Genomic DNA, 113,517 nt, shown 5'->3' with positions numbered 1-113,517 from the left:
CGACGGTCATCATGAGCGGCCGGTAACGCCATGGTCGAAACATGAGCTCGGCGAAGTCGCCGACGGCCATTACACGGTGCCGCTCGGCAAGGCGGTGATCCGCAGGCAGGGCGCGGCAGTCACCGTGCTTGCCTACGGCACGATGGTCTATGTCGCCCAGGCGGCGGCCGAGGAGACCGGCATCGATGCCGAGATCATCGATCTGAGAACGCTGCTGCCGCTCGATCTCGAGACGATCGTCGCCTCGGTCAACAAGACCGGGCGCTGCGTGGTCGTGCACGAGGCGACGCTGACATCGGGGTTCGGCGCCGAGCTGTCGGCCCTGGTCCAGGAGAACTGCTTCTACCATCTGGAAGCGCCGGTGGCGCGGGTCACCGGCTGGGACACGCCCTATCCGCATGCGCAGGAGTGGGACTATTTTCCCGGTCCTGCCCGGCTAGGCCGCGCGCTGGTCGAAACGATGGAAGCCTGAGGGGGGACGATGGGCGAATATGTCATCAAGCTGCCCGATGTCGGCGAAGGCGTAGCCGAGGCCGAGCTCGTCGAATGGCAGGTCAAGGTCGGCGATCTCGTGCGCGAGGATGCCGTGCTGGCCGCTGTCATGACCGACAAGGCGACGGTCGAAATTCCTTCGCCCGTCGATGGCGAAATCGTCTGGTTGGGCGCCGAGATCGGCGACACGGTGGCGATCGGCTCGCCGATTGTCAGGTTGAAGGTGGCGGGCGAGGGTAATGTCAGGGATGCTGCGTCGCAGGCCACTGAGGCGGGCGCCAAGAATACCCCCACCCCTAACCCCTCCCCACAAGGGGGAGGGGGACGTGCCGCAACCTCCAAGGCCGAACCCGAGACCGCTCCACGATCATCTGGAAAAACACCAACACATAAGGGACTAAGTGCGGCGGGTGGCGAATCCCCCTCCCCCTTGGGGGGAGGGGTTAGGGGTGGGGGTACTGCGCCGGCTTTCGGGGGTATAGCGCCGGTCGGCGCGCCGCGCCCCGAGGGAGAAAAGCCACTGGCCTCGCCGGCTGTCCGCCTCAGGGCGAAAGAGGCCGGCATCGACCTTCGGCAGGTCCCGGGAACCGGCCCAGCCGGCCGCATCCGGCACGAGGACATCGACGCCTTCCTGGCACGCGGACCGCAGCTCGCGAAGGCCCCTGGCCTCGCCCGCAACGAGACGGTCGAGGACATCAAGATAGTCGGGCTCAGGCGAAAGATCGCCGAGAAGATGACGCTGGCCAAGTCGCGCATCCCGCATATCACCTATGTCGAGGAGATCGACGTCACCGCGCTCGAGGATTTGCGCGCCGCGCTCAACAAGGAGAAGCGGCCGGGCGCGGACAGGCCGAAGCTGACGCTGCTGCCGTTCTTGATGCGGGCGATGGTCAAGGCAATCGCCGACCAGCCCAATGTCAACGCACTGTTCGACGACGAAGCCGGCATCGTCCACCAGCATGGCGGCGTCCACATCGGCATCGCCGCGCAGACGGCTTCCGGGCTGATGGTGCCGGTGGTCAAGCACGCCGAGGCGCGCGACATCTGGGACTGTGCAGCCGAGGTTGTCAGGCTGGCCGAGGCGGCAAAATCCGGCACGGCGACGCGCGACGAGCTCTCGGGCTCGACCATTACCATCACTTCGCTGGGCGCCATGGGCGGCGTCGCGACGACGCCGGTGATCAATCATCCGGAAGTGGCGATCGTCGGCGTCAACAAGATGATGGTGCGGCCGGTATGGGACGGCAGCCAGTTCATCCCGCGCAAGATGATGAACCTGTCCTCCAGCTTCGACCACCGCGTCATCGACGGCTGGGACGCGGCGGTGTTCATCCAGCGGATAAAGACGCTGCTGGAGACGCCGGCGCTGATTTTTGTGGACTGATGAGATGAACAGAGGATCGCAGGGGCGTGAGATGAGAGCAGTAGCGATCCTTCGCGCCCCCCTCTGCCCTACTGGGCATCTCCCTCAAGGGGGGAGATCGGCCGTCATCCCGCCTTTCGCCAATCTCCAGCTTTGCAGGACTAAGCCGAACGCGAAAGCTGCCAATCTCCCCCCTCGAGGGGGAGATGTCCGGCAGGACAGAGGGGGTGTTGCCCCGCCGGCTCGTCGAACTAAGGTGCAATGATGAAGGAAATCTCCTGCAAGCTGCTGGTCATCGGCGCCGGTCCGGGCGGCTATGTCTGTGCCATCCGCGCCGGGCAGCTGGGCATCGACACAGTGATCGTCGAGGCAGGCAGACCGGGCGGCACTTGCCTCAATGTCGGCTGCATCCCGTCAAAGGCGCTGATCCATGCAGCCGAAGAGTTCGAAAAGCTCTCGCACATGGCCGGCGGCAAAAGTCCACTCGGCATAACGGTCGCGGCACCGTCGCTTGATCTGGCGGCGACCATTGCCTGGAAAGACGGCATCGTTAGCCGGCTGAACAACGGCGTCGCCGGCCTGCTGAAGAAAGCTGGCGTGAAGACGGTGCATGGCTGGGCGACATTTCGCGACGGCAAGACCGTTGCCGTCGAGACCGAGATCGGCATGCAGGTGATCCGCGCCGAAACGGTGGTGATAGCGACCGGCTCGGCGCCGGTCGAGCTGCCATCGCTGCCGTTCGGCGGTCCGGTCATTTCGTCGACCGAGGCGCTGGCGCTGAGCGAAGTTCCGGAGAGGCTGGCGGTGGTCGGCGGCGGCTATATCGGGCTGGAACTCGGCATCGCCTTTGCCAAGCTGGGCGCCAAGGTGACCGTGGTCGAGGCGTTGCCGCGCGTGCTGGCGCAATATGATGCGGAACTGACCCGGCCGGTGGTGAAGCGGCTGGCCGAACTCGACATCGAGGTGCTCGTGAACGCCAAGGCCAAGGGGCTGTCCACTAAGCGCGACGCGCTGCTGGTCGAGACGAATGGCGGCAAGAACGGCAAGATCGCTGCCGACAAGATGCTGGTCACGGTCGGTCGCAAGCCGGTGACCGAAGGCTGGGGGTTAGAGCAGATCGACCTCGACATGGCCGGACCCTTCATCCGCATCGACGACCAGTGCCGCAGCTCGATGCGCGGCATCTTTGCCATTGGCGACGTCACTGGCGAGCCGATGCTGGCGCATCGGGCCATGGCGCAAGGCGAAATGGTCGCCGAGATCGTCGCCGGCCACAAGCGCAGCTGGGACAGACGAGCGATCCCGGCTGTCTGTTTCACCGATCCGGAGCTGGTCACCGCAGGCCTGTCGCCGGAGGAGGCCAAGACCCGTGGCGAGATCAAGGTCGGACTGTTTCCCTTCACCGCCAATGGCCGGGCGATGACGAAGTTGGGCGAGGACGGATTCGTCCGGGTAGTGGCGCGGGCGGACAACCATCTGGTGCTTGGCATCCAGGCCGTCGGCCAGGGCGTGTCGGAACTGTCGACGGCCTTTGGGCTGGCGCTGGAGATGGGCGCGACGCTGGAGGATATCGCCGGGACGATCCATGCCCATCCGACACAGGGCGAGGGTTTTCAGGAAGCGGCGCTGAAGGCGCTGGGGCGGGCGGTGCATGTCTGAGGGCTCGCGCTCTCCCCCCTTGAGGGGGAGATGGCCGGCAGGCCAGAGGGGGTCGGTTCGACTGGATGCGACCTCCCTTGCGACAGATGGAGGTTGGCGCTCTACGCGAGGCGACCCCCTCTGTCGCCTTCGGCGACATCTCCCCCTCGAGGGGGGGAGATTACGCAGCTCACCCCGCAAGCCGGCTAACCATTTCGTGCTGCGCATAGGCGCGGCCGAAGCGGTTGGCCAGGAACGCGTCGAGCGCGATGTCCTCCTGCTTGATGAAACCTCTTGCCGGCAAGGTGCCGTCGGCGAGCATGTCGAGCACCGCGCAGATCGCCGATGCGGTGGTGATCTGGATGGCGCTGCGCACCGTTTCGCCGTCGCGCCTGGCGTAGATCTTGTTGGCGTAGGTTTCCTGCAGCAGACGGCCGTTCCTGCGGCCGCTGACGGTGACGAAAACGATGACCACGTCCTGCAGCGTCGCCGGCAGGGCGCTTTCAAAGATGTCCTTCAGCACGTCGCGGCGGTGCCGCAGGCCGAGGTCGTTGAGCAGCGCCTTCATGATCGCGGCGTGGCCGGGATAGCGAATGGTGCGGTAGTTCAGCGTGCGCACTCTGCCCTTCAGCGTTTCCGCCAGCGTGCCCAGCCCGCCCGAGGTGTTGAACGCCTCATAGGTGACGCCGTCGAGCGAGAATTCTTCACGCTCCTCCAGCGGCGGCACTTCGATCAGCTCGCCTTCGACGATCGCCTCGCAAGGCTCGCAATATTCGTTGATGACGCCGTCGGTGCTCCAGGTCAGATTGTAGTTCAGCGCATTCGACGGGTACTGCGGCAGCGCGCCGACCCGCATGCGCACGCTTTCCAGCGTGTCGAAGCGGCTGGCGAGATCGTTGGCAACGATCGAGATGAAGCCCGGCGCCAGACCGCATTGCGGAATGAAGGCGCTGCTGCCGGAACGAGCCAGTTCCTTGACCCGCCTGGTGCTGACGACGTCCTCGGTCAGATCGAGATAGTGCACGCCGGCGCTGGCCGCCGCCTCGGCGATGCGCGTGGTCAGATGGAAAGGCGCGGCGCTGAGCACCGCGAATTTGCCGGCCAAGGCCGCTTCGAGGGTGCCGGCGGCCTCGATGTCGAGTTCCAGCGTCTCTACGCCGGCCGGCAGTTCGGCCGCGCCGAGCTGCGCCGCCGAGCGGTCGATGAGCGTGACATGGTAGTTGCCCGTGGAAGCCAGCATCTCGGCAATGGTCGAGCCGATCTTGCCGGCGCCGACGACGATGATTTCCTTCATGACCGGTCCCTCGCACCAATGCTAAATTCACGGTTAGAATCGCAGCTTGCCTGTCGAAAGGAAGCGTGAGATTGTACGAAACGCAGCCTCTCTTTGGGCAAGATGCCGGTAAGGTTCGTCGAAATGCTCAGCGATGCCGACCAGGCTCTGCTTTCCCTGCTGCGCACCAATGCGCGCGCCTCGACCGCCGAACTGGCGCGGCGGCTGGGCGTCTCACGAACGACGGTGCAAAGCCGGATCGAGCGGCTGGAACAGCGCGGCATCGTCGCCGGCTACGGGGTCAGGCTGTCGCCGGATTACGAGCAGGGGCTGGTCAGGGCGCATGTCCTGCTCACCGTCACCCCCAAGCTTGCCGACAAGGTGGTGCGCAGCCTGCAGGCGCTGGCACCGGTTCGCACGCTGCACTCGGTCAGCGGCAATTTCGACATGATCGTCATCGTCGAAGCGCCGTCGATCAGGGATCTCGACACGCTCCTCGACCAGATCGGCGCCATGGACGGAGTCGAGCGCACGTCGTCGTCGATCATCCTGTCGACGCGGATCGACCGCTGAGCGGGCTGGTGTCGCGGGTCCAGACGCTGGCGCGAAGGATCACCGAGCGCAGTGATCGTTCTGGCGCTCTCGCGGCAAAGCGATATAGGCTTCGAAAATGTTGGATGAGACTCGCAGAGAGGCCGCGTCCTCTCGCGCCAAGCTGACAAGTCGCGCGGTCACGCAACGATTTCCAGAGGAGGCCTCCTTGCCCAAGCAGTGTTTTGGAAAATCCCATGTGCCGTTGTCGCCGGCGGTCAGGGCCGGCGATTTCGTCTATGTCTCAGGCCAGGTGCCGGTCGGCACAGACGGGCTGGTGGTCAAGGGCGGCATCGCCGAACAGACCGAGCAGGTGCTGTCGAACGTCAAGGCGGCACTGGCGCTGGCCGGCTGTACCCTGGACGACGTAGTCAAGACGACGGTCTGGCTCGAAGACGCCCGCGATTTCGGCATCTTCAACACCGTCTATGCCAGGCATTTCCCGAAAGACCCGCCGGCGCGCACGACAGTTGAGTCGCGGCTGATGATCGACATCAAGATCGAGGTCGAGGCCGTTGCCTACAGGCCGGCCTGACGGGAAAGTGGAGACAGGCGCGATGCAATTCGATCTCCTGATAAAAGGCGGCCGCCTCATCGATCCGGCCTCCGGCCTCGACGCGCAGCGCGATCTGGCGATTGCCGACGGCCGTATCGCCGCGATCGACACCGAAATCCCTTTCGAACGTGCCGCCCGCGTCATCGATGCCACGGGCTCGATCGTCGCGCCGGGCCTGATCGACCTGCACAGCCATGTCTATTGGGGCGGCACGTCGCTCGGCGTCGATGCCGACCGGCTCGCCGCAAAGAGCGGCACCACCACCTTCATCGATGCCGGAAGCGCCGGCGCCGGCAATTTCCTCGGCTTTCGCCGCCACATCATCGAGCGCTCGAAAGTCCGCATCCTGGCCTATGTCAACATTTCCTTTGCCGGCATATTCGGCTTCTCGCAGACCGTGGCGGTCGGCGAGTGCAGCGACCTCCGGCTCTGCGAACCGCGCGAGACGGTAGCGGCGGCTCGCGAGCACGCGGACGTGGTTGTCGGCGTCAAGGTCCGCTCGGGTCGCCATGCCGGCGGCACCAGCGGCATCGCGCCGGTCGATCTCGCGCTCGAAGCCGCCGACAAAGCCGGCCTGCCGCTGATGGCGCACATAGACGAGCCGCCGCCGGGCCGCTCGGAAGTGCTGCCGCGGCTGCGCAAGGGCGACATCCTCACCCACTGCTTCCGGCCGTTTCCCAACGCGCCGGTCTTTGCCTCGGGGGCGGTGCGGCCAGATATGCGGCTGGCGCGCGAGCGCGGCGTCATCTTCGACATCGGCCACGGCATGGGCTCGTTCGATTTCGAAGTGGCGAAAGCGATGCTCAGCGAGGGGCTGGCGCCGGACGTGATCAGCAGCGACGTGCATCTCTACTGCGTCGACGGGCCGGCCTTCGACATCCTGGTCTGCATGTCGAAGCTGCTGGCGCTCGGCATGCCGCTGGTCGAGGTGCTGCGCGCCGCCACGCAGCGCCCTGCCGAAGCGATCGCCAGGCCCGATCTCGGCAGGCTTGCGGTGGGTGCGGTCGGCGACATCGCGGTGTTGCGGCTGCGTCCGGGCCGCTTCACCTTTGTCGATTCGGTCGGCGCCTCGCTGGTCGCCGAGCAAAGGCTGGTCTCGGACGGAATCGTGGTCGGCGGCAGCTGGTGGCCGAACGAGGCGGTGGACGATCTCGGCGAAACCGAGCGTTTCGAAGCGCATGCGCACGACACGCATGTCGAGGTGGCGAGCCGGCATTTCGGGCGTGGGTGATCTCCCCCCTTGAGGGGGAGATGTCGCCGAAGGCGACAGAGGGGGTCGGTTCGACCGGGCTCGTCTTCCTGCAACGGATGGAGGTTGGCGCTCGACGCGCGGCGCCCCCCTCTGGCCTGCCGGCCATCTCCCCCTCAAGGGGGGAGATCACAGCTTCACCGCGGCGCCCCATAAACCGGCGTCGCAATGCCTTCCATGCGCGCCTTGATCTGCAGCGCGACGTACTTCGAATAGAAGCGCGACAGCGCCAGATTGCCGCCGTGGAACCACAGCGCTTCCTGTGCCGTCGGCTTCCACATGTTGCGCAATTCGCCTTGCCACGGACCCGGGTCGCCTTTCACGCCCGAGCCAATCCCCCAGCACGGGCCGACCTTGTCGGCGACTTCGCGCGAGACGATCGCCGCCACGGTTTCGTTCATCGAGAGGTAGCCGGTGCAGGCGATGATTGCGTCGGCCGCCAGTTCGGTGCCGTCGTCGAAGAGGATGCCTGTCTGCGTCAGCGACTTGATCCCGACGCCACTGCGGATGCCGATCTCGCCGTCGATGATCAGGTCGCAAGCGCCGACATCGATGTAGAAGCCCGAGCCGGTGCGGTAGGCCTTCATCAGGAGCCCGGTCTCGTCGTCGCCGAAATCGATCGCGAAGCCGGCGCCGCGCAAGCGATCGTAGAAGGCCGCGTCGCGCGCCTTGATGATGTCGTAAAGCGCCCGCTGGCCTTGCGGCAGCAGCGCGAACGGCGTCGAGGCGACGATCATGTCGGCTTTTTCGGTGGTGATGCCGTGGGCCAGCGCCTTTTCCGAAAAGATCTCGAAACCGATCTCCATCAGCGTGTCCGACTTGACCACCGTCGTCGGCGAGCGCTGGACCATGGTCACCTCAGCGCCGCTCTCCCAGAGGTCGACGCTGACGTCATGGCCGGAACTTGCCGCGCCGATGACGGCGACCTTTTTGCCGCGGAATTTCTCGCCGCTGGAATACTGGCTGGAATGCAGGATTTCGCCGTCGAAGACCTCGGCGCCCGGCAGGTCGATGCGCCTGGGCGGGCCATAAGCACCGGTTGCAAAGACGATGTGCCTGGGTTTCAGCGTGATGCGCTCGCCGGCGCGGTCGAGCTCGACCGTCCAGACCTTTTCGGCGTCGTCATAGGACGCGCTGACGCATGTCGTGGAGGTCCAGTAGTTGAGCTCCATGACGCGCGTATACATCTCCAGCCAGTCGCCCATCTTGTCCTTGGGCGTGAACACCGGCCAGTTCTCGGGAAACGGGATGTAGGGCAGATGGTCGTACCAGACCGGGTCGTGCAGCACGAGCGAGCGATAGCGATTGCGCCATGAATCGCCGGGCCGTGCATTCTTCTCGATGATGATGGTGGGCACGCCGAGCTGCCGGAGCCGGGCGCCCAGCATGATGCCGCCCTGGCCGCCGCCGATAACCAGGCAGTAGGGCTGTTGGCTAACGCCGAGGTCACGCGCCTCGCGGCGCCTCGCCTCCAGCCAGGTCTCGCGTTCCGGATCCGCCTTGTGGCGGACGCCCAGCGCCCGCGCCGGGCCCTTGCGCTCCTCCAACCCCTTGAGATCGCTCATCGCCGTAAACAGCGTCCGGCACTTGCCGTCCCTGAGGCGCATGACGCCTTGACCCCACGCCGATGACGTCTCGAAAGAAAACCAGGCCTCGATCGTGCCCTCGTCCGAAGTCGCTTCGCCGCTGAGCTGCCACTGGGCAGGCCTGGTTGTTGCCAGCGTCGCCGCCAGCATGTCGCGGATCGCGGCGCGGCCCTCCATCGTCTTGATGTTCCAGGTGAAGGTCAAGAGATCGCGCCAGTAGCAGTCCTCGACGAACAAATTGGTTGCGGCCTCGACGTCGCCGGCCTCGAGCGCCCGGGCAAAGGAATCGAGCCAGGTGGCCGCCTGTTTCGTCGGTGCGATGTCGAGCATCTGTCTTCCCTAACTTCCAGTGACCTTTGCGCTGCCCTCATTCTTACCCTTTCCCGGTTCTTTGCGGGAGAGGGTGAGGGCAGCGCAAACAGTCCGGAAGCTAAGGGCGCAGCGTAGGCCGAAGCGACTGCCGCTGCCGTCAGGCCCGCGCGCGGGCCTGATCCGAACCGCTATCCAGCCATGCAAGATCGTCCGGCGAAAGTGAAATGTCGAGCGCCTGGAGGCTGTCTTCCAATTCGTCGAGCGTGCGCGGCCCGATCAGCGGGATGGACGGAAACGGCTGCGCCAGGACATAGGCGAGCGCGACGTGGATCGGGCTTTTGCCCAGCCGTTTGGCGAGCTCGATGGCGCGGTCGCGACGGCCGAAATTCCTCTCCGAATACCAGACCCGGACCAGCTCCTCATTGTCGCGCCGGTCGCGGCCGGCGCGGTCGGTGAAGAAGCCGCGGCCCTGGCTCGACCAGGCGAAATTCGGCATCTGCCGGGCGGCGAGCCAGGCCTTCCATTCGTCGCTGGAGGAGGTGACGCAGCCTGCCCAGATCGGCTCCAGCATTTCGGCCAGCGAGAAATTGTTGGAAAGCGCGCCGGGCTTCTGCTTGCCGGTGCGCTCGGCATAGGCAATCGCCTTGTCCATGCGTTCCATCGTCCAGTTCGAGCCGCCGAACGGACCGCGAATGCGGCCGGCCTTGACCTCGCGATCCATCGCATCGACGAACTCGTCGACCGGCACGTCCGGATTGTCGCGGTGCATGAAATAGACGTCGATATGGTCGGTCTGCAGCCGTTCGAGCGACTGGGTGAGCTGCTTGCCGATGACGTCGGGATAGCAGAGCGGCGAGTGCGCGCCCTTGCCGATGACCACCGACTGCTCGCGCACGCCGCGGTTCTTCAGCCACTGGCCGAGCAGCGTCTCGGTATAGCCGGAACCGTAGACGAAGGCGGTGTCGAACAGATTGCCGCCGGCCTCGAAATAGGCATCGAGCAGAATGGCGCCCGACGAAAAGGTGCGGAAATCCTCGAAGCCGAGCGCCAGGCACGAGGCCGGCCGCGGCAGGCCCGGAATGCTGCGCTTGGGGATGGCGGTTCCGCCGGAGCGCAGCTTCCGTCCGGAGATCGTGTTGACGCGCTTTGCCGGTTTCTCGATGTCGTATTCGAGCCCGATTGCGGCCCGCCATTTGTCGAGCACGCGCAGATTGCCGAGACTGTCGGCCCAGCCCATACCGGGCCAGGCGAACTCCTGCTTTCCGCCGAGAATGGCCTCGCCGGCGGCGTCGACCTCAAATGCGTACAGCCAGCCGTCCTCCGTGACCTCGACCACCTCGGTGTCACCCGGACGGATGATGCGGATTTCGCCGGTGCCGCCTTGCTGGCCGCCGGCATACCAGAAATCCGCCACCTCGATGCGGCCTTTGCTGCCGAGAATACGCAAGACATTGTCCTGAGCGAGCGAGATGCTGCAGGACACTTCCGCGACGATGCCGCCCGGAAAATGCAACAGCGCCGACGCCCATTCGTCGACGCCGGATTGGCCGAGATGCGCAGCGCCGACGACTTTGTCCGGCTCGGCGAAGGGCTTTCCCGCCGCGGCGCCGGCAATCAGCCGCGCCATCGAGACGGGATAGCCGCCGACATCGAGAATGCCGCCGCCGGCGAGATCCTTGGCGTAGAGACGGTGCTCCGGCATGAAGCCCGGCATGGCGAAGCCGAAGCTGGATTTGATCATCTTGATGTCGCCGATCGCGCCGGCCCTGATCAGCTCGACCAGCCTGGCCGTCTGCGGATGCAGCCGGTACATGAAGGCTTCGCCGAGAAAGGTGCCGGCCTTGCGCGCGGCATGGATCATGGCGTCGGCTTCGAATGCGGTCAGGCCAAGCGGCTTTTCGCAAAGCACGTGCTTTCCGGCCTCGGCCGCCTTTATCGCCCATTCGGCATGGCTCGGATGCGGCGTCGAAATATAGATCGCGTCGACATCCGGATCGCCAACCAAAGCCTCGTAGCCGTCCAGGATGCGAGCGCCGGGGAAAGCCTCGGTGAGCCCCGCCTTGCCGGGATTGCGCGCCCCTAAGGCGACCAATGTGCCGGTGCGCGAATGGGCGACGCCCCCGGCAAAAGCCTTGGCGATGTTGCCGGGCCCGAGAATGCCCCAGCGAACTTTTTCTGGTTTGGACGTCATGTCAAATCTCCGTGGGGTGGCCGCGAGCAATCGCGATCGGACAAAAGAAAGATGGGTTAGCGAATGCGTGCGCCGGTGGCGTCGAAGAGAAGCGAGCGGTCGGCTTTGATCGACACCACCAGGTCGTCGCCGTTCGCGCGATGCCGCGAGGCCTCGCGCTCGATGATCAGTTCCTCGCGTCCGCCCCCGGTACCGGAATTGGCATAGACATAGCTCACCGATCCCAAGTGCTCGGCGACGTCGGCCTTGAGGGTAAGATCGCAATCGCCCTGGCCGGCGTCGAAGAAATGCTCCGGCCGCACGCCAAGCACAACATCGCCGCCTGTTGCAGGCAAGGCATCGGAAAGCGGCTTGCGCAGTCGCGCGCCGCGATGATTGACCAGTTCGACGACCGCCGCACCGTTGTCGGCCCCGACCATTTTTGCCGCCAGGAAGTTCATTTTCGGCGAGCCGACGAAGCCGGCAACGAAGCGGTTGGCGGGGTCGTCGTAGAGATCGAGCGGCGCGCCGATCTGCTCGATATTGCCGGCGTTGAGCACGACGATCCTGTCGGCCAGCGTCATCGCCTCGGTCTGGTCGTGCGTCACATAGACCATGGTAACGCCGAGTTCCTTATGAAGGCGCGATATCTCGACGCGCATCTGCACCCGGAGCTCGGCATCGAGATTGCTGAGCGGTTCGTCGAACAGGAACACTTGCGGCTCACGCACGATGGCGCGGCCGATGGCGACGCGCTGGCGCTGGCCGCCCGACAATTGCCGCGGCCGCCGCTTCATCAGCTCGGCGATGCGCAGGATTTCGGAAGCCCGCTTCACCCGCCGCTCGGTATCTGCCTTGGGGTTGCCGGTCATTCTCAGGCCGAAGCTTAGATTCTGCTCGACCGTCATGTGCGGATAGAGCGCGTAGGACTGGAACACCATGGCGATGCCGCGATCGGCCGCCTCGACGTCGTTCACCACCTTGCCGCCAATGGCGATCTCGCCGTCGCTGATGTCCTCGAGCCCGGCGATCATCCGAAGCAGCGTGGACTTGCCGCAGCCGGAAGGGCCGACGAAGACGACGAATTCGCCGTCATCGATGTCGATATTGGCGCCGTGGACGATCTCGAAGACGCCGAAGCGCTTGATGACGTTTTTGAGTGTGACTGCCGCCATGCTGATCCTTACTTGATGGCGCCGGCGGCGATGCCGGCAACGAAATGGCGCTGCAGAAGCACGAACACGACGAGCATTGGCGCCGTCAGCATCACCGCGCCCGCCATGATGCCGCCCCAGGACACCTTGGTGAGACCGATCAGCGTGCCGAGCGCCACGGGCGCGGTCATTGCGCCCGGCTTGGAATTGATCAGCAGCGGCCAGAGATAGTTGTTCCAGGAGGCAAGGAAGAGGATGATGGCGAGCGCCGCCAGCATCGGCCGCGCCAGAGGCAGTGCGACGAACAGGAATATCCGCCATTCCTTGACGCCCTCGACCTTGGCGGCGTCGAACAGCTCGTGCGGCATCATCGAAAAACTCTGCCGCATGAAGAGCACGCCCAGCGAATTGAACAGCGGCGGCACGATCAGCGCCACCCAAGTGTTGGCGAGCTTGAAGTCGCGCGCCACCATGATGAATTGCGGGATCAGCACGACCGCATAGGGCAGCGTGATGGTGCCGAAGATGATGGCGACGACCATGCCCTTGCCGAAGAAGTTGTAACGCGCCAGCGCCCAGCCGGCCATCGAGGTCAGCATCACCGACAGGAAGGTATAGGTCACCGCCACCGAGACGGAGATGCCGATGGCGCCGATGAAATTGGTGCCGCGCTGCAGATTGCTGACATTGTCGAGGAAATTGCCATGCGGCAAAAGCTCGATGTCGGGGCTGAAGATGCCGTTGTCGGGCATCGTCGAAAAAACCACCATCATCCACAGCGGAAACAGCCAGACCAGCGCCAGCGGCGTCAGGAACAGATGCAGCGCGATGCTGCGTCCCAATCTGGCCTGGGAACGGCTGACCCGGGAATGGCTGATTGGGGAGCGCGAGGTCATTTCGGTTCCCTCGTCAGCCATATCTGCACCAGCGAAATGGCAATCGCCAGCCCGGCCATGGTGTAGGCGACGGCCGAAGCGTAGCCGAAATTGAGCGACCGGAAGCCCTGGCGGTAAAGCAGCAGCCCGAGCGTTTCGGTGCCGCCGCCCGGCCCGCCGCGCTCGGTGATCAGGAAGGGCTCGGTGAACAGCTGCATGGTGCCGATGATCGACAGCACGGCGCAGAACACGATGATCGGCTTGAGCAGCGGCAGCGTGATGTAGAAGAACTGTTTGACCTTGCTGACCCGGTCCAGGGTCGCCGCCTCGTAGACATCCTCGGGAATCGACTGCAGGCCGGCGAGCAGGATGATGGCGTTGTAGCCGGCCCAGCGCCACGTCACCGCCATCATGATCACCGCCATCGCCGGGGTGACGTTGGTAAACCAGTCGACACTGGGCAGGCCGATGCTGTTCAGCAATTTGTTGATGATGCCGTAGTCGAGATTGAACATCAGCCGGAAAACCGCCGAATAGGCGACCTCGCCGACCACGACCGGCGCGAAGAAGGCAAAGCGGAACAGGCCACGGGCCTTGAGCAGTGGCGAATTCAAAAGCACCGCCATCACAATCGCCAGCGAAATCATCACCGGCACCTGGATGACAAGGATCAGCAATGTGTTCTTCAAGGCATTGAAGAAGGCCGGATCGCCGATCAGCCGGCCCCAGTTGAAGGTCGGCGCGAAGCGCCACGGCACGGTGCGCGTCGCCTGGAACGAGATCAGGAAGGAATCGATGATCGGCCACAGCCAGAAGATCGAAAAAATCAGCAGATACGGCGCGAGGAAGCGATACGCCGTGGCGTTCTGGTAGCGCATCGTTTTCCTCCTTTCTGCTTTCAAGTTCTTGCCTTCTCCCCTTGTGGGAGAAGGTGGATCGGCGCGTAGCGCCGAGACGGTTGAGGGGTGATGGCCGGAGTGCCGCCGGCGCCAAGCTGGAGCACCCCTCATCCGTCGCCTTCGGCGATACCTTCTCCCACAAGGGCAGAAGGGGAGCCGCGCGCTCGGAGCCGCCTCGTCTAGATCACGACTTGACCGGCAGGCCGGTCGCCGCGGCGATCTGGCTTGCGGCATCGTCGAGCGCTGCCTTGGCGTCGGGATAGCCGCCGGCCAGATATTTGGTCTGCACCGCGCGGATGATGATTTCGGCGTCGCTCTGGAACGGCGTGCCGCGGCTGGGGACGACCTTGGGCAAGGTGCCGAGGATGTCCTTCCACACGGCTTGGCCACCCCAATAGGGCAGGCCTTCGGAGACATAAGGGTCGTTGAGCGCCGAGATCAGCGACGGCACCAGGCCGAAGCCTTTCAGCATGGTGATCTGGCCCTCATTCGTCGCAAGCGTGTATTTCAGATAGGCGTAGGCGGCTTCCTTGTTCTTCGACACCGAGGTGATGGCGAGCGAGGAGCCGCCGAGATTGGCGGCGCGCGGACCGTCGGCGGTCAGGCTCGGCATCAGATAGACGCCCCATTTGCCTGCCCCATCGGGCGATTCGGTGCGCACGGTGCCTTCATACCAGCCGCCATACATCTGCGTGGCGACCTTGCCGGCGGTGTTGTTGGTGATCTTGGTGCTCCAGTCGGCAGAGGAAATGATGCCGGCGTCCTTCATCTCCTTGATCTTGGTCATGGCATCGACGCATTTGGGCTGGTTGACCGTGATCGATTGCCCGTCGGCGGAGAAGTAGGCGCAACCCTGCTCGTTGGAGATCATGCGGAAGAATTCGGAATCGCCGTTGAAATCGGCGTTGGTCATCGTGACGCCGGGATTGGCGGCCTGGATTTTCTTGGCGGCGGCGATGAAATCGTCCCAGGTCTTGATCGAGGACGGATCGACGCCAGCCTTCTCGTAGAAGTCGCGGCGGTAGAACATCGCCGCTGGACCGGAATCCCAGGGCATCGCATAGGCCTTGTCGTCAACCTCGAGCTCGGTACGCTTGAAGTCGGGGAATTTTGCCTGGTCTTCCGCGGTGTAGCCGAGCGTATGCAGGTCGACGAAGCAATCCGGGAACTGGCTCCAGTAGTTTTCGGCTTCGCCGTTCTCGATCGTAACGATGTCAGGCAGCCCCTCGCCGCCGGCGGCACAGCCGGCGATCGATTTGTCGTAGGTCGGCTGGTTGCCAAGGTCCTCGACCGTCACCTTGATGTCGGGATACTGCTTGTTGAAGCCCGCTATGGTGGCCTTCAGCGACGAAGCGGCGATATTCCAGCTCCAGATCGTGATTTCACCGGACTGCGCAAAGGCCGGGCTGGAGCCCAAGGCAAGCGCGAGCGCGGCGCAGGTCAATTTTATGCGCATTGAAATCCTCCCATTTCAGTTGCTCTCTGTTTGCGAGCGTGGCTAGACTAGGCCTCGGGAAAGCCTTGTCCGCGACAAAGGGAATAAGAAATGAGCGGAAAGTAAGATGCCGGAAAGGCCGTTTTACCAGCCTGGCGCCAGCAGCGTGGAGGGCCTGCCGCTGCTGCTGCAGATGTTCCACACCCAGCCCCTGGTGATGCTCAAGCCGCATTGGCACGCCCAGGTCGAGGTGAATTTCATCGTGCGCGGCGCCGTGCATTACCGTATGGACGGGCACGAGCTTTCGCTCTCTGCTGGCGACATGTGTCTGTTCTGGGGCGGCCTGCCGCACCAGATGGACGAAGCCTCCGACGATGCCATCTATGCCGGCGCGCATTTGCCGCTGGTGCATTTCTTCCGGCTCCATTTGCCCGTCGAGGTCCGCAACAGACTGATGACCGGGGCGACGCTGGTGACCGACGCCACCGACCGGTCGGACGACCACAATTTCGAGCGCTGGAACCGCTATGCCCGCTCCGGCGACCCGGTCAAGGCCGAGCATGCCGTCAACGAGCTTTTGCTGCGGCTGGAGCGGGTGCGCTTCGAGCCTTACCGGCTGGTGCCCGAAACCCCGGTCGAACAGGAGATAGGCAGTCCCTTCGATCAGCAATCGCTGCGCAATGTCGGGCGCATGTGCGACTTCATCGCCGAGAATTTCCTCTACGAGATCGATTGCGTCGATATCGCCGCGGCGGCCGATATCCATCCCAAATACGCCATGAGCATCTTCAAGAAATCGACCGGCATGACGCTCAATGAATATGTGAATTTGCTGCGCCTCAGCTACGCGCAGGCGCTGCTGATGCATCAGGATGCCAATGTGCTGCGCGTCGCCATGGAATCGGGCTTCGGCTCGCTCAGTGCCTTCAACAAGTCGTTCCGCAAGCTTTCCGGCATGTCGCCGTCGGATTTCCGCAGGGGCGTGGCCGGCGCCAGATAACGGCTGGATTCAAGCGATAATATCCAGGCGCCTCGGCAGGCGGTTCATCGGCGACGGCCCGTTGGCGGTGATCAGGAACTGGTCCTCGAGATTGAAGCTGGCGAGACCGTCGATGTAGAGCGGGATCTCGAATGCCAGCACCATGCCGGCCTCGATCACGACAGTGCTGTCGGCCGAGATGAACGGCCATTGCTCGGAAAACACGGAATTGCCGACGCCGTGGCCGAAATGGCCGCGGCGATAGGAACGCAGGCCCTGGCGCGCCAGGCTTTCGCTGGCGGCGCGATGCACGGCGGCTAACGGCTTTCCGGGCATAAGCGCGACAAGCCCGTCGGCGAAGGCGCGTTCGGCTATCGCATGCAATTCGGCCTGTTCGGGCGACGGCGGCCCGAAGGTGAAATTCCGCGACATATCCGAGGCATAGCCGTTCACGCTGCACACCATGTCGGCCTTCAGCGGATCGCCGGCGGCGGCGACGGCGTCGGCGCCTTTTGGGCGAGCGCCCAGCGTGACGTATTCCGCCGTCGAGATTTGCTGCGACGACCCGGCGGCTGCATCCGCGACGCCTTGCCGGTAAAGCGCGACCAGCTCAGACTGACGCATGCCGGTCGTCGCATGCTGCTGCAGCCGCGACAGGCCGGCTTCCGACAGGGCGATGCCCTGCTGCAGAAGGTCGATCTCGCTCTGCGATTTGATTGCCCGCAGCCTGTCGAGAACCGGTGAGCCGTTGACCAGGGCAGTGCCCGGCAACATCGCCTGCAGCGCGGAAAAATCGCTGGCCGAGACGAAATCCAGCTCGATGCCGAGCGTCGCACGCTCCAGCCCGAATTCTGTAAAGGTCGTTTTCAGCTCGCGGACGGAGCGGGCAAGCTCAAAGGTCGCCGGACGTGAAAAACCGGGAGCGCGGCCAACCAGGCCGGCCTCGATGCGCTGCGCAACAGGCCGGTCAGCCGTCGCCGGCTCGAGCGACGCCGATTCGATCCAGATCGCATGCGTGCGCAGCACGGCGCCGGCCATCGCCGCCCGGAGCCGGGCAGCCTGGAAATCCGCCACCACGACGCCGATCGGCAGGTCGCCTCGCTTGGGAATAACGACGAAACCGGCGCCGGCCCGCCGGAACAGGCCGGCCGGGCCGATCCAGGCACCGGTGGCATATTGGAACGCCTCGGGCTCGCAAAGCACCAGCGCCTCGATGCCGGCGCGCTGCATCAGGTCAGTTGCGCGCTCGCGGTCGACAAAGCCGGTCATGGGATCTCCTCGAATGCACTCGAATCCGACGCCGATGCGGCGGCGTTTGGCCTTAGCGTAGCTTCAGTGCCGCCGTGGAGCAGCTTTTTTCTGGAAGCGCTGTTCACCTTGAGAGTTCGTCGTCGGGAAACGAAAAAAGCCGCGGCGAACCACGGCTTTCAACGCGACGAGTGGTCTGTTTCGAATGCTTACTCGGTTTCGTCGGAAGTGTCGTCGGCAGTGTCTGCCGCGTCTTTCGCGGCCTTCCTATCCAGCGCTGCCTGCAAGGCCAGCGTAGCCTGCGGTGAGGCCGGTGTCGTGGCAACGACCGCCATTGCATGAGCAACGCCGGTCGTCGACTTGTCCTTGGCCGCGGCGGAAGTGGCGGCTCCGTGTCCCTGCGAGCCGGCCCCAGCCGAGTTTCCGCCGTTACCGTTGCTGCCGCCATTGCCGTTGCCATTGCCATTGCCCCCGGGAGCAGCGAGTACCGGAGATGCGACAAGGGTGAGAGCGGCTACAGTCGCGAATAGACAGGTGCGCGTTTTCATAGTTCCTCCTTCGAGTCGCCCTCCCGCCAGGATGGGTTTCAGATGAAAAACGTCAGGACTTTCGAATCCGAAAGTCGGCTGTTACCTAGCTTTGTTCAAATACAGTATTCTACAAGACGGACCTTGGTCCGAAATCGATACGCAAAAGTCCTGAATTTTATCGACAGCGTACTTCGGACGACCGCAGCGGCGGGATTTTTGCTGCCGGCAGATCCGGCGCCGCTACAGCGCAGTGTGCGTCGGCTGACATCAGGCTAGGGTCGAGGAAACCTAGCTGCTCGGCCATCGGTGAGATCATTCAAGGTGATTGAGGAACATTCCACATTTCGTGAAGTTGGGAGCGCAGGCGCGCTTTTGAGGTGCCAAGAAGTTGGGAGCGCAGGCGCGCTTTTGAGGTGCCAAAATGTTTGATGCCGGCGGGCTTTTGGGAGGAAGCCATGATCCGCGTCACGCCTGCATTTCGTGTTTCGCGCCGCCGCGCGTTGCAGTTTGGCCTGGGAGCAACGCTCGCTTCGGCCACCGGCCTTGCCCCGGTTTCCCGGGCCTATGCGCAGGATGAGGTCAAAGACGAAGACATTTTTTTCCGGTTCGCCCTCAATCTCGAATATATATGGAAGCCGAATATTACCTGCGCGGTACAACCGGAAAAGGGATCGAAGACTCGGATGCTGGCCCGAAGGCCGGCGCTGTCGTCGGCGGCAAACAGGTCAGCTTTGACACGCCTGCAATCGGCGAGTTCATGCGCCCATGGCGTCCAAAAAGCTAGTGAGTTCAATTGGCTCGCCCGAAAAGGGTCGAACTCCTGACCCCTAGATTCTGGTCTGAGAAGTCAAGATATAGGCGGTTCGAACGTGTCCCCTACTCCGTCAACGCTCCGGCTTCCCACCGCCAAGGCACATCATGGTTTAGGGGCTTGGCTTAGACGCTCGAAGTGAAGTACCCAGCCCATACCTATTCTATTCTGGAGTCTCCACGTTGATCGTAGCGGTCAAGGCCGCCGAGAATCCGAGATGGTCAATACCAGTGAAATGATGCAGGTTCTTCTGGACCACGTGGCAAGCAGGCCGCTGAGCAGACGTAGCTTCCTGGTTTCAGCATATGGACCCTCTTTGTAATACGAATTGAAAATTGCGCCCTCATGTTTCAGAACAGGTCGGTAGACCCGCGAGGATGATTTCGAATCCTGCGGGTCGCTCACGGTCCTCAAGGCGAGAATTCTAAGAGACGTTCAACAATGACCCAGCACGCAGAAAACGCTCGAATTCTCATGTACAGCCACGACACGTTCGGGCTCGGCCATTTGCAGCGCTGCCGGACTATCGCGCATTCGCTGGTCGAGGATTTCCGCGGACTTCAGGTGCTTATCATTTCGGGTGCGACTATCGCTGGCGCCTTCGACTACCGCGCCCGTGTCGACTTCGTGAAGATCCCCAGCGTCATCAAGCTGCGCAACGGCGAATACACCTCGCTGGAAAAGGACATCGATCTGCATGAGACGCTAAGGATGCGCCAGTCGATCATCCGCCATACAGCTGAGACCTTCCGGCCGGATATCTTCATCGTCGACAAGGAACCGCTCGGCCTGCGCGGTGAGATTGAGGACACGCTGTCCTACCTCAAGACGCGGGGCACCACGCTGGTGCTTGGCCTGCGCGAGGTGATGGATGCGCCGCATCTGCTCGAAGCAGAGTGGGCACGCAGAGACGTGATGCGCAAGATAGGCGTCTTTTACGACAAGGTCTGGGCCTATGGTCCGCCGGATTTCTACGATCCGCTGACGGGCTTGGATGTGCCCCCGGCTGTCAGGGCAAAGATGAGGTTCGTCGGTTTCCTGCAACGGAGCCTGCAGCGGAACGAGTTGCCCGGCCACCGACCCGAGGGCGACTATATCCTCGTTACTACCGGTGGCGGCGGTGACGGCGCCGATCTGATCCACGACGTCATCGATGCCTATCAGCAGGATCCGCAATTGCAGCATAGAGCCCTGATCGTGCTTGGGCCTTACATGCCGGCGCGCAAGCGCAACAAGCTGCTCAAGAAGGGGTCCAAGATCCCCTACATCAAGATCATCGAGTTCGACAACCGTATGGAAGACCTGATTGCCGGCGCCAAGGCGGTAGTGGCGATGGGCGGCTACAACACCTATTGCGAGATACTGTCTTTCGACAAGCCGGCGCTGATCGTGCCGCGCGTCGAGCCCCGCCGGGAACAACTGATCCGCGCACGGCGCGCAGCCGAACTCGGCCTCATCGAGATGCTTTTGCCTGAAGAAGCCGAGGATTCCCGGCGGTTTGCTGATGCACTGAAGGTGCTGCCGGACCGGCCCCGCCCATCGCAGAGCAATCCGCATCTGACGCTGGAAGGGCTGCCTCATATTTCCGAAATCGTCGCGGAACTGCTCGACCGGCGGGCCGGCCATCACCTTTCGGTCATTGAAGGAATGACCTGAGTTGCAACATCGCAAGATCGTCGTGGTTCTGAAGGGTTACCCGCGGCTGTCCGAAACCTTCATCGCGCAGGAACTGCTCGGTCTTGAGCGTGCGGGGTTCGACCTGATACTCGTCGCGCTCAGGCGGCCGACCGACGAAAAACGCCACCCCGTGCATGACGAGATCAAAGCGCCCGTCCATTATCTGCCGGAATATCTGCATGAAGAGCCGCTGCGCGTGCTTCGCTCGCTGTTTGCCTCTCTGCTGCGTCCGGGCTTCTGGCGCGCGCTCGGATCGCTGGCTGCCGATATGCCCCGCGACTTTACGCGCAATCGCGCGCGCCGCTTCGGGCAAGCGCTCGTGCTGTCGGCCGAATGGCCGGAAAACGCGGGCTGGCTGCATGCACATTTCGCGCACACGCCTGCATCGGTGACGCGCTATGCCAGCCAGCTTCGTGGCCTGCCCTGGACCTGCTCGGCCCATGCCAAGGACATCTGGACTTCGGCCGACTGGGATCTGGCCGGCAAGCTTTCCTCGGCGCGCTGGACGGTCACTTGCACGAAAACCGGCTTCGACCGTCTGAAAAAACTCGCTAACGGCAACTCGTCTGTGCATCTGAGCTATCATGGGCTCGACCTTGATCGCTTCGGCAGTTTCGGCGAGGCGCGAAAGCAGCATGACGGCTCGGCTCCGGACGAACCGGTTGTCGTTCTGAGTGTCGGGCGCGCCGTTGAAAAGAAAGGTTACGATACGTTGCTGGAGGCCCTTGCCCTGTTGCCCGGCGATTTGGCGTGGCGTTTCGAGCATATCGGCGGCGGCGAAGAACTGGAACGGTTCAAGTCGCTGGCGCAAAAGCTCGGCCTGGATGGTCGCGTCTCTTGGAAAGGCGCGCTTGCGCAGGAGGAGGTGCTTGAGCACTACCGCCGCGCCGACATCTTCGCGCTGGCCTGCAGGATCACCGCAAATGGCGACCGCGACGGTCTGCCGAACGTTCTGGTGGAGGCGGCTAGCCAGCGGCTTGCCTGCGTGTCGACCGATATTTCCGGCGTGCCGGAGCTTTTATCGCCGGATGAAACCGGGTTGCTGGTTCCGACGGAAAACCCGATTGCCCTGGCACAGGCGCTGGAGCGCCTGATCCGTGATCCCGTGCTCCGCGACCGCCTCGGCGACGCCGCAGAGCGGCGCGTGCGCGGCAATTTCGATCATATGGCAAGCATTGGACAGCTCAAGGAACTGTTCGAGCGGGAGTGGCGGGCCGCCGAATGAAGCGGCTGCGCGCTTTCTTCTATGTCCAGCACCTGCTCGGCATCGGCCATCTCGCGCGCGCCAGCCGCATTGCGGCGGCTCTGGTCGATGACGGGTTTGACGTTACCGTCGTGACCGGCGGAGCGCCGATCGCTGGGTTTCCGGGACTGGGTGTACAATCTGTAACCCTGCCACCTGTCACCTCCGGTGATGAAGGATTTTCGGGACTTGTCGACCTGCAAGGCAACCCGATCGACGATGATTTCAAGAAATGGCGTTCAGAGATGCTGCTGCAGGCATTCCGGGATTGCAGGCCTGATATCGTCATTGTCGAGGCGTTTCCATTTGGACGCCGGCAGATGCGTTTCGAACTCTTGCCGCTGATCGAGGCCATCGACGCGACGTCGCCCAGACCGCTGCTGGCGACGTCCGTCCGTGATATCCTCCAGGAGCGCGTCAAGCTGGGCCGAAACGAGGAAACGGTCGATCTCATCAACAGGCATTTCGATCTTGTTATGGTCCACGGCGATCCGGCTTTCGCAACCATCGACAAGACATTTCCACTGGCTGGGGCGATCAGGGCCGAGGTCACCTACACGGGGCTCGTTGCCGCGCCGCCATCGCCCGCGGCCTCCGAGCGCTTCGACGTTCTGGTGTCGGTTGGCGGCGGGGCTGCCGGAAAGAGCCTTGTCAGATCCACCATCGCAGCGGCGCGGAATGCCAACAACGCTTGGAAATGGTGTTTGATCACCGGCCCAAACCTGCCGAAAGACGAGGTTGACGCGATCGCACGCGATGCCACGCCGGGCCTGTCCATCTTCCGGTTCCGCGAGGATTTCGCCAGCCTGCTGACCGGCGCCCGCCTGTCAGTCTCGCAGGCGGGTTACAACACGGTCTGCGATGTCCTGCGCGCGGGTTGTCGCTCCCTGCTCGTCCCATTTGCAGCTGGCGGGGAAACCGAACAGACGGTTCGCGCCCTGATGCTCGAAGAACTCGGTCTTGCAACGGTGCTGATGGAAAAGGACCTGACGCCTGAAGGTTTGGCGCAAGCGATCGAACAAGCGCTTGTGGAACCGACGCCATCCGCGCATCGTCTCGATCTGGAAGGCGCGCGTCGCTCCGCGCAAATCCTGCGCGAGCGGCATCGAACATGGTCCCTAAATGTGGGGCCCGGTTTCGGAAAAGTTCATGATTGAACAGACGATAGATCCTAGAGCGGTTCATCGTTTCACGCAGAACCGCTCTGTCTCTTTGTTTTGACGCAATTCCGGACGGAAAGCCGTTTCCACACTTTCCTGCAAATGCTCTAACGCGCGTCGCGTCTGGTGAGATTCGTGCGACGCGCTTCAAGTCCTGTTTTATGCGTGTCGTTGTCCCAAAACCGCTACGCGCTTTTGGGCGAAATGCATTAAACAGTTCCAATCAGCATGAAGCGCGTATAATTTTTTGTCGGCAGTTCGCCGGAGAACCGCACCTCCCGTAGCGCCGCCATTTCCTCGAAGGCTGCAAGCGAAGCCACGCAGTTGATGTGCGTCGGCTCGCTGAAATAATCGTTCGATTGCAGCAGTACATTCGTGCCCGGCGGAAGCAGAGCAAGCCAGGCGCGCAGATCCGCTATGTGTTCGCAGCTCGTATTGACTATCAGATCGGGCCGCCCGGCCGCATAGTCGAGTGCGTACATATCTGCCGTCAGCGCCCGGAACCGGTCGCCGGCTTCCCGGTTGAGGGTCCGGGCGACCGGCGCGACTTCGGGGTCGATGTCGATGCTATCGACCGCCGCGATGTCGAAGCGGGCGTCGTTGAAAAGCATTGCCGGCAATACGCCGTACCATCCACCCAGAACCCATATGCGCCCGAAGCGGCCGCCGCCGCTTTCGAACAGCCTATCGAGCGCCCACATCTTGCAGGCGACCTGCTTGTGGTTGAAGGCGTTGGCGATATCGGCCTTCGGATGCTTGGCGACGACGCGCGCCAGCCCTGCCACGAGAGGGCAGTTGACATAAGCAGCAATTCCCCGCGTGAGGTCCAAGGCTTGCTCGTGCCAGTCCATGGCATTGCGTGGTTGCGTGACATCCATCATAATTCGTCTTGTATGTTGGGATTTTGGGCGACACAACGCAATCTTGCCTCCCGCAAGACTGTTTGATTCCGCGGACGTGATCATGCTGCAAGCCGCTTGGCTATTGCCCGGTGCCGGAGAGAGCCTGTTGCATCTGTCCGGATCATCGGCGTCCATCCGCCAGCACCAGCCGCGCAGCTGCGGCCTCGTGCTGCTCGGCTGTTCGCCAAAGCCCTACGAAAGCCGCGGACCGTTTGGCCAGCTGCTTTCTTCGCCGATCAACAATGCCCATGTCGTTGCCATCGACCATGCGCCGGAACTGGATCGCGCCGCCTCGCAGATTCCTTGCATCGTTGAGCGCAGGACAATGTCCGTGCACAGCAGCTTCGAGCTTGTCGTTGGCGATGAAGAAATTGCCGATACGCCATTCGCCAGCAGGTGCTTTTACATCCTGCATCCTTCCAACTGAAGGGTCCACAGCCACATATGGAAGCCAGCCTAGCCCGCTATATCTGGACGCACACCAAGAAGCAGCAGCTCTGGATATTGATGATCGTCGTGCTTTCGATGATCCCGTATTTCATGTCCTTCGACCTGCCGAAGCTGATCGTCAACGGACCGATCCAAGGTCGCGGCTTCGAGCAACCGGGCGCGACCCAGCCATTCATGAGGCTACACTACAACCTGCCGTTCATTGGAGAGGTCCAGTTCTTCTCCGGTTTTCAGCTCGACCGCGAGGAGACCCTGTTTGCCCTGAGCCTTGTGTTCCTCTTGCTAGTCGTCATCAACGGCCTGTTCAAATTCTACATCAACACCTACAAGGGCCGCCTCGGCGAACGCATGCTGCGGCGTATCCGCTTCGATCTGGTCGACCGTGTGCTGCGTTTTCCGCCAGTTTACTTCAAGCGGGTGAAATCCGCCGAAGTGGCGACCATGGTGAAGGACGAGGTGGAGCCGCTGGGCGGCTTCATCGGCGACGCCTTCCTGCAGCCGGTACTGCTCGGCGGCCAAGCGCTGACGGCCATGCTGTTCATCATGATCCAGAACGTCTGGCTCGGAATGATAGCGGTCGTGATCGTGGCGATCCAGATCGTGCTCATCCCGCGAATGCGGCGGCGGCTGATCGTGCTCGGGCGCCAACGGCAGTTGACGGCGCGCGCGCTTTCGGGCCGGGTTGGCGAAATCGTCGACGGCATCGGCGCGGTTCACGTCCACGATACATCAAACTACGAGCGCGCCGACATAGCTGCCCGGCTCGGGCTCATCTTCAAGATCCGCTTCGATCTTTACCAATGGAAATTCATGGTGAAGTTCCTCAACAATTTTCTCGCGCAGCTCACGCCCTTTCTGTTCTACATGATCGGCGGGTATCTGGTCCTCCAGGGGCGGCTGGACGTCGGCCAGCTCGTGGCCGTGATCGGCGCCTACAAGGACCTGCCCGGACCGATGAAGGAACTGATCGACTGGGATCAGGATCGGCAGGATGTCCAGGTCAAATATCAACAGGTCGTTGAACAGTTCACCGTCGAAGGTCTCATCGCGCCGAAAATCGGGGTATTGACGATCGACGATCCCGATCCGATGACCAAGCCGCTGTCGGCGATCAATCTGTCCGTAGCAGACGATGGCGGTGCAATGCTCCTTAACCGTATCTCCCTCCAGGTCAAGCCGGGTGAGACGGTGGCACTGGTCAGTACCGCAACAGGTGGAGCGGAGGCGCTTGCAGAAGCCTTCGCGCGGCTGAACTGGCCGGACAGCGGAAGGGTCGCTTCGGGCACCGACGACCTGCTTGAACTCCCCGAAGCAGTAACCGGCCGGCGCATGTCGTATGCCTCGTCGGATGTTTTCCTGTTCCAGGCAAGCCTCCGCGACAACCTGCTCTACGGGTTGAAGCATGCGCCGCTGACATCGGTGCCTTATGACGGTGCTGCGGCAGATCAGCACCGCTGGAACATTCACGAGGCGCGCCGGTCGGGCAATCCGGATCTTGATATCCACAGCGACTGGATCAACTATGCTTCCGCTGGCGCTACCGGCCCGCACGACCTCTTTGAAGCCGTGCGCCGGGTGCTCGACGCGGTTGTTCTGTCGCGTGACATTCTGGATCTCGGCTTGCGCTCTTCGGCCGATCTCACGCGTCACACGGAGCTTGCCAGGCGGATCGTCGAACTGCGTGCGGCGCTGCGGACCCGGCTGGAACAAGAGGGGCTGAGCGCACTGGTGGTTCCTTTCGAACCGGGCGCCTACAACAAGGAAGCAACGATCGGCCAAAACCTGCTCTTCGGCGCTGCCGCCGGCCCCGAACTGGCCGACAGGGCCCTGGCGGCCAATCCCTATTTTGCTTCCGTGCTGAGGCAAGCCGGCCTCGACCGCACGCTCTACGAAATGGGCTTGGAGATCGCCAAACAGGCGATCGAGCTGTTTGCCGACCTGCCGCCCGATCACCAGTTCTTCCAGCAGCTCGCCTTCATGAGCGCGGAGGAGATACCCGCCTACGAAACCTTGCTGCAACGGCTCAAGAACCGTCCCTACGAGGCGGTTTCGGAGAACGATCGCGCCATGATCGTCACCTTGAGCTTTGCCTACATCGAGCCCCGGCATCGCTTCGGCCTGCTGAGCGACGAGCTGATGAGCAAGATCGTCGCTGCACGCAACCGGTTCTATGAAGACCTGCCGCCCGAGCTGCACAATGCGGTCGAACGGTATGATCCTGCCAAATACATTGCCGCGGCCACCGTCATGGATAATGTCCTGTTCGGGCGTGTGGGCAACAATCATCCCGACGCGCCCGACCGCATACGCTCCATCGTCTATGACATTCTTGACGAACTGGGGCTTTATGGCGAACTTCTGGATGTCGGCCTGGACTTCAACGTCGGCTCCGGCGGCAGGCGGCTGACCGGTGGACAGCGACAGAAGCTCGATGTTGCCCGGGCCTTGCTCAAGCGTCCCGATTTTCTCATTCTCAACCGGCCGCTGTCGGCGCTCGACCAGCGCATGCAGGATAAGGTGCTGCGAAATGTGCTCGAGGAAGCCAGGCGCGACGGCCATTCGCCGGCAATTGTGTGGGTCGTGACGAATCCGGCAATGGCGATGATGTTCGATCGCGTTATCGTCTTCGACTCGGGTCAATTGGCGGAAGACGGAACACACGAGACACTTTTGGCAGGGAACGGTATCTTCAAGGAACTGTTGTCATAGAGTAACGGACATTCAGATGGGATCATTCTGCCGGTGCACGACATCGGGCTCGCCACCTTTCGCGTGGTTTGTCTCGCCATCCCGGAAAGAGAATTGATTCCATCTGGGCGTCCGTTGCTCTAGTCTGGCAAACGCGAATTTTGGAAGGTTTGCGACAATGCTGCTCAAGGATGAAGTTGGAATGCTGCAACGCGTTCCCTTGTTCTCTGCCATCGAGCCGACAAAGCTCAAGCTGCTTGCGTTCACATCCGATCGTGTGAGCTACAGCGCCGGCCAGATCCTTTTCCGGCAGGGCGACGAGGGAGACGCCGCCTATGTCATCCTTTCAGGCAGGGCGGATATTCTTGTCGATTCCGACAGCGGACCGATAAAAGTTGCCGAACTGGAGCCAAATTCGATCGTTGGCGAGATCGCCATATTGTGCAACAGCTCCCGCACTGCCACCGTCAGAGCGGCAAGTCCGCTGGAAGCCCTGAGAATCCGCAAGGATCATTTCCTGAGGCTTATGAGGGAGTTCCCGGAAATGACCATCGAGATATTGCGGGTTCTTGCCGATCGCCTAAGCCATACGACCGCGGATCTGATCGACGCACGAAGCGCCAAATAACGAAGGACGTGCGCTGGATCCTCGCCGTCGTGACGGCACTGTCCTCTCGCTGAGAAGATCACCCGGAGAAAGCCTGTCTCGCTTAGCAGCAGTTGTTTGGATATGATGGGCGAAGGGGTAGCATGGACGACAACGTTTTCCTGGTCAGGTTTTGGGGTGTCCGCGGCAGCATTTCGGTATCAGGGCCAGAATTCTCTCGCTATGGCGGCAACTCAATCTGCGTCGAGATGCGATGCGGTAAGCATACGCTTCTGTTCGACGCAGGCTCTGGCCTACGGCCTGCCGGCGCGGCGCTTCAGGCGTTGGGCGTGACCGATTTCGACCTGCTTTTCACCCATTGCCATTACGATCACATCATCGGGCTGCCGTCTTTTGCGCCGATCTATGACCGGGGCGCCAAGGTTACGCTTTGGTCCGGGCATCTTGCAGGACACATGACGACCCGGCAGATGGTCGATGAGTTCATGCGGCCGCCGTGGTTTCCGGTGAAACTGGAGGCCTGCAAGGCAAGCCTCGACTATCGCAATTTCGTATCCGGAGACGTGCTTCGCCCGCGCGAAGGGGTGGTGGTCCGAACCGGCAGTCTTATGCACCCGGGCGGCTGCATAGGCTACCGGGTCGAATGGGGCGGCGGCGTCGTGGCGGTGATCACAGACACTGAGCACGAGCCGGACAAACTCGATCAGGCGGTGCTCGGCCTGATCGAAGATGCCGACCTCGTCATTTACGATTGCACCTACACCGAGGAGGAAATGGAACGCCGCCGCGGTTACGGGCACTCGACGTGGCAACAGGGCGTCAAGCTCTGTGAGGCGGCCGGTGCGCGGAGGCTTGCGCTGTTTCACCACGATCCGACACGCACCGACAAGGAACTGGACAAGATCCAGAAACTGGCCAAGGACAGGTTTACCGGCGCTTTTGCCGCGCGGGATGGCCAGACGCTCAAACTTCCAGTCTCATTGCGCAAAAGGCGCTGAGCTATTTTCCTCTATCTCTTTGTTTTGACGCAATTCCGGACGGAAACCGTTCATACTTTCCTGGAATTGTTCTACCGGCGCTGCGCCCGATCAATGTCCTGATCGGAAGCCATGCGCAGGCTTCAGTCTGTGCGGTGACTGTGAACAGCCGTTCGAGGAAGAGCCAGGCCGATTCATCATGTACGAGATGGTGGGTGAGCAGGCCCACCGGTTCGCCCCCATCGAATGCATGCTGCAATTGCGCGATGATAGCCTGAACCAATAGGCCATGATCGCGGCAGCCGCGCGTGCCATGCCAATCCATGATGTCGACATTGCTGTTGATGACCGCAAGTGAAGCCGGCCTTGGCGGCCCATAGACCGACAATGCCGAAAATCCTATCGATCCAAGGTCGGATACCAAGCCGGCGTCGATCCTGTTCCAGGGTGGCACCAGCATCGGAACGGCACGTGCGCCGTGCAGGCCGGTTACGTGCGCCAGCCCGCGAGCCAGATCATCGAGCACCGCCTCGCGTGGCCGATGCGCGCCGAGCTCCTGCTTCTTCTGGCCCTCGGGCGCAGGATTTCGGTGCGCCCAGCCATGGATGGCGACCGTGGCATGCGGCGCCTCGTCAAGCCGAACGACAAGCTTCTCGTCAGTCAGGGCGGGAATGACGGCCAGAGTCACCGGAACCGCGAATTCACCGGTGAGGTCGAGCAACCGATCAAGCGCAGGCGTCGGATCCACGGCGTCATCGTCGCGCAGCCAGAACTCTGCCTTACGGTCCGCCCGTTGCCGGCTCGCCAGTTCCTCCACCAAGGGTTGCCAGATTTGATCGGATGTCATGAGATGGGGATCTTCGCAAGAAGTTCGGCCAGACGCGCCGCTGCAGCACCGAGAGAACGTTCTTCGAGGATGAAACGTCTGGCTTCTGCGGCCATGATGGATCTTTCGTCGTTACGGGCCAGAAGCCTTTCAATGGCAGAAGCGAACGCCGCCACATCGTCCGGCGGGGTGAGAAACCCGGCCTGGCCATCCCGGACGACCTCCGGCACGCCGGCGACGTCCTGAGCCACAACCGGAAGGCCGGCGGCCTGTGCTTCAAGATAGGCAACGCCATAGGCCTCGCCGAAACCCGGCCAGACGTAAATTCCCCCACTGTAGAGGACATCCGGCACGGCGGCTGGCTCAATCGCGCCAAGCCATTCGATACGCTCGGCGGGCAAGCCGGCGAATTGCGCTTTGATCTCCTCGCGGGCAGGTCCGTCCCCGACGACCGACATGGTCCAGGGCAGGTGACCGATCGAACCGAGCGCCTGCGCCAGCATGCGATAGCTTTCGAGTTTGTCGCCCGGGCGCATCATGGCGACGGTAACGAGGCGCGTCGGACAACCCCGTGCCGGCGTTTCCCGGAATAGCGATGTGTCGATGAAGGGCGAAAGCATGCCGAAAGCGGCGTCGGGTACCGCATCTGCCAGTCCCTGACGATCCCTTTGCGTGAAGCAGATGTTCAGCGCCGCCTGTTCGACGGCTCGCGCCACCAACGCTTGCGTATCGGCCCACAAACCGGTGTTGCGCCGCCTCGAATAGGAGGCTTCCGCTGTCACATAGGGGACACCAAAGGCCAACGCCAGTTCGGGCCCGATCAGGTCGGGCGCCTTGTAATAGGGATGATAGGTGAACCACAGATCGGGCTTGCCGTCACGATCCCAAAGCCTTGCCAGCCGCGCGGCTTCCTCCCGGGCCTCGATCTTGAGCGCATCGAAACTTTTCGAATCCGGTTCGCGTAGATAGAAGCGCAATTCGGATGCCAGTTCGACGCTATGTCCTCCATGCTCCAGCGCCTTGACCAGCATCCGTGCCATCTGGCGGTCGCCGGAGGCAACGGGATGATTGGGCGACTTCAGCGGCGCATAGAAGGCAATTCGCATCCCCGGACCCTATCATCGGAAAGCCTGCGCAAGTCAATTTCGAAGCATGATCGACTTCACCCTCAAGCACTGGAATGTGCTATCTGATGCTCATGGAAACCGCTGCCGCGTCCGATCCGTTTGTTGCTTCTCTGCCGGTCTTCGCAAAGTTTGAAAGCGTTGCCGATATTGATAACTATCGGCCTCTCCCCGATGGCTGGGCGCTGGCCACCGCAGACATCGTCGGCTCGACCAAGGCGATCGAGGCGGGGCGCTATAAAACCGTCAATATGGCCGGTGCCAGCGTCATTTCGGCGCTGCTCAATGCGCTGGGTAGGCAAGATCTTCCCTTTGTCTTCGGCGGCGACGGCGCGCTCGTGGCGTTTCCCGGCTCGGCGCTGGAGATCACCCGCAACGCGCTGGCGGCTGTCCAGAGATGGGTGGCGGACGAACTGGATCTGACCTTGCGTGCCGCAATCGTGCCGATAAAGGATATAAGAGCGCAAGGCCTCGACGTTCGCGTGGCGAGGTTCCAGGCCTCCGATGCGGTCTTCTATGCCATGTTCGCCGGAGGTGGCGGCAGTTGGGCGGAAGCCGAGATGAAAGCGGGGCGCTACCGCATCGATCCTGCGCCGGCCGGCGCGCGGCCGGACCTGACCGGCCTCTCGTGCCGCTGGAACCCGATCGAAGCCCGGCATGGCGAAATCGTCTCGATCATAGCCATACCGGGGGCGTCGCGCGACTTGCGCGGTTTTCAGTTTCTGGTTTCCGACATCATCGCCCTTGCCGGCAGGCAGGAACGCGATGGCCACCCGGTGCCGGTGAACGGGCCGGACTACAGTTTGCTGCCCGCCGGCCTCGATATCGAGGCGCGGGCCACGGCGCCGGCAGGACGGCGGTGGCTGTCGAAGCTGTGGATAGTGTTCCTGATGACGCTTACGGCTGTTACGGATAGATATGGCTGGACGATCGGCAGATTCGATCCGAAGATCTACAAACGCGAAGTGGCCAGCAATTCGGATTTCCGGAAGTTCGACGATGGCTTGAAGATGACCATCGACGTTGACGCGGATGTGTTGCAACGGATCGAGAACCGGCTGAAACAGGCGGAAGAGGCGGGCATCTGCAACTATGGCCTGCACCGCCAGAAATCGGCCTTGATGACATGCCTCGTCGCATCGCCGCTGCAGCGCGATCACGTTCATTTCATCGATGGCGCCGCCGGCGGCTATGCGATGGCTGCCGCAAGCCTTAAGGCGAAGGTGCCGGTCTGACGGCTTGCGGACATCGATTTTCCGCAATATGCCTCGGGGCTCTTGTGAGCGGTGAGCCTCACCATGGAAGCGGACGGCCTGTCCGAATTGACGGGAAGCAGATTTTTGGACGCCTCACGATCGACATATGACCGTCTTCTGAACCGGATTTCGACGCGTGCCGCGCAAGTCGGCGTGATCGGACTGGGCTATGTCGGGTTGCCGCTGGCGGTTGCGATCGCACGCGCCGGCTTCCCTGTTTGCGGCTTCGACATCGAAGCCCAAAAGGTCGAGAGCCTGAACAACGGACAATCCTACATCGAGGCGGTGACGTCGACAGCCCTTGCCGGCCAGGTGGCGAGCGGACGGTTCCGCGCCACTGCGGATTTTGCCGAACTGGCCGTCTGCGATGTCATCATCATCTGCGTTCCGACACCACTGACGAAACACCGCGAGCCGGATCTCTCCTTTGTCAGGAACACCGCAGGCACCATCGCGAAGCATCTGCGTCTCGGCCAGCTGATCGTGCTGGAATCGACCACCTATCCCGGCACCACCGACGACGTGATCAAGCCCATCCTGGAAAAAATCGGCTTGCAGTCAAGGATAGACTTCTTCCTCGGCTTCTCGCCCGAACGCGAGGATCCCGGCAACCGCAGCTTTGAAGTCGCGACGATCCCCAAGGTCGTGGCAGGTGACGGCATTGAAGCGGCGACGCTCGTGCAGGCTTTCTACCATGGCGTGGTCAAGACCGTCGTTCCGGTTTCCACCACGGCGACCGCCGAGGCGGTCAAGCTGACGGAAAACATCTTCCGCTCGGTCAACATAGCCCTCGTCAACGAGTTGAAGATCGTGCTCGGTGCGATGGGAATCGACATCTGGGAGGTGATCGAGGCGGCAAAGACCAAGCCCTTCGGCTACATGCCTTTCTATCCTGGCCCTGGACTTGGCGGGCATTGCGTTCCGATCGATCCCTTCTACCTGACGTGGAAGGCTCGCGAATACGAACTGCCGACCCGCTTCATCGAGCTGGCGGCAGAGATCAACACGGCCATGCCACGTCATGTGGTCGATGAACTGGCGAAGGCGCTGGACCGGCGCTGCGGCAAGGCGCTCAGCCGCTCGCGCATTCTCATCATCGGGCTCGCCTATAAGAAGAATGTGCCCGACATCCGCGAAAGCCCCTCATTGCGGCTCATTGAACTCATCGAGGAATGGGGCGGCAAGGCGGAATTCCACGATCCGCATGTTACCGAAATCCCGGCCACACGGGAGCATATGGCGATCAAGGGGCGTCGCTCGGTCGAATTGACCGAGGTGACCTTGAAGGATTTCGACGCTGTCGTCGTTGCAACCGACCACGACGCGATCGACTATCAGGCGATCGCGGATCACGCTCTACTGATCGTCGACACACGCAATATTTTTGGCCGCCTCGGGCTAGCCCGAGAGACGGTGGTGAAGGCCTGACGGCGTCCGAGCCGGCGAATTTGTGCAAGGAGATTTCGAGATAGCATGAGCACAGCGCAAGCAGAAATTTCTGCCATTCTCATGGATAAGGTTGCCGATTGGCTGACCCAATCGGCGTTGGCGGGCGACGACCTGGAAACATTGGTAAGGGGCTTTTGTGAACGGCTGGCTGCTGCCGGCCTGCCGTTGAAGCGGGTGCATTTGAGCTTTTCGATGCTTCATCCGCTTTATGACGCGCTCGGCTTCACCTGGCTCCGCGGCCAGGGCCTGGAAGTGGAAGGCTTCCGCAAGGAGAACGGCGTTCATTCCGACAGATTCCTGACCAGCCCATACTACCATCTGCTCAGCCACAAGCTCGACCATCTGCGGCGTCGGCTCGACCCGTCGGTGCCGTCGGAATTTCCTGTTTTCGATGACCTCAAGCTGATGGGCGTCACCGATTACATGGCTTTCGTCCATCCCTTCAGCGGCAACACCAGTCAGGGCATGATCGGGTCTTGGTCCACCGACAGTGCTGCAGGCTTCAGCGACAGCATGATTTCGGCGCTGCTGCGCATCCAGAACCATCTCGCTATCGCAACCAAGATGGCGGTGCTCACCAAGCTTGCCGACAACATGATGACCACTTATCTCGGCGGCGACGCCGGCAGGCGCGTGCTCGACGGCCAGATCAAGCGCGGCGAGGGTGATACAATCCGGGCGGCACTGGTCATGGGCGACATGCGCGGGTCGTCAAGACTTGCCGAAACCTCCGGCCGCGAAGTCTATATCGATACGCTGAACCAGTTTTTCGACGCCGCTGCTGCACCTTTCAATCGCAAGGGCGGGCAGATCATGAGTTTCATAGGTGATGGCTTCATTGCCGTCTACCCTTGCGCAAGGCACCGTTCACAGTCCGAGATCGCCTGCCAGGCTGCTCTTGCAGCAGCGCACAAGGCCACCGCGCGCATGATGGATCTCAATCTGCGCAGAAAGCAGCAGGGATTGAGCGACATAAGCTATGGTATCGGCCTGCATGTCGGCAATGTGATGTTCGGCAATGTCGGGCTTACCGACCGGCTCACATTCTCTGTCTTCGGCTCGGCTGTAAACGAGGTCCAGCGCCTCCAGACCCTGACCAAGAAATATCCGCACAGCGTTCTCGCCAGCAAAGATTTCGCCAGCTATTGCGGCGCCAACAACTGGCTGGCGCTCGGCATGGAGGAACTGGCGGGCATCAGGCAGAAGCTAACGGTGCTTTCACCCGATTTGTCGGGTGCTCTCTCGCTCGACGAAGACGGTGCGCTGGAGCCGATTTACGACCGCATATCGGACGCCGAGCAGGTCATGCTGCTTCATCGCAATGCCGCGCGGCCGTCCGCGGGCGACCCGAGGAAGCTCCAGTAACCGCCACGCTCTGATCCGAACGCGTTTGGTATGCAGTCCCGGTCGCCGGTTCCGCCAGGGAACTGGCGACTGTTCGAATCCAAGTTGCTCTAGGCTGGCAATGCGATAGTCTCGCCTTCTGGACCTGCCAGAGTGGGGGCTGGTGTGAGAATGAATTTGGGCGTTGATCTGCTGCGGATCGAGGATGTTGGCATCTCTTTTGCCATTATAGGGGGACCGTTGCATGCCGTCAGGCGTGCAAATCTTCGCGTCCTGCCCGGCAAGGTTACCGCGCTTGTGGGCGAGTCCGGTTCCGGAAAATCGGTTCTCAGCCAGGCAGTGATGGGCATTTTGCCGAACACAGCCCATGTTCGCGGCCGTATCCTGTTTTCCGATCCTGAAAAGCCCGGCACGACGCAGGATATCCTGCAGATGCCGCGTGACGGACCCGAAATCCGGGCGTTGAGAGGCAGCCGCATCGGCAAAATATTTCAGGAGCCGATGACATCACTGTCGCCGCTGCATACGATCGGCAATCAGGTGAGCGAATCCCTGCAGATTCATACGCCAATGGCTTGGGTGGAGCGCAAGGCGCGGACCGAGGAAATGCTCGGACTTGTCGGCTTTCCCAACCCCAAGCGCGCCTATGACATGTATCCCTTTGAACTTTCGGGAGGATTGCGTCAACGCGCCATGATCGCCATGGCGCTTATCTGCCGGCCCGCGCTGTTGATCGCCGACGAGCCGACGACGGCGTTGGACGTCACCATCCAGGCGCAAATCCTGCAATTGCTGCGCGAGCTTCAGACGAAGCTGAACATGGCGATGCTGCTGATCACGCACGATCTTGGCGTAGTCGCCAACGTCGCCGACGAGGTGGTGGTCATGTACCATGGCGAGATCATGGAAGCGGGACCTGTGGAGGCGATATTCCGCCGGCCGGGCCACCCTTACCTGAAGGGCCTGATGGCAGCCGTTCCGCATTTCGACCTGAAGCCCGGCGAAAGGCTAAAGGCGCTCCGCGAGGTGCCGGTGAATGTCGGGAACCTGCTCGGCAAGCAGACGGCGCCGGCATCGAAGGGGCCGGACGACATCCTGCTGTCGGTCAGGGATCTGACAAAGACCTTCACGATCCGCAAGTCCGGATGGTTCGGCGGAGATCATCAAACCTCTGTTCGCGCCGTGGACGGCGTGAGCTTTGATATCAGGCGGGGTGAGTGCCTGGGTCTTGTCGGCGAAAGCGGCTCCGGCAAAACCACCGTCAGCAAGATCCTCATGCGGGCTGTCACCCCTAGCGGCGGCTCTGTGATCTTCAATGGCCGCGATGGTCCGATCGACGTCTTGGAAGCCGAGGGAGACGCCCTGCGCATGCTGCGCGCGAAAATCCAGATGGTCTTCCAGGATCCGGTTTCGTCGCTTTCACCCCGCATGACGGTGGAGAACATTTTGAGCGAGCCGCTGGAAATCCATCGACGTGGCAATGCCGCGTCCCGACTCGCCACGGTCAAGAGCCTGATGCAGGCAATCGGGCTCGACCCGCGCTTCATAAAGCGTTATCCGCATAGTTTCTCCGGCGGGCAGCGTCAGCGTATCGGCATCGCGCGCGCGTTGGCGCTGGGGCCTGAACTCCTGATCTGCGACGAGCCGGTTTCGGCACTCGATGTCTCTGTCCAGGCGCAGATCCTGAACCTTCTGAAGGACCTGCAGAAGGAACTGGGCCTGACCTACCTGTTCATATCCCACAACCTGGCGGTGGTGGACTACATGGCAGACCGCATCGCGGTGATGTGCGGCGGGCGTATCGTCGAGCTCGCGCCGCGCGAAATTCTGCTTAGGAAACCGGTCCACCCCTACACGCGCTCACTGGTCGCCGCAGTACCTTTCCCCGATCTCGACAGGCCGATGGATTTCAAGACGCTGAAACTCAGCGGCGCTTCCGACACCAGCGCATGGGGACCGCAATTCCGCGACGAGGGCGACGAGGACATGCTGTCGCCGCTCGATCTTGGCGGCGGCCACCTCGTGCTGGCCCGAAGTTCGGCCGATGTCAGCGAGCTACGCCATTGATCAGCCGGCGCACCGTCCTTGGACTCATGGCTTCGGCATTTCTGCCGGGCACGTTGCGCGCCGGCGATCTGGAGCCGGAATTTCTTGAGCCGCAGCTGAAGGCCAGAGCGCTGCCGGCACTCGCCGAACGCCTGCCCAAGCGCCCGCGCGCGTTGAATCTCGCTGCGATGGGCCGGCAGCCCGGCCAATATGGCGGCACGCTGCGTACGATCATCGGCAGCCAGAAAGATATCCGGATGATGACGATCTACGGGTACGCTCGCCTGGTCGGCTATGACGAAAAGCTTAACCTGCAAGCCGACATTCTCGAAAGTTTCGATGTAGCGGATGATCGTGTCTTCACTTTCAAGATACGAGAAGGACATAAATGGTCTGACGGTAGCCTGCTGACGTCGGAGGATTTTCGCTATTGCTGGGAAGATGTCTGGCTGAACGATGAGCTTTCGCAAGGCGGGCTTGCCCCGGCCCTGCTGGCGGACGGCAAGCCGCCACGCTTCGAGATCGTCGATCCGTTGACGGTCCGCTATAGTTGGGATGCGCCCAATCCCGACTTCCTGCCCAAGCTCGCCGCTGCTTCGCCCCTATCGCTTGTTCTGCCGGCCGCCTATCTCAAGCAGTTCCACAAGAAATACCAGGATCCATTCCGGCTCGCCGGCCTAATGAAGGAGAACCGGGCCCAGAAATGGACGCTCTTGCATATCCGCATGTCGCGGCAGTATCGCCCGGAGAACCCGGAACTGCCGACGCTCGATCCCTGGCAGAACCGGACCAAGCCGCCGGCTGAGCAGTTCGTCTTCGAGCGGAACCCGTTCTTTCATCGAATAGACGAGAATGGCCGGCAACTGCCCTATGTCGACCGGATTGTCATGAATGTCAGCTCGTCGGCGATCATTTCCGCCAAGACCGGTGCGGGCGAGAGCGACCTGCAAGGCATGGGAATTGACTTCACCGATTACTCCTTCCTGAAGGATGCGGAGAAGCGCTACCCGGTGAAGATGCATCTCTGGAAACGCACACAAGGTTCGCGGCTGGCGCTGCTGCCCAATCTGAATTGTGCCGACCAGGTGTGGCGTGGCCTTTTTCGTGACGTGCGCGTGCGCCGCGCACTTTCGCTCGCTGTGGACAGGCGCGAGATCAATTTGGCTGTGTTCTACGGATTGGCGCAGGAAAGTGCCGATACGGTCCTGCCGGAGAGCCCGCTCTACCGGCCGGAATTCGCGAAAGCCTGGGTCGCCCATGATCCCGACCAGGCCAATGCCCTGCTCGACGAGGTCGGGCTTCAGGCGCGTGACGATGACGGCCTGCGGATACTTCCCGACGGACGCTCGGCGCAGCTCGTAGTGGAAACGGCCGGCGAAAGCACGCTGGAAACCGACGCGCTCGAGCTCATCACCGATCACTGGCGCAAGATCGGCATCGCCCTGTTCATCCGGACTTCGCAGCGCGACATCTTCCGCAGCCGCGCGCTTGGTGGCCAGATCATGATGTCGATGTGGTCGGGCATCGACAATGGCGTGCCGACCGCCGACATGAACCCCTACCAACTGGCCCCAACCGTCGATGACCAGCTGCAATGGCCGCTCTGGGGTGCTCACTACTTGTCCCGTGGCAAGGTCGGCGAAGCGCCCGATCTTCCGCCCGTGGTCGAGTTGATGGCTTTACTCAAGCGCTGGAACGCATCGACCGAAGCCACGGAGCGCGCCGAGATCTGGAATTCAATGCTGTCGATCTATACCGATCAGGTGTTTTCGATCGGCACGGTAAACGGAACGCATCAGCCGGTTCTGGCATCCTCGCGGCTGCGCAATCTGCCTGACAAGGCGCTCTACGGCTACGACCCGACCGCCTATTTCGGTGTCTATATGCCGGATACATTCTGGCTTGGAGAGTCCTGAGCGTGCTTCGATATTTTGTCTGGCGCATCGCCGTGATGGTTCCAACGCTGCTGGTCATATCGGCACTGGTGTTCACGATCATCGAACTTCCCCCAGGCGACTATTTCGACAGCTATGTTGCCGAGCTTCGGGCTCAGGGCGAAGCGGTGGATTCCGATCGCATCGAGATGATGCGCAAGGAATATGGTTTCGACAAGCCACCGGTCATTCGCTACTTCTACTGGGTCGGCGGGATGCTGCACGGCGATTTCGGCTATTCCTTCGAATATGAGCTGCCGGTTCGCGACGTCGTCGGGGACCGAATGTGGCTGACGGTGCTGGTTTCCTTCGTCACGATCATCTTTACCTGGCTCATCGCCTTTCCGATCGGCATGTACTCCGCCACGCATCAATACAGCTGGGGCGACTACGGCCTGACTTTCTTCGGCCTTCTCGGCCTTGCGATTCCGAACTTCATGCTGGCGCTGATCCTGATGTATTTCGCCAACATCTGGTTCGGCACGTCTATCGGCCATCTCATGGACCAGCAATATCTCGGCGAGCCGATGAGCTGGGCCAAGGCGAAGTCGATCCTCGCCCATCTCTGGATTCCGGTCTTGATCATCGGCACCGGGGGCACGGCAAGCATGATCCGGCGGCTGCGCGCCAATCTGCTCGATGAGCTACATAAGCAATATGTCGTGACCGCGCGCGCCAAAGGCCTTCATCCCTTCAGGGCGCTGGTCAAATATCCGCTGCGCATGGCGCTCAATTTCTTCATTTCAGATATCGGCTCTATCCTGCCGGCCATCATCTCCGGCGCCGAAATCACGGCAATCGTGCTGTCTTTGGAGACGACCGGGCCGATGCTGATCAAGGCGCTGCAAAGCCAGGACATGTATCTGGCAGGGTCGTTCCTGATGTTCCTCGCCTTCCTGACGGTCATCGGCGTCCTGATTTCCGACCTGGCGCTGGCGCTACTTGATCCGCGAATTCGTTTGCAAGGCGGCAGCACCAAATGAACACGCAATCGCCGCTGCCCGCTCCGGGCGCCCCACTGCAACACTACGTTTCCATCGCCCCCTTTGACCTGCAGTCGGTCGAGGCGATGACGCCGGAGCAGTCGAAGGTCTTTCAGGCGTCGCAGCTGCGGCTGATGTGGTGGAAATTCCGTCGGCACAGGCTTGCCCTTGTATCCGGCATATTCCTGGCAGCGCTTTATTGCGGGATACTGATCTGCGAGTTCCTGGCGCCCTACGATCTGCACACGCGCAACATGGACTACATCTATTCGCCGCCGCAGCGGGTGCACCTGTTCCACAACGGCCAGTTCGTCGGGCCGTTCGTCTATGGCCGCCAGATGACGCTGGATATGGACACGCTCAAGCGGAACTACGTCGAGAAACAGGATGATGTTCAGCGGATCCGTTTCTTCTGCAAGGGCGACAGTTACCGGTTCTGGGGCCTTATCGAAGGTGACAGGCATTTTGTCTGCCCCGCCGAAAACGGCCAGCTCTTTCTGGCCGGCACTGACAGGCTGGGGCGCGATGTGCTCTCGCGCATCATCTATGGCGCACGCATTTCACTGACAATCGGCCTCGTCGGCATCAGTTTCAGCTTCCTGCTCGGCATTGTCATCGGCGGACTGGCCGGCTATCACGGCGGTATCTTCGACCTGATCGTCCAACGGATAATCGAAGTTCTGCAATCGATCCCCAGCATTCCGCTATGGCTGGCTCTGGCGGCGATCATGCCGATAACCTGGAGTCCGATCCTGATCTATTTCGGCATCACCGTCATCCTCGGGCTGCTCGACTGGACCGGACTGGCGCGGGCCGTGCGTTCAAAGCTTCTAGCCTTGCGCGAGGAGGATTACGTTCTGGCCGCGCAATTGATGGGCGCCAGAAGCAGCCGCATCATCGGGCGGCATCTCATTCCCGGCTTCATGTCGCATCTGATCGCGACGGCGACGATCTCCATACCCGGCATGATCCTGGGCGAGACGGCGCTGAGCTTCCTCGGGCTCGGCCTGAGGGCACCGATAACCAGCTGGGGCATCCTGCTCACCGAGGCGCGCAGCGTCAGCGTGATCGCGTTCTATCCATGGCTGCTTTTGCCGATGCTCCCCGTCGTTCTCGTCATCTTGGCGTTCAACTTCCTCGGCGACGGGTTGCGGGACGCCGCGGACCCGTACAAGTGACAGCGCTATTCCGCCGCGCGCAGTGCCGCCGACTCCACCCGTATGATCCTTGTCGGCAACTGTTCGCTTGTTGCAGTGTTCATCGTCCGCCTCTACACGCGGCAAGACTCGATCGGGGTTTAACACGTCGGCCTCGGGTTTCAGCCGCGAAACGCTCTGGTCGGGGGCAGTTGATTTCGTGAACTGGTTCTGGACATACAATCGCACATGAGTCGCCTTGACAGTTTCATCCGGAGGATGACCGCACAGCGCGACATACTTGATCATGTCTGCGCCGAGGTGGCGAAGATGGAGGGGCCTGTGCTCGAGCTCGGCCTCGGCAATGGCCGGACGTTCCACCATCTGCGCGAGCGCCTGCCCGGACGCCGGATCGTAGCGTTCGACCGCGCACTTGCCGCACACGCCAGCTCAATTCCCGAAGCTGAAAACCTCGTGCTCGGCGAAATACGCGAGACGGCGAGCAGGTTCATTGGCATCGACGCCGCTCTTGTTCATGCCGACATCGGCACCGGCTATGAAGATTGCGATGCAGTGACCTCTACCTGGCTTCCCGATCTGACCGCGCGCCTGCTTCGCGTCGGCGGCATCGCGGTCAGCGGCACGCCGCTAGATCACCCGCAGTTGCAACGCCTCCCGCCGCCACCTTCGGTTCCCGCCGATCGTTATTTTATCTGTAGGCGCGTGTGAGGGGCCGGCACGAGCCAAATCTTCAGGGGCCAAGCCTTCAGGGGATCGTGTATACTGCTATCTCCCGGCCAATGCCGCGCAGCGAGACCTCGTGGGGCACGGGCGTCAGCGCGTTCCTGTGTAAGAGATCGGCGGTGAGATTGTCGTCGACCACCGCTCGAGTGGCGAAGATCGCCTGTGCGTTGGCAAGGTTCTGGACCCGCGAAGCAATGTTGACCGTCTGGCCGAAATAGTCCTGTCGCTCATTCATAGACACGGCGATGCAGGGGCCGGCATGGACTCCGATCTTGAGCAGCAGATCCTCGCGCCCGCTCTTGTCGTTGAGCGTACGCATGGCATCGCGCATCCTGAGGGCTGCAGCAATCGCACGATCAGGCGTCGCGAAGGTCGCCATCACCGCATCACCGATCGTCTTCACCACCGCGCCTGCCTCCGCCGTGACGATCTCGTGCAGAACCTGGAAATGCTCGCGCACGAGATCGAAGGCTGAAAGGTCGCCCACCCGCTCGTAAAGCTCGGTCGATCCGCGCAGGTCGGTGAACAGGAACGTCAGGCTGGTGATCTTCAGGCGCTGGTTGATGTCGAGTGTATCCGTGCGATAGAGATCGCGGAACGTCTGGTTGGTGAGCAGGCGCTTGGCGGTCAGGAAGGGCCGGCGTTTTCCCAGGAAATCATGCAATGCCTGGCCGGCGATGAAGACCGTCGGCAGCACGCGGGTGTCGGTCCGGTTTTCCAGCGAAATGCGCAACGGGCCGGGTTGCATCTCCAGCGTCTGGTTCTGGACATGGTCGCGGTCGAAGGCCAAAGAGAGGCTCCGGCGCTCCTTTGTTGGTTCGCCCTTCCCGTCGATGAACTGCGCTGAATGGGTGACCGGCTCGAAGACGATGATGAATTCGGACGGAAGCTGTATGGGCAGAACCGCCTTTTCACCGGGCGCAAGCTCGATATCCTCCAGCGAGAACGCTTCTAGCTTTTTCGCGAAATCCTCTTCCGGCAGATCGACGCCGGACGCCCAGTAGATTTGGCGGAAATATTCCGCCACCGGCAGTTCGTGTGGATTGTGGGCGGCAATCCTGCGCACGCGGGGACTGACGGTGAATGTCACCTCGACCATCTCGTCGAGGGTCGGTGAATAGCCCTCGGAGCACAGCGCGCAGGTGTATTCGTCCTTTTGCAGGGTTTTCAGCGTGGCGTTGGTGTCGAGCACGCCGCCACAGCCGGGGCACAGTACATTCCAGGAAATGTCGAAGATACCCACCCGCGCCGCATGGAGAAAGGCGCTTATTGCGCGCTCCTCGTCGAGGCCATGCTTGCTGGCGAAGGCTGGCGTATTGATGCGGCAAAGTTCGCGGTCCTCGCCCTCCGCGATGGTTCGCTTGATCGCGTCGATCGCCTGCGGATCGACATCGGCCGATTGTCGCAGAAGTGAGAACAGATCCTGAGCTTCGTTCATCGTGCAGGCTCCGGAAAATGCACCCCGAGGCGTTTTGACCGGACCGGTCTTTGGTCCGAGTGCTCCATCTTACTTCGAAACGGACCGTACGGCCATTCGAATGGATAAGCCTGGTGACCGTTCAATTTCCATTCGGCGGATTTTAACCGGCCGCAAGCAGCACTATGATGGTCCATGGAGCATTCATCTTTGGGATTTTCTCCCATGCCGACATCCGACAATCCGCCATTTCCCGCGGCCCTGCGCCTTTTTTCTGCGGTGGTCATCATCGTCCTGATCGTAGGCGCCGGCCTGTTTTTCATGCCTGCGCTGGTGAAACCGGGCTGGCCTTGGGCCGTCACGCCGTTCAATGCGCGCTTCCTCGGTGGCTTCTACACCGCCGAAATGGTCGTGATGGCGGCACTGCTGGTCTGGAATCGCTGGTCGCCCGGCAGGCTCGTGTTCGTCATGGCCTTCATCTTCACCGTCATCGTGTCGGTGGCTTCGTTCATCAATCTCGGCTATTTCAACTTCGAGCGCAAAGCGCCCTGGCTGTGGTTTTTGGTCTATCTTGCTTCGGTCGCGGTATCCGGGCTGTTCCTGTGGCGGGCCAGGGCCCGTCCTTCTGCAAAAGGCGTGACCTTAAATCCCGCATGGAGCGGCTACATGCCGGCGGAATCCGCGATCCTTGGGCTCTATGGCGTCGGCCTGTTGCTGTTTCCCCTGACATTCAGTGGCATCTGGCCATGGCCGATCGATGCCTTCCACGCTCAGGTCTACAGCGCCATCTTCCTCGCCGGTGCGGGCGGTATATATCTCGTCTGGAGAAGCGCGCCGCGCGAGGAACTGCTGGTGCTCGGGTTGGCGCAGTTTCTGGTTGGCCTGCTTGCCATCCTCGGCGTCGTCATCACCGACGCTGCTGTGCACCGGATCGACTGGACGGCGACCGGGACATTGTGCTGGCTCGCCCTTTTCGGCTGGATAGGCATCAGCGGCGTCTTCAAACTCTACGCCGCCTCCCGGTATTTTTAGCTCGCAATCGGCATCATAGGTCAGAGACGGCTGGATTTTCAGGTGGCGTCCGGTGCATCGTACCGGGCCGATTGCCTTCGCCGGGAACGCCATGACCAGCACGACCTCGCCACCCTCCGAGAAAATCCAGCCGCTGCTGCGGTCCGTCCGGCCAAGCGATGCGGAGGCGCTTTGCGCTATCTTCAACATGCCGGGCTTCCGCTGGGGCACGTTCAGGATGCCTTTCGAGATGGTGGAGCAGGTGGCGCGGCGCATTGCCAAGTCCGGCCAGGAAACCACCTGGATCGTTGCCGAGCTGGACGGCAAGGTCGTCGGCCATGGCAGCCTGGTCGTGCAGGGTTCACCGCGCCGTTCGCATATCGGCGAGATCAATGTTGGCCTTGACGATGCCTTTGTCGGCAAAGGTATCGGCTCTGCCATACTTGGCGCGCTGCTTGACGTGGCCGACAACTGGCGCGCCCTGAAGCGGGTCGAATTGACCGTCTATGCCGACAACGAACCGGCCCTCCGTCTCTACAAGAGCCACGGCTTTGAGATCGAAGGCCGGCATGTGAAGGCCGGCTTTACCGACGGGCAGTACCACGACCTCCTGAGCATGGCCCGGCTGCGGTTCTAAGATCCGCTGTTTGGCGTTAGCTGTTTAGCCAGTCTGACAATTCGTGCGGAGCGAACAGGTGCTTGCTCATGGAGAGCTGCGTAGGATACGGCCATTTCGTCTCACGCCATCTTAATCGAGTTGACGATCTATGTGTGGGCCGGCCGCATCCAGCAAGTCTGGTCTCGCTTGGCGTTTGCACCGCAAGCGGCTAGACGGGACCAATGACCGCCGTCTTTGACCCAAGCCCTACCCCTCCGGTGGAAATTCTGGCTGTGCTGTCGCTGCTCTGCCCGGAGGTCGTGCGCGACATCGAGCAGAACTGGAATGCACCGGTTTCCGACTACGCCCGCCATCTTTGGCGGCCGGTGGCAAGGCCTGCATCGGGCCCGGCGATCGCTGCCCGCTCGATCCTGCGCGAAGTCCTGCATCAGCGCCTCGGTAGGATCATGCAGCCTGACGAGATCGGCAAAGCCCTCGACGAGTTCGAGCACAGACCGGTGATTCAGTCCGGCCTGCACTGCCTGCTTCTGATGGACCGGATCACCTTCGATGCCCTCCTGCTTGCCTGGCTCGGCGCGGTCGAAAACGGGCTGTCGGCCTTCGTCGGCTTCATGGGAACGACAATGACCATGGAGACAGTTGGCCGGGAGGGGCCGGGATGGCTCGACGTCGGCGACGACAAGATCAACCTGTTTGGCATGGGGCGCCACAAACTGTGCCGCAAAAGCGCCTGCGTGGCCGGTCCCGTCTCCCTCAACAAGCGCGCGCTCGAAGCGGTGGGCGACGAAACGGATGCCAGCCGCTGGCTGGGCACACTGCTTGCCAGCCAGGACAAGGTGTTTGAAACCGCCGCCGATGCGCTGACTGCCCTGAACCAGGATCTGGTCGGCAATTGGGATCGTGCCGGCATGGCCCTGCCGGTTTTCATCGATGATCGGGCCGCCGCGGCTGCCATGGCGCGGCATCTGGAATATGACGGCAGCCTTCTTTCCAGGCTGCTCATTGAACCCGCAAGACGCCAGCGTCTCGAACATGCCTGGCAAGAGGCCGCATCGAGCCCATTTGGCAGATTCCTGCCCAATGCCACGGACTATTTCTGGGGAATCCGCGAGGAGCGCGTGCGCAAGCTCGTTCTCGAGAACGGGCACCTGATCGAGCCTGACAGGCCGCAAGGTCTTTCCATCCCGTTCGAGCGGCCACATCTCAGGCGGGCGCTGCTGGAAGGCGTGCTGCTGCCGAACTTGTTCCTGACGTTCCTCGTCCTTGCCATATTGCCGCGCGTGCGGGTCGTGGGCGGCCTGAGACAGATTGGCTACGTAGCGCTTTTCCACTCGATCCTTCTGGCCGTGCTGGACGAAAACGCGCCGGAAGAGCGCGATCTGGCCGCGGAGCTGCAGGTTCGGGAAAATGCCTGGGGCATGCGGGTCATCGATGAAAAGATCTCAGTCCGCGAGCAGCTTGCCGGCCTGCCGGAAGTGGCGCTCTTCCCAAACCTGCTCCGGCAATACCGATTGCGGACATTTGCCGAGACGACCGACGACCTGAAACTGGTTCGCGAAAACGCCAGATGGCGCAAGATCGGCCAGGCAGAGATCAAGCCGACCTGAGACTAGTGCGCAACCGCAAGCGATGGCGATCTATTGGGAAGCCTCTAGCGTCTGATCCGGCCGCATAGGCCTCACCTGTCATTGCACCGCACCGCCCCTTGCGGAGCCCATCCACCACGTGTTCGAAATCGACCGGTTCTTGTAGGGCAAGACTTTGCGACGGTATTCCAACGAATAGTCGGGATTGACGCGAAGCACCTCCTGCCATGCCGCGCGGGCTTCGGCGAAACGGCCCAGATGGCCGTAGCTGCGGGCCGGAAGCGCGCGAGACGTCGGTGACAGCGTTGCGAGTCAGCCCGTTGCATCAAGAGGTCAACGGCCTCTCATCTTCATGATAGCAGGAAGACGGAGGGTAAGAGGGAACTTTCGCAGACGACGGCCACGCAGCCGCCCGAATGGGCAGCGCTCTGCCACCGGACCCACACGGATCGCTCGCTGCCGCTTGCCCGTCGACGACTATCGGTGCATCCTTGTGAATAGCCTGGCCGTGAAGTGCGGGCGAGATCACGCCGTCACGGCCACTAGTGAGGTCTTGTTCGATGGACTGCTCGGGCTGCGGTTTCGAGATTGAGGGCGGTTACGCCTTCTGTCCGAGGTGTGGCAGGCGCCAGCCCGTGCCATGCGCCAGTTGCGGCTACACCTGCGCACCTGATTTCGAGTTCTGTCCGAAATGTGGGGCAAGCGTCGGTGCGCCCGCAAAAGCCGTCGAACGGCCTGCTTCGGCACCAAACCGGACCATTGTGCCGCCTTCTCGAACTCCGTCGCTGCTTCCGAACATCGAAAGCGAAGAAGGGCTGCATCCCGTCTCTGACGCCGATCGCCGGACGGTAACGGTCCTGTTCGCCGACCTTTGCGGCTTTACGACACTCAGCGAGCAGCTCGACCCCGAGGTCATGCAAGCGCTGCAGAACAAACTGTTCAAGGAATTGACGGCGGCCGTGCGAAACTTTGGTGGTTTCGTCGACAAATTCATCGGCGATGCACTGCTCGCTTTGTTCGGTGCGCCGGTCGCGCATGAGGACGATCCGGAACGTGCGCTTCGCGCCGCTCTCGACATGATCGCCCGGACGGCGCGGCTCGGCGAAAGCACCCCCCACTCCGGCTCGCCTCTGTTACTTCACATCGGCATAAACACTGGTCCGGTCGTTACTGGCGGATTGGGCATCGGCACCGCCAGATCCTATTCCGTGACCGGCGACACAGTGAATACGGCGCAACGCCTGCAATCGCTGGCCGCACCGGGTGAGGTGCTGGTAGGCGAGCTCACTCACAGGCTGACCCGGCATGCCTTCTCTTACGAGTCGCTGGGTGATGTCGTGTTTCGCGGCAAGGCTGGCAGCGTGCTCGTTCATCGACTGGACGCACCGCTAGCGGTGCCACGTGCAGCGCGCGGGCTCGAGGCGCTCGGCCTCAGTGCGCCGCTAATAGGTCGTGGTGCGGAGCTCAATAGAATGATGGCGAGCCTTGACCAGGCGTGCGGCGGCTCGGCCCAACTTGTCCGCCTCGTCGGAGAAGCCGGCATCGGGAAATCGCGGCTGGTGAAGGAGTTCGTCGCCCGCGTCGGCGACGAGGAGCGTTTTCGCAACGTCGCCGTGCGGCAGGCCACGTGCTCACCGCTGGGTGAACAATCTTTTGGCGCCTTGGGCGCAGTGGTGCGCAGCGCTGCCGGGATGATGCAAAACGACAATGGGGACGAAATGCGGGGGAAGCTCGCAGGCTTGCTTGCCGATCTCGGCCTGCAGGGCGAGGAGGCGAAGCGGCTGATGCCTTTGCTCTATCATGTGCTTGGCCTTGGCGACCCCGATGCCACCTTGCAGCATGTCGAGCCCGAGCAGCTGCGGCGGCAAATTCTCTACGCAGTCCGCACAATCATCGAACGGCGGCTTGCGTTGTCGCCGCTATTGATTGTCGTCGAAGACCTGCACTGGGCCGACGCCGTGTCGCTCGAGGCACTACGTTTCGTGATGGACAGGTTGGAACGCACGCGGTTGATGTTGCTGGTCACGCATCGTCCGGCGCCGGACAACGACCAGCTCGACTCAAGTCGGGTCAGTCACACAGCGCTCAGGCTTCCGCCACTCAACAATGATGACGGACGCAGCCTGCTGGCAGCGCTTTTCGGCGAGAGCTGGGTAAGCTCCGCGGGAGGGCTTCTCGACCAGATCCTCGAGCGCGCGGGCGGCAACCCCCTTTTTGTAGAGGAAATCGTTCGCGGGCTTATCGATCGCGGTGTACTGATGCGAGAGGGCCAGCGATGGCGGACTGTGGCAGGCGAAGTCGCAACCGGCATCCCCGCCACCATCCAGGCAATGTTGCTTGCCCGCGTCGACCGGCTGCCCCAAGAGGTGCGCCGGTTGGCCCAGGAGGCCGCGGTAATCGGCCCGCGCTTCGATGCCACACTTCTGAAAACCGTGACAGCCGACCCCGGCCGGCTCGAAGCCGGCTGCGAACTGCTTTGCGATGCGGAAATCATCGAGGAAGTTGCCGGATCAGGCTCGGTCTCGTCTCAAAGCTACCGATTTACGCAAACATTGCTGCAGGACGTGATCTACCAGAATCTGCTCCTGCAACGCCGGACCGAAATCCACGGGCGGATCGGTGCTGCCTTGGAGCAACTGTGCGGCGACGAGCCGGAACGGCTCGAGGATTTGACCGTGCTCGGTCATCATTTTGCACAGAGCGCCGAGCGGGAGAAGGGCGCGCATTACCTGCAGGCGGCAGGCGATCGCGCTCGCATGATATATGCCAACGACGACGCCCTTCGTTTCTACGAGCGAGCACTGACTGCGTTGGGGGCGATCGGGCAAACACCGCTCAAACTGGCAATTGCAGAGCGCATTGCCGATTTGAGCGGCCCGGCAGGCCGCCGCGAGATCGCGCACCACCACTACGAGACGGTGTTGCAGGCATACCGCGAGTCGGCCAATCGCGTCGCCTCGGCGCGAGTTTTGCGTAAGATCGGTCGGCTACTCTGGGATGTCGGCAAGCGGGACAAGGCAGAACCCCGCTATGCTGAGGCGGCAGCGCTCCTCGATGGAGCGGATGCCCCGATCGAGCAGGCGCATCTGTGGCAAGAACGTGGCCGACAGGCGTTCCGTAGCGGAGATCACGCTCTCGCGGCAAAATGGGCAGACGCGGCGCTGGATTGCGTAGGCACACTGACAACGGAGCATGTCTCCGAGGTAAGGTGTGATGCCACTCTTGTGACCGCCGAGGCACTCAATACCAAGGCTGTCGCGCTGGCTCGACTTGGGCGAAACCGTGAGGCCGTGCGTCAGGTTGAGCGTAGCATTGAATTGGCCGAAGCCGCCGGTCTGCTGGGCGCGGCCTGCCGCGGCTACACCAATCTCGGCGTGCTTTACACGACCATCGATCCCGCAAAGGCGATGGAGGTCTGTCGGCGCGGTCTTGAAGTGGCGCGCCGTATTGGTGATTTGGGTTTCCAGGCGCGCCTCCTCGCCAATCTGGCGGTCGCTTGTTGTACTTTCACGGATCGCTGTCCAACGGAGGGCGTGCCTGCTGCCGAGAAGGCCATCGAGATCGACCGGGCGCTCGACCAGCGCGAGCACCTGCCGGTGCCGTTGATCGTGCTTGGGCAGATCCACCAGTGCAACGGCCGTCCGGACCTGGCGGTTGGGTTGTTCCACGAAGCACTGGACGTAGCTCGCGAAACGGGCGAACCCCAACTGCTGTTTCCGTGTTATGATGGTCTCGCAACGCTTAATCTCGACCTCGACAATCTGGCCGAGGCCGAACGCTACTTTTCCCTGGCGCAGGGTATATGCGCCCAGCACGGGCTCGACCCGGAAGCGCTTGTGGTGCTGCCTTTTCTCGACTAGCCGGGGTTGGAGGTTGGAAATGTCCGCGCGTAGTGACTTGGTGCCGCTTCAACCGGGCGACCGTGCGCCAAACGTGGTACTCGACGCCATTACCCAGGAAGGCAAGATCGCGCTTGACGATTTTCGCGGCCAAAAACCGGTGCTGGTCGGCCTGTTTCGAGGTCTGCATTGCGCGTTTTGCCGGCGCCATATCGCCGCCCAGGCGCGGCTTGATCCGGAGCTGCGCGAAAAGGGCGTGGAGAGCCTGACGGTGGTCAACACGCCGATCGAACGGGCGCGTCTCTATTTCCGCTACCATCCGATGCCGAATCTGCTTGCGGCCTCCGATCCTGAACGCGCTTCACATCGTGCTTTTGGACTGCCCAATCTCGAATTCACCCAAAACGAGACGAACTGGCCGTACAAGGTCTCGATGGCAGCGGCAAAGGATATGCGGGTCGACCTACCAGGCGAGTTGCCCGGTCCTATGGATCCTCTTGCGGCCAGCGAAATCCTCAACAAGAGGGACCATTACGAGCTGACCGAAGCCGACGAGCAGATGCTAGCAACGGGACACGGACAATTGGTCGGTCAGTTCCTGCTGGACCGGCAGGGGATCGTCCGCTGGAGCTTCACGGAGGTTCCCGAGGGTGGGCGATACATGTTTGGGGCGCCAAGCCCGCAGGAGCTGATGTCAGCCGTATCCCAAGTCGCCCAATAGACTTGCGAACGAGGTAAGCGGGCGGGACACCGAATAAAAAGCGGAACCAATTTGTTACAAATCTAGATACTGGCAAGTTCACCGTTCATGCGAGCACGGCCTCGACTTTGCCAACAAAGTCATCGAGCAAGTGATCTCCGCGAATCTCGATGCGCGGAAGGTCGATGGGATCGCAATCAAGGTCCGCCGGCCCGTGTCTGCCGCCGAAGCCGATTCGATAGCCGCACTCCTTGGCCAGCCTGCCAAGCCGTCGGTCGGTGACAGAGAAGGGTGCCGCGAACGCCGTGGTTGGCCGACCGGTCCATCGTTCGATGAACATACGAGAGCGCAGGAGCTCGGCGGCCAAGTCAGAGCTCGACAGACCATCGATCGCGCGATGCGTCGCCAGATGGCTTCCGAAGAACGCACCTTCGCCGGCGAGGCGTCGCACCGTCCCAGCGTCCATAAGCTGCGTCGGCGGGCCGCTGTAGGCGTCCCATTGTGCACTTTCACCCACCAAGTCCGTCACCAGGAACACTTCCGCGGTCAGGTCGTTCGTGCGCAAGGCCGGCCAGGCATGGTCGGCAAAGTTCTGGAAGCCGTCATCGAACGTGATGAGCACTGGGCGGCCAACGAAAGGCTGACGGTTGACGATGAACCATTCCAGCTGCTCGGACCTAATCGCGTGAAAGCCATTGGCGCGCAGCCATGCCATTTGGCTGGCGAATGCGGCGGGCGCGAGCCGAAAACGGGCGAGCGCGGCCGGACCATCATCGGCGACGCTGTGATACATGAGGACGGGGATACGCTGCCGCCGCTCGCTACGTGCCACGTCGCGGCGCAAGGCCCGCGCCCCGCCCCAGACGATATTTCGCGCGACCCCGATTTCAACGGGTGCGCGGATTGGCACATGATCTACCATCGGTTCCGTCGCCACGTCGCCTGGTGACAAGCGGCGGAAGCGGTCTATGCGGTAGAGCTCGGTCTGGATCGATTGCTCGAGGACGAGGCCGTCGGTCGCTGCCAGGGTCTCTGAGATCGCTTGTGCACCGAATGTGTTCCAGTCGAAGCCCGTCCTTCCAACATTGTCTCGTAGCACAAATGCGTGTGCGCTGATGAAACTGCCGCCAGGCGCCAACGCCTCAATGAGTTTTTTGGCGATGCGCCGCACATCGGCGAGATCATCCAGGTAGTAGAGCACTTCCGAACACACGATCAGATCCATTTCGCCCGGCAGCGTGTCCGCAGAGAAATCCAGTACGCCGAACTCAACATTCGGCTGATCGCTGCATCGCGCGCGCGCCCGTCCGACGGCTACGGCGGAGATGTCAGTTGCGGTCAAATGGCCCACGCGCGGCGCCAGCTGCCGCGTGAAGTGGCCCTCCGCGCAGGCCAGCTCAAGCGCCCGTCCGATGGGACCGGCAGGCAGAATTTCGAGCTGCCGCTCATATTTTTCCTGCTCATAGGGCGAACCGTAGTTCCAGGGATCCTCGGTCGCGAAATGGCGATTCCAGAAAGATGTGCGATCATTGTCGCGCCCATCCGCGGCCCGTGCACGGCGCGGCGCTGTAAAAGACTCTTTAGTTTCGGCGCTCGACCGAACCAGCGCCTGCGCTTCCGCGGCCAATCCCGCGAGTTTGCCGAAATGGCTGTCCCGATCAGACCGGCGTCCCGCCATGGACAACAATGCCTCGGCTGCAAACATGTTTGACTTGTCGGCACCGGCGCCCTTTTGCGGTGCATCTACAGGCGATCGCCTTGCAAGTCGCGCGGCTGTGTGCATAGGCCGCTCAGGGGGCACGAAATTCAGGATCAATTCAATCCAATGACGCCTTGTCACTCTCCCGAGTACGCCGAACTGCACGAGAGCCTCGATCTGGCCATCCATCATCAGATGGGCATAGATTTGATCGATTCCTTCCGGCACTTCGATCGAGGCCGGATTTCGCGCGTCGACACGAATTCCAAGTGTCCGCGCCAGCCTGCGCGGCGCGGCAAGATCGTCGACATCGAGCAGCATTTGCTCAAAGTGATACTGCACGCGGCGAGCCGCGTCGGGATTATTCCAGACCTTGCCGAGTTCGATGATCAACTCGGTGAGGGAGCCGCCGAACCTGTCCCACCTGGCAGCCAATTGCGCTGGCACCGACAGGCTTCCTACCATAAGGCCATCGACGGCCACCTTGGCGATCTCACGCGCCCACTTACGTCCTGCCGGGAGCGCGCGCAGGGACTGCGGGTTGATCGAGCGCGAGCCGCAGCCGCAATCCGATGCGGCGTTCCACAACGCGAACCACGCGAGTGCTTCTGAAGCGGTGCGGCCGTTCGCCTCGATCGCTCCATTGGCGTGAGCCGATGCCGGGTGTTTGACCCTGGGATCGGCGGAAAAGCCGCGGGCGATCACGATTTCGCCATCTGCCAGCATCTGCGCCGAATTGCGGCTGAGCGAGTTGGGGCTGACCCGATAGAAAGCGAGCGGCTCGTCGACCATCACCCAATGTTTGCCTAGACGTGCGAGGCGCTGCCACAGATCCCAGTCCTCGCAGGTGCGCAGCGACACATCGAAGCCGCCCAACTCGGCAATTGTCTTCCGGTCGACGAGCAGCGCGTGAGTGCGGATCGCGCACCGGCGCGCGAATGTTTCGAAGGGCTGGATCGCAACCTCCGTCGCGATGCTCGACTGGGCGAGTTCGCCATCGGGCATCACGCGCCGGGAACCGCAATAGGCGGCGACCGCATCGGGCGCGGCTTCAAGTGCGGCCAGCATTTTCGCAAGGAAGCTGGCATCCACCCAATCGTCCGCATCCAGAAACATGAGCCAGTGGCCGCGCGCTGTCGACATCCCGATATTGCGCGCGCCGGCGGCGCTATGCGCGCAAGAGCTCAACGTCCGAAACCGGGCATCGTGCTCCACATAACCGGCGATGATCGCGGGGGTGCGGTCCGTGGAGGCGTCGTCGATGATGATCGCCTCCCAATCCACTATTTCCTGATCGAGAAGGCAATCGAGTGCGCGCGCCAGCGTTACCTCCGCGTTGTGCGCAGGAACCACGATTGAAACCAAGGGATTATGCGCCACGCCGTGTAACCCGCGCGTTGGTTCGAAGGTAGAACAAGAGTCCCGAAACATAGCCGGCGATTTCCTGCCAAAGGAAACGGTCCTCAGGGACGCGGCGTCCAAACAGTCTCCTGCGAACTCTTCCGAGCCGCCGCGACGCCGCCATTTGGCTGCAGAGCGAGCTTGCTCCTGTCGTGCTACCGAAGTTGGAAGCCTGGCGCAGCATTCGCATCCGTGCCGCCGAGCTTGGGCGCCAGCTGTCGCAGATGCACGTCAAAGCCAAGCATGCCGCATACTCATGTCGATCCCCGGAGTCGGCGCCATGACCACAGGCGGCGGTCCCGGGCACCGTATGAGTGCAATAGCTATGGCAACCTGACGTCTTTTGCAATTGGGGGCGCAACAAATGCCGCCCACTGAAGCTTTGGTGTGAATGACTGCAGTTATTGGGACTGTCGCTCCCCTCCTATCGACCGAAACGCCTCGATTCCGAGGTGCATTCTCGAACAGCCATTCTCCGTGCGAAAGAAGACCTTCCTTCTACCGTTGGGCCCGCATCGGAAGCTGATCGTCGCAGTATACAGTCGGGTGCGAGACGGTACGTGCACCGCCAGGCCAGCTACTTTAGACACTTCTAATGAGTCTGCGCTACTTAATTGCGCTCCAGTAGCTATAGCCTGACATTGTATTACTCATTTCGATAGTTGATTGCGTCCAATGATCGATTAGATTAGCCGGTTATGGCTGCTATCACAAAGAGATGCGAGAGCGACATCAATCGGAACTCGTGCATTTGCTGCTAGTCCAAGAGATGTAAAAGGGAGGCACGAATTGGCTTAAGCCAAGAAGATTCCGGCTTGCGAGCCGGGTATTTTGCTGGCATGCTTGCTGGTTTCTGAGTGGTGCACTGTGGCAATTGTTCAAAGAAGGGGGCATAAAGATGGCCAAGGAATCTTCGAATACCGCTTCTTCAGCAAATAAAGCGGACGCAAATCTGATAAGTAATGCAGACGGAAGCGGGCTGACCTTCATGGCGGGCCAGGCTCGCGAGAGCGGGGCCCCCGGCGACGCTGTAGGTGTCGACAAGATACGTGATCTGCTGTTCGGCAACCAGATGCAGGACTATGACCGCCGCTTTTCCAAGCTTGAAGAACGGGTCTTGCAGCGCTTCAAGGATGTCGAATCCGAGGCCAAGCGCAATCTCGAAATGTACGAGTCAAATGCAAAGAAGCAGGTCGACTCGCTTGCGGCGCAATTGCGGAACGAAAAAGACGCGCGAGCCGACGCCGATAAGGAGATTGACCGGAATCTTCGCGAGCAAAATCAGGCGCTCGAAAAGCAGGTGCGCGCGTTGTCGGATCAGTTGAGCGAGCTTGAGCGGGAAGTTGCGGACCGGATAAATCGAAACGATCATTTGCTGCGTGAGGAAATCAAGCAAAAGAATGAAAGCATTCAGATGCTGATGGAGAAAATGTTTTCCGATCTTGGCAATGTCAAGACCGACAGAAATCTTTTGGCTGGCCTGTTTGTCGAGGTTGCAAAATGTCTAAATCAGGATCCCGTCGGCAGCAAGAACAACTCGGAGCGTACCTGGAAAGTGAGTTGATCGGAACTTGACGTCGACTGTCGACCCAATCAGCCTCCCTCAAAGAGCAGCTTCGAACGATACAGAGATTGATCGCGAGGCTCTGGCTCGCCTTTTGATCGAAATTGCCCGGAACGTTGATCCGGACTATCGTGCGCGTCTCGAAGGAGTTCCAGCCGCCGATCCTCGCATGGAAACGCTGCGCCAGTTGCTGGTCGGCGGCGAAATTTCGGAGCTTTCACGAGTTACGCACCTGCTCGACGAACCCGAGCAGCTTGCGGCTGCAGTTGGGGGTGTTCTCCCCAGTGCAGCCGCACGTGCGCCGCATGCGCAACTCGGAGAGGCCCTTGCGCCAGCTGTCGAGAGGGCCGTGCAACGGTCCATCCAGAAGAGCCCGCGCACACTGACGGATATATTGTACCCGGTGTTTCTGCCGGCTATTCGCAAGTCGATCGGCGAAAAGATCGACCAAACCTTTCAGTCGCTGAATGAAACTTTAAGACATATATTTACCTGGCATGGGCTTAAGTGGAGACTTGAAGCTTGGAGAACAGGAGCAAGCTTCTCAGAAGTTGTTCTTAAGCATTCTCTTGTCTATCGTGTAGAACACGTCTTTCTAATCAATCGCAATTCCGGGCTTTTGATAGCGCATGTAACTGCTGATAATGCAACTAGCGAAGATCCTCAACTCATTTCTTCTATGCTTAGTGCAATTCAAGATTTTGTAAAAGACTCATTTAACGAGAAAGAACAGAGCGGCCTGGACACCATTCGTTTCGGGGAGCTTCGTCTCTGGTCGGAAGTTGGACCGTTTGCGACCTTGGTTGCGGTGATCCGGGGAAATCCGCCGGAGGAATTACATGAAATAATTCGCGATGTATTGCTTCGCATCCATGATGAATGCTCACAGGCTCTAGAGCAGTTTGACGGCGACAGTTCGCAGTTGGCCGGCGTAGAGACGCAGTTGCAGACCTGTGTTGAACTGAAGCAGGAGGAATCAAACCAGGGATTTCCGTGGCTGGTCGTGGCTGCAGTCCTGCTGGTTTTGATTCCGGCAGGCGGTTGGTTCTTTCTTTCCTGGCAATCCGGGCAGCGCTGGCAGACCTATGTGTCGCGACTGGGGACCCAGCCGGGCATCATCGTTGCCGAACAAACGGCGAGGGGCGGACATTTCTATATTTCCGGCCTGAGAGACCCGCTTGCCGCCGACCCGCAGTCGCTGTTGGCCGGAACGCAGGTCGATCCCGCCCGCGTTCATTCACAGTGGCAATTCTATCAGAGTTTTGATCCGGAGTTCGTGTTGAAGCGGCTAACGGCGTCGCTGGTTCCGCCGGATTCAGTACGACTTTCGATCGTCAATGATCGCATCGTTGCCGAGGGGGAGGCTCCCGACACCTGGATAGATCGGGCGCGCGCAGCGGCCCAACAACTTTCGGCAGGCGGACCGGAATTCGATATCTCCAGGGTTCGTGATGTGAGCCCCGAAGCACGCGCGGCGGAGCGCTGGCAGGCCTATGTGTCGCGACTGGAGGCCCAACCGGGAATCATCGTCGCCCAACAAACGGCGAGGGGCGGACATTTCTATATTTCCGGCCTGAGAGACCCGGAGGCCGCCGACCCGAAGGCTCTGCTGTCCGGAACAGGGGTCGATCCTGCTCGCGTTCATTCACAGTGGCAATTCTATCAGAGCCTTGATCCGAAGTTCGTCCTGAAGCGGCTGGTGGTGTCGCTGACCCCGCCGAAATCGGTTCGGCTTTCGATCGTCAATGATCGCATCGTTGCCGAGGGTGAGGCTCCCGACACCTGGATAGATCTCGCACGCGCAGCGGCCCGACAGCTTTCGGCAGGCGGACCGGAATTCGACATCTCCAAGGTTCGTGATGTGAGCCCCGAAGCACGCGCGGCGGAGCACTGGCAGACTTATGTGTCGCGACTGGAGGCCCAAGCGGGAATCATCGTCGCCCAACAAACGGCGAGGGGCGGACATTTCTATATTTCCGGCCTGAGAGACCCGCAGGCCGCCGACCCGAAGGCTCTGCTGTCCGGAACAGGGGTCGATCCTGCTCGCGTTCATTCACAGTGGCAATTCTATCAAAGCCTTGATCCGAAGTTCGTGGTGAAGCGGCTGATGGCGTCGCTGACTCCGCCGGATTCAGTACGGCTTTCGATCATAAAGGATCGCATCGTTGCCCAGGGTGAAGCTCCTGCCGCCTGGATAGATCGGGCGCGGGTCGCCGCCCAACAGCTGTCCGCGGACGGACTCTCTCTAGAAATCTCCGAGCTGCGTGAGTTGACCCCTCCGCAACTCACTCATTTGAGGGAGGCTATTCAAGCGGTCGACATTTTGTTCGATTCTGGCAAGGCTGTACCGGGACCAGAGCAACTGCCGGTTCTCGACAAATTGGCGAATCAGTTGAAGGAATTGGCCAAGGCCGCCCGCAAGGCAGGCGTAACAGCACAGTTCATGTTGACCGGCCATTCGGACGAGACGGGCCGTGAAACGGCCAAGTTGTCGATCAGCGCCGCGCGCGCGGAAACAGTTCGTGCGCTTCTCAAGAAGCGCGGCGTCGATCCGGAGTTGCTCTTGGTTCGCGGCGCGGGCACCTTTGAGCCAGCGGAGATTGAAAATAGCCGAACCGGGAACTCCGCCAACCGCAGAGTTTCGGTTACGGTAAACTTCCACTAGGCGGAGCCCAGGATATTGCAAAAGAAGATCTGCATGTTGGGCGGGTTCGCTGTCGGAAAGACCAGTCTGGTTCGCAGGTTTGTGCAAAGCATCTTTTCAGAAACCTACTTGACCACGGTGGGAGTGAAAATCGACAAGAAGAGCGTCGCATTCCCGGACAAAACCGTGGATCTGATTTTGTGGGATTTGGCCGGCGAAGACGATATCGGCTCATTCCGCGTCAGCTATGTGCGAGGTGCGAGTGGGCTCGTGCTTGTCGTCGATGGAACACGCGCTGCTACTCTTGCCGTGGCGCTCACGTTGCGCGAGCGGGCCGAGGCTGAATTCGGCGCTATGCCGTTTGTATTGCTGTTCAACAAATCCGATCTGGCCGATCGGTGGGCAATATCGGATAGTGAAATTGACGAACTGAGGCAACTTGGATGGCAAGTCTATCTAACAAGTGCGCTTTCGGGTGAGCATGTTGATGATGCGTTTCGTCAACTTGCTTCGATGGTCAGCAAATAAACCATGCACGTCTTGCCAAGAGAAGTTAAAAGCTGGATTTACGATTTCTTCTACAACGAGCGCTCGGTCGCATATCTGAAAATCGACGCCCAGCTTTGCATAGCTGCGAAGGGCGGTAACGTTAAACATTACGGACTCTCGTCAGTTCGCATAGGTAAGCCTGTTGCCGAGCAGCTTGAATTCATGGAAGGTTTGTTGCCCTGCCCGGAGCTTCCATATGATATGGCCATGGTCGAACTTCCCAGCGGGCGTGTCGCGGACCTCCATCTTTTTGCTGACAATGCCTGCGTGTGGCTGCTCTTTCTTGACGCCAATGCCGAACGCGACAATAGGCAGCGGCTTCAACAGAAGGCTTATGAAATGACGCTCCTGCAAGAGAGGGAGCGTCAACTCAACGAGAAATTACAATCGATGAACGAGGCGTTGAGGGCGAGCCAAGAGGGATTGTCGCGTGAATACCAGCGCGCCGAAGCCCTGCTCCTCAACATTCTTCCGGCGTCTATCGCGGAGCGGCTAAAAGCGCACGAAGAAATTGCAGACAACTACGCAGAGGTGAGTGTGCTTTTTGCCGACATCGTCGGTTTTACGGAAAGAGCGCGGAACGTCGGAGCCGTGACGACGCTCGCTATTTTAAATTACTTCTTCAAAGCGGCGGATCTGCTCTCGGAGCGATACGGCTGCGAAAAGATCAAGACAATCGGCGATTGTGTGATGGTGGTCGCTGGCCTGCCCGCCGCGCGATCCGATCATGCGGAAGCCCTTGCGCACTATGCGCTTGAACTGCGGAAGGCGGTTAAGCTCGAACGCTTCGCAGGAGAACCGATAAGACTCAGAATTGGAATTCACTCAGGACCAATCGTGGCGGGCGTCATAGGCAAAAGGCGGTTTGCCTATGACCTATGGGGCGACACCGTTAATCTCGCCGCACGTATCCAAACGTCCGCGGAGCCCGATGAAATCCGTATTTCGGATGCAACTCATCAACTGCTTGGACCAAATTTTGCTTGCGACCCGCTCGAGGAAACGGAATTGCGTGGTACAGGTCGTGTGCGAATGTGGCGGCTCCCGGCCTGATTTGCCGCATGGCAGTGCCGACCCGGAAGCGCATTGCATCTCAAGCAACATCATGGTTTCGAATGTCCGCAGCGGTGCGCGAAGCAGTTGACCACCGAGCGACCGCCAAAGGTCTGTCCTGGTCAACTCAGGAAATCAGTTCCTGAGATTTAACGTCGATGCCCAGTTCATAGAACGGCCGGAGGCCTGGGCCGAGGTCGGAATGCCCTTCCCCCGCGGCTAAATAAACACCGCCAAGTACCCGGCGCAACGGTCTGGCTCGGAACGATGACGTCTTGCACCGCAACATCGGTTTCTTCAAGGTAGGGCAACAACGGACATAGATGTCGTTGCTCGCCGATCTGACCGGAAGGTTAACAGCACGATGCCACTCATGACTCGACGATTGGGAGCCAGGAACCTGGCGCGCCCGGCACGGCGTCTCGGAGACCTGACTGCGATGTTTGCCCTGATTGCCAGGCCGCTCGTCTTTGGGATCGCCCTCTTGTTGGCCGGTCCGGCACAGGCGCAAGCGCCGGCGACCGTCCCGCCTCAAAAGGTCAACCAGCTATTCGAGCTTCTCGACGATCCGTCAGTGAAGGCCTGGGTGGCCGAACAGCGAAATCAGGGCGCCGGGTCAACGGGAGCGCCCGCCGAGAGAGGGGCTTCGCCGACCGACGCATCGTCCGGCGCCGTGGTCGCACCCGGGCAGATGAATACGATGGCATCCTCGACGCTCGATGGGATCAGGCATCATATCGAAAGAATCGTGCGAACTTTGCCCTTGCTGCCAGGCCAGTTCGCGCGTGTTCGGGCAGAGACGATGGAGGATATGTCCAGCAAGGGGCCTGCCGGCGTATTTGTGCTGATTGCAATGTTCATCGCTGCCGGCCTGGCACTCACTTGGGCAACGTTCAAGCTCACCCGTCCATTTCGTCTTTGGATTATCGCGCAACCGAAGGATACGCCCGTTGGGCGAGCCAAGAAGATTGGTGGCCGCCTGCTTTATTCCAGCATGCTGATAGTCTCTTTCGCACTGGGCAGCGCCGGCGCGTTCATGTTGTTCGACTGGCCGATGCTTATCCGCGAGATTGTACTGACATTTCTGATGGCGGCAGTCGTTACATGGGGTGTGCGCATGTACGTCATGGCCATGCTCGTCCCTTCCTTCATGAACGTCGAGAACGCCGTCGAGGTTCGTGCTTTGCCGATCACCAACGAAGCGGCTGACCATTGGTCCTATTGGCTACCCCGGATCGTCGGCGTCTTCGCCTTCTTCGGCGCCGCGTTTATCCTCTTGCCAGGTCTCGGCATCGATCAGGACGGAATGATGGTCCTGTCACTGGGCGCCGATTTCGTGCTGCTGTTGCTCCTGCTGCTCGCCATCTGGCGTCGGCCAAGAACGCAGCGAGACGGTGCGCGCCACATCGGTCACACGGAAGCGACATGGCTATTGACTGCTTATTTCGTCGTCCTGTTCCTGCAGCGTATCGCCGGCCTTTATACATACTTCTGGTTCACCTTCGCCGCATTCTTCCTGCCTTTGGCAATCGTGGTGACGCAGCGCGGGGTTAATTTCGTTCTGCGGCCAGGTTCGGAAGATGTCGGCCGGCCCACGATCCCGGCGGTGACGATCGCTGTCATCGATCGCGGAATCCGAATGATTTTCATCCTGGCGGCGGCTTACCTTCTCGCACGTGTCTGGGGTCTGGACATGCAATCCATGCGGGACAGCGATACGACGACGACGTTCATATTGCGCGGCTTGATCAATGTCGTGGTCATTGCCCTCGCCGCCGACTTCGGCTGGTCGATCATCAAAGCTTTGATCGAACGAAAGCTGGGCATCGAAACACCGCACCCTGTGATCAGCGACGAGGACGTCCCGATCCTCGATCCGCAGCAGGCACGGCTGCACACGCTCTTGCCGATTCTCCAGAATATTCTGCTCGCATCGATCATCGTGATGGCGGTGCTTATGATGCTCGCCTCGCTGGGGATCCAGATCGGCCCATTGATCGCCGGCGCTGGCGTCGTCGGCGTCGCCGTGGGCTTTGGGGCACAAACCATTGTCAAGGACGTCATTTCAGGCGTGTTTTTTCTGCTCGATGATGCGTTCCGTGTTGGCGAATACATTTCATCGGGCAATTACAAGGGTACTGTGGAAAGCTTTTCGCTGCGCTCGGTGAAGCTGCGCCACCATCGTGGTCCGCTGTTCACGATACCTTTCGGTGAACTCGGGGCAGTCCAGAACCAGAGCCGTGACTGGGTTATCGACAAATTCAACATCACCGTTGGTTATGACACCGATATCGACTTCGCTCGCAAGCTGATCAAGCGGATCGGCCTCGAACTGGCGGAAGATCCCGAGTTCAAACACTGGGTGCTCGACCCGATCAAGATGCAGGGCGTACAGGAGTTCGGCGAATACGGCATCGTATTGAGGGTCAAGGCCACAACCAAGCCGGGAGGCGCCTTCGGTATGAAACGCAAATTCTATGTACGCCTTCGCCAGGTCTTCAAGGAGCAGGGCATCGAACTCCCATTTCCGACCGTCCAGGTCCAGGGGCTACAGAACCAACATGGGGCAGAGAATGCACCGTTGGAGATCACGCCCGAGTTGAAAATGGCCGTCGCGCAGTCGCACACTATTCGGCGCAGAAAAAAAGCTAGCACAACGGAATAGAAAAGCTGCGACACCTGCTGGTCACAGCGCGGCTTTCCGCGCATCGCCCATGGCAGGCAGGGACACTCTTTTCGCCATGTAAGCAAAAGGCGCCCCGAAAGGCGCCTCTTAATCGCTTGATTCCCCTCAAGGAAACTGGAGCGGGTGAAGCGATTCGAACGCTCGACCCCAACCTTGGCAAGGTTGTGCTCTACCCCTGAGCTACACCCGCTCGCGCGGCTTTTGGGCCGCAAGCCGCGCCTATATGGCTGAAGAGCGCGGCGATTGCAACAGGGAATTCGCAGGCTTTTTGCTTCGTCGGCAATGCGGACAAGCCTCCTGCGAGACGTCGCAAGGCAATCACCCCCGCGTTGCGCGACGGGCTTGTCTTGGCCGCATCATTGGCCGTAAACGGCGTTAGCCGAACAAGCCGTTGAAAGCGGGCCATCAGAAGAAAGACCGATGCCGAAGACCGAAGCCGAACTTTTCGCCTTTCTTGCCCGACTCGGGATCGAGGTATCGACGCGGCGGCATCCGCCGCTGTTCACGGTCGCCGATTCGCAGGCGCTGCGCGGCGAGATCGCCGGCGGCCACACCAAGAACCTGTTCCTCAAGGACAAGAAGGACAATTTCTTCCTGGTCAGCGTCGACGAGGAGGCGGTGGTCGATCTCAAGCAGATCCACCATCTGATCGGCGCTGCCGGGCGCGTGTCCTTCGGCCGGCCGGAGATGCTGATGGAGCTTCTCGGCGTCGTCCCGGGCGCGGTCACGGTGTTCGGGCTGATCAACGACACCGAGCGAAGGATCAAGGTCGTGTTGGACGAGGAGCTGATGAGCCATGCGGTGGTCAATGCCCACCCGCTGACCAACGAAGCGACGACTTCCATCGCTGCCGCGGACCTGGTCAAATTCGTCGAGGCAACCGGACATGATGCTGTTATCTTGAAAGTCTCGGCATGATCGCCACATGGGTGACTGAAACCGGGTTCTAAAGAAGGATGTTGCGCCCGTCCCTTGGCCGGCGGGGCGACCGAAAGGCGACGAGATGAGTGATAGCAACCCCTTTGGCGGCCCATTTGGCAGCAATGGCGGCCGGTATGCCACCACCGTGCAATATGGCGGCACCGATGCCGCGCGTGAGAAGGTCGCGCTTGCGGAGGCGCCGGCCGACGTCATCAAGGACACAACGACCGCTGGATTTGCCGCCGACGTGATCCAGGAATCGCGTCGCCAGCCGGTGCTGGTCGATTTCTGGGCGCCGTGGTGCGGCCCTTGCAAGCAATTGACGCCGCTGCTGGAGAAGGCGGTGAAAGCCGCCGGTGGCAAGGTCAAGCTGGTCAAGATGAATATCGACGACCATCCATCTATCGCCGGCCAGCTTGGCATCCAGTCGATACCGGCGGTCATTGCCTTCAAGGACGGCCAGCCGGTCGACGGCTTCATGGGCGCCATTCCCGAGAGCCAGATCACGCAATTCATCCAGAAGGTCGGCGGCAAGAACGGCGGTGCGCCGCAAGTTGCCGAGGCGCTGGCTGCGGCCGCCGAAGCGCGCGACGCCGGGGACGTGCAGACGGCGGCCGACATTTACGATGCCATCCTGGAACAGGCGCCGGAGACGATCGAGGCGATCGCTGGCTTGGGCGATCTGCTGTTCGAGGCCGGCGATGCCGAAGGTGCCGAGACGGTGCTGGCGCGGGCGCCGGAAGCAAAGAAGGATGCGCCCCAACTCGCCGCGCTGCGGGCCAAGATGGCGCTCGCCGCGCAAGCAGCAGTGCTCGGCAATCCGGCGGAACTGGAACGGCGGCTGGCCGAAAATCCCGGGGATCACCAGGCACGGTTCGAGCTTGCCATGATCCAGAACGCCAAGGGTGATCGCATGGCGGCGGCCGACAATCTGCTGGCGATCATCAAGGCCGACCGCTCGTGGAACGACGATGGCGCCAGAACCCAGTTGCTGCAGCTCTTCGAGGCATGGGGCATGACCGACGAAGCAACGCTGTCGGCACGGCGCAAACTGTCGTCGCTGCTGTTTTCCTGAGCCGGCGCGGACTGTTTTGTCGCGCGGGCTTGCGGTGGGCCGCGGCTGCGCCAGATTAGGTTTTCGGACGGCGTTCGATTTCAGGTTTCCGGTGTTGCGCCTTGTGCCGGCCGGGAGGAGACGGATTTGGTGCGCTTCCTGACAAAGCGATCGGAGGATTGAGGTGCAGGCGGGAAACGCGCATTACCGGCTCGCTGCGGACTTACCGTCGACCATGCCGATCTTTCCGCTTGAGGGCGCATTGCTGCTGCCGGGAGGCCGCATGCCGCTCAACATCTTCGAGCCGCGCTATCTGCAGATGGTCGACGAGGCGATCGCCGGGCCGCGGCTGATCGGCATGATCCAGCCCAGCCTTGACGGTGCGCTGCGTCCCAACGGCGAGCCGGAGCTCTGCAATGTCGGCTGCGCCGGGCGCATCATTGCGCTGTCCGAGAGCGGCGACGGCCGTTACCTGATTTCGCTGCAGGGCGTGTGCCGGTTCCGTATTGTCCAGGAGCTCACGGTCAAAACACCGTTCCGGCAGTGCCGGTTGGCACCCTTTCTCGCCGATCTCGACGAGGAGCAGGCAGACGCCGAGATCGACCGGCCGGCGCTGCTCAAAGCGTTTCGCGCCTATCTGCAGGCGAACGATCTGGAGGCCGACTGGGAAAGCGTCAGCCGCGCCGAAAACGCCATGCTGGTCAACGCACTGTCGATGATGGCGCCCTACGGGCCGGCCGAGAAACAGGCGCTGCTCGAAGCGGCCGATCTGAAGACACGCGCCGAGACCCTGATCGCCATCACCGAAATGGCGCTGGCGCGCGACAATGAGGATTTCGGTTCGAGTTTGCAGTAGGCTCTTGCCTTCTCCCCGGGGAGAAGGTGGATCGGCGCGCAGCGCCGAGACGGTTGAGGGGTGTTGGAAGGATCGCCGTCGGTGCCAAGCTGGAACACCCCTCATCCGACCGAGCTTCGATCGGCCACCTTCTCCCACAACGGGAGAAGGGGAAGTCCGCGCTCGAAACCTAACCCGATTGCCCTGTGGAAGGACAAACCAAATGGCGGATGGACGTGACGGGAACAGGACTGTCGATCCCAAGCTGCTGGAACTGCTGGCCTGCCCGCTGACCAAGGGGCCGCTTGCCTGGGACCCGGAGCGCGGCGAGCTTATCTCGCGGGTGGCAAAGCTTGCCTATCCGGTGCGGGACGGCATTCCGATCATGCTGCCCTCGGAGGCACGTACGATCACCATTGACGATACCGTGCCCACGCCACCGCGCATGGGCGGAACGTCCTGAATGCTGCGGTTCAGAGCCGCTCCATAGCGATCCCCCCTCTATTGGAAATTGCGCCCCTTGGGCATGACCTTCTCTGCCTTTCCCAATAGTTCCGTTTGCGCGATGCTGCCAGGCTGAGCCTCGTCTGCACTGCTCGACAGTCTGTCCGCAGGCCTTGCCTGCTCAAGCAGCACCGACAGCCACGGCGTCAGATCCTCGACCTTCTCGGCGACGATATGGATGACGTCCGATTCCGATTGCAGCTTGCCGGTGACGCGGATGAGACGCGCGCCCATGACGATGGGGCGGAAGCGGTCGAAGGTCCTTTCCCAGAAAATGACATTGGCGACCGCATTCTCGTCTTCCAGCGTCAGGAAAATCGCCTTGCCATTGCCCGGCCGCTGCCGCACCAGCACGAGGCCGGCGACCGAAACGCGCCGGCCGTCCCGCACCTGGCCGAGCCGCACATTGGGCGTGACGCCGGAACGATCCAGCCTTTGACGCAGGAAGGCGACCGGGTGCGCCTTCAGCGACAGGCCAAGCGAGCGGTAGTCGTGGACGACGTGCTCGCCGAGCGGCATTGTCGGGAGCCTGGTTGCAGGCTCCAGATCGCGCAAGCGGATCGCCGGCTGGTCGAACAGCGGCAGCTTTTCGGCGGCACTCTTGCCGTCGAGCGCGCGGACCGCCCATAGAGCGTCGCGACGGTTCAATCCAAGCGACCGGAAAGCGTCGGCCTGCGCCAGTTTTTCGATCTCGTCGACGTTGAGGCCCGAGCGCAGCCAGACGTCGCGTACGGATGCATAGCCGGCGCCGCGCCTCGACACAAACGCTTCCATGCGCTCCTTCGACAGGCCCTTGACCTGGCGAAAGCCGAGCCGGACGGCATGGCTGGTCCGGATGACGCCGCGCATCTGGGCATGGCGGTCAAGGATACGATCCGGAACGAAAGGCGATTTCTCCAAGGCGCAATCCCAGCCGGAAAAATTGACGTCGACCTCGCGGATCTCGACGCCGTGGTCATGCGCGTCGCGGACAAGCTGGGCCGGCTGGTAAAACCCCATCGGCTGGGAATTCAGGATCGCGGCGCAGAACACGTCGGGATAGAAGGTCTTGAACCAGCAGGAGGCATAGACCAGCAGGGCGAAGGAGGCGGCGTGGCTCTCGGGAAAGCCGTATTCGCCAAAACCCTCGATCTGCTTGAAGCAGCGCTCGGCGAAGTCTTTTTCGTAGCCCTTGGCGACCATGCCGTCGACCATTCTCTTGCGGTAATTGCCGATCGTGCCGGTGCGCTTGAATGTCGCCATGGCGCGGCGCAGTTCATCGGCCTCGCCCGGCCTGAAGCCGCCAGCAACGATGGCGATCTTCATCGCCTGCTCCTGGAACAGCGGCACGCCCAGCGTCCTGCCGAGTATTTTTTCCAGTTCCGGCTTGGGATATTCGGGTTTTTCCTTGCCTTGCCGGCGGCGCAGATAAGGGTGGACCATGTCGCCTTGGATCGGGCCGGGCCGCACGATCGCCACCTCGATGACGAGGTCGTAAAAGCTTTTCGGCCGCAGCCGCGGCAGCATCGACATCTGCGCGCGCGATTCGATCTGGAAGACGCCGATCGTGTCGGCACGGCAGATCATGTCGTAGACATGCTTGTCCTCGGCAGGCAGAGTGGCCAGCACATAGGGCAGGCCGTACTCGTCCCGCGCCTGCGGATAATGATCCTGGAGCAGGGTGAAGGCGCGCTGCAGGCAGGTCAGCATGCCGAGCGCCAGCACGTCCACTTTAAGGATTTTCACCGCGTCGAGATCGTCCTTGTCCCACTCGACCATCTTGCGCTCGTCCATCGCCGTCTTGACGATGGGCACGATCTCGTCGAGCCGGTCCCGGGTGATGACGAAGCCGCCGACATGCTGCGACAAATGACGGGGAAAGCCCATGATCTCGTTGGCGCATTCGATTACATGCCTTGTCGATGGATCGGTCTGATCGAGGCCGCCGGCCTTTGTCTCCTTTTCGCCGAGCTCCGAGGTCGACCAGCCCCAGATCGAACTGGACAGCGCGCCCCGGACGTCGTCCGACAGGCCCATCGCCTTGGCCACTTCGCGCATCGCCGAGCGGCCCCGGTAGCTGACGACGGCGGCGGCCAGCGCGGTGCGCTTGGTGCTGTATTTGGAATAGATGTACTGGATGACCTCCTCGCGCTTTTCATGCTCGAAATCGACGTCGATGTCGGGCGGCTCGTTTCTTTCCTCGGAAATGAAGCGCTCGAAAAGCGTTTCGATCTTGTCCGGGCCGACTTCGGTGATGCCAATGCAGAAGCAGACGATCGAGTTGGCGGCAGAGCCGCGCCCCTGGCAGAGAATGTTCTGGCTGCGGGCGAATTTGACGATGTCGTGGACAGTCAGGAAATAGCGCGCGTAGTTCAGGCGCTCGATCAGAGCGAGCTCCTCCTCGATGCGCTGCGTCACAAAAGCGGGCACGCCCGAGGGGTAGCGGATGGCGGCTCCCTCCTTGGCCAGCCTTTCCAGTTCGGCCTGCGACCCAAGACCCGATTCCGTCGGCTCGTCGGGATAATTGTATTGCAGGTCACTGAGCGAGAAGGTCAGCTCGCCGGCAAAACGCAGCGTTTCCGCCAGCGCTTGCGGATGCCTGCGGAAAAGCCGTGCCATCTCCAGCGGCGGCTTTAAGTGACGCTCGGCATTGGCCGCCAGCTCCAGCCCCACCTCGGCGACGGGCACATTGAGGCGGATCGCCGTCAGCACGTCCTGCAGCGGGCGCCGTTCCGACGTATGGTAGAGAACATCGTTGGTCGCCATCAACGGGATGCCGGCCAGCTCCGCCATCGCCGCCGCCTGCTCGATACGGAAGCGGTCGTTGCCGCGGTAATCCGGCGAAACCGCAAGCCGCAGGTTTTCACCGAAACGATCCGTGAGCCGGCTAAGGAGTGCGAGGCTGGTTTCCGCGTCCGCCGACACATCCGGCAGTATGGCGAGCGACAGGAGATCGCCCCATTCGAGAAGATCGCTCTGTTTGAGGAGCGTCGCCCCTTTTTCGTTCTCGTCACGCAGATTGGCCTGCGTCAGCATGCGGCAGAGATGCCCCCAGCCCTTGCGATCCTGCGGGTAGGCGAGGATGTCCGGCGTGCCGTCGCAAAAAACCAGGCGGCAGCCGGGATGATAGGAAGCACCCTCCACCTTGGCCTGCTGCCAGGCGCGCACCACGCCCGCCACCGTGTTGCGGTCGGCGAGACCGATCGCCGAAAACCCCAGGAATTTTGCCGCGACCACCAGCTCCTCCGGTTTCGAGGCACCGCGCAGAAACGAGAAGTTCGACTGGATGCCGAATTCGGCATAGGGGTTGGCCGTCAGCGCATTCATGCGAAGATCCCATGCATGAACCAGCGCGGCGAGGGCTGCGAGGCGCCGTAAAGGCCCTGGCGACAGAGCCAGTAACGGCGGCCGTCGGCATCCTCGATGCGGAAATAATCCCGGGTCGGGGCATCTTCTCGTCCCGCCGCCCCTCGCCACCATTCCGGCGCGATGCGCTCCGGCCCTTCGGCGCGCGCGACCCGATAGAGCGCGCGCCGCCAGCGGAAGTTCAAAGGCGGGCCTTCCGGCATTTCGGTGGCCGGCACCTCGATCGGCTCGGGCGAACGGAAAAGCCGGATCGGCCGTTCCGGCTGGAAGACGGTCGTGGGAGCGTCCTTCGCCTTGTCCGGCTGCTTCGGCGGCGAGCTTCTCTGCGGCGCCTCCGTGAAGGGAAGGGTGGCGACGGCGCGCTCCGGCAAATGGCTCTCGACGGCGACCGGCTTCAAGACCGCGCCTTCGCCGAGCCGGGCGCGGATGCGGTCGGCAAAAAGCGCGATATCGGCACCGTCGTCGCTCGTCTCGCCGGCAAGGTCGGCCTGCTGCATGTCGAAGGCGGCGGCGGTCAGCACCGAAAGGCGCACGAGATCGAAGCCATAGCCGGCGTCGATATCCTGTTCGAGCGCGGCAAGCCTTTCGTGGAACAATTTCTGGATCAGCCGCGGCTCGCGCAGAGGCCGCGAGGTGCCGACGGCGATGCGGCTGACGCCGCCATCGACGCGGAAAAGCAGCAGCGCCAGCCGCCTTGCGCCCTCGCCGCGACGCTCGAGGTCGCTCTTCAAGGTGGTCGCCAGCATGCCGGTCAGCCGCTCGATGTCCTCGGTCAGCATGATCGGCTCGGCAAGGTGACGCTCGACCGAAAGCGGTGCCACCGGCAGGCGCGGCGACACGGCCTCCTCGAGGCGGCCAAGCGCCTGGTCGAGGCGCAAGAGCAGCGATGCGCCGAAGCGGCGGGCCAGCGGCGCGCGCGGTGCCGCCATGACGGCGCCCGCCGTGCGCAGGCCGACGCTTTCGAGGCTGGCGCGTACCTCCGGGTCGATGCGCAGCGCCGCCAGCGGCAAGGGCACGAGAAGCGCTTCCTCCTCGCCATCGGGCACGATGCGGTCACCGGCAAACCGCGCCGCCGCCCAGGCAGCACCAGGCGTGGCGGCAAGCCCGGCGCGGACATCGAAGCCCTGATGGAAAAAACGCGACAGGATATCGTCCAGCATCGAGCGTTCGCCGCCGAAAAGATGGGTGCAGCCGGTGACGTCGAGATAGAGGCCGTCGGTCCCGTCAAGCGCCACCAGCGGGGTATAGCGGTCGCACCAGTCGGCGAGGCCTTCGAGCAGGCGCCGGTCGGCCTCCGGATCGGCCTCCACGATGTCGATCGAGGGATGCATGGCGCGTGCGTCGGCTATGCCCATGCCGCGCTTCAGATTAAGCGCCTCAGCCCGTTCGTCGAGGGCGGCGATGCGCTGGGTGTTCCCTTGGCGATGGCTGATCACCAGCGGCAGGTGATCCGACGGCCGGGAACGCCAGGACCGCCCCAGACGCTGCCGCAGGATCCTCTCGGCGGCGAGATGCGGAAACCACAGGGATAGGATTCTTTGGCCGTTCTGGGGGCCATTCCTGAGACCTTCCTTGCTCGCCCCGTCTTTCTTCGAATATGCGTTCATCGGGGTTCCACTCCAGTGTGAATTTTCCGGGCAAGGCCGTGCGGCTCTTGCCGATGGCGACGGTGAAGGCGGGCCGGCCGATCGAGCCGGCGAGCGGCCCGGCAAGCGTCTTACGCGTTGCCGCCGGTGCCGCCGACAGGATGAGGCGGACGGGCGCTGCCGTCGGTTCGGGCTCGCCGGCCTGGCGCAGCAGGAACAGCGGCCGGCCCGCACTCTGCGCGCGGGCGTGCAGCCGCCGCGTCGCGGTGAGGTCAAGCCGCTGCGGGCTGCCGCGGATTTCGAGGATGACGGCGGCCAGCGCCGTCATCCGGGCAGCCTCCTCGGCGATCCACAGCGCATCGAGCAGCCTTGGCGCCTCGGAAAACAGCAATTGCTCCGGCTCGATGCCGAAGAAGGCGTGAAGCCCCCTGGCATAGGGAAAGCCGGCCTCGCGGAAAACCTCGGATGTGCCGATCCACAGCACCGGCAATCGCGGCCCCTGGCTGAGGATCAGGCTGACGAGCGACAAGGCAAAACCGGCAACGGCCCCGGCATCGCGGGTCGCGGCGCCATGAAACTCGCTCACCGCCGCCTTCGGCAGGCCGCCGCTCAGCGCAGCATCGAGGCGCTCGGCGCCGGTGCGCAAAAACGCATCGGGCGGCGCCACGGCGAGGCCGCGCCGGACAATGGTCAGATTCCGAGCGGGTGTCGGATGCCGAGAGGGTGTCAGACTCTGACGAGGGACATCCGCGTCAAACGACGAACTGGCCGGCGCCTCCAGGCGCTCGGGCAAGGTCCCTTCGATCTTCGCGATCTGGCGGCGCAGGGCAAAAACAGTCTCCCGCGCCACGGCGCTTGTCGCCATGACGGTCAGCTTCCACTCACAATTGTTCCTGCTATGTTCCCTAGGATTCCAGAGGCCGCCCGAAGAGTCAAGCGGAGTCATGGGGAATTTATTCCTGTAGTGGGGGGCATGACACGGGCACTCCAGCCCGACCATTTGCCGAGTCCGGCCTGAAAGCCTATATGCCGGGATCAAAGGACAAAGCATGGCTCGCATCTACCAAACACGCATCTGGCACGACCAGCTTTCGCCAACGATGGAGGAAATCGAGCTCCTGGCGCTGGAGGCCTATGCCCATCTGCCGGAGGACTTTCGCAAGCTGACCGGCGAGATCGTCATTCAGATCGCCGAATTCCCGACCGACGAGATCATGGACGACCTTTCGCTGGAAACGCCCTTCGACCTGCTCGGCCTGTTCGAGGGGCGCGGCATCGCCGAGCGCTGGAATCCGCAGACCGGCGAGGGGCCGAACCGCATCACGCTCTATCGTCGCGCCATCCTCGACTACTGGGCCGAGAACGAGGAAACGCTGGGCGACATCGTCACCCATGTGCTGATCCACGAGATCGGCCACCATTTCGGCCTGTCGGACGACGATATGGAGAAGATCGAAGAGGCAGCGGAGTAGGATGTGCTGATATTCAGGTGATGCCGGCCTGCGAACGGCGGCTTCCCGCACTTCCGGTGTTAACGTCCCCAAAAGTACGCTCCGCTCCGGTTCTCGGAAACCACCCAGTCTGGTCGCTTCGCGCCCGTCTTCGACTCCGGCGCGGCCTGACCTGAATCTCAACACACCCTGCTTCGGCGCTTTTGCAAAGCCTACCAATCGCTGAGCTTGGTGTCGGGGCCGTATTCCTGGCCCTCGATGTCCTTCACCACGGCCTGGCCGCAGCGCATGGTCTTGGCCTCCTTGTCATAGGCATAGGTCGGCGAGCCGAACAGGTGCCAGCCCTTGTTCAGCGCCGCCGTCACCTTGTGGCAGAAGCTGGCATCGTCCGGGCCGGACAGAAAGCGGTAGAGTTTCATTCTTCAATCCTGTCGTCAGTTACGTTAGTCATGCGCGAACAGCGGCGGCCTTCGCCAGCAGTTTTTCGGCCTGCGCCAGATGCAGCCGCTCGACCATCTTGCCGTTCAGCGCAACTACCGCCCTACCGGTATTTTCGGCGAACGCGAAGGCATCCTTGACCGCGCGCGCCTCGGCTATTGCTTCGGGCGACGGTGCAAACGCGCGGTTCGCGGCTTCGATCTGAGCTGGATGGATCAGCGACTTGCCGTCAAAACCCATGGCGGCCGCTTCCGTGCACTCGCGCGCAAACCCGTCCATATCGCGAAAATCATTGAAGACGCCATCGAGCAGGTCGAGGCCGCCGGCGCGCGCGGCGAGCACCATCTGCATCAGCCATGGAACGAGATAGCGCCGGTCGGGCATGGCGAGAATTCCGGTGTCCTTGACCAGGTCATTCGTTCCGGCAGCGAAACAAACCAGTCGAGAGGCCGGATCGCGGCCGAGCTCGGCAATCGGCCCAATGTTGAGCAGCGCCTTGGGCGTCTCGATCATCGCCCATAGCTTGACTTCGTCGGCGATAAAATTGTCGTCGAGCACGTCGCCGGCCTCGAGAATGTCGCGCGGCGTGTCGACCTTGGGCAGCAGGATGGCGTCGGGCGAGCATTTTGCCGCGGCCAGCAGGTCGGCGCCGCCCCACTCGCTCGACAGCGCGTTGATGCGCACGACCATCTCGCAGCGCCGGTTGGAATGGCCGGCGAAAATCGCCGCCAGTTTTTCGCGCGCGGAAAGTTTATCGGCCGGGGCGACGGCGTCCTCGAGATCGATGACGACGGTATCGCAGGCCAGCGATTGGATCTTGGCCAGCGCCTTGTCGTTCGAAGCCGGGACGTAAAGCACCGAGCGGCGCGGGCGGTAGCTTTCGGTGGTCATCTCCGATCTATGCCGTCTGCAGCCGGCCGAGGCAAGCCGTGCATAAAAACTGCACGCAATTTCGGAAAATCTCCTCGTCTCCGCCCCGCTTGCCACCCGACCGGATGCGACAAGGGCGGCATGCAAGAGCAAACGAACTCCCGTTGGTCCCTGCCGTACCGGCTTCGCCGCGAAAGCTGGTGGCTCGTCGATCCGCCCCGGACTTCGGTAAACCTCCTCCCTTTCGTCCGGAAATCCCCGCCCACCGGCCGCATCAAAGCCGCCGAGAAAGCCCGGTCATGACAGTATTCCTCTCGGCGGCGCCGAGCTATTGCAACCGCTTCGGCGTTGCCGTCCCGCTCGTCGCGCTGGCCGATTTTTTCTTCTATGGCCAACCGGCGGGCATCACGCTTTTCCTGTTCGGCATTGCGATTGCCGCAGCGAGCATGGCTCTCCATCCTCTTGGCGTCTTCAACGATGGCAAGTTCTGGTTCAAGCCGGTTGCGCTGCTCATGGCGCTGCTGCCGCTTATGGAAAATGCCAGCGCACTGTCCGTCTCGATCGCGCTGGCGGGGCTGGCCATCTTCGCGCTTTCACTGGCCGGACGGCTGCGGCGCGGCCTTGCCCGCATTGCCGGCCAACTCTCGCTGTTCCTGCTTGCAACGCCATTTCGGCTCGTCCTGGATTTCTTCCGCTGGCGCACGGCGGCGCGGCGGCTTGGCCGGCGGCGCGTGCGCCTTGCGGCGATCGCCGTCTGGGTCATGCCGCTGGGCCTCGGCGCAGTGTTCCTCGCGCTGTTCGGCGCCGCCAATCCGGTCATCGAATATTGGTTCTCGCTGATCGACCTAATGGCACTGCTCGACGTCGTCCAGCTGCCACGTCTCGGCTTCTGGCTGTTCGTGCTTGCCTGCGTCTGGGCCTTTCTGCGGCCGCGGCTGCCGCGCTTTCTCCGCCGCCGCAGGGTGTCGCCAGCCAGCGCACCGGCGACGCCGGCCACCAGGACCACCATCGAGGACATCGTCTTCGGCAAGGCCGCTATCCTCCGCGCGCTCGTCGTCTTCAACATCCTGTTCGCGGTGCAGAGCGCACTCGACGCCACCTATCTGTGGGGCGGCATCGCGCTTCCCGACGGGCTGACCTATGCCGCCTACGCGCATCGCGGCGCCTATCCGCTGATCGTCACGGCGCTGCTGGCCGCCGGCTTCGTGCTGGCGGCGCTGCGGCCGGGAAGTGCGACCTCCGGCGATCCGCTCATCCGCCGGCTGGTTTATGCCTGGGTGGCGCAGAACATCCTCCTGGTGATCTCGTCGATCCTGCGGCTCGATCTCTATATCGGTATCTATGCGCTGACCTATTGGCGTGTCGCTGCGTTCGTCTGGATGGGGCTGGTGGCGGCGGGCCTTGTCCTGATCATAGCCCGCATCGCGCGCGAAAAGTCCAACGAATGGCTGCTTGCCGCCAATCTTCTGACGCTATCGGCGACGCTCTATGCCTGCTCGTTCATCAACTTTGCCGCGCTGATTGCCAACTACAATGTCGACCATTGCTTCGAAATGACCGGCCAAGGCACCCAGCTCGACGTCTGGTACCTGCGCTCGCTCGGGCCCGGCGCCTTGCCGGCGCTCGATCGCTTCGTCCAGCACCAGAGCAGGACGGTTTCCGCGGAGGATGCCTCCATCCGCGAACTCGCCGGCTGGTATGCACAGGACGAAGCACGCTTCCGCGCCGGCCAGGAAAGCTGGCGGGGCTGGAGCTTTCGTGACTGGCGGCTCAACCGCGCCCTCGACAGGCGTGGCCCGTTCGTGGTTCCTCCGATGTCCGAACCCTTCATGCCGGGCCGCTGATTTGATGCCGCACCACATACTGGTCGCCGACGACGACCCGCACATTCGCGAAATCATCTGCTTCGCGCTGGAAAAGGCCGGCATGAAAACGCTGGCGGTGCCGGACGGCGCGGCTGCCTTGCAGGCGATAGAGCGCCATGCGCCCGATCTCGTCGTGCTCGACATCGGCATGCCGGAAATGGACGGGCTGGAAGTGTGCCGGCGGCTGCGCCACACTTCCGACCTGCCGGTGCTGTTCCTGTCCGCGCGGGATGAAGAGATCGACCGCGTCCTCGGGCTGGAGATGGGCGGCGATGATTATGTCACCAAGCCGTTCAGCCCGCGCGAGCTGGTCGCCCGCGTCAACGTCATTCTGCGCCGCGCGCGGCCCACGCCGGAACCAGCCGACGACCGGCAATTCTCGCATGGCAGACTGTTGCTGGTTCCGGCAAGCCATACAGCCAGCTTCGACGGCAAGCCGCTGGCGCTGACGTCGATCGAATTCGCGATCCTGAAAGGCTTTTTGGCGCGGCCGGCGTATGTGCTTGGCCGCGACATGGTGATGGCCAACGCCTATGCGGCCAATATCCATGTCGCAGACCGCACCGTCGACAGCCATATCCGCAATATCCGCGCCAAGCTGGCGGCCGTCGGCTGCGTCGATGCGATCGAGACTGTGCACGGCGTCGGTTTTCGGCTGGGCGGATGCGGCGCGTGAGCGCCCAAGAACTGATTGGCAGCAAATGGCGGCCTCGCCTCGCCACGGTCGTCATCGCCATCCTGATCATGGTGATGGCGCTGCCGCTGGCCGGCCTGTTTTTCTTCCGGCTCTACGAGAACCAGCTGATCAGGCAGACCGAGGCCGAGCTGATCGCCCAAGGCGCCGCCCTTGGCGCGATCTATGCGCAAGAGGTCCGTGAGGCCGGCCTTGCCCCGGAAAAGCTAGGCGCACCCGTGCCTTCACCCAACACCAGCGATCGGGCTTCTCCCTACCAGGCGATCGAACCGGGCCTCGATCTTGCGTCCGACGGGATCCTGCCGACCCGGCCCGCGGCCACCGCGGCCAGCGCCGATCCCCCCTTCGCGGCAATCGGCGCACGCCTGTCGGGCATTCTTGCCGAGACGCAGAAGACCACGCTCGCCGGCTTCCGGCTGCTCGATCCCAGAGGCGTGGTCATCGCCGGCCGTGAGGAGGCCGGCCTGTCGCTCGCGGCTGTCGAAGAGGTTCGCGCAGCGCTTTCCGGCCGCTACGCCAGCGCGCTCAGGCTGCGGGTTCCCGACCAGCCGTCGCCGCCGCTCTATTCGGTCAGCCGCGGCACCAAGGTTCGCGTCTTCGTGGCCATGCCGGTTGCGGTCTCCGGCAAGGTCGCCGGCGTCGTCTATCTGTCGCGGACGCCGAACAACATCGTCAAGCATCTCTATGGCGAGCGCGGCAAGGTGGCGCTGGCGGCAATCACCATCCTCGGCGGCGCGCTGCTGATCGGGCTGGTCTTCCTGCGCGCCGTCAGCCGTCCGATCTATGCGCTGATGGAACGCACGAAACGCATCGCCGCCGGCGACCGCGCGGCGATCAGGCCGCTCGATCACCACGGCACGCGCGAAATGGGTGAACTCTCTGCTGCTTTCCTCGACATGGCCGAAAAGCTGCACGCACGCTCCGACGGCATCCAGACCTTTGCCACCCACATCTCGCACGAGCTCAAATCGCCGCTGACGGCGATCCAGGGGGCCGCCGAACTGCTGCGCGATTCGGGCAGCGCGATGGACGAGGCCGAGCGGCGGCGGTTTTCGGACAATATCGTCACCGATGCCGGCCGGCTCAACCTTCTGGTGCGCCGCCTGCTCGACCTGGCGCGCGCCGAAAATCTCGAGCCGAGCGGCGAAAACACGTCGCTCGGTGCGTCACTGGCGCTGCTGCCGGCCGACGACAGGCTGGCGGTGCGCGTCGAGGCGGGCACTGAGATCGGGCTGCGCATATCGGCCGAAAACGCTGCGATCGTGCTGGCCAATCTCATCGACAATTCGGCGCGGCACGGCGCGACGCTGGTATCGGTCACAGCCGCAAAAGCGGACGGCAAGGCCACCATCGTGGTCGCTGACGACGGCGCCGGCATTTCGCCCAGCAACCGAGGCCGCATCTTCGAGCCGTTCTTCACCACGCGCCGCGATTCCGGCGGCACCGGCATGGGCCTCGGCATCGTGCTGGCCCTCCTGAAAGCGCATGATGGCACGATCCGGCTGGTTGACTCGGCGAGCGGCACGCGCTTCGAGATCATCCTGCCGGCGGCGTGACTCGGCGGTTCAGATCGGAAGGGCCAAAAGGTGCATTACGATATCGTCATCATCGGCGGAGCCATCGTCGGCTCCTCGGTCGCCTATTATCTGCGCGAGGAAGGGTTTTCGGGCTCGATCGCGCTTGTCGAGCGCGACCCGCAATTTTCCCGCGCCGCGACCACGCTGTCCTGCGCCTCCATCCGCCAGCAGTTCTCGATCCCGGAAAACATCCGGCTGTCGCAATTCACGCTGAAACTGTTCCGGCGGCTCAGGGAAGAGTTTGGCGCGGACGCCGATATCGGCTTTCGCGAAGGCGGCTACCTCATCCTTGCCGGCGAGAACGGGCTGCCGATCCTGCGGGCCAACCACGAGGCGCAGATGGCCGAGGGCGCCGACATCGTGCTCGAGGATGCCGAGGCGCTCGTCCGCCGCTTTCCGTGGCTGTCGGTCGAGGGCATTTCCGCCGGCGCCTATGGCCGCAGCGGCGAAGGCTGGTTCGACGCGCATGCTATGCTGATGCTGTTCCGCAAGGCACTGCGAAGCAAGAACATCGATTTCATCACTGCGTCGGTGACCGGTATCGAGCGGCAGGGGAAGCGCGTCGCCGGTGTGACCCTCGACAATGGCGAGCGGCTCGAGGCCGGCACCGTCGTTAACGCCGCCGGGCCGAATGCCGGCAAGGTGGCAGCAATGGCCGGGCTGGCGCTGCCGGTGGAGCCGCGCAAGCGCAATGTCTTCGTCTTCGAGGCGCGCGAAAAATATGACGACATGCCGCTGCTGGTCGACCCGAGCGGCATCTATGTCCGGCCGGAGGGCTCGGTCTACATCACCGGCGGCGCCGAGCCGGAAGAGGGCGAAGGACCGGCCGACCCCGCCGACTTCGACCCCGACTGGCCGCTGTTCGAAGAGGTGATCTGGCCGGTGCTGGCGACCCGCATTCCGGCCTTCGAGGCGATCAAGCCGACGCGCGCCTGGGTCGGCCATTACGACTACAACACGCTCGACCAGAACGCGGTGATCGGCCCGCATCCCGAGGTCGGCAATTTCCTCTTCGCCAACGGTTTTTCCGGCCACGGCTTGCAGCAGGCTCCGGCGGTCGGCAAGGCGCTGGCCGAACTGATCGTGCATGGCGGCTATCGCACGGTGGATTGCTCGGCGTTCGGGTACAGCCGGATCGCCGACGGGCGGCCGTTCCGGGAATTGAATGTAATTTAACGCTTGCGCGAAAGGATGCTACCGTTGGGTTAGGCCGCCACCAAGCCGCCTGCACCAAGATACGCCTGAAGCCACCCCAGCACCCTACCCCAGCCTTCCGCGTGCTCTGTTGCAGCGTCAGCGAGGCCGGCAAAGCCGCCATGGCAGATGGTGACGCGTGTGCCGCCGGCGATCGGCTCCAGCAGCCAGGCGACTTTGGTTTCGCGGCGGCCAAGCGTCGGATGGTCCCAGTCGTATCTCCGCGTCTGCACGATCCGGCGCGGCTCTTCGATTTCCAGGAATTCGCCGCTGGCGGGCAGGTGTCTGCCGGCCGCCGTCTCGACGGTGACGCTCCAGCGGCCGCCGACGTGGAGGTCGGCCGTCCATCCGGTCATCCGGTAGGTCCTGGCGGACCCCCACCAGCGCTCGACCTCGCGTGTAACGAGCGCGTCAAATATCCGCTCGGGCGGCGCGCGAACATCGGCGCTCGCCATAACGGTCTCGCCATTGGTCATGCTGTGCACCGCGGAACTGTACATCGCCCTGTCTCCAGAAACGTTTCGCTATCGAAACAACCTCAAGCCTTCGACGCCGGGCGCGACAGGCCTTTGCCGGTTTCGAGCAGGCTCTTCAGGCTGGACAGGATGAGCGGCCAGCCGTTCGCCACATGGCCAAGCAGCTTGTGCGGTCCATCGGCTTCGTGTGTGATGGCGAGCTTCATCATCTCGCCCTCCTGCCCGATGGCGAAGGTGCAGCGTGTGTAGCCGTCCGCCTTGACCTCGGGCATGAACTCGTTGCGCCATTTGAGCACGATGCGCTTGGGTGGATCGATCTCGAGGACCTCGCCGCTGTCGGTGACGCGGCCGTCGGTGTAAACCATCTTCCACGCCGAACCTTGTTTCCAGTCGCTTAGCATCTGGGCGCCGAGGAAATATTGCCGCTGGAACTCCGGCTCGGTCAGTGCTTGCCAGAGTTTTTCGGGCGAGGTGCGGATGTAGGTGACATAAACGAAAATGTTGCTCATCAGTCTTCCCTTTCGAGGCGTTTCTTCAAATCGCTGAGGGCGCCCAGTCGCCCCCGCTCGAATTTGCCGATCCAGCGTTCGGCGATCTCGTTGATGGGAACCGGATTCAGATAATGTTGCTTCTCGCGTCCCTTGCGGATGGTGGTGACGAGGTTTGCTTCTTCCAGGATCGCCAGATGCTTGGTCACCGCCTGGCGCGTCATGTCCATCTCACCGCACAGCGCGTTCAGCGTCTGCCCGTTCCTGGCATGAAGGCTGTCCAGCAATCGCCGGCGTGTCGGGTCGGCCAAGGCGCGAAAGACGGCATCCATGCTCATGACTCTAATATGCAACCATTTGGTTGCATGTCAAGAGGCAGAACCCTAGCCAAGAATGCGCGGGTTGAGGTCGCTGGGAGTGGATTTCAGCGCTTGCGGCCGAACCAGAATGCGTTGGGCATGCGCTCCATGCCGATACGCTCATAGAAGCCGACGGCGTCGGGCATGGAGATCAGGCTGATGGCAACGGAAGGTCCGAGTTGCCGGCGTGCCTCATCCATCAGGCCCTTGCCGATACCCAGCCCTTGCGCCGATGCAGAAACAGCGAGCTCGGAGATATAGCAGACCCAGGAAAAGTCGGTGATGCCGCGAGCGACACCAACCAGCGGCTTGCCCGGTGCATCGATGCGCGCGGTGAGCACCAGGTCGGCACTGGCAAGCATCGCCTTCAAACGGGCATGATCATCGACGGGCCGTGTCTCGCCGAGGCCGGATTCCACCAGAACGCGGCGGAACTCGGCGATGCCGAGGCCCGGTTCGCTGGCGTAAAGGATCGTGGATCGCGTTGTCATGTCGACAAAAGTGCACCATGGGCCGGTGGTTTTGAAGCTGTTTTGTACCGATTTTGTGGTTCGATCGACGACGGAAGTCCAAAAACAGCCGTCTTTTATTTGCCCGCGGCATTGTGTAAACCGGGCGCCAGCAATTCCCCGCAACGAGAAGAAGACGGGCAAGAACCATGGAAAAATTCACCAAGCTCACCGGTGTCGCCGCGCCGATGCCGATCGTCAATGTCGACACCGACATGATCATCCCCAAGGATTATCTCAAGACGATCAAGCGCACGGGGCTCGGCACCGGCCTGTTCGCCGAAATGCGTTACAAGGACGACGGCTCGGAAAACCCGGACTTCGTGCTCAACAAGCCGGCCTACCGCAAGGCGCAGATCCTGGTCGCCGGCGACAATTTCGGCTGCGGCTCGAGCCGGGAACATGCGCCGTGGGCGCTGCTCGATTTCGGCATCCGCTGCGTCATCTCGACCTCGTTCGCCGACATTTTCTACAACAACTGCTTCAAGAACGGCATCTTGCCGATCACCGTCAGCCCGGAAGACCTGGAGAAGCTGATGGACGATGCCTCGCGCGGTTCCAACGCGACGCTGTCGGTTGATCTCGAAGCCAAGGAAATCCGCGGGCCGGACGGCGGCGTGGTCAAGTTCGACCTCGACGAATTCAAGCGCCACTGCCTCTTGAACGGCCTCGACGATATCGGCCTGACCATGGAGAAGGCCGGCGCCATCGCTTCGTTCGAGAAGAAGAACGCCGAGCTGCGGCCCTGGGCCTGAGCGGTAGGATGACCTGGCCGCGACAGGCCGGGTTCGTGGCGGCTGAACGGAGGGGACAGTCATGACACGTTCGCTTCTTGCCGGGGCCTGCGCGCTGGCGTGGATTCTGATGCCGGTGGCAGGGGCGCATGCACAGACCGACATGGTGCTCGTGCCGGCTGACGATTCGTCCGGCGGGGCCGCCGACCAGGGCGCGTTGAGCAATGCGGCCCTAGCCGACAATGACAAACAGGCGCCGATCCCGTTCGAGGGCGGCCAGCTGACCATCACTCAGGAGGAAGAGTACGGGGAACGGGTACTCGCCTTCGACGGCAAGGAACTGGCGCGCAATTACGACGTCTTCTTCGACAAGATCGTCGAGGTCGGCGGCGTCAAGGTGGCGCTGGTCGATGTCGGCGACGGCGGCAATCAATGCGGCCCAGCCAAGGTGATCGTTTGGAAGCCGGAAGGCGGCACGATCCAGACGGTCACGGTCGAGCAGGATGAATGCGGCGCGCCGCCGGCCGCGATCTCCGACAGCGCCGTCTATTTCGTACCCTATCTTTTGCCGGGCGATTCCAAGCCGGCGCTGCAATGGTCGCCGACGGCCGGACTGACGATTTCCGGCAATCTGACCTACATGCCGGAGCCGGGCACCGACTGGAAGGACGTCGATCCGTCGAAATACGACAACATCATCGACGCCTTCCACAATGAAGCGGTCTACAAACTAGCCGAGACACTGCTTGGCAGGGACATGCCCGACATGGCGACCAGCCTGCTGGTCGGCGGCGGCACGGAAAAAACCGCGTCGGGCGCCTTTTTTGCCAGCGGCTGCGTGCCGCATGATTGCGGCGGCAATGACGGCTTCATGGCGGTCGACCCGGTCAACCAGAAGCTCTATTTCGCCCGCCGCGGCGACAAGCCCGAGCCGGACGCGTGGCCGGCGGTGAGTACATGGCCGGCCGACGTCAAGGAAGCGCTGGACAAGGCGCTGGGGTCGGCGAATTAGAAATCGTTCTGCCGCGATCTTTCGCGCGCCCCGGACATCTCCCCACTTGGGGGGAGATCGGCCGTCACCGCCGCTTTCGCCAAACCGCCTACGCTGCAAAAAAGGAGGACCTATGCGAAAACTGATCTCCACCGGTTCGCCCTTCGAGAACACCGCCGGCTATTCGCGCGCCGTGGTGCAGGGCGACTGGTGTTTCGTGTCCGGAACGACCGGCTACGATTATGCGACCATGTCGATGCCGGAGACCGTAGAGGCACAAACGCGCAATTGCTTGGCGACGATCGCCAAGGCGCTCGGGGACGGCGGTTTCGACGTGGCCGATGTGGTGCGGGCACATTACTATATCACCGATGCGGCTTTCGTGGATGTGGTGTTCCCGATCCTCGGCGAGGCCTTTGGCGAGATCAGGCCGGCGGCAACGATGATCGTGTGCCAGCTCAACAAGCCGGAGATGAAGATCGAGATCGAGGTGACGGCGCTGCGGCGCACAGCCTGATGCCTGTCACGGTTGCGAAAACGACACGGTTAGCACGAGGATCGGCCCATGGTGAAGGTCAGGCGCATCGTTGCAAACATAGACACGCAGGATATCGCGGCGGCAAAACCCTTCTATCAGGATGTGCTCGGCCTCGATCTCAAGATGGATATGGGCTGGATCTCTACCTATGGCTCGCAAGAGACGATGTCCGTGCAGGTCAGTTTCATGGCCGAAGGGGGATCAGGAACGCCGGTGCCGGACATCTCTATCGAAGTCGACGACGTCGATGCCGCGCTTGAAAGCATGAGGACGGCCGGCTTTGCCATCGAATACGGTCCGGCGGACGAACCCTGGGGCGTGCGGCGCTTCTTCGTACGCGACCCGTTCGGCAGGCTGGTCAATATCCTTTCGCATCTGTAGGCGTTTTGTCTTGAGCATCGGATTCTCCCAAACCGGTTTCCACCTTTGGGTCCGATGCTCTGAACCGCGGGCTTGCGCGCCGGCTGCTTGGCGTTTAGCAAGGCCGCGTTCATGCGCTAAACGATTGGAACGGTTCTCATGGCTTCGAAAAATCTTCTCCTGCTTGCCGGCGACGGCATCGGCCCCGAGGCGATGGCCGAGGTGAAGAAGCTGATTTCCGCCATGAACGACAAGCTCGGCAGCGATTTCGTCACCGATGAGGGCCTTGTCGGCGGCTGCGCTTATGACGCGCATGGCGCGGCGATTTCCGATGCCGACATGGCCAAGGCAATGGCGTCGGACGCGGTGCTGTTCGGCGCTGTCGGCGGACCGAAATGGGATGCGGTGCCTTACGAGGTGCGCCCGGAGGCGGGTCTGCTGCGGCTGCGCAAGGACATGGAGCTGTTTGCCAATCTCAGACCGGCAATCTGCTATCCGGCGCTGGCGGCGTCCTCCTCGCTGAAGCAGGAGGTGGTCGAGGGGCTCGATATCCTGATCGTGCGCGAGCTCACCGGCGGCGTCTATTTCGGCGAGCCTAAGCAGATCATCGACCTCGGCAACGGCCAGAAGCGCGGCATCGACACCCAAATATACGATACGTTCGAGATCGAGCGCATTTCGGGCGTTGCCTTCGAATTGGCGCGCACGCGCAAGAACCACGTCACCTCGATGGAAAAGCGCAATGTGATGAAGTCGGGCGTGCTGTGGAACGAGGTCGTCACCCAGACGCACAAGGCCAGGTATGCCGACGTCAAGCTTGATCACATGTTGGCCGATGCTGGCGGCATGCAGCTGGTGCGCTGGCCGAAGCAGTTCGACGTCATCGTCACCGACAATCTGTTCGGCGACATGCTGTCCGACATCGCCGCCATGCTGACCGGCTCGATCGGCATGCTGCCGTCGGCCTCGCTCGGCGCGCCGGATGCGAAGACAAAAAAGCGCAAGGCGCTCTACGAGCCGGTGCACGGCTCGGCGCCCGACATCGCCGGCAAGGGTATCGCCAATCCGATCGCCATGATCGCCTCCTTCGCCATGTGCATGCGCTATTCCTTCGGCATGGTTGATGAGGCCGACCGGCTGGAAGGCGCGATCGCCGCCGTGCTCGATCAGGGCTTGCGCACCAGGGATATTCATTCGCCGGGGATGACCGAGGTCGGCACCGCTGAGATGGGCGATGCGATCATCGCCAAATTTTTGGGGTGACAGGTGTATGGGTGAGGTGCAGCGCGCCATTGAAAGGGATCTTCTCGATGAGTACGAACGCCAGGCTGAGTTTCGCGGCGATCAACGCCTCGCGCCATTGCTGCAGTTCATCTGCGAACGATATCAGGTCGAAAAAGAGCGATTTCTACCTGATAAAAATCATTCCCGATCAATACGAGTTGTGTCTCTTGATCTGGCTTTGGCCGGATAGGGTGGTCGACTGCGAAATCGCCTATGAAGGGTCTACATTCGAGGTTGTCGGGACGGAAACGATCCAGACCCACAAGAAGACCCTTCGTGGTCATTCCGCGAAGGACTTCAAGATCATCGAACGCATCGCCTTGAGCGAACACAATCAGCTTTAGCTAGCAGAACCAACTCAGGTGGGATTATGCGGTCTTGATTCCCTCCGGCACCGGACCCCACTGGTTCTCGCGGGGCTGGGTCGGGATCAGCGCGAAGACCAGGATGATCAGGCTGCCGAAGGTCGGGACCAGGATCAGCAGGAAGAGCCACCCTGTCAGGCCGATATCGTGCAGGCGACGCACGTTGAGACCGAACCACGGCAGGGCGGTCGCCAGCAGGAAGAGGCCGCAAAGGCCGACCGTCACTGCCGGCAATTCATCGAGATTGCCCATGGCGTGGTCGATGAAGAGGCCGATGCCTATGACCACGATCAGCGCGACCGTCCAGAACAGGCAGTAGCCCCAATATTCCTTGCGGCGGGCACGGCCGGCGAAGTTGAAGTAATTCTCGGTCAGACCCCGCCAGAAGTAGCTCCACAGGCCAGCCGATTCGGCCGGGCTTTGTTCAGCGGAACGGCCGAAATGTTGCGGCTGACGTGCCGCGGGCGCATTGCCGGCCTGAGTTGGGGCGGCGGTTGCAGTGGAGGCGTCGGCGGGCGCACTGGCAGGTTGGGCGCGGATCGAAAAAACATCGCGTGCCCGTCCGCCAGCCGGCTGGAATTCGACGGTCGTACCTCCGGCAACCGATGCTTCGCGGCGCAAATCTTCGCGCGCCAAAGTGTAGCGGTTGCCGTCGGCTCCGGTGATGAAGCCGAAACCCTGGTCTTCGTCGTAATGAAGAACTACGCCGCGCATGTCCTGCCCCCCCCATTTCCCCGCCCCAGACTGTGCAAAGTTCCGGCAGACCGCAAGGGGCGTGCGGAAATGGAGAGTGCTGGCTATTTACCCTGGCCGTTTCTTCGATTTCTTGTGTTTCGCAGGTCCGCCTTCGAACTTCGCCTTGGCCGGTTTCCCGCCCCAGGGCTTCGCCTCGAATGCCGGGCGCTGGTCGTCCGGTGCGCGCTTCTCGAATTTGGGCGTGTTCTGATCGAAGGTGCGCTTGCCGCGGTGCGACTTCTTGTCGGGTCGTGGTTCCTGATAGCCGGCCCGCGACAAATCCGGCGTGCCGTCCAGCCGCTTGACCGCAATGTTGCCCTGCAGCTTGCGGTCGGGGCCGATCGCAGCGAGGAAACGCTCGGCCCAGTCCGCCGCGATCTGCACGAAGGTTTCCTCCTGCTGCATCTTGATGGCGCCGATCTCGCGCTTGGAAATGCCGCCTGTCCGGCACAGCATCGGGATCAGCCAGCGTGGCTCGGCATTCTGCCGGCGTCCGACCGACAGCGAGAACCAGACGCTGTCGCCGAAATCGTCGCGGCGGCTCGGTGCCTCGTCCCGGCGCGCAAATTTTTCGCCCGACGGCGTGAACGGTGCCACGTCGAGAAGATCCTCCGGCGCCGAGTGGCTGGAGCGGCACATCCGCACGAAGGCGGCGGCTACCTGTTCGGGCCCGTGCTGATCGAGAAGCGCCTCGACGAAGCCGCGCTCCTCATCCTTCATAGGCTCGCTGAAGACCGGATCAGCGAGAATGCGCTCGTCGTCGCGCCGTATCACGTCGTCGGCCGACGGCGGGCTCGCCCAGGTTGCCGCAAGGCCGGCACTTTGCAGCAGCCGCTCGGTGCGCCTGCGGGCACTATTGGGCACGATCAGCGCACTGACGCCCTTGCGTCCCGCACGGCCCGTGCGTCCGCTTCGGTGCAGGAGCGTTTCCGGGTTGGTCGGCAGGTCGGCATGGATCACCAGCTCGAGATTGGGCAGGTCGATGCCGCGTGCCGCGACGTCGGTGGCGATGCAGACCTTGGCGCGGCCGTCGCGCATCGCCTGTAGCGCGTGGCTGCGCTCGTTCTGGCTAAGCTCGCCGGACAGCGCCACGACGGAAAAGTTGCGATTGTTGAAGCGCGCCGTCAAATGGTTGACGGCGGCGCGCGTGTTGCAGAACACCAGCGCGTTCTTGGCCTCGTAATAGCGCAGCACGTTGATGATGGCGTTTTCGCGGTCCGCCTGGGCGACGCTCAGCGCCCGGTATTCGATGTCGAGATGCTGCTTTTCCTCGCCGGAGGCCGAGATGCGCACAGCATCGCGCTGGTAGCCCTTGGCCAGCGTGGCGATGGAGCGCGGCACGGTCGCGGAAAACATCAGCGTGCGGCGATCGGCGGGTGCGGCATCGAGGATGAATTCCAGATCCTCGCGAAAGCCGAGATCGAGCATCTCGTCGGCCTCGTCGAGCACCACTGCCTTGAGCGCCGACATGTCGAGCGAATTGCGGGTGATGTGATCGCGCAGGCGGCCGGGCGTGCCCACGACGATATGGGCGCCGCGCTCCAGCGCGCGCCGTTCGGTGCGCATGTCCATGCCGCCGACGCAGGACGCCACCGTGGCGCCGGTCAGTTCGTAGAGCCATTCCAGCTCGCGCGTTACCTGCAGGGCCAACTCCCGCGTCGGCGCCACGGCCAGCGCCAGGGGTGCCGCCGCGTGGGAAAAGTGCTCCGCGCCATCGAGAAGGGTCGGCGCCAAAGCCAGACCAAAGGCGACGGTCTTGCCGGAGCCGGTCTGGGCCGAAACCAGCGCATCGGCCTGGCCAAGCTCGAGAACGGCGTTCTGCACCGGCGTCAGCTCGACATAGCCGCGTTTTTCCAGCGCCTTTGCCAGCGCGGGAACAATAGCTTCGAAGTTGGACATCTTGCTCTTTCGAAATTCGGATTCTGAATACCCGGCGACGGGTCAAATGTCGGCAAGCGCCACAGACGGGCGCCACGAGCCAGACGATGCTCGTTCGTACTTGGTGCCGCCGTCATTGTACAGGGCGGGCGGGTCGGCCTGCTTGCGATTGACTCTAGACGTAAACCGCGTAAAAGCCGGCACCGAACGGGATAGTTTTCGATGCGCGGCCTTTTGATGGCGCTTTCTGCCTTCGACATCCCCGGCCCCAATGCGAACCATTGGGCCGGGCGCGTCGCTGCGTCTCCTCGTTCCAGCAAAATCACGTTCTTGCTCAAAAAAACCGGCAAAACGACCACCAAAACGGTCTGATTCCCTTGGCCTAACCACCCTCTCCCGGGTCCGGCCCGGGGGTTGAAACCCGCATCGGCCGGCGGGTTTTCTCCAGAAACCGAGCGGAGAGGGACAGGAGATTTCGATGAGTTTCAAGGTTGCGATCGTCGGCGCCACGGGCAATGTGGGCCGGGAAATGCTCAACATACTCGAAGAGCGCGGCTTTCCGGTGAGCGAGGTGGTGGCGCTGGCCTCGCGGCGCAGCCAGGGCACGGAAGTGTCGTTCGGCGACCGCACGCTGAAGGTCAGAGCGCTCGACCAATATGATTTTTCAGATACCGACATCTGCATCATGTCGGCCGGCGGCAACGTCTCCAAGGAATGGTCGCCGAAGATCGGCAAGCAGGGCTGCGTCGTCATCGATAATTCGTCGGCCTTCCGCTACGACCAGGACGTGCCGCTGATCGTTCCGGAAGTGAACCCGGATGCGATCTCGCTGTTCACGCGCAAGAACATCATTGCCAACCCGAACTGCTCGACGGCGCAGATGGTCGTGGCGCTGAAGCCGCTGCATGACGCGGCCACCATCAAGCGCGTCGTCGTCGCCACCTACCAGTCGGTCTCCGGCGCCGGCAAGGAAGGCATGGACGAATTGTTCACGCAGACGCGCGCGGTGTTTGTCGCCGACCAGGTCGACGTCAAGAAGTTCACCAAGCGTATCGCCTTCAACGTCATCCCGCATATCGACGTCTTCCTCGACGACGGCTTCACCAAGGAAGAGTGGAAGATGGTGGCCGAGACCAAGAAGATGCTCGACCCGAAGATCAAGCTGACGGCGACCTGCGTGCGCGTGCCGGTGTTCATCGGCCATTCGGAAGCGGTCAACATCGAGTTCGAGAAGCCGATCACCGCCGATGAGGCGCGCGAGATCCTGCGCGAGGCGCCGGGCTGCCAGGTCATCGACAAGCGCGAGGACGGCGGCTACATCACGCCGCTGGAATCGGCCGGCGAGGACGCCACCTTCATCTCGCGTATCCGCGAGGACTCGACCATCGACAACGGCCTGTCGATGTGGATCGTCTCCGACAATCTGCGCAAGGGCGCGGCACTCAATGCGGTGCAGATCGCCGAGCTGCTGGTCGAGCGCGGGCTGATCCAGCCGAAGAAGAAGGCGGCATAGTTCGCTCACGGCCGTATCGCCGCTAGCGCGGCTGGCCTCCGCGGGGACGCCGGACGACCGGCGGCCTGCGGTCGCAGGCTCGGCCTTCGGCCGCGATTTTTGCTCAGCTTGCTTTTCCGCTCACGGCCGTATCGCTGCTGTCGCGGCTGGCCCTCCGCGGGGGCACCGGACGACCGGCGGCCCGCAGTCGCGGGCTCGGCCTTTGGCGGTTGTTTCGCTCACGGCCGTATCGCCGCTACGCGGCTGGCCTCCGCGGGGGCGCCGGAAGGCCGGCGGCCCGCAGTCGCGGGCTCGGCCTTCGGCCGTTAGCGCCCTTCTCCCCGTTCACGGGGACAAGGTGCCGGAAGGCGGATGAGGGGCACAGGCGTCCAAATAGGCAGCAAGGCGACGGCGTCACAGCCGGTTCTCCTCCGCTAGGTCCAACAGCAACTTCAGCGCCTCCTCCGCCCGGTCGGCGGGCACGAACAAATGGTCGTGGTAGAAGGCCGAGACCGGATTGACGCCGATGCCGGCGGTGGCCAGCCGCGCGGTGATGGCGGCGAGGAAGCCGACCGCTTCCAGCGACGAATGGATGTTCAGCGTCAGCATCCGGCAGCGGAACACGGTTTTCAGTCCAGCGGCCTTGGCATGGTCTTCAAGCACGATCAGCGTCGTGCCCTCGCGCTCGCGAAATAGCATCACCGGGTGGAGCCTGTCGGGAACGGGCGCATCGGGTGGCAACGTGGTGAAGACATGAACGCCGGCAAGCAATTCCGGCGTCATTGCCGCCAGCAACTGTTTCAGGTCGGTCTCTCCGGCCATCGGTTGCTTTCGTTGTGCGATCAGGCGGCGGCTTCCGTCGAGCGTCGGAAGACACCCCTACGGATTTTCAATAACGCCCTCCATCTCACCTCGCAAGGTGGACTTGCCAGGTTCGTTGCCGGCTGAACTTGTACATCCGAGGTCGCCGTCCCCCGGAGTGAAAAAGAACTGGAGGCATGTCGGATCGCCGTCATGGGCCGCGTCCTTGGTTCGAGCTGGCGAAGGAGCCAGTGCTCACAACGACCGGAGGGAACATCAATGACCATGTCTCAGGCAGCACCCGTCTCACCGCGTGCCCTGTGGACCAGCCGCGTGCTCAGCGCCGTCATCGTGCTGTTCATGATCTTCGACGGCGTCATCAAGCTACCGCCGCTCGAAATCGTCACCCAGACCATGGTGCAGCTCGGCTGGCCGGCCGATGCCAATGTCTCGCGCATGCTCGGCACCATTGGATTGGTCTCGACAGCGCTTTACGCGCTGCCACGCACCTCGGTGCTCGGCGCCATCCTGCTCACCGCCTATCTCGGCGGCGCCGTCGCCACGCATGTGCGTATCGGCAGCCCTTTGTTCTCGCACATACTGTTCGGCGTCTATCTCGGCGCCGTCCTCTGGGGTGGCCTGTATCTGCGCGATCCAAGGGTGCGCGCGTTGTTCCCGTTCAGCCAATAGCGGCGACATCGAAAGCCGTTCGATGGTGGCCACGCCGCCAGAGCGGGCGCGGTCTGCCGCCGCCTTTCTACTCTTTGGATCAAATTGAGCGCCGCCGGGCGGCAGCCGATCTTCTTCTTTGGATCAAATCGCCTGGTTGCGAGTTAGGGGGTGCAGCGGCGAGGACGGCACCCTGTTGGAGAGGAACGACAATGAAAAAGGTGATGATCTTGATGGCCTTGCTGGTCCCGCTCGGTGCCTGCTCCCGTACTGAGCAAGGCGCGGCAGTTGGTGGCCTGGGCGGTGCGGCGGTCGGCGCTGCGGTGGCCGGCAACCCGACCAAGGGCGCGGTGATCGGCGGTGCGGCCGGCGCTTTGGCCGGTGCACTGATCGGCCGTGCCAGCGAAAGCGGCCAATGCCGTTATCGCGATCGCAACGGTCGTGTCTACGTTGCGAGTTGCCCGGAAGGCTATTGATCGGGCCGCATCATATGGATGCAATAGCAAAACGGCGGGCAGGGCCCGCCGTTTCGTGGTTGTGGAGATGATTTATTCGGCGCTGGCGGCTTCCGCCTCGGCCGGCGCGGCTGCGGCGGCGGCAACGGCCGCGGCGGCATCTTCCTGCGCCTTCTTCAGCAAGGCTGCGCGCTCCTGCGCCTTCTTGCCGGGCTCGGCCTTGTTCGGGTTGGAGCGGGCTTCGCGCTTGGCGATGCCGGCTTCATCGAGGAAGCGCAGCACGCGGTCGGTCGGCTGGGCGCCATGCGACAGCCAATGCTTGACGCGCTCGGCGTCGACCTTGACGCGTTCGCCGTCCTTGGGCAGCAGCGGATTCCACGAGCCGAGCGACTCGATGAAACGGCCGTCGCGCGGCGAACGCGCGTCGGCGACGACGACATGGTAATAGGGACGCTTCTTCGAGCCCGCACGGGCCAATCGGATTTTCAGTGGCATTTCTTTTCTCCTAAAAGCTCTGATTCGGTTGATCGGTTGGTGGCTGGTCCTCAGCCGGTTTTCGCTACGCCGTTGGATGCGGCGATCTGCTCGTGATGGCGGATCACTTCGCGGACGACGAAGTTCAGGAATTTTTCCGCGAAATCCGGGTCGAGATGGGCGTCCTTCGCCAGTTGGCGAAGACGGGCGATCTGCTCCTGCTCGCGCGCCGGATCGGCAGGCGGCAGGCCATGTTCCGCCTTCAGCACGCCGACTGCCTTGGTGCAGCGGAAGCGCTCGGCCAGCATGTGGATCAGCGCCGCGTCGATATTGTCGATCGAGGCGCGATAATTGGCCAGCGCCGCACGCGCGTCCGCCATGTCCTTCTCTTCGTTCATGGCGCCCTCACTTCTTCTTGCCGAGGCCAGGCAGCCCGCCACCGCCCGGCAGGCCGGGAAGTTTCATGCCACCGGGCAGCCCAGGCAGGCCACCGCCACCGGGAAAACCACCGGGCAGGCCCTTCATGCCGCCGAGCCCGGCCGCCTGGGCCTGCTTCTGCAAGGCTTCGAGCTGCTTGGGGTCCACCTTGGAGAGGTCCGGCATGCCGCCGCCCATCATGCCGCCTGCGCCGCCAGGCATCATGCCGCCGAGCCCCATCTTGGAAGCGAGGCCGCCCATCATGCCGCGCATCAGGCCGCCGCCTTTGCCCTTGCCGCCCATCGCCTTCATCATGTCGGCCATGCCGCGATGCATCTTCAACAGTTTGTTGATTTCGGCCGCGTCGGTACCCGAGCCGGCGGCGATGCGCTTCTTGCGCGAGTGCTTCAGAATATCGGGGTTGGCGCGCTCGGCCTTGGTCATCGACGAGATGATGGCGAGCTGGCGACCGAACATCTTGTCGTCGAGCCCGGCGGCGGCCATCTGGTCCTTCATCTTGCCCATGCCGGGCATCATGCCCATGATGCCACCCATGCCACCCATTTTCGACATTTGCTGAAGCTGGCCGGCGAGGTCGTTCAGGTCGAACTTGCCCGACTGCATCTTCCTGGCCATCGCCGCGGCCTGTTCGGCGTCGATGTTCTCGGCCGCCTTTTCGACGAGGCTGACGATGTCGCCCATGCCGAGGATGCGGTCGGCGATGCGCTTGGGGTGGAATTCCTCCAGCGCGTCCATTTTTTCGCCGGTGCCGATCAGCTTGATCGGCTTACCGGTAACGGCGCGCATCGAGAGCGCCGCACCACCGCGGCCGTCGCCGTCCATGCGGGTCAGCACGAGGCCGGTGATGCCGACGCGCTCGTCGAAGCTTTTTGCCAGATTGACGGCGTCCTGGCCGGTCAGCGAATCGGCGACCAGCAGGATCTCGTGCGGCGACGACATCTTCTTGATGTCGGCCATCTCGACCATCAACGGCTCGTCGATATGGGTGCGGCCGGCGGTGTCGAGGATGACGACGTCATGGCCGCCGAGCTTGGCCGCCTGCACGGCGCGGCGGGCGATATCGACCGGCGTCTGGCCAGCGACGATCGGCAATGTGGCGATCTTGACCTGCTCGCCGAGCTGGCGGAGCTGCTCTTGCGCGGCGGGACGCCGCGTGTCGAGCGAGGCCATCAAGACTTTCTTGTTTTGACGGTCGGCGAGGCGCCTGGCGATCTTGGCCGAGGTCGTCGTCTTGCCGGAACCCTGCAAGCCGACCATCATGATGACGACCGGAGCCGGTGCATTGAGGTCGATGGCGACGCCCTCGGCGCCGAGCATCTCGACCAGCTCGTCATGGACGATCTTGACGACCATCTGGCCGGGCTTGATCGACTTGACCACGGCGGCGCCGACGGCCTTCTCGCGCACCTTGTCGGTGAAGGAACGCACCACTTCCAGCGCCACGTCGGCCTCGAGCAACGCACGGCGCACCTCGCGCAGCGCCGCCGAGACATCAGCCTCCGACAAGGCGCCGCGGCCGGTGAGGCCGTTCAGGATCGAACCAAGACGTTCCTGTAGCGATTCAAACATTCTTTTTCCTTTTCCCTGGCACCCGGATGATGCCCGAGAGGTAATGCGTTCGCGCCAACTGTCCAAGCAAAAGCCGGTCCGGGCAAAGCCCAAAGCCAAAAAGCACCCGGGGGCGCACAGCGCTGCCGGGTGTTGGCCTCCGGGATCGATTTACAGCACTTCACCTCAAAGAGGTTTCGGCGTCCCGGTCGGTTTGCTCGGAGGAATACTCGTCGCGGAATTCGCGGCGTGTAGACAGGAAATCGGCCGCAGAGTCAAGCTTTGGTCAAGCTTTGCGTCAAATAGCTCAGGACGACCAGGCAATGCACATCAGCGCACGCTGCCGGCGCGCGCCATATCCGGCTCGACCTTCAGCGGTGAGCGCGGATGCAAAAGCAGCAGAACGGTCAACAGGCTGCTGACGATGCCGATCGAAGCGATGAGGACGGCGTCTGAAGTCGTCCAGCCGGCGGCTTCGAGCGGCTTGGCGTTGAACAGGGCGAAGGAATTATAGCTTTGCTGGTGCGAAATCAGCAGGAAGCCGGTCAGATTGTTGCCGAGATGGGCGCCAAAGCCGGCACCGAGATTGCCGGTTGCATAGACCAGAAGCGTCAGCAGCAGCGCAAAGGCGGCGATCGAGGCCAGCACGCAGGCATTGATGGCAGCGCTCGAACCTGGGCTCCAGTGCAGGGAGGTGAACAGCAATCCCGGCAGCAGCGCCCAGATGAAAGGGTTCTGGAACCGGCTCGCCAGGCCCCAGAGCAGATAACCGCGAAACAGCATCTCCTCCGACGAGGTCTGCAGAAAGGTCAGGGCGGCGATCGGGATCAGGAACGAAAGCCACGCGGACAGGCCGATCGTGCCGCGCGCGATGTCGGGCTGCAAACCATAAAGCAGGATCTCGGAAAGCAGCGAGGTGATCAGCACTGCGGCCAGCCCTTTCAGGAACCCCGCCCAAGAAATGCGCCGGCTGACGCCAATCAGGGCGGTCAGCTTCTCGCGATGGATCCAGCGCATGGCAGCCCAAAGGCCGAGCCAGATTCCGGCAAATGAAGCCAGCGCCGCGAGGATGCCCGCAGGAGAGGCCATGAAATCCTGCACCGCTCCTCCACCTGGCGGGGCGGTGCCAGACGATGCCTGCCAAACGGCAAACGCATAGGTGCCGCCGAACAGCACGGCGGCAGTGGTTCCGAGCCAGAACAGGATGACGACCACCGTCCCGAGCAGGAGGCGCGGCAAGGTGGCCTTGTCGTTGGCGGCGTGCCGGTACTGTTGGAAGGCGGTCGGGTCGATGATCACGCGGGCTCGCTGGCTGGTGCTTCGGCTCGCAAGGTCTAGAACATCGGCCCCAATGTGGAAACCGGTATTGCATCGGCAATGCCGGCCTGTGGCAATATCGGGGTTTGTGAGCGGCCGCCGCTACTGCAGGGCGACCGCCCTGTTGGTAACGTCAGCGCACGACGTACATGATGCGCCTTGTGTCCGGATCGATCAGCGCCGGCTGACCGTTCACGTAGACGTAGCGGTAGTCATAGTCCGGAATCTCGCGTAGCTCGACGGTGTCGGGCAACGTCGCGCCCGTGACCACCTCGCCCTCGAGATAGACCGGATCGAGCCGATGCGTACGGACATAGGTACGGATTTCGGCCGGCGGTCTCCGGATAGGTTCGATCGCCTCGCCGGCGACGATTGCTCCGGTATAGCTGTCGGAATACTCGACGCTATCGGCGGGCGGCGTCACGATGGCAATGTCGGCGCTGGCCGGACGCTGTGTCAGGACCACACGGCTGCCGCCGAAATCGGCCGTCACATAGTCGGAATAGACCCAGCCCTGGCCGTTAGCCTCTGCGATAGTGCACCATTTGCTGTTGGCGATGCAGCCGTCGAGCGTCGCCGACTGGCCGGCCGCGAGCACGCCGATCACCGGATATTGCGGGCCGGGGCCGGCGCGTACATTGAGATCAGTGATGGCCGAGACGGCGGTGTCGGCCAATGCAGGGCCCGACATCGCTATGAGCGCTCCGGCCACCGCCGGAAACAATATGCGTTTCATGGTCTTCTCTCCGTTTCACAGTCCCTTGGCACGGAAAACGAAGCAAAGCCGCATGCGTTCCGGCTAAAAGGCTTCGGCCGGCTCACGATTTGTTCCAGTCGTTTTCGGCAGGTCGGTCAAAAGCTCGTGAACAAAAGCAAGTTTTTGCGCCGCCACGTCCGAGATGACGAAGGGATAGAGATCGGGCAGGCCCATGCAGCGGTTGATCGAGTTGGACGCCTCCGACAGCACCAGCCAGCGGTCGAGAATCCTTTCGAAAGGCTCTGGCCTGGAGGCGGGTTCCGATGGTGCCGGCTGCAGCTTGCCGCCGGTATCGGCGCGCGGCAGCTCGTTGGCTTCAACGGTTTCCAGCCGGCCGAGCGGGAAATTCAGGGCATGCACCATCTCCAGCGTGTCGGTGATGTGCATGTGATGCGCCCATGTCTCGGCCCAGTCCTCCCATGGGTGCGACGTCGCATAGGCCGAGATATGGCGCTGCTGCCAGTCGGGCGGCGCGCCATCGGCATAATAGGTCTTCAGCGCCTGTTCGTAGCCGGCGCGCTCGTCGCCGAACAAAGCGCGAAAACCGGCAAGCTTTTGCGAATTGTCGCGGATCAGGCGGTCCCAGTAATAATGGCCGAGCTCATGGCGGAAATGGCCGAGCAGCGTGCGGTAGTTCTCGCCCATCTCGACGCGCCGCCGTTCGCGCTCTGCCGAATCCGCCTCGGCGACGTTGAGCGTGATCCGGCCGTTGTCATGACCGGTCAGGATACGTTCGCCGCCCGGACCGCCGCCGATCGGATCGGCAAGAAAATCGAAAGCGAGACCGATCTCGTCGCCAACGTCCTGCTTGGGTGCGACCGGCAGGCCGAAGGCGAGCAGCGAATAGACGGCACGCTTCTTTGCCGCCTCGACACGGATCCAGCGGCGGCGGTTGCCGTCGACCGACAGATCCGGGATCAGCTGGTTCAGCGCACAGGCGCGGCAGAAGGCGTGGCCGGGCTCCGCCATCCAGTTGCAGGCGCATTCGTCGGCATTGGTGCAATGGAAGACGTCGGCGCCGGACAGCGCGAAGCGCGCATGCTCGGGATCGTAAAGCACGAGGCTGGCGCAGTTCAGGCATTGCGCGTTCTCGAAATAGAGACGGTGGCCGCAATGCGGGCAGTCGAAAAGCTTCATTGGCGTCTCAAATCATTCGAAATGCGGAGGACGATACGAGCAGGAGAACGCCAAACGCCTGTCAGCTGCCCACGTTCCTGCCGGCCGATGCTATTTTGCCGCAAGCTGGGCGACGACCTCCTTGGCCACTGCCTCGCCCGACAATCTGGCGCCGCCGCAGGTCTGCATCAGCGGACCGGCCAAATGCTCGCCGGCGAAGAAGATCTTTTCCGCCACGGGCTGCATCAGCGTGGCGCGCGCTTGCGAGCGGCCGGGCCGCGCCGCCGCATAGGCGCCGCGCACGAACCGCTCAGCGCCCCAATTGGTCATCATTGCGCGTCCGACATGCTTTCGTATGTCGCCGCCAAAAATGCCGCAGAGCCGGTCGACGACGAAGTCGATGCCAGCCGCCTCGCCCGCCGCCGACATCTCCCAAGCGAAATCGCCGCCGACGAAACCGACCATCAAATCAAGGTTGAAGGGAAAGCAGAGGAAGTAGATGTCGTGCCGTGCCAACCGCTCGATCAGCAAATCGTCGAACGGCTCCAGACCGAGCCTTGTACCGGATATTTCGACCGGCAGCTTGGTCAGCATGCCCATCGGCAGGTCGAAGAGGGCGGCGAAATGCGCATCGGGGAGTGCAGGCGAGAACGCAATCTCCTCGAAGGCGAGCACTGCCGGCGAGGCGGTGACGATGACCGCCTTGGCGCAGATGGTACCGCGATCGGTGACGCAGGCTACGCCCGGCCCATCCCAGAGGATCTTGCGCACCGGCGTCGACAGCTCCACCGGCACGTCGGCGCCGAAGCGGGCAACCAGCGTACCGAAGCCTTCCCCGGTGAAATAATTCGGATCGAGATCGGCGGCGGCCTGAAAGTCGCGGATCGATATCTCGTCCTCGTCGGCGCCGAAATCCATCGGCCCCGCGAAGGTTGCGGCGGCGCGCGGCGCGTGTCCCTTGGCGAGCAATGCCGAAAGGCGGTCATCGTCGCCTTCCCTCACCTGATGTGCCGCCACCAGTTCGAACAGCCTTGCGTCGGCCACCTTCATCGCCGCCTCCTCGGCTTCGCTTGCCTTTCGCTCACGGTAATAGAGATGATCGACATTCATGTCGTGGTGATGAAGCGTCCAGGCAGCGGCCTTCGCCTCGGGAAAGTAGGGATTGCGGTCCGCGGCATGCAGCCAGGCGCAGCCGATGTCGAACGGCACGCCGAAATGCTGGTCGCTGGTCCAGGCGCGGCCGCCAATGCGGTTCATCGCTTCCAACAATTTGAAGGAAAAACCGGCAGCGCGCAGGGTCTTGGAAGCCGAAAGCCCGGCTGAACCGGCGCCGATGATCACGACATCAACGTCTTCCATGCTTATTCTGTCCCCGCCACAATAATTACTTGATCGTAGGCAAATTCCCGGGCATCCGCCAGTGTGGTGGATTTGAAGTTCCTGCTGTATTGAGTGCATCGGCGCAGCGCCGGGACAGTGACAAGCAGGTGTTTCGCAGGCAAGTTCGCAATTGGGAACGTGATTCAGGCAACCAGGAGAGCAGCATGGCATTTCTTGCCAAGGGGAAGATGTTTGTAGTGGCCACGGTGGTGGCGGTGCTTGCGCTGGCGACGGGCGCGCAGGCGGCGGCCAGCTGTGGCAAGAGCGGCGCCGGCTTCGAGGCATGGAAACCGGAGTTCGCCGCGGAGGCGAAGGCCGACGGTGTCGGCTCGAAGGGTCTGGCCGCTCTGTCTCGCGCAACCTACGCGACAAAGACGATCTCCGTCGACCGCGCCATCCATAAGGCTTTCAGCGGCTCGGTGGAAGCTTTCATGAAGCGCCGTGGCGCGTCCGCGATCATTGCCAGGGGCCGTGCGCTGAAGAAGGCCAATGCTGCGCTGTTCGACAAGATCGAACGGAATTACGGCGTGTCGCCGGGCGTGTTGCTCGCCATCTGGGGTATGGAGACCGGCTTCGGTTCCGCCATGGGCAACCAGAATACGGTCTCCGCCATTTTAACGCTGGCCTATGACTGTCGCCGTCCGGAGTTCTTCTACCCGCATGCCATTGCGGCCCTGAAGCTGGTTGATCGCGGAGCGTTGAGCGCCGCGTCGGTCGGTGCCGCGCATGGCGAGATTGGCCACACGCAGTTCCTGCCCGGAAATGTTTTGGCATATGGCGTAGGCAACAAAAACCTGCGCGACAAGGCCACTGCGTTGGCTTCTACCGCCAACTTCCTCAAGGGTCATGGTTGGCGACCGGGCGCCAGCGCGCAGGCGAATATCGGCGCAATTGCTGGCTGGAATTCGGCGAGCGTCTATCAACAGGCCATCGCCCGCATGGCCACGGCGATCGATGCCGACTGACAGGATATAAACGCAAAAATGACTGGGCTCGGTTGGAAGCGCGAGGCGAGCATGAAGAGTCTCGCAACAGCGCAGGGCTTGCCTTGCCCTTTGGAACCTAGCTAGGACAGGCGATGATCTCGCTCTCGATCGTTGATTTCGATGCGGACCCCGAGGGGGTGACTGCGATCCTAAGCCTCGAACCGACACGCATAGTCCGCAAGGGCGACCCGATGCGTAACGGGTCCCCGCGCAAGAAGAATGGATGGAGCCTCGATGGTCCGCGGCAAAGGCTCCGGAGTGGGGCCGAGCACGAGAATGCGGTCAACTACCTGATCGAGCAGATGCGAGGTCGGGAGGAGGCCTTCGCACGGCTGCGGCAGGAAGTGCGGCCAAAGCAGATAACTATCTACGGCGGGTTCTATCAGCCCTACGACGTACAGTGCGGCATTTGGCTTGAGCCGTCTGCGATGAGGGTGCTCGCGGATTGCGGTGTTGGCTGGAGCCTCGACCTTTTTGTTGAGGACGAAGCTCACCAACATGGAAGTGAGGTGTGAGCAGGCGTCCTGTCCCGCATTGGGTCGTTTGCCGACTGGCTGGTTCCAAATTTGAGCGGAGTCTGATTCATAAGGGCATGAGCCGATACGATCTGACCGACTTCGAATGGCGCGTCATCGAGCCGCTTTTGCCCAACAAGCCGCGAGGCGTGCCGCGTGTCGATGACCGTCGCGTGCTGAACGGCATCTTCTGGGTGCTGCGATCGAGTGCGCCATGGCGCGATCTGCCCGAGCGCTACGGCCCTCGCACCACTTGCTACAACCGCTTCGTTCGATGGCGGAAAGCAGGTGTCTGGGATCGGCTGATGGACGTCATTACCGAGGCCCATGACGGCACGGTGCAAGTAATGTGTCTACGTCCTAGTTTTCTCGGATCGTTTTCAGCTTTCACGAGATCGGTAGAGCGCCCAGCCCGCTGTTCGGATGTCAGCGCTGGCGGTTACGCGCCGCCAGTGTCCTCAGCCTGAGCGCGTTGAGGCGGATGAAGCCTTCGGCATCCTTCTGGTCGTAGGCGCCGCGGTCGTCCTCGAAGGTGACCAGCGCGTCGGAATAGAGCGTCTTCCTCGACTTGCGGCCGGTGACCATGACGTTGCCCTTGTAGAGCTTCAGCCGCACGGTGCCTTCGACGTCTTCCTGGCTCTTGTCGATCATTGCCTGCAGCATCAGGCGCTCGGGCGCGAACCAGAAGCCGTTGTAGATCAGCTCGGCATAGCGCGGCATGAACTCGTCCTTGAGGTGGGCCGCACCGCGGTCGAGCGTGATCGATTCGATCGCCCGATGGGCGGCGATCAGGATGGTGCCGCCGGGGGTCTCGTAGACGCCGCGCGATTTCATGCCGACGAAACGGTTCTCGACCAGGTCGAGCCTGCCGATGCCGTTGTCGCGGCCGAGATCGTTCAGCGCCGCCAGCATCGTTGCCGGCGACAGCTTCTTGCCATTGAGCGCAACCGGGTCGCCCTTGAGGAATTCGATCTCGATCTCGGTGACCTCATCCGGCGCATCCATCGGCGAGATGGTGCGCTGGTGGACGAATTCCGGCGGCTCGCTCCACGGGTCTTCCAGCACCTTGCCCTCGGACGACGAATGCAGCAGGTTAGCGTCGACCGAGAAAGGCGCATCGCCCTTCTTGTCCTTCGGCACTGGGATCTGGTGCTGCTCGGCGAAGTTGATGAGATCGGTCCGCGACTTGAACGACCAATCGCGCCACGGCGCGATGACCTTGATGTCGGGGTTGAGCGCATAGGCCGACAGCTCGAAACGCACCTGGTCGTTGCCTTTGCCGGTGGCGCCATGGGCGATCGCATCGGCGCCGGTCTCCCTGGCGATCTCGACAAGATGTTTCGAGATCAGTGGCCGGGCGATCGAGGTGCCGAGCAGATATGTGCCTTCATAGACAGCGTTGGCGCGGAACATCGGGAAGACGAAATCGGATACGAACTCCTCGCGGACATCGACGACGCGGATATCCTTGATGCCCATCATCTCGGCCTTGCGCCTGGCCGGCTCCAGTTCGCCACCCTGGCCTAGATCGGCGGTGAAGGTCACGACCTCGGCGCCGAGCTCGGTCTGCAGCCATTTCAGGATGATCGAGGTGTCAAGGCCGCCGGAATAGGCGAGCACGACTTTCTTGGCGGCTTTTGCTTTCGACATGGTGGGCAGTTCCGCGACAGGGGTTCTTCGCGGGCGAGGTATCACGGCGTTTTAGGCCAGCGCAAGGGACGAACGATGTCTGGACCAAATGCCTCATCTCCAAGAGGCTGGCGAGGACACGGCTCTTGCGGTATGGCTGCGCCGTCTTTTGCCGCCACGAGACGAGCCATGTCCTTCATCCCCGACAGTACGACGCTTATCCAGTTCTCCATCGCCACCTTGATCCTGGCGATCACGCCCGGGCCTGACATGACGCTGTTCGTGTCGCGCACGCTGAGCCAGGGCCGTGCCACCGGCTTTGCCTCGATGGCCGGCGCCTTGTGCGGCACGCTGATCCACACCACGCTGGTGGTGGTCGGCGTCTCGGCGCTGATCGTCGCCTCGCCGATGGCGTTCTTCGTGCTGAAGATTTTTGGCGCCGGCTATCTGGTCTTCCTGGCATGGCAGGCGATCACAAAAGGGTCGGCGTTTTCACCGGAGAAGAAGAGCGGGCCGCAGATCTCGCTGTTCCGCAGCTGGGCGGCGGGGCTCGGGGTCAATCTGCTCAACCCGAAGATCATCCTGTTCTTCATGACCTTCCTGCCGCAATTCGTCTCCGCGCATGATCCCGACGCGCCGGGAAAGCTGTTCTTCCTCGGCGCGATGTTCGTCGTGCTGGCGATCCCGGTGACGGCGCCGATGGTGCTGGCGGCGGAAAAATTCTCGGCCGCGATGAAATCCAGCCCGCGTGTGACCCGCGTCGTCGACTATCTGTTTGCCGGAGTTTTTTCGGCCTTCGCGCTCAAGATCCTGACGGCCCAGGCGAAATAGGGCGTCCGATCTGACGCCAGCTTCCGGCCGAGCGCCCGGCGCTCAGCCAGTAGAAAATACCGCCGACCATGCCGCAGCCGATCACCGCCAGCATGACGCTGGTATTGGTAACCTCGAAATTGGCATCGGCCGTCTGGTGGACGAAGCCAAGGAAGACCGCCGAGACCACAGCACCCGCCAGCGCATAGAACAGCCAGTCACGCCGGCCAAGGATCTCGGAGACGAGGATGGCGATGGCGGCCGGCATGAAGGCGAAATAGGCGACGAACAGCGCGACGAAGGGGATTGAAAACCACAGCGACGCCTGCGCCGCCGGTTGCGTCTCGTCCGTTATCAGCCCAAGAGACGCCAGGAACATGATGTTAAGGAAGGCGCTGGCCGCCAGCGAAGCAACGCCGTAGCCGACAAGGATGACGGCGAAGCGGATCAGATAGGCGCCGACGCGATTCACGCCTCGCCATGCCCCGCGATCATCATCGCTTCCAGCGCCAGCCGGTCGACCTTGCGCATGCGCTCGGAGTCCGACTTGAGCTGGCCGCAGGCGGCGAGGATATCGCGGCCGCGCGGCGTGCGGATCGGCGAGGCATAGCCGGCATTGTTGATGTAATCGGCGAATTTCTCGATCGTTTCCCAGTCCGAGCACTGGTAGTTGGTGCCCGGCCACGGGTTGAACGGGATCAGATTGATCTTGGCCGGAATGCCCTTGAGCAGCTTGATCAGCGCCTTGGCGTCGTCAATGGAATCGTTGACGTCCTTCAGCATCACATATTCGAAGGTGATCCGCTTGGCGTTCGACAGGCCTGGATAGGCGCGGCAGGCAGCGATCAGATCCTTCAGCGGATACTTCTTGTTGATGGGCACCAAGAGATCGCGCAAATCGTCATTGGTGGCGTGCAGCGAAATCGCCAGCATCACGCCGATCTCCTCGCCGGTGCGGAAGATTTCGGGCACGACGCCGGAGGTCGAGAGCGTGATGCGCCTCTTCGACAGGGAAAGCCCGTCGCCGTCGGATGCGATAAGCAGCGCCTTCTTCACCGCCTCGAAATTGTAGAGCGGCTCGCCCATGCCCATCATGACGATGTTGGATACTTTGCGGCCTTCGGCCGGCACGATGGCGCCGTCCGGCGTATCGCGGTCGGGGAAATCGCCGAGCCGGTCGCGGGCGGTCAAAAGTTGGGCGAGGATTTCCTCGGCGGTCAGGTTGCGCACCAGTTTCTGCGTGCCGGTGTGGCAGAAGGAGCAGGTCAGGGTGCAGCCGACCTGCGAAGAGATGCAGAGCGTGCCGCGGCCTTCTTCGGGAATGTAGACGGTCTCGATCTCGACCGGCCGGCCGGCGCCGCGCGGCGGAAAGCGAAACAGCCATTTGCGCGTGCCGTCGGAGGAGATCTGCTCCTCGACGATTTCGGGCCTGGCGACGGTGAAATGCCTGTCGAGCTCGGCGCGCAGATCCTTGGAGATGTTGAACATGCCGGCAAAGTCGGAAACGCCACGCACATAGATCCAATGCCAGAGCTGTTGGGCGCGCATTTTCGCCTGGCGCTCCGGCACGATGCCGGCGGCGACAAGGGCGGCCCCAAGTTCGGCTCGCGTCAAGCCGATCAGCGACGGTTTTTCAGGCGTCGTGCGGGTGCGCAACGCGTCACGCGCGCCTTCGGCGGTAAGATCGAATGAAAGGGTCATTGTTGCGCCAATATAAGCGATTTGCGGCCGAATACAGCATCGTGCCCGAAATGAAGCGCGGCGCATAGCACAGCTTGATGGCGGAGTCATGCCGGTGGTCTTCCCTTCTCCCCTTGTGGGAGAAGGTGGCCGAGCGTAGCTCGGTCGGATGAGGGGTGTTCCAGCTTGGCGCCGACGGCGTTCCGTCCAACACCCCTCTTCCGTCTCGGCGCTGCGCGCCGATCCACCTTCTCCCACAAGGGGAGAAGGGAAGACTGCGCCTAACCGCCTACTTGCACTTGGCGATCGAGGCCAGCGCCGCCGAGATGCCCTTCAGCGAGAAGACGTAGGTGGTGGTGTTGCCGCGGCCGGACTTGGCCGACACCTTCATGTCGGTGCCGGTCTTCATCGCGGCGATCAGCACCGGCTCCTCGGCGGCGTTCTCGACCCAGGCCGACTTGCCGCGCGTGAACATCGAAAAAGACTTCTTGTCGATGGTGACGGTGGCCTTGGAACCTTCCTGGAAGGTATAGCCGGCGATGAATTGCGGCTCGTAGGACACTTGCTGCCCCGGCCGCTGGCTGACGAAGAAGAACATGTCGCCGTGATCGAGCGTCGGCGGCTGCTTGTCGGTTGGCACCGTCAGGACATAGCAGACCTTGCCGCCGCCCGACGCCTGATAACTGTAGGTGCCCCAGGCATTATGCTGGCCGATCTTGGTTGCCGACTGCGCCAGCGCGGGCGCCGTCAAGGCCACCAGGGCCAGGCTGGAAACTATAGCAATCAATCCGCGCATCGCTTTTCCCGTATTCCACTGGTGCGGCGGCAGGCCGGCTCGGCGTCCTGCCCGTCGCTTCATTTTGATTTAATCTGGGTTACCAAACGGTGAAATTCCCCTGAGAAAAGGATGTTCACGCCAGGAAACCGCCGCCGTCTTCGCGCTGCCGCTCGAAAAAGCGGCTGGCGCAATGTCCCTGCCGCGACTTGGAGGCCACGAAAACGGCAAGAGTTTGACTTTTCAAGCAGCTAGGTCTTGCGGCGATTCTCGCTTTTTGAGGTGCGTGACGAATTTCCCTGCAGGCGGTACCATGTCTGCGTTCGCCGCCACGGCGCTCGGCCAGGGTGCCCTCCCTGGCGGCTTACGGGAGAATTGGCCATGGCCATTTCCGAGACAGTTCTGATCCTGGCGGGCGGCACAGTCGTCCTGGCGATTGTGTTCGGCGTTCGTGTCGCCATGCGGCGGGCGGCCGGTGGCGCGGTGCGCCGGTCGGATGCCGGGGAGACGGCGGGCGGATCGGGCGCCCCCGACGTGGCCGGGGTCATTGCGCTGCCACCTTTAATCTTCCTCGGCTTCCTGGTGGCGGCAACCGTGCTTGAGGTGCTCGTGCCGCTCCCGGTCATGGCCGGGCAGGCGCTCGCCCGCTATCTGGCTGGCGCTGTGCTCGCGGTGTGCGGCTTCGTGTTCATCTTTATGGCGGCGGGCCGCTTTCAGGCCGCTGGCACCAACATACCACCGACCTTGCCGACGACGGCGCTGGTCGTCGACGGCATCTATCGGCGGACCAGGAATCCGTTCTATCTGGGAACGACCCTCGTCTATCTGGGCCTCGGCGTCGCGGCCGGAAGTCTTTGGGCTATTGCGCTCGTCATCCCGCTGCTGTGGGTGATCAATACCGGCGTTATCGCGCCGGAAGAGCGCTATCTCGAGCGGAAGTTCGGAGATGCCTATCGCGCCTACAAGGCGCGGGTGCGGCGGTGGGTTTGACGGCCGGAAAGTCGGTTCTCACGCGATTTTTTGCGCCGCACCGGCTCAGCTCTTGTCGGCGATGGCCTGCCTGGCGGCGAGCCGGTGCGCCGGCGTGATGTGGGCGCTGACGGCGGTAATCGCGGCGGTCAGCACGGCGATGTCGTCGGTGAAGCCTAGCCCAAGGATGAAATCGGGGATGACGTCTGTCGGCAGCACGAAATAGCCGAGCGCAGCAAGCAAGGTGCCCTTGGCGCGAAGCGGCGTCTTCTTGTCCATGGCACAGTAATAGGCGGCGACCACCTCTTCCATGAACGGGATCTGCCGGGCGGCCTTCTTCGCCGTACGCCAGAACTTTTCGCGCACTTCGCTCTCGTTGCCCGGCTTGCTGCCGAGGCCGAAGAAATCAAAACCGGATTTTTGCGCCATCAACCTCTCCTTGCGGCCGTCGCGTGACTTCACGCGTGACCGCGACGCAAAATGTGGTGAAAGCCGAACCTCGCTGCAAGGTGCAGATGGGCTCAGCCGCCGAAATAGCGGTTCATTTTCCTGGCCAGATCGAAATCCAGCGCGGTCAGGCCGCCGGCGTCGTGCGTGTTGAGGGTCACGTTTACCGTCTTGTAGACGTTCGACCAGTCGGGATGGTGGTCCATCTTCTCCGCGGCCAGGGCAACGCGGGTCATGAAGGCAAAGGCTTCGGAGAAATTCTTGAAGGTGAAGCTGCGGGTGATCGAGCCACCATCCTTGGCCAGCGACCAGCCGTCGAGGCCGGCAAGTTCGGCGCGGATCGCCTCTTTTGCTAGTTTCTCCCTGGCCATGTCCGTCTACCGCATGATCCGCGAAGCGTCGGCGGCGCCGACCAAACGGCTGGCGACGCGGTTGTCAGCACCTGAAAGCGGCCAGGCCTCCTCGACGACGTAAGGCCCGCCGCCGACCGAATCGCGCGACGACATCAGCACGAAGCGGCCGATCCGGAACGGCAGCGTCGAAAAATTGCCGCGCGCCGACAGATACTGGGCGACATCGAGCGGGCTCGAATTGCGCAGGCGGGCCAGCGTCACATGCGGCATGAACTTGCGCGGGTCGGCCGGGATGCCGAGCCGCTGGCAGATGCGCTCGATCTCGGCCTGCAATGCGGAAAGATCGGGCGAAGCGGCGACCCCGGCCCACACCGCATGCGGCTTCTTCTGGCCGAAGGCGCCGACGCCGGACAGCGTCAGCGGGAAGGACGGGCGGTGAACACGGTCAAGCGCATTGGCGATTTCGTCGGCGACATGGCCCTCGACATCGCCGATGAAGCGCAGCGTCAGATGATAGTTTTCGACGTCGATCCAGCGGGCTCCGGGCAGGCCGCCCCTGAGCAGGGACAGCGAAAGAGCGGCATCACGCGGTATCTCGAGGGCGGTAAAAAGACGCGGCATGGCAAGCCTCCTGTCCTCGAATCGAACTCTTGCCCCTAGCGAATCATCGATATTCAAACAGGGCAAGGGGTTTGTTGGTCGCAGGCCTGCCTAAAAGCTTCCCCTGCGGAAGGTGTTGCGACGGCGAACCCTCGCCTTCAGGAATTGCCCCGGACCGCTTCAATGGTCTTCTCCACACTGGGCAGGATACCCTCGACGATGCGGTCGACGCCTCGGGCGTTTGGATGAAGGCCGTCCTCGAGTTGCAGGACGGATTGACCGGCGATGCCCTCGAGAAAGAAAGGATAGAGCGGCACGCCATATTTTTCAGCCAGTCTCGGAAAGGTCGCGTCGAAGGCGTTCTGGTAGTCGGCGCCGAGATTGGGCGCCGCGCGCATTCCGGCAAGCAAAACGGCGATCTTGCGCTGCTTCAGTTTTGCCAGCATGGCGTCCAGGTTCTTTTCCGCTATGGCGGGCGAAACGCCGCGCAGCATGTCGTTGGCGCCGAGCTCCAGGATGACGAGTTGCGTGCCGTCCGGCACCGACCAGTCGAGCCGCGACAGGCCGCCGCTCGTCGTATCGCCGGAGACGCCGGCGTTGGCGACCGTGACATCGTAGCCCTTGGCGCGCAGCGCCGCCTGCAGCTTCTCGGTGAAGCCCTGACCTGGCCCGAGGCCATAACCCGCCATCAAGCTGTCGCCGAAACCGACAATGGTGAACGGTTCGGCGCGCGCCGACGAAATGGCGCCGCAAATGGCGAGGAAAAGGGCGAAGGCTGCGGCAAAGGTGTGTTTGAAAGCCATGCGGCAGGCCCCATATGACCAGGAACATCTGTTGGCGAAGGCAGGTTTTCGTCTTTGTCGAGCATCGGATGCACTAGCCTTCATCCCCCATATAGGACGATTTGATTTTGGAAGAAGCCGTCATTTCGCTGAAAGACGTATCGCTGACGCTCGGCGAAGGTGCATCTTCGGTCCATGTGCTGAAGGGCGTCAGCCTCGATGTGGCGGGCGGCGAAGCGACAGGCATCGTTGGACCTTCAGGTTCGGGAAAGTCGACATTGCTGATGGTTTTGGCCGGGCTTGAAAGGGTCGATTCGGGGACGGTCCGAATTGCCGGCGAGCTGCTCAACGGCAAAAGCGAAGATCAGATCGCATCGTTTCGGGGACGAAACATCGGCATCGTGTTCCAGTCTTTCCATCTCATCCCCAATATGACGGCGCTGGAAAACGTTGCGGTCCCGCTGGAGCTTGCCGGCCATGTCGATCCATTCGGCGTGGCGGCGCGCGAGCTGGCGGCGGTCGGTCTCAGCGATCGCGTCACCCATTACCCCGGCGAATTGTCTGGCGGCGAGCAACAGCGCGTGGCCATCGCCCGGGCGCTGGCGCCGTCGCCGCGCATCCTGATCGCCGACGAGCCGACCGGCAATCTCGACCAGGCAACGGGGCGGCACGTCGCCGACCTGCTGTTTGCCAAGGCGGCCGAACGCGGCATGACGCTGGTGCTGGTCACGCATGACCCGCTACTCGCGGCGCGCTGCTCGCGCCAGGTGTCGATGCGGTCGGGGCTGATCGAGGACGCGCCTAAGCCGGCCACCAGGGCTGGCAAGGTGACCGCATGATGCCGCTGGCGCGCACGCTGAGGCTCGCCTTTCGGTTTTCGCTGCGAGAAATGCGTGGCGGGCTGTCCGGCTTCCTGATCTTCCTTGCCTGCATCGCGCTCGGCGTCGCTGCGATCGGCGGCGTCAATTCGGTGGCGCAGGCTATTTCCGCCGGTGTTGCCGACCAGGGCCAGACGCTGCTCGGCGGTGATCTCCGCTTCCAGCTCAACCAGCGCGATCCGACCAGAGCCGAACGCAGCTTCCTCGACCGGCTTGGCACGGTTTCGCACAGCGCCAACATGCGCTCGATGGCGAGGCTCGAGGACGGCTCCGACCAGGCGCTGGTCGAGGCCAAGGCGGTCGACGGCGCCTATCCGCTCTACGGTGCGGTGGAGACCGAGCCGGTGCTGTCGCGAGAGGATCTGTTCGGCGAAAAATCCGGCGTCTTCGGCGCCGCCGCCCCGGACCTCTTGTTCGAGCGGCTGAACCTTGGCATCGGTGACCGGCTAAAGCTCGGCAGCGCGACGTTCGAGCTGCGCGCCAGGCTGGTCAACGAGCCGGATGCAGTGTCGGATGGCTTCGGTTTTGCGCCGCGGCTGATGGTGTCGACCGACGGGCTTGCCGCTTCCGGCCTGATCCAGCCGGGCAGCCTGGTCGAGAACGCCTATAAGGTCCGCCTGCCCGGCGGCACCACTGAGGCACAGATCAAGGCGATCCAGGAGCAGGCGGCAAACCAGTTCCCGCAGGCCGGCTGGTCGATCCGCACGCGCAGCAACGCAGCGCCGGCGCTGTCCTCGAATATCGAGCGGTTTTCGCAATTCCTGACGCTGGTCGGGTTGACGGCGCTGGTGGTCGGCGGCGTCGGCGTGGCCAATGCCGTGCGTGCCTATCTCGACGGCAAGCGCGGCGTCATCGCCACCTTCAAGAGCCTGGGGGCTTCGGGCGGGTTCGTCTTTGCCGTCTATCTGGTGCAGATCCTGATGATCGCAGCACTCGGCATCACGCTAGGCCTTGTGCTTGGCGCGCTGATGCCGTTCGCGGCCAGCGCGGCACTCCAATCGGTCATTCCAGTGCCGGCGGAAGGTGGGTTCTATCCCGGCGCCCTCGGCATGGCAGCGCTGTTCGGGCTGCTGGTGACGCTGGCTTTCGCCTTGCTGCCGCTCGGCCGCGCCCGCGACGTGCCGGCAACGGCGCTGTTTCGCGAAATGGGTTTCGAGGGCCGCGGTTTTCCCCGCCCGCTCTATATCGCCGCGGCATTGGGCATCGCGCTGCTGCTCGCGGTACTGGCGATCCTGTTTTCCGGCGACCGCCGTATTGCCTCGATCTTCGTCGGCGCCACGATCTTTTCGTTCCTGGTGCTGCGTGTGGTCGGCTCGCTGGTGCAGTGGGCGGCGAAGAAAAGCCCGCGCGTGCGCTCGACCGCGCTCAGGCTCGCCATCGGCAACATCCATCGGCCTGGCGCCTTGACGCCGTCCGTGGTGCTGTCGTTGGGACTCGGGCTGACGCTGCTGGTGACGCTGGCGCTGATCGACGGCAATCTCAGGCGGCAGATTTCGGGCAGCCTGCCGGAAAGGGCACCGAACTTCTTCTACGTCGATATCCAGAGCGGTGACGTCGATGCCTTCTCCGCGCTGGTCGGCAAAGAGGCACCGCAAGGCAAGCTGATCAAGGTGCCGATGCTGCGCGGCCGGGTGATGGCGCTCAACGGCGTCGATGTCGACAAGGTCAAGGTTCCGGCCGAAGGCGCCTGGGTACTGCGCGGCGATCGCGGCCTGACCTATGACGCAAAGCTGCCGGAGAATGCGACGCTGACCGAGGGCAGCTGGTGGCCGGAGAACTATGCCGGCGAGCCGCTGGTCTCGTTTTCCGCCGAGGAAGGCAAAGAGATCGGGCTGAAGCTGGGCGACACCATCACCGTCAACGTGCTCGGCCGCAACATCACGGCCAAGATCGCCAATTTCCGCCAGGTCGAATGGGAAACCATGGGCATCAATTTCGTCATGGTGTTCTCGCCCAACACATTCGCCGGTGCGCCGCATGGCTGGTTGGCGACGCTGACCGAGACGAATGCGTCGGCAGCCGACGATGCGCATCTTCTCAATGCCGTCACGCGTGCCTTTCCCGCGGTGACGACGGTCAGGGTCAAGGACGCGCTCGAAATCGTCAACCGGCTGGTGGCGCAGCTCGGCACAGCAATCAGGGCAGCAGCGGGCGTGGCGTTGATCGCCTCGGTGCTGGTGCTGGCCGGGGCGCTCGCCGCCGGCAACCGGGCTCGCATTCACGACGCGGTGGTGCTGAAGACCCTGGGTGCGACCAGGAAAACGCTGATCGCCGCGTTTTCGCTGGAATACATGCTGATCGGCCTTGCCACTGCGATCTTCGCGCTGGCGGCGGGCGGTGTGGCGGCGTGGTTCGTCGTCGCGCGCATCATGACGCTGCCATCGCACTTCATGCCCGAGGTGGCGGTGGCGACCATCGGCTTTTCGCTGGTGGTCACGGTCGGCATAGGCCTTGCCGGCACGTGGCGGGTGCTGGGCCACAAGGCGGCGCCGGTGCTGCGGAATCTTTGAGCCAGAGCCGGTTTCGATTAAATCTCGGTAATGTTCCGGGCGGGAAGGCCAATAAAACCGTATCTCTGGCACTTCACGGAGCATTACGCTTGGTTACGGTCTTGTCCTTTACGCCAAGAACCATCATATTTCGGCGCAGGCATGCTGGAGCCCCGCCAGCGGCGCCTGGGTTCAAAGGACCTGACACCGGACGGGGCGGAAGCAATATGAGGATTTCCATGGCTGATCCCGTTCGCAATTATCAGACGCGCGCCGTGCCCGGCGCCGGCGTCGATGCTGCCATCGACCAGGGCCTGCGGGCCTACATGATCAAGGTCTACAATCTGATGGGGCTTGGCCTCCTCATCACCGGCCTTGCCGCGGTCGGCACAATCATGCTGGCCACCACCAGCGATCCCGCCTCGGCCGTCGCGACGTTGCCAAGCGGCGAGATGCTGACCTCGTTCGGCTACGCGATCTTTGGTTCGCCGCTGAAATGGCTGGTGATCTTTGCCCCGCTGGCAGCGGTGATGTTCCTGTCGTTCCGAGTCCAGTCGATGAGCGTTTCGGCCGCGCAGACGACGTTCTGGGTCTACGCCGGCCTCGTCGGCCTGTCGCTGTCGTCGATCTTCCTGGTCTACACCACCGCCAGTATCTCGCAGACCTTCTTCGCCACCGCCGCCGCCTTTGGCGGGCTGTCGCTCTACGGCTACACGACCAAGCGCGATCTCTCGGCGTTCGGGTCGTTCCTGGTCATGGGCCTGGTCGGCCTGATCATCGCGATGGTGATCAACATCTTCCTGCAGTCGTCGGCGCTTTCCTTCGCCGTTTCGGCGATCGGCGTGCTGATCTTCGCGGGCCTCACCGCCTACGACACGCAGAATATCAAGGAGATGTACTTCGAGGGCGACGAGACTGATGTCGCCGGCCGCAAGGCGATTATGGGCGCATTGAGGCTCTATCTCGACTTCATCAACCTGTTTATGTTCCTGCTGCAGTTCATGGGCGACCGTCGCTAAATACGGTTTTCCTGGACCAGCGAGTTTGGAAAGGGCGGCCCAATGGCCGCTCTTTTCTTTTGTGCCGGCTATTGCTGTGATATAGGGCAGATGAACGACGTGCCTAAATTATGAGCAGCATCACCTTGCGGGCCGCGACGTCGGCCGATCTCGACCGGATCACGGAAATCTATGCCGACGCGGTGACGAATGGCACGGCGAGCTATGAACTCGAACCGCCAAGCCGCACCGAGATGGGCGCGCGCTTCGACAGCCTGATGGCGGGCGGTTTTCCCTATCTCGTTGCGGAAAAGTCCGGCGCCGTGCTCGGCTATGCCTATGCCGGGGCGTTCCGGCCGCGCCCGGCGTACCGCTTCGTCGTTGAGGATTCCGTCTATGTCGCGCCCGAGGCCAAAGGGCAAGGCGTCGGGCTGCTCTTGATGCAAGGGCTGATCGAGGCGGCCAAGGCGGCGGGTTTTCGCCAGATCATCGCGGTGATCGGCGACGGCCGGCCCGACAGCGCCTCGGTACGGCTGCACGAGAAGCTCGGCTTTCGTCATTCCGGCCGCCTGGAAGGCTCAGGCTACAAGCACGGACGCTGGCTGGACACGGTGTTCATGCAGCTGCCGATCAACGGCGGGACGTCCATCCCGCCTGATCCGCAATCGCTGCCCGAGCGGAAGTTCCGCCAGCAAAAATAAAGGGTTACGCCTCGACCAGCTTCAGTGTTCGGTCGAACACGCCAAGCACCCGGCCGAGTTCCTGGCCGCGCTTGAGGATGCGCCCGCCGGCGGCGATGACGGCGAACGCGCCTTGCCGGCGCGCCAGCTTCGGATCCTTGACGATCTGGAAAAGCGGCACTTCGCTGGTGCGGCGGAAGACGGAAAAAACGGCGCGGTCGGCGAGATGGTCGATGGCATAGTCGCGCCACTCATTGGCGGCAACCATACGGCCGTAGAGCCTGAGGATCTGGTCCAGTTCGCGCCGGTCGAACCTCACCTGCTGGTCGAGGCGTTCGCGTCTTGCCTCATGCAGCGGGATCAATATTGCGGATGCGTCCCCATCCTCCGTCCCGCTGCTGCGATCAGTCATGCCTGGATCCTCGCAATGAATCGTACGCCGACCAAAGTTGGCGCTTTCGTTGCCGAATTGCAAGGCCCGGCCGGGCAAGGCCAGCACCGCGCGGTTTCTCCAGCGTCCAGTCACGTTTGCGAAACGCCTGTTGGAATTGGTGATGCTTCGCCACAATCCTGCCTTTTTTTATCCGTGCTCATGCCCCAATGTCCGACGAATTTACCGGTGTTGCCTGAGACGGTTCGGTCCGGCACCGGCTCGTAAACCCCAAGCCCCCCGCCCACGGGTCTGCGTCGGATCGAACCAACCTCGGTTTTTCCTTGGAAAGATCGGGTGCGACGATCCCAAAACCTAAATGACCGGCGTCAGAAGCAAGCTGACGCCGGTTTTTTATTGGCCGGAGCCGTGGCGGTGCGATCCGTCCGGATTGGCTGCCATCAGAAGGTTGAGCGCGGTTCTCCCTTCTCCCCTTGTGAGGGCTTTGCACGGGAAGCGAAATCCTGGTTGGTGAGTTAATGGGGCTTTTTTGAAGGCCGGGAAAGCAGTTTTCGACGGCTTG

Annotated in this window: 101 protein-coding genes, 1 tRNA gene and 4 pseudogenes (1 of these 106 only partly in view); 62 read left to right on the top strand and 44 right to left on the bottom strand. The window is 62.4% G+C overall.

Translation table 11 applies throughout. The features are described from left to right. From NKI58_RS21690 to lpdA, 3 genes are all read left to right on the top strand, one after another. Positions 1-472, top strand: partial view of an alpha-ketoacid dehydrogenase subunit beta gene (locus NKI58_RS21690; protein ID WP_352620911.1) — the 3' end only. Its footprint begins 542 nt before the window's first position; the window shows 472 of its 1,014 coding nt (coding positions 543-1,014); its start codon lies beyond the left edge, outside the window; its stop codon occupies positions 470-472. A 9-nt stretch (positions 473-481) separates the two neighbouring features. After that, positions 482-1,876 (top strand): dihydrolipoamide acetyltransferase family protein, encoded by a 1,395-nt coding sequence (locus NKI58_RS21685; RefSeq protein ID WP_352620913.1) that lies wholly within the window; start codon positions 482-484, stop codon positions 1,874-1,876. A 243-nt stretch (positions 1,877-2,119) separates the two neighbouring features. Then, the gene (gene lpdA, locus NKI58_RS21680; protein ID WP_352620915.1) at positions 2,120-3,514 is read left to right on the top strand and encodes a dihydrolipoyl dehydrogenase; all 1,395 of its coding nucleotides are present in this window, start codon (positions 2,120-2,122) and stop codon (positions 3,512-3,514) included. A 169-nt stretch (positions 3,515-3,683) separates the two neighbouring features. Here lpdA and NKI58_RS21675 read toward each other — a convergent pair whose 3' ends face one another. After that, the gene (locus NKI58_RS21675) at positions 3,684-4,787 is read right to left on the bottom strand and encodes a saccharopine dehydrogenase family protein (protein WP_352782666.1); all 1,104 of its coding nucleotides are present in this window, start codon (positions 4,785-4,787) and stop codon (positions 3,684-3,686) included. Between the two features lie 123 nt (positions 4,788-4,910). Here NKI58_RS21675 and NKI58_RS21670 point away from each other — a divergent pair, with 123 nt between their 5' ends. The 3 genes from NKI58_RS21670 to NKI58_RS21660 all read left to right on the top strand — a co-directional run bounded on the left by NKI58_RS21670 (position 4,911) and on the right by NKI58_RS21660 (position 7,144). After that, a complete protein-coding gene (locus NKI58_RS21670; RefSeq protein WP_352620919.1) occupies positions 4,911-5,339 on the top strand; it encodes an Lrp/AsnC family transcriptional regulator in 429 nt (142 codons plus the stop codon). A gap of 187 nt (positions 5,340-5,526) precedes the next feature. Further along, positions 5,527-5,892: a RidA family protein gene (locus tag NKI58_RS21665; RefSeq protein WP_023675940.1), complete on the top strand. Its 366-nt coding sequence runs from the start codon at positions 5,527-5,529 to the stop codon at positions 5,890-5,892. Between the two features lie 22 nt (positions 5,893-5,914). Next, positions 5,915-7,144 (top strand): amidohydrolase/deacetylase family metallohydrolase, encoded by a 1,230-nt coding sequence (locus NKI58_RS21660; RefSeq protein WP_352826763.1) that lies wholly within the window; start codon positions 5,915-5,917, stop codon positions 7,142-7,144. A 155-nt stretch (positions 7,145-7,299) separates the two neighbouring features. Here NKI58_RS21660 and NKI58_RS21655 read toward each other — a convergent pair whose 3' ends face one another. The 6 genes from NKI58_RS21655 to NKI58_RS21630 all read right to left on the bottom strand — a co-directional run bounded on the left by NKI58_RS21655 (position 7,300) and on the right by NKI58_RS21630 (position 15,614). Next, on the bottom strand, positions 7,300-9,078 hold the full coding sequence (locus NKI58_RS21655) for an NAD(P)-binding domain-containing protein (RefSeq protein ID WP_352782672.1): 1,779 nt from the start codon (positions 9,076-9,078) through the stop codon (positions 7,300-7,302). 139 nt (positions 9,079-9,217) lie between these two features. Further along, positions 9,218-11,251, bottom strand: a complete 2,034-nt coding sequence (locus NKI58_RS21650; RefSeq protein WP_352782675.1) for an aldo/keto reductase — start codon at positions 11,249-11,251, stop codon at positions 9,218-9,220. Between the two features lie 56 nt (positions 11,252-11,307). Further along, entirely contained in the window at positions 11,308-12,405 is a 1,098-nt protein-coding gene (locus NKI58_RS21645) for an ABC transporter ATP-binding protein (protein WP_023675944.1), read from the bottom strand. 8 nt (positions 12,406-12,413) lie between these two features. Further along, positions 12,414-13,280 (bottom strand): carbohydrate ABC transporter permease, encoded by an 867-nt coding sequence (locus NKI58_RS21640; RefSeq protein WP_023720571.1) that lies wholly within the window; start codon positions 13,278-13,280, stop codon positions 12,414-12,416. After that, a complete protein-coding gene (locus tag NKI58_RS21635) occupies positions 13,277-14,137 on the bottom strand; it encodes a carbohydrate ABC transporter permease (RefSeq protein WP_254817930.1) in 861 nt (286 codons plus the stop codon). The genes NKI58_RS21640 and NKI58_RS21635 overlap by 4 nt, the downstream gene beginning before the upstream one ends. Positions 14,138-14,342: 205 nt before the next feature. Beyond that, a complete protein-coding gene (locus tag NKI58_RS21630; protein ID WP_352782678.1) occupies positions 14,343-15,614 on the bottom strand; it encodes an extracellular solute-binding protein in 1,272 nt (423 codons plus the stop codon). Between the two features lie 106 nt (positions 15,615-15,720). Here NKI58_RS21630 and NKI58_RS21625 point away from each other — a divergent pair, with 106 nt between their 5' ends. Then, the gene (locus NKI58_RS21625) at positions 15,721-16,593 is read left to right on the top strand and encodes a helix-turn-helix domain-containing protein (protein ID WP_352570094.1); all 873 of its coding nucleotides are present in this window, start codon (positions 15,721-15,723) and stop codon (positions 16,591-16,593) included. Positions 16,594-16,602: 9 nt separating this feature from the next. On the opposite strand, the gene NKI58_RS21620 is transcribed toward NKI58_RS21625, so the two are convergent. Both NKI58_RS21620 and NKI58_RS21615 read right to left on the bottom strand, forming a co-directional pair. Beyond that, positions 16,603-17,841 carry a M24 family metallopeptidase gene (locus NKI58_RS21620; protein WP_352853740.1) on the bottom strand — a complete coding sequence of 413 codons (1,239 nt, stop codon included), beginning with the start codon at positions 17,839-17,841 and terminating at the stop codon, positions 16,603-16,605. Positions 17,842-18,029: 188 nt separating this feature from the next. Then, positions 18,030-18,368: a hypothetical protein gene (locus NKI58_RS21615; RefSeq protein WP_023675950.1), complete on the bottom strand. Its 339-nt coding sequence runs from the start codon at positions 18,366-18,368 to the stop codon at positions 18,030-18,032. A 437-nt stretch (positions 18,369-18,805) separates the two neighbouring features. Here NKI58_RS21615 and NKI58_RS21610 point away from each other — a divergent pair. The 4 genes and pseudogenes from NKI58_RS21610 to NKI58_RS21595 all read left to right on the top strand — a co-directional run. After that, positions 18,806-19,113, top strand: a pseudogene (locus tag NKI58_RS21610) (ferritin-like domain-containing protein); the annotation flags it as partial. A gap of 489 nt (positions 19,114-19,602) precedes the next feature. Next, positions 19,603-20,817, top strand: coding sequence for a glycosyltransferase family protein (locus tag NKI58_RS21605; protein ID WP_352450264.1), 1,215 nt, complete (start codon positions 19,603-19,605; stop codon positions 20,815-20,817). Position 20,818: 1 nt separating this feature from the next. Then, positions 20,819-22,063 (top strand): glycosyltransferase, encoded by a 1,245-nt coding sequence (locus NKI58_RS21600; protein WP_352570091.1) that lies wholly within the window; start codon positions 20,819-20,821, stop codon positions 22,061-22,063. Continuing rightward, positions 22,060-23,238, top strand: a complete 1,179-nt coding sequence (locus NKI58_RS21595) for a glycosyltransferase family protein (protein ID WP_352782685.1) — start codon at positions 22,060-22,062, stop codon at positions 23,236-23,238. The genes NKI58_RS21600 and NKI58_RS21595 overlap by 4 nt, the downstream gene beginning before the upstream one ends. 212 nt (positions 23,239-23,450) lie before the next feature. Here the strand turns inward: NKI58_RS21595 and NKI58_RS21590 are convergent, their stop codons facing one another. Continuing rightward, positions 23,451-24,119 carry a class I SAM-dependent methyltransferase gene (locus tag NKI58_RS21590; protein ID WP_156937317.1) on the bottom strand — a complete coding sequence of 223 codons (669 nt, stop codon included), beginning with the start codon at positions 24,117-24,119 and terminating at the stop codon, positions 23,451-23,453. Between the two features lie 85 nt (positions 24,120-24,204). Here NKI58_RS21590 and NKI58_RS21585 point away from each other — a divergent pair, with 85 nt between their 5' ends. The 4 genes from NKI58_RS21585 to NKI58_RS21570 all read left to right on the top strand — a co-directional run bounded on the left by NKI58_RS21585 (position 24,205) and on the right by NKI58_RS21570 (position 28,886). Continuing rightward, the gene (locus NKI58_RS21585; protein WP_352826760.1) at positions 24,205-24,570 is read left to right on the top strand and encodes a hypothetical protein; all 366 of its coding nucleotides are present in this window, start codon (positions 24,205-24,207) and stop codon (positions 24,568-24,570) included. Between the two features lie 17 nt (positions 24,571-24,587). Then, positions 24,588-27,302, top strand: coding sequence for an ABC transporter transmembrane domain-containing protein (locus tag NKI58_RS21580; protein WP_352620929.1), 2,715 nt, complete (start codon positions 24,588-24,590; stop codon positions 27,300-27,302). Between the two features lie 157 nt (positions 27,303-27,459). Continuing rightward, positions 27,460-27,909, top strand: a complete 450-nt coding sequence (locus NKI58_RS21575; protein ID WP_023675957.1) for a cyclic nucleotide-binding domain-containing protein — start codon at positions 27,460-27,462, stop codon at positions 27,907-27,909. A 122-nt stretch (positions 27,910-28,031) separates the two neighbouring features. Continuing rightward, positions 28,032-28,886 (top strand): MBL fold metallo-hydrolase, encoded by an 855-nt coding sequence (locus NKI58_RS21570; RefSeq protein WP_352853738.1) that lies wholly within the window; start codon positions 28,032-28,034, stop codon positions 28,884-28,886. A 1-nt stretch (position 28,887) separates the two neighbouring features. Here NKI58_RS21570 and NKI58_RS21565 read toward each other — a convergent pair whose 3' ends face one another. Beyond that, positions 28,888-29,712, bottom strand: a complete 825-nt coding sequence (locus NKI58_RS21565; RefSeq protein WP_352826758.1) for a polysaccharide deacetylase family protein — start codon at positions 29,710-29,712, stop codon at positions 28,888-28,890. Further along, positions 29,709-30,797, bottom strand: coding sequence for a glycosyltransferase family 4 protein (locus NKI58_RS21560; protein WP_352782692.1), 1,089 nt, complete (start codon positions 30,795-30,797; stop codon positions 29,709-29,711). The genes NKI58_RS21565 and NKI58_RS21560 overlap by 4 nt, the downstream gene beginning before the upstream one ends. Positions 30,798-30,871: 74 nt before the next feature. On the opposite strand from NKI58_RS21560, the gene NKI58_RS21555 reads away from it, so the two are divergent. The 8 genes from NKI58_RS21555 (at position 30,872) to NKI58_RS21520 (ending at position 41,692) form a co-directional block, all read left to right on the top strand. Next, complete coding sequence (locus tag NKI58_RS21555; protein WP_352457190.1) at positions 30,872-32,050, top strand: DUF3095 domain-containing protein; 1,179 nt, start codon at positions 30,872-30,874, stop codon at positions 32,048-32,050. A gap of 105 nt (positions 32,051-32,155) precedes the next feature. Then, positions 32,156-33,499, top strand: coding sequence for a nucleotide sugar dehydrogenase (locus tag NKI58_RS21550; RefSeq protein ID WP_352620936.1), 1,344 nt, complete (start codon positions 32,156-32,158; stop codon positions 33,497-33,499). Between the two features lie 45 nt (positions 33,500-33,544). After that, positions 33,545-34,885, top strand: coding sequence for an adenylate/guanylate cyclase domain-containing protein (locus NKI58_RS21545; RefSeq protein WP_352782697.1), 1,341 nt, complete (start codon positions 33,545-33,547; stop codon positions 34,883-34,885). A gap of 150 nt (positions 34,886-35,035) precedes the next feature. Continuing rightward, entirely contained in the window at positions 35,036-36,931 is a 1,896-nt protein-coding gene (locus NKI58_RS21540; protein ID WP_352577375.1) for an ABC transporter ATP-binding protein, read from the top strand. Next, complete coding sequence (locus NKI58_RS21535; protein ID WP_352620940.1) at positions 36,928-38,826, top strand: ABC transporter substrate-binding protein; 1,899 nt, start codon at positions 36,928-36,930, stop codon at positions 38,824-38,826. Before NKI58_RS21540 ends, NKI58_RS21535 begins: the two co-directional genes overlap by 4 nt. Before the next feature lie 2 nt (positions 38,827-38,828). Further along, positions 38,829-39,827 carry an ABC transporter permease gene (locus NKI58_RS21530; RefSeq protein WP_352570080.1) on the top strand — a complete coding sequence of 333 codons (999 nt, stop codon included), beginning with the start codon at positions 38,829-38,831 and terminating at the stop codon, positions 39,825-39,827. Then, positions 39,824-41,005, top strand: a complete 1,182-nt coding sequence (locus NKI58_RS21525) for an ABC transporter permease (RefSeq protein WP_352577336.1) — start codon at positions 39,824-39,826, stop codon at positions 41,003-41,005. The genes NKI58_RS21530 and NKI58_RS21525 overlap by 4 nt, the downstream gene beginning before the upstream one ends. Positions 41,006-41,212: 207 nt before the next feature. Continuing rightward, entirely contained in the window at positions 41,213-41,692 is a 480-nt protein-coding gene (locus NKI58_RS21520) for a class I SAM-dependent methyltransferase (protein WP_023675968.1), read from the top strand. Positions 41,693-41,729: 37 nt separating this feature from the next. Here NKI58_RS21520 and NKI58_RS21515 read toward each other — a convergent pair whose 3' ends face one another. Beyond that, a complete protein-coding gene (locus NKI58_RS21515; RefSeq protein WP_352782706.1) occupies positions 41,730-43,145 on the bottom strand; it encodes an adenylate/guanylate cyclase domain-containing protein in 1,416 nt (471 codons plus the stop codon). 204 nt (positions 43,146-43,349) lie between these two features. Between NKI58_RS21515 and NKI58_RS21510 the strand changes: the two genes are divergently transcribed. The 3 genes from NKI58_RS21510 to NKI58_RS21500 all read left to right on the top strand — a co-directional run bounded on the left by NKI58_RS21510 (position 43,350) and on the right by NKI58_RS21500 (position 46,361). Beyond that, positions 43,350-44,156, top strand: a complete 807-nt coding sequence (locus NKI58_RS21510; RefSeq protein WP_352782709.1) for a hypothetical protein — start codon at positions 43,350-43,352, stop codon at positions 44,154-44,156. A gap of 91 nt (positions 44,157-44,247) precedes the next feature. Next, positions 44,248-44,772 (top strand): GNAT family N-acetyltransferase, encoded by a 525-nt coding sequence (locus NKI58_RS21505; protein ID WP_023675972.1) that lies wholly within the window; start codon positions 44,248-44,250, stop codon positions 44,770-44,772. A 203-nt stretch (positions 44,773-44,975) separates the two neighbouring features. Then, positions 44,976-46,361 carry a hypothetical protein gene (locus tag NKI58_RS21500; protein WP_352782713.1) on the top strand — a complete coding sequence of 462 codons (1,386 nt, stop codon included), beginning with the start codon at positions 44,976-44,978 and terminating at the stop codon, positions 46,359-46,361. Between the two features lie 97 nt (positions 46,362-46,458). Here the strand turns inward: NKI58_RS21500 and NKI58_RS21495 are convergent. Further along, positions 46,459-46,684 (bottom strand): annotated as a pseudogene (locus NKI58_RS21495) (adenylate/guanylate cyclase domain-containing protein); the annotation flags it as partial. A 216-nt stretch (positions 46,685-46,900) separates the two neighbouring features. Between NKI58_RS21495 and NKI58_RS21490 the strand changes: the two are divergent. Together NKI58_RS21490 and NKI58_RS21485 are read left to right on the top strand one after the other, a co-directional pair. Then, positions 46,901-50,200: an adenylate/guanylate cyclase domain-containing protein gene (locus NKI58_RS21490; protein WP_352782716.1), complete on the top strand. Its 3,300-nt coding sequence runs from the start codon at positions 46,901-46,903 to the stop codon at positions 50,198-50,200. A 19-nt stretch (positions 50,201-50,219) separates the two neighbouring features. After that, positions 50,220-50,900, top strand: a complete 681-nt coding sequence (locus tag NKI58_RS21485) for a redoxin domain-containing protein (RefSeq protein WP_352577329.1) — start codon at positions 50,220-50,222, stop codon at positions 50,898-50,900. A gap of 85 nt (positions 50,901-50,985) precedes the next feature. On the opposite strand, the gene NKI58_RS21480 is transcribed toward NKI58_RS21485, so the two are convergent. Further along, positions 50,986-53,958, bottom strand: a complete 2,973-nt coding sequence (locus tag NKI58_RS21480; RefSeq protein ID WP_352853737.1) for a trifunctional glycosyltransferase/class I SAM-dependent methyltransferase/polysaccharide deacetylase — start codon at positions 53,956-53,958, stop codon at positions 50,986-50,988. A 161-nt stretch (positions 53,959-54,119) separates the two neighbouring features. Between NKI58_RS21480 and NKI58_RS21475 the strand changes: the two are divergent. The 6 genes and pseudogenes from NKI58_RS21475 to NKI58_RS21450 form a co-directional block, all read left to right on the top strand. Next, positions 54,120-54,265 (top strand): annotated as a pseudogene (locus NKI58_RS21475) (IS110 family transposase); the annotation flags it as partial. 612 nt (positions 54,266-54,877) lie between these two features. Further along, the gene (locus NKI58_RS21470; RefSeq protein WP_031211579.1) at positions 54,878-55,543 is read left to right on the top strand and encodes a DUF3450 domain-containing protein; all 666 of its coding nucleotides are present in this window, start codon (positions 54,878-54,880) and stop codon (positions 55,541-55,543) included. Between the two features lie 94 nt (positions 55,544-55,637). Continuing rightward, positions 55,638-58,208 (top strand): OmpA family protein, encoded by a 2,571-nt coding sequence (locus NKI58_RS21465; RefSeq protein ID WP_352782723.1) that lies wholly within the window; start codon positions 55,638-55,640, stop codon positions 58,206-58,208. A gap of 15 nt (positions 58,209-58,223) precedes the next feature. Then, a complete protein-coding gene (locus NKI58_RS21460; RefSeq protein WP_245274668.1) occupies positions 58,224-58,715 on the top strand; it encodes a Rab family GTPase in 492 nt (163 codons plus the stop codon). Between the two features lie 3 nt (positions 58,716-58,718). Continuing rightward, positions 58,719-59,789: an adenylate/guanylate cyclase domain-containing protein gene (locus tag NKI58_RS21455; RefSeq protein WP_023675981.1), complete on the top strand. Its 1,071-nt coding sequence runs from the start codon at positions 58,719-58,721 to the stop codon at positions 59,787-59,789. A gap of 439 nt (positions 59,790-60,228) precedes the next feature. Further along, positions 60,229-62,454 carry a mechanosensitive ion channel family protein gene (locus tag NKI58_RS21450; protein ID WP_352782727.1) on the top strand — a complete coding sequence of 742 codons (2,226 nt, stop codon included), beginning with the start codon at positions 60,229-60,231 and terminating at the stop codon, positions 62,452-62,454. Between the two features lie 136 nt (positions 62,455-62,590). On the opposite strand, the gene NKI58_RS21445 is transcribed toward NKI58_RS21450, so the two are convergent. Next, a tRNA-Gly gene (locus NKI58_RS21445) sits at positions 62,591-62,665 on the bottom strand. Positions 62,666-62,895: 230 nt separating this feature from the next. Here NKI58_RS21445 and NKI58_RS21440 point away from each other — a divergent pair. From NKI58_RS21440 to NKI58_RS21425, 4 genes are all read left to right on the top strand, one after another. After that, on the top strand, positions 62,896-63,393 hold the full coding sequence (locus NKI58_RS21440) for a prolyl-tRNA synthetase associated domain-containing protein (protein WP_352853735.1): 498 nt from the start codon (positions 62,896-62,898) through the stop codon (positions 63,391-63,393). A gap of 85 nt (positions 63,394-63,478) precedes the next feature. After that, entirely contained in the window at positions 63,479-64,471 is a 993-nt protein-coding gene (gene trxA / locus NKI58_RS21435; protein WP_352782733.1) for a thioredoxin, read from the top strand. 163 nt (positions 64,472-64,634) lie between these two features. After that, complete coding sequence (locus tag NKI58_RS21430) at positions 64,635-65,306, top strand: LON peptidase substrate-binding domain-containing protein (RefSeq protein ID WP_352450238.1); 672 nt, start codon at positions 64,635-64,637, stop codon at positions 65,304-65,306. A gap of 202 nt (positions 65,307-65,508) precedes the next feature. Continuing rightward, the gene (locus NKI58_RS21425; protein WP_352782736.1) at positions 65,509-65,748 is read left to right on the top strand and encodes a Trm112 family protein; all 240 of its coding nucleotides are present in this window, start codon (positions 65,509-65,511) and stop codon (positions 65,746-65,748) included. A 38-nt stretch (positions 65,749-65,786) separates the two neighbouring features. On the opposite strand, the gene NKI58_RS21420 is transcribed toward NKI58_RS21425, so the two are convergent. The 3 genes from NKI58_RS21420 to NKI58_RS21410 are packed head-to-tail and all read right to left on the bottom strand — an operon-like array spanning position 65,787 to position 71,585. Further along, positions 65,787-69,095 (bottom strand): error-prone DNA polymerase, encoded by a 3,309-nt coding sequence (locus tag NKI58_RS21420; protein ID WP_352826750.1) that lies wholly within the window; start codon positions 69,093-69,095, stop codon positions 65,787-65,789. Then, positions 69,092-70,570, bottom strand: a complete 1,479-nt coding sequence (locus NKI58_RS21415) for a DUF6504 family protein (RefSeq protein ID WP_352782742.1) — start codon at positions 70,568-70,570, stop codon at positions 69,092-69,094. The genes NKI58_RS21420 and NKI58_RS21415 overlap by 4 nt, the downstream gene beginning before the upstream one ends. Beyond that, positions 70,512-71,585 carry an ImuA family protein gene (locus tag NKI58_RS21410; RefSeq protein ID WP_352782746.1) on the bottom strand — a complete coding sequence of 358 codons (1,074 nt, stop codon included), beginning with the start codon at positions 71,583-71,585 and terminating at the stop codon, positions 70,512-70,514. The genes NKI58_RS21415 and NKI58_RS21410 overlap by 59 nt, the downstream gene beginning before the upstream one ends. A 184-nt stretch (positions 71,586-71,769) precedes the next feature. Between NKI58_RS21410 and NKI58_RS21405 the strand changes: the two genes are divergently transcribed. Next, positions 71,770-72,192, top strand: a complete 423-nt coding sequence (locus NKI58_RS21405) for a metallopeptidase family protein (RefSeq protein WP_023680515.1) — start codon at positions 71,770-71,772, stop codon at positions 72,190-72,192. Positions 72,193-72,383: 191 nt separating this feature from the next. Here the strand turns inward: NKI58_RS21405 and NKI58_RS21400 are convergent, their stop codons facing one another. Then, a complete protein-coding gene (locus NKI58_RS21400; RefSeq protein WP_352458330.1) occupies positions 72,384-72,590 on the bottom strand; it encodes a DUF1737 domain-containing protein in 207 nt (68 codons plus the stop codon). A 28-nt stretch (positions 72,591-72,618) separates the two neighbouring features. Continuing rightward, positions 72,619-73,500 (bottom strand): HpcH/HpaI aldolase/citrate lyase family protein, encoded by an 882-nt coding sequence (locus tag NKI58_RS21395; RefSeq protein ID WP_352697023.1) that lies wholly within the window; start codon positions 73,498-73,500, stop codon positions 72,619-72,621. 278 nt (positions 73,501-73,778) lie between these two features. Here NKI58_RS21395 and NKI58_RS21390 point away from each other — a divergent pair, with 278 nt between their 5' ends. Genes NKI58_RS21390 through NKI58_RS21375 form a run of 4 tightly spaced genes read left to right on the top strand, consistent with a single transcriptional unit; the run spans position 73,779 to position 78,791 of the window. Further along, complete coding sequence (locus NKI58_RS21390) at positions 73,779-75,323, top strand: DUF4153 domain-containing protein (protein WP_352782750.1); 1,545 nt, start codon at positions 73,779-73,781, stop codon at positions 75,321-75,323. Positions 75,324-75,327: 4 nt separating this feature from the next. Then, the gene (locus tag NKI58_RS21385) at positions 75,328-76,020 is read left to right on the top strand and encodes a response regulator transcription factor (RefSeq protein ID WP_352450230.1); all 693 of its coding nucleotides are present in this window, start codon (positions 75,328-75,330) and stop codon (positions 76,018-76,020) included. After that, a complete protein-coding gene (locus tag NKI58_RS21380) occupies positions 76,008-77,594 on the top strand; it encodes an ATP-binding protein (RefSeq protein WP_352853732.1) in 1,587 nt (528 codons plus the stop codon). Before NKI58_RS21385 ends, NKI58_RS21380 begins: the two co-directional genes overlap by 13 nt. 30 nt (positions 77,595-77,624) lie before the next feature. Next, entirely contained in the window at positions 77,625-78,791 is a 1,167-nt protein-coding gene (locus NKI58_RS21375; protein WP_352450228.1) for an NAD(P)/FAD-dependent oxidoreductase, read from the top strand. Positions 78,792-78,820: 29 nt separating this feature from the next. On the opposite strand, the gene NKI58_RS21370 is transcribed toward NKI58_RS21375, so the two are convergent. The 4 genes from NKI58_RS21370 to NKI58_RS21355 form a co-directional block, all read right to left on the bottom strand. Beyond that, on the bottom strand, positions 78,821-79,309 hold the full coding sequence (locus NKI58_RS21370) for an SRPBCC family protein (protein ID WP_352782756.1): 489 nt from the start codon (positions 79,307-79,309) through the stop codon (positions 78,821-78,823). A gap of 38 nt (positions 79,310-79,347) precedes the next feature. After that, complete coding sequence (locus NKI58_RS21365) at positions 79,348-79,794, bottom strand: SRPBCC domain-containing protein (protein ID WP_352782759.1); 447 nt, start codon at positions 79,792-79,794, stop codon at positions 79,348-79,350. Then, positions 79,794-80,105 (bottom strand): ArsR/SmtB family transcription factor, encoded by a 312-nt coding sequence (locus NKI58_RS21360; RefSeq protein WP_031213186.1) that lies wholly within the window; start codon positions 80,103-80,105, stop codon positions 79,794-79,796. Before NKI58_RS21360 ends, NKI58_RS21365 begins: the two co-directional genes overlap by 1 nt. A 92-nt stretch (positions 80,106-80,197) precedes the next feature. Beyond that, positions 80,198-80,623, bottom strand: a complete 426-nt coding sequence (locus NKI58_RS21355) for a GNAT family N-acetyltransferase (protein WP_352782762.1) — start codon at positions 80,621-80,623, stop codon at positions 80,198-80,200. A gap of 167 nt (positions 80,624-80,790) precedes the next feature. On the opposite strand from NKI58_RS21355, the gene leuD reads away from it, so the two are divergent. The 6 genes from leuD (at position 80,791) to NKI58_RS21325 (ending at position 84,892) form a co-directional block, all read left to right on the top strand. Beyond that, positions 80,791-81,396 (top strand): 3-isopropylmalate dehydratase small subunit, encoded by a 606-nt coding sequence (leuD, locus tag NKI58_RS21350; RefSeq protein WP_292663076.1) that lies wholly within the window; start codon positions 80,791-80,793, stop codon positions 81,394-81,396. Between the two features lie 61 nt (positions 81,397-81,457). Next, positions 81,458-82,387: an Ivy family c-type lysozyme inhibitor gene (locus NKI58_RS21345; RefSeq protein WP_023680527.1), complete on the top strand. Its 930-nt coding sequence runs from the start codon at positions 81,458-81,460 to the stop codon at positions 82,385-82,387. 112 nt (positions 82,388-82,499) lie between these two features. Further along, positions 82,500-82,883, top strand: coding sequence for a RidA family protein (locus NKI58_RS21340; protein ID WP_023680528.1), 384 nt, complete (start codon positions 82,500-82,502; stop codon positions 82,881-82,883). Positions 82,884-82,934: 51 nt separating this feature from the next. Continuing rightward, positions 82,935-83,285, top strand: coding sequence for a VOC family protein (locus NKI58_RS21335; RefSeq protein WP_031213189.1), 351 nt, complete (start codon positions 82,935-82,937; stop codon positions 83,283-83,285). A 138-nt stretch (positions 83,286-83,423) separates the two neighbouring features. Then, entirely contained in the window at positions 83,424-84,527 is a 1,104-nt protein-coding gene (leuB, locus tag NKI58_RS21330; RefSeq protein WP_023680530.1) for a 3-isopropylmalate dehydrogenase, read from the top strand. A gap of 47 nt (positions 84,528-84,574) precedes the next feature. Further along, complete coding sequence (locus NKI58_RS21325; protein ID WP_023680531.1) at positions 84,575-84,892, top strand: hypothetical protein; 318 nt, start codon at positions 84,575-84,577, stop codon at positions 84,890-84,892. A gap of 24 nt (positions 84,893-84,916) precedes the next feature. Here NKI58_RS21325 and NKI58_RS21320 read toward each other — a convergent pair whose 3' ends face one another. Continuing rightward, entirely contained in the window at positions 84,917-85,627 is a 711-nt protein-coding gene (locus NKI58_RS21320; protein WP_023680532.1) for a DUF805 domain-containing protein, read from the bottom strand. 87 nt (positions 85,628-85,714) lie between these two features. Continuing rightward, positions 85,715-87,547 (bottom strand): DEAD/DEAH box helicase, encoded by a 1,833-nt coding sequence (locus tag NKI58_RS21315; RefSeq protein WP_352782769.1) that lies wholly within the window; start codon positions 87,545-87,547, stop codon positions 85,715-85,717. 201 nt (positions 87,548-87,748) lie between these two features. On the opposite strand from NKI58_RS21315, the gene NKI58_RS21310 reads away from it, so the two are divergent. Next, on the top strand, positions 87,749-87,898 hold the full coding sequence (locus NKI58_RS21310) for a hypothetical protein (protein WP_352450216.1): 150 nt from the start codon (positions 87,749-87,751) through the stop codon (positions 87,896-87,898). A 106-nt stretch (positions 87,899-88,004) separates the two neighbouring features. Then, on the top strand, positions 88,005-89,039 hold the full coding sequence (locus tag NKI58_RS21305; RefSeq protein WP_352782772.1) for an aspartate-semialdehyde dehydrogenase: 1,035 nt from the start codon (positions 88,005-88,007) through the stop codon (positions 89,037-89,039). 393 nt (positions 89,040-89,432) lie between these two features. Here the strand turns inward: NKI58_RS21305 and NKI58_RS21300 are convergent, their stop codons facing one another. Continuing rightward, on the bottom strand, positions 89,433-89,840 hold the full coding sequence (locus NKI58_RS21300; protein WP_352593757.1) for an ACT domain-containing protein: 408 nt from the start codon (positions 89,838-89,840) through the stop codon (positions 89,433-89,435). A gap of 258 nt (positions 89,841-90,098) precedes the next feature. On the opposite strand from NKI58_RS21300, the gene NKI58_RS21295 reads away from it, so the two are divergent. Next, positions 90,099-90,509, top strand: a complete 411-nt coding sequence (locus NKI58_RS21295; RefSeq protein WP_352593758.1) for a DoxX family protein — start codon at positions 90,099-90,101, stop codon at positions 90,507-90,509. 191 nt (positions 90,510-90,700) lie between these two features. Further along, positions 90,701-90,964 carry a YMGG-like glycine zipper-containing protein gene (locus NKI58_RS21290; protein ID WP_023680734.1) on the top strand — a complete coding sequence of 88 codons (264 nt, stop codon included), beginning with the start codon at positions 90,701-90,703 and terminating at the stop codon, positions 90,962-90,964. Positions 90,965-91,036: 72 nt separating this feature from the next. On the opposite strand, the gene rpsP is transcribed toward NKI58_RS21290, so the two are convergent. From rpsP to NKI58_RS21255, 7 genes are all read right to left on the bottom strand, one after another. Continuing rightward, on the bottom strand, positions 91,037-91,438 hold the full coding sequence (gene rpsP, locus NKI58_RS21285; protein ID WP_352593759.1) for a 30S ribosomal protein S16: 402 nt from the start codon (positions 91,436-91,438) through the stop codon (positions 91,037-91,039). A 50-nt stretch (positions 91,439-91,488) separates the two neighbouring features. Beyond that, the gene (locus NKI58_RS21280) at positions 91,489-91,815 is read right to left on the bottom strand and encodes a chorismate mutase (protein WP_352450211.1); all 327 of its coding nucleotides are present in this window, start codon (positions 91,813-91,815) and stop codon (positions 91,489-91,491) included. Positions 91,816-91,822: 7 nt separating this feature from the next. Then, on the bottom strand, positions 91,823-93,424 hold the full coding sequence (gene ffh, locus NKI58_RS21275; protein WP_352570044.1) for a signal recognition particle protein: 1,602 nt from the start codon (positions 93,422-93,424) through the stop codon (positions 91,823-91,825). 309 nt (positions 93,425-93,733) lie between these two features. Then, a complete protein-coding gene (locus NKI58_RS21270; RefSeq protein ID WP_352570042.1) occupies positions 93,734-94,702 on the bottom strand; it encodes a CPBP family glutamic-type intramembrane protease in 969 nt (322 codons plus the stop codon). A 151-nt stretch (positions 94,703-94,853) separates the two neighbouring features. Next, the gene (locus tag NKI58_RS21265) at positions 94,854-95,456 is read right to left on the bottom strand and encodes a DUF1236 domain-containing protein (RefSeq protein ID WP_352782779.1); all 603 of its coding nucleotides are present in this window, start codon (positions 95,454-95,456) and stop codon (positions 94,854-94,856) included. A 63-nt stretch (positions 95,457-95,519) separates the two neighbouring features. After that, on the bottom strand, positions 95,520-96,614 hold the full coding sequence (locus NKI58_RS21260) for a zinc-binding metallopeptidase family protein (protein WP_352570039.1): 1,095 nt from the start codon (positions 96,612-96,614) through the stop codon (positions 95,520-95,522). A 90-nt stretch (positions 96,615-96,704) separates the two neighbouring features. Then, on the bottom strand, positions 96,705-97,952 hold the full coding sequence (locus NKI58_RS21255; RefSeq protein WP_352570037.1) for a flavin monoamine oxidase family protein: 1,248 nt from the start codon (positions 97,950-97,952) through the stop codon (positions 96,705-96,707). 185 nt (positions 97,953-98,137) lie between these two features. Here NKI58_RS21255 and NKI58_RS21250 point away from each other — a divergent pair, with 185 nt between their 5' ends. The 3 genes and pseudogenes from NKI58_RS21250 to NKI58_RS21240 form a co-directional block, all read left to right on the top strand. After that, positions 98,138-98,938, top strand: coding sequence for a lytic murein transglycosylase (locus NKI58_RS21250; RefSeq protein ID WP_352570208.1), 801 nt, complete (start codon positions 98,138-98,140; stop codon positions 98,936-98,938). Positions 98,939-99,051: 113 nt separating this feature from the next. Further along, positions 99,052-99,474, top strand: coding sequence for a DUF4279 domain-containing protein (locus tag NKI58_RS21245; RefSeq protein ID WP_352570036.1), 423 nt, complete (start codon positions 99,052-99,054; stop codon positions 99,472-99,474). A 77-nt stretch (positions 99,475-99,551) separates the two neighbouring features. Further along, positions 99,552-99,824 (top strand): annotated as a pseudogene (locus NKI58_RS21240) (IS5 family transposase); the annotation flags it as partial. 76 nt (positions 99,825-99,900) lie between these two features. On the opposite strand, the gene NKI58_RS21235 reads toward NKI58_RS21240, so the two are convergent. Then, positions 99,901-101,124, bottom strand: a complete 1,224-nt coding sequence (locus NKI58_RS21235; protein ID WP_352570035.1) for an argininosuccinate synthase — start codon at positions 101,122-101,124, stop codon at positions 99,901-99,903. A 168-nt stretch (positions 101,125-101,292) separates the two neighbouring features. On the opposite strand from NKI58_RS21235, the gene NKI58_RS21230 reads away from it, so the two are divergent. Beyond that, a complete protein-coding gene (locus NKI58_RS21230; protein WP_352570033.1) occupies positions 101,293-101,934 on the top strand; it encodes a LysE family translocator in 642 nt (213 codons plus the stop codon). Here NKI58_RS21230 and NKI58_RS21225 read toward each other — a convergent pair. From NKI58_RS21225 to NKI58_RS21215, 3 genes are all read right to left on the bottom strand, one after another. Continuing rightward, the gene (locus NKI58_RS21225) at positions 101,906-102,385 is read right to left on the bottom strand and encodes a hypothetical protein (RefSeq protein WP_023679832.1); all 480 of its coding nucleotides are present in this window, start codon (positions 102,383-102,385) and stop codon (positions 101,906-101,908) included. The genes NKI58_RS21230 and NKI58_RS21225 overlap by 29 nt on opposite strands. Next, a complete protein-coding gene (gene rlmN, locus NKI58_RS21220) occupies positions 102,382-103,614 on the bottom strand; it encodes a dual-specificity RNA methyltransferase RlmN (protein WP_352782786.1) in 1,233 nt (410 codons plus the stop codon). Before rlmN ends, NKI58_RS21225 begins: the two co-directional genes overlap by 4 nt. Positions 103,615-103,882: 268 nt before the next feature. Continuing rightward, positions 103,883-104,389, bottom strand: a complete 507-nt coding sequence (locus tag NKI58_RS21215) for an invasion associated locus B family protein (RefSeq protein ID WP_023721899.1) — start codon at positions 104,387-104,389, stop codon at positions 103,883-103,885. A gap of 360 nt (positions 104,390-104,749) precedes the next feature. Here NKI58_RS21215 and NKI58_RS21210 point away from each other — a divergent pair, with 360 nt between their 5' ends. After that, a complete protein-coding gene (locus tag NKI58_RS21210) occupies positions 104,750-105,358 on the top strand; it encodes a methyltransferase family protein (protein WP_352782792.1) in 609 nt (202 codons plus the stop codon). A 45-nt stretch (positions 105,359-105,403) separates the two neighbouring features. On the opposite strand, the gene NKI58_RS21205 is transcribed toward NKI58_RS21210, so the two are convergent. The 4 genes from NKI58_RS21205 to NKI58_RS21190 all read right to left on the bottom strand — a co-directional run bounded on the left by NKI58_RS21205 (position 105,404) and on the right by NKI58_RS21190 (position 107,540). Next, positions 105,404-105,766, bottom strand: coding sequence for a YkvA family protein (locus NKI58_RS21205; RefSeq protein ID WP_031212728.1), 363 nt, complete (start codon positions 105,764-105,766; stop codon positions 105,404-105,406). A gap of 92 nt (positions 105,767-105,858) precedes the next feature. After that, complete coding sequence (locus NKI58_RS21200; RefSeq protein WP_023679826.1) at positions 105,859-106,155, bottom strand: 4a-hydroxytetrahydrobiopterin dehydratase; 297 nt, start codon at positions 106,153-106,155, stop codon at positions 105,859-105,861. A gap of 6 nt (positions 106,156-106,161) precedes the next feature. After that, positions 106,162-106,758, bottom strand: a complete 597-nt coding sequence (gene thpR, locus NKI58_RS21195) for an RNA 2',3'-cyclic phosphodiesterase (RefSeq protein ID WP_352456356.1) — start codon at positions 106,756-106,758, stop codon at positions 106,162-106,164. A gap of 137 nt (positions 106,759-106,895) precedes the next feature. Continuing rightward, a complete protein-coding gene (locus NKI58_RS21190; RefSeq protein WP_352450197.1) occupies positions 106,896-107,540 on the bottom strand; it encodes an arylesterase in 645 nt (214 codons plus the stop codon). A 107-nt stretch (positions 107,541-107,647) separates the two neighbouring features. On the opposite strand from NKI58_RS21190, the gene NKI58_RS21185 reads away from it, so the two are divergent. The 4 genes from NKI58_RS21185 (at position 107,648) to NKI58_RS21170 (ending at position 112,585) form a co-directional block, all read left to right on the top strand. Continuing rightward, positions 107,648-108,358 (top strand): ABC transporter ATP-binding protein, encoded by a 711-nt coding sequence (locus tag NKI58_RS21185; RefSeq protein ID WP_031212726.1) that lies wholly within the window; start codon positions 107,648-107,650, stop codon positions 108,356-108,358. Then, positions 108,358-110,907: an ABC transporter permease gene (locus NKI58_RS21180; RefSeq protein WP_352783619.1), complete on the top strand. Its 2,550-nt coding sequence runs from the start codon at positions 108,358-108,360 to the stop codon at positions 110,905-110,907. The genes NKI58_RS21185 and NKI58_RS21180 overlap by 1 nt, the downstream gene beginning before the upstream one ends. A 218-nt stretch (positions 110,908-111,125) precedes the next feature. Next, positions 111,126-111,905, top strand: coding sequence for a Bax inhibitor-1/YccA family protein (locus NKI58_RS21175; RefSeq protein ID WP_254817871.1), 780 nt, complete (start codon positions 111,126-111,128; stop codon positions 111,903-111,905). 110 nt (positions 111,906-112,015) lie between these two features. Further along, the gene (locus NKI58_RS21170) at positions 112,016-112,585 is read left to right on the top strand and encodes a GNAT family N-acetyltransferase (RefSeq protein ID WP_352782796.1); all 570 of its coding nucleotides are present in this window, start codon (positions 112,016-112,018) and stop codon (positions 112,583-112,585) included. A 4-nt stretch (positions 112,586-112,589) separates the two neighbouring features. Here the strand turns inward: NKI58_RS21170 and NKI58_RS21165 are convergent, their stop codons facing one another. Beyond that, on the bottom strand, positions 112,590-112,976 hold the full coding sequence (locus tag NKI58_RS21165) for a DUF2794 domain-containing protein (protein WP_352456353.1): 387 nt from the start codon (positions 112,974-112,976) through the stop codon (positions 112,590-112,592). Positions 112,977-113,517 lie beyond the last annotated feature (541 nt).

It is taken from the genome of Mesorhizobium sp. M0522 (assembly GCF_040321085.1).
In the GTDB taxonomy this organism is placed as follows: domain Bacteria; phylum Pseudomonadota; class Alphaproteobacteria; order Rhizobiales; family Rhizobiaceae; genus Mesorhizobium.
The sequence above is the reverse complement of the archived record's forward strand: the minus strand, read 5'-3'. Positions and strand labels throughout refer to the sequence as shown.

Excerpts from the sequence above, each read along its gene's own strand:
- NKI58_RS21685 (WP_352620913.1), top strand. The coding sequence starts at position 482 with ATGGGCGAATATGTCATCAAGCTGCCCGATGTCGGCGAAGGCGTAGCC.
- lpdA (WP_352620915.1), top strand. The coding sequence starts at position 2,120 with ATGAAGGAAATCTCCTGCAAGCTGCTGGTCATCGGCGCCGGTCCGGGC.
- NKI58_RS21675 (WP_352782666.1), bottom strand. The coding sequence starts at position 4,787 with ATGAAGGAAATCATCGTCGTCGGCGCCGGCAAGATCGGCTCGACCATT.
- NKI58_RS21670 (WP_352620919.1), top strand. The coding sequence starts at position 4,911 with ATGCTCAGCGATGCCGACCAGGCTCTGCTTTCCCTGCTGCGCACCAAT.
- NKI58_RS21660 (WP_352826763.1), top strand. The coding sequence starts at position 5,915 with ATGCAATTCGATCTCCTGATAAAAGGCGGCCGCCTCATCGATCCGGCC.
- NKI58_RS21655 (WP_352782672.1), bottom strand. The coding sequence starts at position 9,078 with ATGCTCGACATCGCACCGACGAAACAGGCGGCCACCTGGCTCGATTCC.
- NKI58_RS21650 (WP_352782675.1), bottom strand. The coding sequence starts at position 11,251 with ATGACGTCCAAACCAGAAAAAGTTCGCTGGGGCATTCTCGGGCCCGGC.
- NKI58_RS21645 (WP_023675944.1), bottom strand. The coding sequence starts at position 12,405 with ATGGCGGCAGTCACACTCAAAAACGTCATCAAGCGCTTCGGCGTCTTC.
- NKI58_RS21640 (WP_023720571.1), bottom strand. The coding sequence starts at position 13,280 with ATGACCTCGCGCTCCCCAATCAGCCATTCCCGGGTCAGCCGTTCCCAG.
- NKI58_RS21635 (WP_254817930.1), bottom strand. The coding sequence starts at position 14,137 with ATGCGCTACCAGAACGCCACGGCGTATCGCTTCCTCGCGCCGTATCTG.
- NKI58_RS21630 (WP_352782678.1), bottom strand. The coding sequence starts at position 15,614 with ATGCGCATAAAATTGACCTGCGCCGCGCTCGCGCTTGCCTTGGGCTCC.
- NKI58_RS21625 (WP_352570094.1), top strand. The coding sequence starts at position 15,721 with ATGCCGGAAAGGCCGTTTTACCAGCCTGGCGCCAGCAGCGTGGAGGGC.
- NKI58_RS21620 (WP_352853740.1), bottom strand. The coding sequence starts at position 17,841 with ATGACCGGCTTTGTCGACCGCGAGCGCGCAACTGACCTGATGCAGCGC.
- NKI58_RS21615 (WP_023675950.1), bottom strand. The coding sequence starts at position 18,368 with ATGAAAACGCGCACCTGTCTATTCGCGACTGTAGCCGCTCTCACCCTT.
- NKI58_RS21605 (WP_352450264.1), top strand. The coding sequence starts at position 19,603 with ATGACCCAGCACGCAGAAAACGCTCGAATTCTCATGTACAGCCACGAC.
- NKI58_RS21595 (WP_352782685.1), top strand. The coding sequence starts at position 22,060 with ATGAAGCGGCTGCGCGCTTTCTTCTATGTCCAGCACCTGCTCGGCATC.
- NKI58_RS21590 (WP_156937317.1), bottom strand. The coding sequence starts at position 24,119 with ATGGATGTCACGCAACCACGCAATGCCATGGACTGGCACGAGCAAGCC.
- NKI58_RS21585 (WP_352826760.1), top strand. The coding sequence starts at position 24,205 with ATGCTGCAAGCCGCTTGGCTATTGCCCGGTGCCGGAGAGAGCCTGTTG.
- NKI58_RS21580 (WP_352620929.1), top strand. The coding sequence starts at position 24,588 with ATGGAAGCCAGCCTAGCCCGCTATATCTGGACGCACACCAAGAAGCAG.
- NKI58_RS21575 (WP_023675957.1), top strand. The coding sequence starts at position 27,460 with ATGCTGCTCAAGGATGAAGTTGGAATGCTGCAACGCGTTCCCTTGTTC.
- NKI58_RS21570 (WP_352853738.1), top strand. The coding sequence starts at position 28,032 with ATGGACGACAACGTTTTCCTGGTCAGGTTTTGGGGTGTCCGCGGCAGC.
- NKI58_RS21565 (WP_352826758.1), bottom strand. The coding sequence starts at position 29,712 with ATGACATCCGATCAAATCTGGCAACCCTTGGTGGAGGAACTGGCGAGC.
- NKI58_RS21560 (WP_352782692.1), bottom strand. The coding sequence starts at position 30,797 with ATGCGAATTGCCTTCTATGCGCCGCTGAAGTCGCCCAATCATCCCGTT.
- NKI58_RS21555 (WP_352457190.1), top strand. The coding sequence starts at position 30,872 with ATGTGCTATCTGATGCTCATGGAAACCGCTGCCGCGTCCGATCCGTTT.
- NKI58_RS21545 (WP_352782697.1), top strand. The coding sequence starts at position 33,545 with ATGAGCACAGCGCAAGCAGAAATTTCTGCCATTCTCATGGATAAGGTT.
- NKI58_RS21540 (WP_352577375.1), top strand. The coding sequence starts at position 35,036 with ATGAATTTGGGCGTTGATCTGCTGCGGATCGAGGATGTTGGCATCTCT.
- NKI58_RS21525 (WP_352577336.1), top strand. The coding sequence starts at position 39,824 with ATGAACACGCAATCGCCGCTGCCCGCTCCGGGCGCCCCACTGCAACAC.
- NKI58_RS21520 (WP_023675968.1), top strand. The coding sequence starts at position 41,213 with ATGAGTCGCCTTGACAGTTTCATCCGGAGGATGACCGCACAGCGCGAC.
- NKI58_RS21515 (WP_352782706.1), bottom strand. The coding sequence starts at position 43,145 with ATGAACGAAGCTCAGGATCTGTTCTCACTTCTGCGACAATCGGCCGAT.
- NKI58_RS21510 (WP_352782709.1), top strand. The coding sequence starts at position 43,350 with ATGCCGACATCCGACAATCCGCCATTTCCCGCGGCCCTGCGCCTTTTT.
- NKI58_RS21505 (WP_023675972.1), top strand. The coding sequence starts at position 44,248 with ATGACCAGCACGACCTCGCCACCCTCCGAGAAAATCCAGCCGCTGCTG.
- NKI58_RS21500 (WP_352782713.1), top strand. The coding sequence starts at position 44,976 with ATGACCGCCGTCTTTGACCCAAGCCCTACCCCTCCGGTGGAAATTCTG.
- NKI58_RS21490 (WP_352782716.1), top strand. The coding sequence starts at position 46,901 with ATGGACTGCTCGGGCTGCGGTTTCGAGATTGAGGGCGGTTACGCCTTC.
- NKI58_RS21485 (WP_352577329.1), top strand. The coding sequence starts at position 50,220 with ATGTCCGCGCGTAGTGACTTGGTGCCGCTTCAACCGGGCGACCGTGCG.
- NKI58_RS21470 (WP_031211579.1), top strand. The coding sequence starts at position 54,878 with ATGGCCAAGGAATCTTCGAATACCGCTTCTTCAGCAAATAAAGCGGAC.
- NKI58_RS21455 (WP_023675981.1), top strand. The coding sequence starts at position 58,719 with ATGCACGTCTTGCCAAGAGAAGTTAAAAGCTGGATTTACGATTTCTTC.
- NKI58_RS21450 (WP_352782727.1), top strand. The coding sequence starts at position 60,229 with ATGTTTGCCCTGATTGCCAGGCCGCTCGTCTTTGGGATCGCCCTCTTG.
- NKI58_RS21440 (WP_352853735.1), top strand. The coding sequence starts at position 62,896 with ATGCCGAAGACCGAAGCCGAACTTTTCGCCTTTCTTGCCCGACTCGGG.
- trxA (WP_352782733.1), top strand. The coding sequence starts at position 63,479 with ATGAGTGATAGCAACCCCTTTGGCGGCCCATTTGGCAGCAATGGCGGC.
- NKI58_RS21425 (WP_352782736.1), top strand. The coding sequence starts at position 65,509 with ATGGCGGATGGACGTGACGGGAACAGGACTGTCGATCCCAAGCTGCTG.
- NKI58_RS21420 (WP_352826750.1), bottom strand. The coding sequence starts at position 69,095 with ATGAATGCGCTGACGGCCAACCCCTATGCCGAATTCGGCATCCAGTCG.
- NKI58_RS21410 (WP_352782746.1), bottom strand. The coding sequence starts at position 71,585 with ATGGCGACAAGCGCCGTGGCGCGGGAGACTGTTTTTGCCCTGCGCCGC.
- NKI58_RS21405 (WP_023680515.1), top strand. The coding sequence starts at position 71,770 with ATGGCTCGCATCTACCAAACACGCATCTGGCACGACCAGCTTTCGCCA.
- NKI58_RS21400 (WP_352458330.1), bottom strand. The coding sequence starts at position 72,590 with ATGAAACTCTACCGCTTTCTGTCCGGCCCGGACGATGCCAGCTTCTGC.
- NKI58_RS21395 (WP_352697023.1), bottom strand. The coding sequence starts at position 73,500 with ATGACCACCGAAAGCTACCGCCCGCGCCGCTCGGTGCTTTACGTCCCG.
- NKI58_RS21390 (WP_352782750.1), top strand. The coding sequence starts at position 73,779 with ATGACAGTATTCCTCTCGGCGGCGCCGAGCTATTGCAACCGCTTCGGC.
- NKI58_RS21385 (WP_352450230.1), top strand. The coding sequence starts at position 75,328 with ATGCCGCACCACATACTGGTCGCCGACGACGACCCGCACATTCGCGAA.
- NKI58_RS21380 (WP_352853732.1), top strand. The coding sequence starts at position 76,008 with ATGCGGCGCGTGAGCGCCCAAGAACTGATTGGCAGCAAATGGCGGCCT.
- NKI58_RS21370 (WP_352782756.1), bottom strand. The coding sequence starts at position 79,309 with ATGTACAGTTCCGCGGTGCACAGCATGACCAATGGCGAGACCGTTATG.
- NKI58_RS21365 (WP_352782759.1), bottom strand. The coding sequence starts at position 79,794 with ATGAGCAACATTTTCGTTTATGTCACCTACATCCGCACCTCGCCCGAA.
- NKI58_RS21360 (WP_031213186.1), bottom strand. The coding sequence starts at position 80,105 with ATGGATGCCGTCTTTCGCGCCTTGGCCGACCCGACACGCCGGCGATTG.
- NKI58_RS21355 (WP_352782762.1), bottom strand. The coding sequence starts at position 80,623 with ATGACAACGCGATCCACGATCCTTTACGCCAGCGAACCGGGCCTCGGC.
- leuD (WP_292663076.1), top strand. The coding sequence starts at position 80,791 with ATGGAAAAATTCACCAAGCTCACCGGTGTCGCCGCGCCGATGCCGATC.
- NKI58_RS21345 (WP_023680527.1), top strand. The coding sequence starts at position 81,458 with ATGACACGTTCGCTTCTTGCCGGGGCCTGCGCGCTGGCGTGGATTCTG.
- NKI58_RS21340 (WP_023680528.1), top strand. The coding sequence starts at position 82,500 with ATGCGAAAACTGATCTCCACCGGTTCGCCCTTCGAGAACACCGCCGGC.
- leuB (WP_023680530.1), top strand. The coding sequence starts at position 83,424 with ATGGCTTCGAAAAATCTTCTCCTGCTTGCCGGCGACGGCATCGGCCCC.
- NKI58_RS21325 (WP_023680531.1), top strand. The coding sequence starts at position 84,575 with ATGAGTACGAACGCCAGGCTGAGTTTCGCGGCGATCAACGCCTCGCGC.
- NKI58_RS21320 (WP_023680532.1), bottom strand. The coding sequence starts at position 85,627 with ATGCGCGGCGTAGTTCTTCATTACGACGAAGACCAGGGTTTCGGCTTC.
- NKI58_RS21315 (WP_352782769.1), bottom strand. The coding sequence starts at position 87,547 with ATGTCCAACTTCGAAGCTATTGTTCCCGCGCTGGCAAAGGCGCTGGAA.
- NKI58_RS21310 (WP_352450216.1), top strand. The coding sequence starts at position 87,749 with ATGCGCGGCCTTTTGATGGCGCTTTCTGCCTTCGACATCCCCGGCCCC.
- NKI58_RS21305 (WP_352782772.1), top strand. The coding sequence starts at position 88,005 with ATGAGTTTCAAGGTTGCGATCGTCGGCGCCACGGGCAATGTGGGCCGG.
- NKI58_RS21300 (WP_352593757.1), bottom strand. The coding sequence starts at position 89,840 with ATGGCCGGAGAGACCGACCTGAAACAGTTGCTGGCGGCAATGACGCCG.
- NKI58_RS21295 (WP_352593758.1), top strand. The coding sequence starts at position 90,099 with ATGACCATGTCTCAGGCAGCACCCGTCTCACCGCGTGCCCTGTGGACC.
- NKI58_RS21290 (WP_023680734.1), top strand. The coding sequence starts at position 90,701 with ATGAAAAAGGTGATGATCTTGATGGCCTTGCTGGTCCCGCTCGGTGCC.
- rpsP (WP_352593759.1), bottom strand. The coding sequence starts at position 91,438 with ATGCCACTGAAAATCCGATTGGCCCGTGCGGGCTCGAAGAAGCGTCCC.
- NKI58_RS21280 (WP_352450211.1), bottom strand. The coding sequence starts at position 91,815 with ATGAACGAAGAGAAGGACATGGCGGACGCGCGTGCGGCGCTGGCCAAT.
- ffh (WP_352570044.1), bottom strand. The coding sequence starts at position 93,424 with ATGTTTGAATCGCTACAGGAACGTCTTGGTTCGATCCTGAACGGCCTC.
- NKI58_RS21265 (WP_352782779.1), bottom strand. The coding sequence starts at position 95,456 with ATGAAACGCATATTGTTTCCGGCGGTGGCCGGAGCGCTCATAGCGATG.
- NKI58_RS21260 (WP_352570039.1), bottom strand. The coding sequence starts at position 96,614 with ATGAAGCTTTTCGACTGCCCGCATTGCGGCCACCGTCTCTATTTCGAG.
- NKI58_RS21255 (WP_352570037.1), bottom strand. The coding sequence starts at position 97,952 with ATGGAAGACGTTGATGTCGTGATCATCGGCGCCGGTTCAGCCGGGCTT.
- NKI58_RS21250 (WP_352570208.1), top strand. The coding sequence starts at position 98,138 with ATGGCATTTCTTGCCAAGGGGAAGATGTTTGTAGTGGCCACGGTGGTG.
- NKI58_RS21245 (WP_352570036.1), top strand. The coding sequence starts at position 99,052 with ATGATCTCGCTCTCGATCGTTGATTTCGATGCGGACCCCGAGGGGGTG.
- NKI58_RS21235 (WP_352570035.1), bottom strand. The coding sequence starts at position 101,124 with ATGTCGAAAGCAAAAGCCGCCAAGAAAGTCGTGCTCGCCTATTCCGGC.
- NKI58_RS21230 (WP_352570033.1), top strand. The coding sequence starts at position 101,293 with ATGTCCTTCATCCCCGACAGTACGACGCTTATCCAGTTCTCCATCGCC.
- rlmN (WP_352782786.1), bottom strand. The coding sequence starts at position 103,614 with ATGACCCTTTCATTCGATCTTACCGCCGAAGGCGCGCGTGACGCGTTG.
- NKI58_RS21215 (WP_023721899.1), bottom strand. The coding sequence starts at position 104,389 with ATGCGCGGATTGATTGCTATAGTTTCCAGCCTGGCCCTGGTGGCCTTG.
- NKI58_RS21210 (WP_352782792.1), top strand. The coding sequence starts at position 104,750 with ATGGCCATTTCCGAGACAGTTCTGATCCTGGCGGGCGGCACAGTCGTC.
- NKI58_RS21205 (WP_031212728.1), bottom strand. The coding sequence starts at position 105,766 with ATGGCGCAAAAATCCGGTTTTGATTTCTTCGGCCTCGGCAGCAAGCCG.
- NKI58_RS21200 (WP_023679826.1), bottom strand. The coding sequence starts at position 106,155 with ATGGCCAGGGAGAAACTAGCAAAAGAGGCGATCCGCGCCGAACTTGCC.
- thpR (WP_352456356.1), bottom strand. The coding sequence starts at position 106,758 with ATGCCGCGTCTTTTTACCGCCCTCGAGATACCGCGTGATGCCGCTCTT.
- NKI58_RS21190 (WP_352450197.1), bottom strand. The coding sequence starts at position 107,540 with ATGGCTTTCAAACACACCTTTGCCGCAGCCTTCGCCCTTTTCCTCGCC.
- NKI58_RS21180 (WP_352783619.1), top strand. The coding sequence starts at position 108,358 with ATGCCGCTGGCGCGCACGCTGAGGCTCGCCTTTCGGTTTTCGCTGCGA.
- NKI58_RS21175 (WP_254817871.1), top strand. The coding sequence starts at position 111,126 with ATGGCTGATCCCGTTCGCAATTATCAGACGCGCGCCGTGCCCGGCGCC.
- NKI58_RS21170 (WP_352782796.1), top strand. The coding sequence starts at position 112,016 with ATGAGCAGCATCACCTTGCGGGCCGCGACGTCGGCCGATCTCGACCGG.
- NKI58_RS21165 (WP_352456353.1), bottom strand. The coding sequence starts at position 112,976 with ATGACTGATCGCAGCAGCGGGACGGAGGATGGGGACGCATCCGCAATA.